Consider the following 115,343-nt stretch of genomic DNA (forward strand, 5'->3'; position numbering starts at 1 on the left):
GCCACCCGCCACCCGCCACCGCGACCACAGACCAGCGCGCGCCGGCCGACGGCGATCTCGACACGCTCGATCGGCGGCTGGGGACGTTCCCGCAAACGGGCCCGCCCCGGACGCTGCAGCCGGGCCCACCCTGTGAACGCGGGCCCCGTTTATAAACTGGGCCCACGTTCCGGTCCCGTACCCGTGCAGAAAAGGACTGCGAGACGGCGAGGGGCTAGTAGCGGTAGTGGTCTACTTTGTAGGGGCCCTCGGCGGGGACGCCGATGTAGGCGGACTGCTCGGGTGTTAGAACGGTCAGTTCTACGCCTAGGGCATCGAGGTGAAGGCGCGCTACCTTCTCGTCGAGGAGCTTAGGGAGTACGTAGACGCCGACCGGGTACTTCTCCGGCGAAACGTACAGCTCGATCTGGGCTAGCACCTGGTTGGTGAAGGAGTTGCTCATCACGAACGAGGGGTGACCGGTGGCGTTGCCGAGGTTCATCAGGCGCCCCTCCGACAAAACGAGCACACTGCGACCGCTCGGCATGCGCCATTCGTCGACCTGCGGCTTGATCTGCACCTTGACGGCGCCCGGCAGCGACTCGAGCGCGGCCATGTCGATCTCATTGTCAAAGTGCCCGACGTTGGCGACAATGGCGAGGTGCTTCATGCGCAACATGTGGTCGACGCCGATGACGTTGAAGTTGCCGGTGCCACTGACGAAGATATCGACCTGTTCGACGACGGAGTCGAGGCGGGCGACCTGGAAACCGTCCATTGCGGCCTGCATCGCATTGATCGGGTCGATCTCGCTCACGATCACCCGGGCGCCCTGGCCGCGCATCGCCTCGGCTGCGCCCTTGCCGACATCACCGTACCCGGCGACGAAGACAACCTTGCCGCCGATCAACACGTCCGTGGCCCGGTTGAGGCCGTCCGGCAGCGAATGGCGAATGCCGTACTTGTTGTCGAACTTGCTCTTGGTGACCGAGTCATTCACATTGATGGCCGGAAACAACAGTTGTTTGCCCGCGGCGAGTTCGTAGAGGCGGTGCACCCCGGTGGTGGTCTCTTCGGTGACGCCCATGAGGTCGGCGGCAACCAGGGTCCAGCGGTCGGTTGACTCCGCCAGCGACCGACGGAGGGCGGCGAGAATGACGCCGTATTCGTGACTGTCACCGGCAGCATCCGCTGGTACGGCGCCGGCCAATTCGAACTCGCGCCCCTTGTGCACGAGCATGGTGGCGTCACCGCCGTCGTCGAGGATCATGTTCGGGCCGGTCCAGGTGGCCCCGGCGGCGTCGGCCTCAGCGCTCCAGTCGAAGATCTGCGAGGTGCACCACCAGTATTCTTCGAGGGTTTCACCCTTCCAGGCGAACACGGGAACGCCGGCGGGGGCATCCGTTGTGCCGGTCGGACCGACGGCGATCGCGGCGGCCGCGTCGTCTTGGGTCGAGAAAATGTTGCAGCTAGCCCAGCGCACCTGGGCACCGAGGGCGACGAGGGTCTCGATCAGCACGGCGGTCTGCACCGTCATGTGCAGAGATCCGGCGATGCGGGCACCGGCGAGCGGCTTCGATTCGCCGAATTCGCGGCGAAGGGCCATCAGCCCCGGCATCTCATTTTCGGCCAGGCGCAGCTGGTGGCGCCCAGCCTCCGCGAGGGACAGATCGGCGATCTTGTAAGTAAAGGTGGGGGGCGCGGTGGCCGAAGCGACAGTCATGGTGCCATCTTGCCATTTCCGCCTGTATGACCGGGCATTGTTTTGCCCTGCCTCGATTTTGCGTCGCCGCCGTCCGCATTCCCGTTTGCTGCGTGGCCAGCCACCTCGCTGAGGCTTTCGTCGCTCTCGCTGTCGGCGAAACCGCCGCGGCCACCGGTAGAACGGATGCTGCCGGCCGCCTCTTGTACGGCCGTCGCAGTGGCCGTCATCCCGATTGAGAGTATGCGCGCACCGCCTGCACTAGATCCAACGCGGTCGGGCCGCTAGGCGTCAGTCGGTCGGGTCGGGGTCGTCGGCGAGGAGACGGTGCCGCATCAGCTGCCAGCCTTGGGGAGCGGTCGTTCGCTCCGCGTGCCGGGAACACAGGTCGAAGCTGTGCGGCTCCTTGCGTCCGGCCAGCGGACCAAGTACGGCCAGGGAATCCCCATAGTCAAAGGTGAGTGTGGCCACCGAGGGTTCGGGGCAGGCAACGCGAGAACACGGACGGAATGTCATTGCCTCTCAGGGTACCCGTCAGCCCGCCGTAGGATGACTGCATGCCTCGATTTCACCGTTCCGCAGCGCCCGCACCGACCGTGCGCGGCCGCGGACGGGACCGGCACGGCCGCGGCATCCGCAGTTCGGCGACCGGCCCTTTTCTGCCGCCACTCCGCACCCGGATCGACTTATTCGACATGACCGTCGAGTCGACGATCGACTATTTGCGCGGCGTCTGGCCGGAGGAACTCAGCCACGCCGTGTTCGAGGTCGCCTCCGGACCGCACTCCGTGGTGCCGGGCATCGGCGTCGAACGCTGGATGGTCACGCCGGCAACGAATCGCGTGGTGTTCTACCGGCTGCCGATTCAGCGCCTGTCGCGCCTGCATGAAAACGATGAGATGCACCAGCGCATGATGATCGAAACGTGCGTTTTTCGCGGCGTCGCCGAACTGCTCGGCAAGGATCCCTGGGATCTCGCGCCGGATCGCTTCCGGCACTAAGCGACCGGCAGCTTCGCCGACGAGCTGACGTGCGGGCGCTGCGGCACGGGACTGCCTGGTCGCCACTACCCCGTTCATCGGCGCGGGCCGCGGTCAGGAAGCGGGCGGACGGGCATCCGCTCGGCGGAGATTTGCGCTGTGACTGGGATCGCAGCGTGTCGAGCGGGTTATCTACCGTGCCCAAGAGTCTGAGTGTTTGCTGAATTGAGTAACAGAACGGTAACGGATTGGGGCAATTCCAAACCATTTTGCGGGTGGAACCGAACCCCATGCAGATCCCAACACCACCTGCTCAATCTACAGACAAGGACTTTTCTCATGCGTACATTCACCAAGGCCACCATCGGTTTCGCTTCCGCCGGAATTCTCATTGCTGGCCTCGCTGGCTGCTCAACGGGCACGACAACCCCGGCCCAGGCTCCCGCCGCGGGCTCGTCAAGTTCGGCCGACGCCACTCCGACACCGCTCGCCTCGATCCCCAGCCTCTCTGGTGTTGACACCGCGGTGCTGCTCGATGCCGACTTCGGTGCCGCACTCACGAGCCTCGGCCTGGCCGCCGGAACCGTCGGAACGGCCACCCTCGAAGAGGGCAGCCTGCACTTCCCCATCACCGGCGGAAACGTGGACTACTACGACCCGGCCGAGAGCTACCGCCCGTTCGTTCAAGGTTCCATTAAGCACGAGGGCTCCGGCTTCTCACTGACCGCCGGCGACATCGTGGTCGAGTTGACCAACTTCACCATTGACCCTGGCACCTCGGAGCTCTTCGGTGACGTTTCGGTCAACGGCGAGTCCGTTGCGCCCCAGGCCCTGCTGTTCGACCTCTACGGTGGAACCCTTGAGCCGCTCAAGATGGACGGCGACAACGCCATCCTCACCGGAACCACCGTGCACATCTCCTCCGTCGCTGCTGGCCTGTTGAACTCCACGTTCAGCACCGACGCCGTCGCTGACCAGATGCTCGTTGGTATCGCGACCATCACCGCCGCCACCAAGTAGGTAGTTTGTAGGCACGTGTAAGCACGGCGTTCGCCGGCACAGCACAAATTGGGGCTCGCCACACGGCGGGCCCCAATTGTCGTGTGCCCGGGCGGCTCGCGGCACTCGTTCGGGATGCGTGCACCCGGTGGCAGGGATGCCGCGAACACTTAGGAGTGCCACGAACGCGGAGGGTGCAGCGAGCGCCCCGAGCGCGGCACCCGGGCGGGTTAGGCGGGGCGGAGTCGCCGCAGCGGGCGCAGCATCCGTTTGACGACGCCCGGGCCGGCGCGGCGCAGCGAGACCACGGTGATTACGATCACCGCGACCGCGATCGAGGCCCTGGTGAGTTGCACGCTCGGCACCAGCAGCCGCAGGGTGAGCGCCATCGGAACGAGCAACCATTCCCAGCGGCCGGACAGCGCCACGAACGGCAGCAGGAGCAGCGCATACCAGGGGTAGCGGGGGCTCAGCACGAGCAGGGTCGCTCCGATCATGACAAGTTGGCCGAGCCACGGCTGGTTCTGATCGGTTTTGATGATCACCAGCACGGCGACGATTACCAAGATCAGACCGGCGACGATACTAGCGGAGGCCCCCGGCGCGACCAGAGACACCAGCGCGAACCGAGACCCGTCCTGATACCCCTCTTCGGAGAGGTACCCGGGCAGATATCCGAGCACCCCGATGCCGGTCGCGATCACGTAGGGCACGTAGAGCAACGCAAAGCTGAGAACGGATGCCGTCACCATACGCCACCCGCCCCGCCTGAGCAGGGCCGGCGCCGCCAGAACCGGGATGAGCTTGGTACCGATCGCGATTCCGAGCATGACACCGCCGCGCCAGACCTTCTTCGACGAGACCAGGAACACGGCCGCGACGACAAAAATGACGCCGAGCATATCCACATGCGAGTTGGTGATCGCCTCGGTCGCCACGAGCGGACACCAGGCCCACAGCGCGGCGTTTCTTTCGTCGAGGCCGCGGCGGCGCATTCCGACCAGCAACACCACCGTGGTGCCGAGGCTGAGCAGCAGGCCGGAGAGCTGCAACGGCCAGTACGCGGGGCCAGGTCCGGTGAGAAAACGCACGCTGGCGAAGAAGATTTCGCTGGCCGGCGGGTAAATCGTGGGTACCGCCGTGCGGTTCAGCGCCGAGCAGAGCACGTCACCGTCAGTCGTTCGAGCGCGATTGATGCGTTCACCGACGCAGACTTCCGTGCCGGCAGCGGTGGTCTCGGGCGCCGGGAACAGCCAGTCCGGTCTCAGGGAATCGAGGCGGGCATCCGCTGGAGTGAATGCATAGGGGCTGATTCCGGCGTTTTGAACGATGCCGTCCCAGGCGTAGCGGGCCGAATCGGTGCTCGTGTTGGGCGGGCCGGCCATGGCCGCGCCGCCGATCACGGCGGAGCCGGCCAGGATCAGTGCAACTACCGCTGTGCCCTTGACGCGGCGCAGCAGCCACCAGGCGAGTCCGAACAACAGCCAGAGCGCGCTGGTGACGAGCACGAGTTGCACCTCGTCGCGGTCAGGTTCGAACAAGTCGAGGGCGATGACGCTGAACGCGGTGAGGGCGGCGCTGAGCAGGAGAAGGGCCACGATGATCGATATGCGCACGGTTCAGTCTCTCGCATGGCGTTCCCGTGCCCGGGATCGCTTGCCGATTCACCCGCACATCGTAAGGTTTTTTTCCGGTCTGGAGCACGCTGTGGTGGTGCAATAGGAGAATGCGACGATTGATGTATGAGGCCCAGCGGGCGTTGGCGTCTCCGGTGCGCAATCCGCGCATGGCGACCGTCATCGGGCGTCTGCTCGGCGCAGCCTTTCTGGTCTGCTTCGGCACCGGGCTGTACAGCCATTTTCTGCAGGAACCGCAGGATTGGATGCGGTTCGCGACCCGACCCGAATATCTCTACCAGGTCACCCAGGGCACCCACATTATTGCCGGCATCGCCTGTTTTCCCCTGTTGCTGGCCAAGCTGTACATCGTTTTTCCCGACCTGTTCGCCTATCCCCCCCTGCAAGGCTTCGTGCACTTTCTCGAGCGCGCCTCGATTGCTCTGTTCGTCGGCGCCTCACTCGTGCAGATCACGATCGGCCTACTCAACACTTACCAGTGGTATCCGTGGCCATTTCCGTTTCGGCAGGTGCACTTTGCGCTCGGCTGGGTGCTGATCGGGCTGCTCGTCATTCACATTGGGGTGAAACTGCCGATCATTGCGCGGTATTGGAGTAAATCGTCGGGTTCAGGCGACGATTCGGGCGACGACGACCATCTCGTGGACGCGGTCTCTGCCGACCGGGCATCCCATGCGGAGGCCGTGCGGCTCTCGGGTGCGAGTCGGCCAGGCGGGGTGACCGGGCGGGTGCTCGACTACATCGACGCGACGCCACAGGTTACGTCCCGGGTGAGCCGGCGGGGCTTTCTCACCACGGTCGGCGTGGCCACGACGGCCGTCGTCGGCCTGACCGCCGGGCAGACCTTCACCCCGTTGAACGCGGTAAACCTGTTCGCACCGCGCAAGAAGGGTGTCGGCCAGCAGGGAGTGCCGGTGAACCGCACGAGCGAGCAGGCGAAAGTAGCGGATGCCGCCATGGCGTCGTCGTGGACCCTCACTCTCGCGGTCTCCGGCACCGAACGATCCTTCACCCGAGCCGAGCTGCTCGCGCTTCCGCAGACCGAGGTTCGGCTGCCGATCGCCTGCGTTGAGGGCTGGAGCCAGATGGCCAACTGGCGCGGCGTGCGACTGCGCGACCTCGCTGAAATGATGAACGCCGCCCCGGAGACCGCGTTTCGGCTGATCAGCTTGGAGCAACGTGGCAGCTTCAGCAAGACCCAAATGGGCAGCGAGTACGTGCGCGACCCGCTCACGCTCGTGGCGCTCGAGCTCAACGGCGAAACGCTCGATCTCGAGCACGGCTATCCGGCCCGCATGATCGCGCCCGGTCGGCCCGGGGTGTTGCAGACCAAATGGTTGAGCCGAATCGAGGCAATCTCATGACCCGACCGGATGCTGACGGGTCGGGTCACGAGACTTCGCGACTGGGCATGAGGGCACATAAGAACGCGGTAGGACCAAACCCGGGCGATGGATCGACCGAGCGTGTCGGGAATGGCTTGAATCCCCCGCCGGCCGGAATCACGCCGTCGAGCGGCCGACGGATGCGCAACATCCGCTTGGTGTTGGTGGGCGGCGGCGTGCTGCTGATGGCGTGGGGCGCGCTGGTCATGTTCGACTCGGTGCGACCGGCTCGCATTCCCGGGGTCGCGCTGTGGATTGCCGCAGCGATTGTGCTCCACGACGGAATTGTCGCTCCGATTGTGTTAGCCGGCGGCATTGCGCTGCGCCGGGCGGGCCGGCGGATAACCGGAACGGTCGTCGTGATCGTGCAGAGTGGAATTGTGGTCGGGTCGATCGTGTCGCTGATCGCGGTGCCGACCTTGGTGGCGAAGAACTTCGCGCCGGCCAATCCGACCGTGCTGCCGCTGAATTATGGCCTCAACCTAGGGATTTTCTGGGTCGTGCTCGCCGCAGTCACGGTAGGGCTGTCGGTGTGGGCATTTCTGCGCGGGCGACACCCGGCCGAAACGTTCCCCGACGACTCCGGACGGTGACAGGGCCGGCAGCACAGCTACGAGGGGCGGCGTTTTCGGGCCCACCTTACGGAACCGGGCCCATGATCTGACATGAGCCCGGGCCCGGTCAGTTATCGAACCGAGAGGAATAGGTGCTCCGGCGAGGCTGGGTCAAGCTCGGGCGAGACGGGCGAAGGAACGACCGCCGCGGGTCCACTCGGCGACCGGCACGAGCCCGATCTTTTCGGCCCGGCGGCGCAGGGCACTCCCGCCGATTTCGGCCCACGGGAACGCGTCGCTCGCGTGTCCGGCAGCGTCATGCAGGGTTCCTTCATACGCCAGGTCGTGCTCGGGATCGGGGTACACCTCAACGATGAGCACCCCGTCTATGGCAAGGAGCGCCGCGCAACGATCGAGCAGCGCGTCTGGATCACCGCCGATGCCGATGTTGCCGTCGACGAGCAGCAGGGTCGCCCAGGTTCCCGCCAGCGGAATATCGTCAAACACCGAACGGTGCAGCACGGCCAGCCCGGCGGCGAGCGCTATTCGCACGGCGGTCGGCGACACGTCCACGCCGAGCGCCTCGAGTCCCTGATCTATCGCGGCTCGAATCATGCGGCCCGGCCCGCAGCCGATGTCGAGCACCGGCCCGGCAACCCCGGCGAGTAGGGAGCGGTCGATCGCATCGGCACCGGCGCTCCAGACTCCGGCGTGCATGGTCGACACCCGCGCTGGCGTGCCCGGATCGGCGTCGGGCTTGCGCCCGTGCAGGTACAGCACGTTGTCGTCGCTCTGCAACGCTTGCGCGTATGGCTCGGATCCGCCGGAGCCGAACGTGGTCGGGCGACGAAAGCGGTCAGCTTCGCTCAACTGAACCCGGCCGGGTATCCACGGCCGATCCTGCGCCGTGACCTCAGGACGTTGCGATACGACGGTCATGAGCGCGCCCGGCTCAGTGTGCGCAGGGTCGCCGGTGCAGGCAGCTGAGCGGATGCCGGCAGGCCCGCGAAGGCACGCGCGAAGCGCGTGTGGGGGGCAATCGAGGCGACGGTGCGGGCATCCGTTATGGTGTCGATGTCGGTCAGCGTTGGGAGCAGGCGCACGGTGAGGCCCGCCTGGTCAAGGCGCCGCAACTGGTGGGCTCCCGTGTCGGAGCGGCTCATCGGAATGCCACGGAGCAACGCACCGGTCGGGTTTTTCAGGCCGAGCGCCCAGAAGCCGCCGTCGTCGGCGGGGCCGAACCACGCATCCGTCTCCATAGTCCAATCGTGGAATACGGGCGCGAGCAGCTCGACACTGACCTGGGGGCTGTCCATTCCAAGCAGCAGGGATGGCTCGTCGAGGTAGTCAAAGATGGCCGCAAGGCGCTCATCGAGACCGCCTGCGGTTTGCGGCAGAATCTGCCAACCGGATGCTTCCACCGGCGGCGTCACGCCGTCGAACGCGAGAATATGCCGCGTCGCCGGCAACGCCTCGGCCACGGCGAGCGTGTCGGCGAGGCTCGCAGCGGCGAGCTCGGCAGCCTGCTCGAGTGAGAGTGGCGGGTGGAGCCGGGTCTTGACCTTGCCGGGCAGGCATTCCTTGGCGATGACGACGATCGCGGTCATGAGACGGACTCGCTGGTGGCGCTCACGTGGGAAGCGGCGCGGCCAGCTCGGTCGGCGTGAAGCAACGCGGACATGTCTGCGATCGCGGTGATCGTGCCGCGTACCGTTCCCGTCACCTTGCTGCGGCCGACTCGCGGCGCGTAGCCGGTGTCGACTTCGCGGATGCGCCAGTTCGCCGCGGCCGCGCCGAGAAACATCTCGAGCGGATACCCGCTGCGACGATCGAGCAGGTCAAGGGAAAGAAGGAGGTCGCGGCGAGCTGCCCGCATGGGACCGAGGTCATGAATGTTCACACCTGTTATTCGGCGCAGTCGCCAAGAAAGATAGGTATTTGCTAAACGGGCGTGCGGCGGCCAGGCATTTCGGGTGGTGGGGCGACGGCGTCCCAGCACCAGATCGGCCGCGCCTTCACTGATCGGGTCGACAACGAGCGGGAGGTCACGCGGGTCCATCGAAGCGTCGGCGTCGCAGAAGGCGACGATCGGAGCGGTTGCGGCGATCAGTCCGGCGTGGGCTGCGGCGCCGAACCCCCGGCGGTTTTCGTGCACGACGTGTGCGCCGAGAGCCCGGGCGATATCGGCCGACCCGTCGGTGGATCCGTTGTCGACGACGATGGCCCGGTAGCCCTGGGGCAGCCGTTCGAGAATCCACGGCAGGGCCTGCGCCTCGTTCAGGCAGGGCAACACCACGTCCACCTGAATGTTCATCATGCTTTGACCGTAAACGGGGGGTCTGAGGTTTAGCGGCGAAACAGGTTACGAACCGGGGACGGAATCGGCGGGGCGGCATCCGCTTGACGCCGACCAGATCGGTGGCGAGCGCCCCGCGCGCCGCGGCGGCCGCGCGCCTAGTCTAAGGGGGTGACTCCCTCCCAATATTTTGCTCCACCCCGAGCGGATGCCCTAGCCGGGCGCCGAGTACTCGTCATCGATGATGATCCAACGGTCTCCGAAGTGGTCTGCCAGTACCTGCGCGCGGCTGGATTTGTGGTCGATGAAGCCGTCGACGGGCTCGCTGGTCTACGCCGAGCCGAGGCGGTGCTGCCAGACCTGGTCGTGCTTGACCGCATGCTTCCCCTGCTCGACGGCATCGAGGTGTGCCGTCGGATCCGGCAGAACTGGGGCACGTTGCCGGTGATCATGCTCACAGCTCTCGGCGAGGAAGAGCACCGCATCACGGGCCTCGAGGCCGGCGCCGACGACTATCTGGTGAAACCGTTCTCCCCGCGCGAGCTCGTATTGCGGGTGCAGTCGGTGCTGCGACGCACCAAATCCGAGTCGATTCCGGAGGGAATCCTTACGGCCGGGGAATTCGCGCTGAACCTGGCCGCGCACGAGATTCGGCTGCGCGGCAAGCCACTCGTGCTCACCGCGCGCGAATTCGACCTGCTCGCCTACCTCATCTGGCGCCCGTCCAAGGTGCTCACCCGCGAGGAGCTGCTGCGCTCGGTCTGGGGTTGGGAATTCGGCGACCTCTCAACGGTAACGGTGCACGTGCGCAGGCTGCGGGAGAAGATCGAAGCCGACCCGGCGCATCCGCTGCTGGTGAACACGGTATGGGGGGTCGGTTACCGGTTCGACCCGGTGCCGCTGGGTGTTGAGGCAAGTGCGACATGACGGTAGCGATGTTCCTAACGGTCGCCGGAATTGCGCTCGGTTGCGCACTCGTCGTCGGCGCGCTCGGCTTGCTCGCGCTGCGGCTGCTATCGCGCGGGTCGCTCGTGACGCAACTGATCGTCGTGGCGTTCGCGACCGTAGTGTCAGTTGTGAGCGGAACGGCCGCTGTCGCCTCACTCATGTATCTGTCGGAGCACGATTTGACGGTGTTCTATTCGGTTGCGGTGGTGGCCGGAATCGTGTCGCTCGCGATGGCATCGGTACTCGGCCGCTCATTGGCGCGCGATAACCGTTATTTGCGCGCAGCGGCCGCGAGCATCGGCCGAGGCGAATCGGTGATATCCCCCGAACGGCATACGAGTACGGAGTTCGCCGCTCTCGCCGGGGAGCTCGCTGCGACGGCCGATCGGCTGACCGAATCGCGCGAGCGGGAGGAACGCATCGAGACCTCGCGGCGTGAGATCGTCGCCTGGATCTCGCACGATCTGCGCACCCCGCTGGCCGGGATTCGGGCCATGGCAGAAGCCCTTGAGGATGGTATGGCGCCGGATCCGACGCGGTACTACGAGCAGATTCGTGGGCAGGTCGACCGGCTTAGCGGCATGGTTGATGACCTGTTTGAGCTGTCCAAGATTCACGCCGGGGCACTGAAATTGGCCTTCGATCGGGTGTCCCTGTATGACCTGATCAGCGACACGGTCGCCGATCTCGCACCGGTAGCCCTCGCGAAATCGCTCGATCTTCGCTTCGAGGGCGAACGCGGCCTCACGCTGCAAGCGGATGCCCGCGAGCTCGCCCGCGCGGTCGGTAACCTGATCATGAACGCCATCCAGCATTCCCCGGCCGGAAGCGCGATTGTGGTTTCTGCGATCCGGCACGCGGGCGGGCACGCGGGCGGGCACGCGGGCGGGCACGCGGGCGGGCACGCCATTATCTCGGTCGTCGACGCGGCCGGCGGCATACCAGAGCAGGACCTGGCACGGGTGTTCGAGGCCGGTTGGCGAGCCAGCGGTCCACGCACACCCGCTGTCGGAACCGGAGCCGGTCGCAGCGGCGGCGCTGGCTTGGGACTCGCGATAGTAGAGGGGATCGTACGCGCTCATGCCGGGCAGGTTTCGGTAACCAATGTCGGAGCCGGGTGCCGGTTTGAGGTGCTGCTGCCGCAGCATCCGTTGGTCTGACGCGCCGGCCGCCCCTTTCGCCCCATGACACGCGTTCAAGGGGGCACAAGTTGGCCGGTCACGCGCTGCGAAGCGCATACACGGGCAAAAGATCGCATCTCACGATGCGCGGGACGACGAGTCAGGGGCGCACGGCGGCACGCAGCGGTGCTGTGGCGAACTCGCGCATGCCGGCTTCGAAGGAGACCTCGGCCGACCAACCCAGCTCCTGACGGATTCGCTCCGAGGACGCCGTGATGTGCCGAACGTCGCCGAGCCGATACTGACCGGTGACGATGGGGGCTGGGCCACCGGCAGCCGCGGCAAGAGCCGCCGCCATGTCACCGATGGTGTGCACGATTCCGCTGCCGACGTTGTAAGCGCGAAATATTCCGTCATCCGAATTTGTCGAGCCGGCAGACGCGATGTCAGCGGATACAGCTGCAGACCGCGGTGTGAACTGCGTCGCCGTGAAATCGAGCGCGGCGATATTGGCCGCCGCGACGTCCCGCACGTGCACGAAGTCGCGGCGTTGCCGACCGTCTTCGTAGACTCGGGGGGCCTCATCGCGCTCAATCGCTGAACGAAATAGTGACGCGACTCCCGCATACGGCGTGTTTTGCGGCATACCCGGACCATAAACGTTGTGGTAACGCAGCGCAGCGACGCGCCCGCCGGTTGATCTGGCCCAGGCCGTGGCGAGGTATTCCTGGCCGAGCTTGCTGCTCGCGTAGACATTGCGCGGATCGAGCGGATCGGATTCTCCGACCAAGACGGGCTCGAGCGCCTGCCCAGTCACCGGGTCGAGAGGGTCGAACAGGCCAGCGTCCAGGTCGCTCGCCAAGCGCGGTCCCGGCCGGGTGAATCCATTCGCGCCGCGATAGCTGCCCTCCCCATAGACGACCATGGATGACGCTAAAACCAGGCGACGGATGCCCCGCACGGCCATCGCGGCCAACAGTACGGCGGTGCCGACTTCGTTGCTGTGCACGTAATCGGGGGCGTCAGCGAAGTCGACCCCGAGTCCAACCTTGGCGGCCTGGTGGCAGACCACGTCGATGCCGGCGAGGGCGCTGGCGATGACGGCTGGGTCGGTCACGTCGCCGTGCACGAACTCCACTCGTGGGTCGAGGCTCGCCGGCCTAGCGGCCGGGGCCCGAGCCGCGGGCCCATGTTCTATCGTGGGCCCATGGTCCGGGCCCGGCGCGGCTTCGGCCCTCGGCGCGGCCTCCGATCCCGGCACGGGACCGTGCACGTCGGCGCGCAGGGAGTCGAGCACCCGCACCTCGTAGCCGTGGGCGAGGGCGGCATCGACGATGGCGGATCCGATGAAGCCAGCTCCGCCGGTGATGAGCAGGTGTTCACCGGTCATGAGCCATCCCGGCTGGCTGCGCGAGCTGGGCTGGCCAGGAGGACTGCGCGGGTAGACAATTCCCAGCGGCCGCGGAGAATCTCCGGTTCTCCAGTCGGCGCAGACCCGATCGGGCCCCGGAGCAGAGCACCGCATTGGCCGGTCATCACACTGAACCTTCCACCGGATTGGACAACACGGCACGCGCGAGCACGGCGTCGACCTGGGCTGGGTCGATGAGTTCACGCGGGGCGAAGTCGGTCGGCACGGCACTGAGGATACCGTCGATTGCGGCGAGGATGCGAGCCTGGGCGTCGGCGAGGCGACGGAACACGACCGAGGCGGTGACGGCATCCGTTTCGCCCACATCGCCGGACGGAGCAGCTGCAATGCCGGATGCAAGCGCACCGAGCACGGGCGCCAACCCGGCGTCGGCGTCGGTGACGAACGACAGGTTGACCGTGCCCATGTTGAGTTCGCCAGCCAGCACGATCTCGGGGTAGGCGGTCATGTTGACGATGTGGGCGCCGAACGAACGGAACCACACCGACTCGGCCCTGGTCGAGAAGCGCGGTCCCTGGATGACGACGACGGTTCCGGTGGGCGCAAAATTCTCGCCGAGGGCCTCGAGCGCACGCAGAGCGTGGCCGCGCAGAATCGGGTCGAACGGGTCGGCGGCGGAGAGATGCTGCACCGACTCGTGGTCGTAGAACGTGTCGGGGCGGCCGGTCGTGCGGTCGATGAATTGGTCGGTGACCACGAGCAGCCCCGGCGGATACTCCGGTGTGACCCCGCCGACGGCAGACGAGGAGATGATCGCGCGCACGCCGATCGACGCGAGCGCCCAGATGTTGGCGCGATAGTTGATCACGTGCGGCGCCACACGGTGCCCGCTGCCGTGCCGGGCCAAAAACGCGACCCGGCGCCCCGCGCGTAGCCCGATCGTGACCGAGGCGGTGCCGTACGGCGTCTTCACCTGGTGCGTCACGGCACCTGAGGGGTCGATGAGTTCGTAGAGCCCGGATCCGCCGATCACGGCAATCTCGGCGTGAGCGGTCGGGTCGAGCGGCGGGTCGGTGGTCGGGTCAAGCGTCACAGGCTGCTCCCAGCGGTTTCAGGTACTTCAGTGTGCCATTGAAAACTGCGTTCCCGCGGAAGTCGCTCGCACGCGGTCGGCGAAACGGATGCCGCGGCCCTGCCGAACAGGAGATCAGACCGGCTCGGTGACGGGCAGAACTGCGGAGATTTCGTGAACCGGGTCACCGCCGTGAGCACGGCTCCTGACGAAAATGTGCGCAGTTGTGAACGCTGCCCCGGCGCAACTCGCCCAGCACGATCGGGGCCGCGAAACACCTCAGATCCTCGGACCATGACGTGCCCCACAATGGTAAACGCGACCGACCAAGCGGACGGGGCCCGGGCCCGAGCCGTGGGCCCAGTTTATAAGCTGGGCCCGTGGTCGGGGCCCGGGCCCCGACCGAAACAACTAGTTCGTGTAGATACGGATCGGGGCGGCGAGCGGGCCGGGCGGGTTTACCGTGAAGGATGAGAGCATTCCGTCGCCGGAATAGTCCACGAGCGCCCAAAGTTCGGTGCCACCGCTGACCAGGTAACGTGCACCACTCACGAGCGCAACCGTTGCGCTGGCCCCGGCATCGATCCGCACATCTACGGGAGTGCCCTGGTCGGGAGTGAGGGTGAGGGCGGCATCCGCTGCCCCGCCGTTGACGAGGTGCAGAGTCGGTGCCGGGCCCTCGGCCACCGCGATCGCGAACGAACCCTTCAGCAGACCCGACGCGGAGAACCAGCCAAAGTCCTTGCCGCCGGCACTGTCGGTCGCGGTGCGGGCAGCAGCGACGATCGGCTGATCGGAGTTCAGTCGCACCGAGAAACTGCCAACGGCCAACGGCGACAGCGGAACCTCGGTGGCGATTCCGGGCTCGACCTCAACCTGGGTCGACGTTCCCTCGGCACTTCCATCGGCATTCGTAACGCCGATCTGGACGATTGCGGCGACATCGCCCGGTACGAAGACCCGAATCGACGGTGTGTCGGCGGTGAAACCCTCTCCGGTCGTCACGGTCTCTTCGGTGACGGCCGCCATGATGCGTACCCCGGCGATAATCTGCTCCGTGGCCGGGGTCGCCGTCGCGCCGATGATCTCGACTCCGCCCGGCTCAATGCCGCGGATGCTGCTCTGCTCCAGTGACGCAGCCACCTGACCGCCTCGGGATTCAACGTGCAGAACCGGCGACTTCACGTTTGGGGCGAGTCCGGCCAGGGAAATAACCCGCTGTTCGCCCGGCTGCACCAAAATTCCGGATGCCCCCGGCGCGTCGATGAGTCCACTCTCGCCGTAGACGCTCACGCTGACGGTCGCGAGCACGGGGGTTGGGTTACCCAGCAACAGCAGGCTCGTGCGCCCGATGTCGGTCGAGCCGCCGACGATCCAGCTGTCGCTGAGCGCTTCGGTGCAGGCTGCGACGGCGAGCCCGCCGAGCGTGTCCGTCGCGGCGATCTGCGACTGGCTGCCGGCGACCAGCGGAGGAACCGTTGCGCCGTTCTGCACGGGAACCGTGAGCAGTAGCGGGGGCTGCCGGCTGTTCGAGTCATCAACCGCGGTGATTTCTGTGACATCGGGGCGGATCTCGCCGAAATCGGCGGCGGGGGTTGAGGATGCGTTCGCCTCACCCGAAATCGCGCCGTACACCGCCGCCGTCGAGCCGACGCTCGTCGCGGCCTGGGCCCTGGCCGAATCCTCGGCGAGGGTGAGCAGCGGCCCCGGGCAGGCGCGCTGCTGTTCGCTCGGCAACGGGGCGATCTCAATCGATTGCGGTGCGCGTTCGATGCTGGGCAGGGTAACCAGGGCGGTCGCTCCGCCGAAGGCGACCACGACGGCGATGCCGATGAGTCCGAGCACACCGCGCCCGGCACGGCCGCCAATGCGGGCCAGTTTGCTTCTATCGGGCATTGTCGTCCTCCCCGGGGGTCGATTCTGCGGTCGCTCGCGACGCGTCAGGCACCGCGGAATCAGTTCGCACGGTGTCGCCATACGGCTCGTCATACGATTCGACAGACGGCTCGGCGTCGCCCGACGGTTCCAACCCGTCGTCCGATTCCAGCCCGGTGCCCACGCCGGTTTCCCGGTCTATGGCCAGGTCGGCTTCCAGATCGGTGCCGAGCTGCGGCTCCAGGCTGGTATCCCGGTCAGAGGCAGCCCCGCCCCTCGCCCGGCGCATGCGCTTCGGCTTCTGCTTCGCATTCGCCCGCGCTGCGCGGCGAATCGCATCACGATTGGCCTGGCGCACGGCTTCGCGGCCGGCGCCGATCGGCAGCGACAACAGCACAGCGCTGCCCACGATGGCGGCGGCGATGAGCAGGGTAACCAGACCGAAGACGCCGCCGGCGTTGGCCGGAATCGGGGTCGAGCCGGCAGCATCCGCTTCACCGTACTGCCACAGACGGCCGAATTCGGTCGCACCGACGGGGGCGAGCGCGGCGTTACCGTCGAGGGCGGTTTCGGTGCGCAACGCGGTGTCGGCGGCCGCCACGTTGTCGCCGGGCGGCTGCAACACGATGAAGCGGATGCCGAACTCGGCCAGATCCGCGTTCGTGTCAAGCCCGCTGCGCGAGGCGAGGTTGCCGGCGAGTTCAGCCAGGGCCTCTTCGCGGGCGCTTCGCGATTGATCGGTACTAGCCAGGGTGGACTGCTGGTTGAGGGTGACTCCAGCCCCCCGCTCGATCGTGGCCAACAGTCCTCCATCGGCCTGCGGGGTCAACTGCAGCGTGCCGATTCGAGGATCAATTTGAGCTTCGGCCGCGACGAAGGCCGGCTGGGTTTGCCCGGTTCCTTCGCGCACCGCTGCGGTTCCGAGGTGGAGTGAGGCAAGAAGCGGCAGCACAACGACGGTGAGTGCGAGCGCGGCAATGACGCCCGGAAGCGGCGCGACTCGGCGAAGGGCACGCAGCCCGATGATGAGGGCGCCGACCAAGCCGAGCCAGTACAGGCTGAGCCCGGTACCCGACCACACGCGCACGGGTTCGGCACCGATGGCGGCGAGTATGACCTGGTTGGCGGCGAGTGCGGTGCTCAATCCAAGCAGGCCAACGAGCCAGGCGCCGGCCGCGACGCGAGCGCCGGGCAGCAGCAGCGACAGCAGGGCGAGCACGGCAATCGGAGCAAGGAGCAGCGCGATGATCAGCTGCGGGTCGACGCCGGCAAGCCCAAACCGTTCGAGCGCGCTGGCCCAGCCGGTGCTGCGGGGAAGTCCGAGCAGCACCTGCACAGTGGGCGCTTCCCCGCTTGGCAGGGGCAGGCCGGGATCGGCTACGAGGTTCAACCAGGTGCCCCGCAGACCTTGATCGGCGATGAGTGGGAGCGTGAGCGCGAGCGCGGGAAGCGGGATGCCAATGAAACGCATGACTCGCCGGCCGGCCAACACGACGGTGAGCAGCCAAACCACCAGCAAGGCGGGAGCCAGCGACGGCGCACAGGCGACGACGGCCGCGAAAAGGAGCGCTGCGGAGGCGGAGGACGACCAGGTGCGCGCGGCGGCGAACCAGGTGAAAAACAGCCAGGGTAGCAGCAGGTGCACGAGTATCGCGGCCGGCCGTCCGTCGGCCAGGGCGATCAGAAAGGTCGGGGCAAGAACCCAGAGGGTGGCGGCCACGGCACGCAAGCTGCCCCGGTCGGTCAGTCGGGTCGCCGCCAGCCAGGCGCCGAGCGCTGCGAGGGGAAAAGCGAGGGCGTAGAGCAAAATGAGGGCGAACGACGGCGACCAGAAAGCGATCGAGCCGAGCACGGCGAGCACCGCGGCGAAAGGGTCTGCGGCTCCCGCGAAGCCAAGGCCGAGGTCGCGCCAGCCGTAGCCGATGCTGGCCCAGAGATCGGGCACGGTCGGTGAGAGCGGCAGCAGACCACCGCCAATGAGGGTGTCAGCGCCGAGCAGCGGCACCATCATGATGACGCCGACAACCGTCGCTGCGAGCATGGTCCAGGCGCCGCCGCCGGAGAAGAACCGAATCTCCGGGCGGTCGCCGTGCAGGCCAAACAAACTCGCCTCGCGCTTGAGTGACTGCCGCCGACGCACTTCGGCCGAGGGCACCCGCAGCGTCGAAATGGCGTCCCAGCCGAGCGTGCGGGTCTTGGCGAAGGCGCGGCGGGCGTTACTGACGCGTCGACCGTTGAAGGCTGCGCCGAACGCTGCGGAGAATTCTCCGACGATGGCGCCGGGTTCCTTGCGCAGCAGCTGGCCGATCGAACGCATAAATGCGAGCGGCAGCAGCGAGAGCCAGTGCACCGGAAGCGCTCCGGGTGCCGAGTAGACCAGTCGTCGGTGCAACTGCGCCGAGCGCTCTGCGCGCACGCGTCGACGGCGGAGGCGCCCGCGCGAGGACTGGTTTGGTCCGGCGACGCCGTCGCCAGCCGAGGCGACGCGAGCAGCCGGAACAACGGAGACGCGATAGCCGGCCAGGCGAACGCGCACGCAAAAGTCGAGCGAGTCGTCGATGATGGGCAGGGCAGGGTCGAACCCACCCAGCTGCTCCCACACCTGGTGACGCACGAGCATCCCGCCGGCGCTGACGGCGAGCACATCGCTGAGCCCATCGTGCTGGCCCTGATCGAGTTCACTTTCAACCAGGGTCACCGTGGCGCCGAGCGGCGTGATGGATTCGCCGAAGTTGTGAATATATTGGCCGGCGACCCATTCCATGACTTTGGGTCCGGCAACGGCCACGGACGGAGCGATTTCGAGCGCGTCGACGAGCACCTCGAGGGCGGTCGAATCGGGCGCGCTGTCCTGAGCGAGCAGCCAGAGCAGTTCGCGGTCGTGGGTGGGCGGCGACGTCACGCGCACCGCAGCAGCTATGGCTTGCCCGAAGTTCAGGTCGGAACCGGCCGCAATAAACTCGGTCGGCGCAAAGTCAGCCAGGAGCTTCGCCGTCGCATCGGTCGAACCACAGTCGACGGTGATGACACGGTCCGGTTTACGGGTCTGCAGCGACAACGCCTTGAGAGTTCGCTCAAGGTGTTTCGCGCCGTTTCGGGCGACAAGGATGGCGGTGACTCTCGGTTGCATAACAGCACCAGCCTAGGACGGAACGGACCGGGCGCACTGAAGCTGGAGGGCGCGCCTCAAATATTCGCGGGCAGCACGAGGGTATTCGCGGGCAACACGAGAGAAGCGGATGCAGCAGCATCCGCTTCACGCAGGCCGCGGCGCCACAGCCGCTGAAGTGTGGTGCGAGCTACGCGCGCTTACGCAGTTTGCGGCGTTCGCGCTCGGACAGCCCGCCCCAGATGCCGAATCGCTCGTCATTGCTGAGCGCGTACTCGAGACATTCGGCGCGCACCTCACAGCCGGAGCAAATTTTCTTGGCGTCGCGGGTGGAGCCGCCCTTTTCGGGGAAGAATGCCTCGGGGTCGGTCTGCGCACAGAGCGAGTCGGCCTGCCAGGCCAGAAGATTCTCGTCTCCCTGATTGTGCCGTACTCCGGGAACACCGAGGGTGACGGGATCGACGAACCAGTCCTCTGGTACTCCGGAACGATAGTCGGGTATGGCCATATCGTCTCCCAGCGCTCGTTCTGCACCGAATAGTGCCTTGCCTAATTACACCCGTGTAATTCGGTTTGGTCAAGTCGCGAATCGTAAACCCTCAATGCGGGCTAGAGGGTTGCGACGCGCCCAAGGCAACAAAGTCGGCTCTTCGGGGGGTCTGTCAACGTTGCGAACGGAGCACGATCCGTGCCGCAGGCGGCGTGTCGAGAGCCTTAAAGTGCGGCGGCGCGTGAAGAATCCCAGGCGCTCTGCACCATTTGTTCGAGGGTATGACTCATGCTCCAGCGCAGGTCGCGGGCGGCCAGGGCGCCGGACGCGACGATGCGGTCGGGGTCGCCAGCCCGGCGCGGGCCAATCTCGGGGGTGAAGTCGATTCCCGTGACGCGGCGCACGGTCGACATGATCTCGCCGACCGAGACGCCGTCGCCGCTGCCGAGGTTGTAGACGGGCTCGATTGGTTCGCCAGCATCGAGTCGACGGGCCGCTGCGACGTGCGAGAGCGCCAGGTCGGCGACGTGAATGTAATCCCGCACGCAGGTGCCGTCTGGTGTCGCGTAGTCGTCGCCGTTGATGCGCGGGGTGCGGCCTTCCAGCAGCGCTGCGAAGACGAGCGGAAACAGGTTGTGCGGGCTGGTATCGCTCAGGGCGCGGTCTCCAGAGCCGACGACGTTAAAATAGCGCAGCGAGGTGTGGCGCAACCCGGTCGCGACGGCTTGATCGCGCAGCAACCATTCGCCGATCAGCTTGGATTCGCCGTAGGGCGATTCCGGAGTCTTCGGGGTCGTTTCGGTGACCAGATCGGTGTGCGGGGTTCCGTAGACGGCGGCGCTCGAGGAGAACACGATGCGGTCGATGTCGGCCGAATTCATGGCGGCGAGCAGCGTTGCCGTTGCCGTGACGTTCTGCTCATAGGTGTGCAGCGGGCGCTGCACCGAGACGCCGGCGTACTTGAAACCGGCCACGTGCACGACACCGTGCACTTCGTGTTCACGGAAGGTGTGTGTGAGCAGCTCGCCGTCGAGTACGGTGCCGCGCACAAAGGGAACGGTAGCCGGCACGAACTCCTCGTGGCCGCTCGAGAGGTCATCGAGCACGACCACGTCGAGGCCCTCAGTCTGAAAAGCACGAACTACATGGGAGCCGATATAGCCTGCTCCGCCGGTAACCAACCACGCCATACTGCCCCGCTCGTTCGCGCGGCACCGCCTGGTGCCCTCGGTACAGGCTAGCGCCAGCGCATCAGGGCCTTGTACTCGTGCGCTGCGCGGCAGCTACGGCGGTGCCACGCGTTACGCGGGACCTGCGCCGCTGCGCGGGAGTTCGATCTCCCGCGCAGCGGCGCAGATCCCGCGCAGCTTCAATTAGCGGAGTTGGGAAGTAGGGGCCGCAGCATTTGGCACGAAGGCGAGAGGTACCCCGCGCTACGCGGCGGGCATCGCGAGAAAAACTTCGCCGGTTCCGGCGAAGGTCAGTGTGCCCTCGTCCGGCGTGACATACATCGTCTGTCCGCGCGTGAGCGTCCGCGACGACGTCGAACCGGCCACGAGAAGGCCGCCAGCCGTGCAGATTGCGATGGCCGGGCCGGTCAGGGTGATCTGTCGCATCGGAACGGGCGTGGCCGAGGCGGGTTCAGCATCCGCTTCAATGTGTACGAGCTCAAAGTCGGGCACGCCCGGACGATACCGCGACACCCCGGGCGCCGTCACGACCGGAACCAGGTACGGCGACTGCCCTGGAGTGAAGTCGAGCACGCCGAGCAACTCCTCAATGTCAATGTGCTTGGGCGTCAGCCCGCCACGCAGCACGTTGTCGGAGGCGGCCATGAGCTCGACGCCAAGCCCAGACAGATACGCGTGGATGTTGCCGGCCGGCAGATACATCGCCTCGCCGCGTTGCAGGGAGACCCGGTTGAGCAGCAGGCCGAGCACGATTCCGGGGTCGCCAGGGTACTCAGCGGCAAGCAAACGCACCGTCGCCAGTTCGCGGGCATAGCCAATAACTGCGCCTCCTTCGGCCAAAAACTCGGCGTGCTCTGCGAGCGCGACTACCCGTTCGACCAGCCATTTAACCTCGCCGGAGTCCCCGCCACGGCCGTCGCGCAGCAGCCAATCCACCGTGTCGCGCAGGCCCTGCGCCAGGTGGTTCTCGAGCGAGTCGATGGCAGCGCCTTGCGGGTCGTCTGTCGCGAGATCGAGCAGGCGCAGCTCGGCGATGATGCCGCGCACCTCGGCGAGCGGGCGGAATCCGCAGAGCGCTTCGAACGTGTCGCTGAGCACAAAAATGAGTTCGGGCTTGTGGAACGGGTCGCGGTAATTGCGGTTGCCAGCGTCGACGGGGATTCCGGCCTCATTCTCGAGGTCGAATCCGGCGCGGGCCTGCTCGCTCGTCGGATGCGCCTGCAGCGAGAGCGGTCGCGCGGCGGCCAGAATCTTGAGGAGATAAGGCAGTCGCGGGGCCGGGGCATCAGCGGCCGCGTTTGCCGCGCTGCCCGTACTGGGAGCGCCAGCCACATTAACCGCCGCCGCGCCGGCATCCGCTTTTGGCGCGCTCCAGCCGACGCCGAGCGCGACCTCGGGCGACGCCGCGATCCACTCGGCGAGAGTAGTCGCCCCGCCCACCAGCGATGGATCCTCGATCATCGACGGCGACCCGGCGTGGGCCCCCAACCACAACTCGGCTTCCGGCGCGCCCGACGGCGCGCGACCGAGCAGCTCGGCGATGGCGCGAGTGGAACCCCAGGCGTAATCCCGCGGCGTATTGGTGATGCCCACAAACATGTTCGACTCCCTCTGACACTGTTTAGACCAAACTACCAACCGAGTTGGGGCAACCAGCCGAGAACCCTAGGCTGGCGGCAATTCATCGGTCGCCTGGCGACCGCCTTCTTGCAACGGAGCATCCATGACTTTCGAACTACTCGGCAGCGACTTCTTTGGCTACGAAAACCTCCTCAGCGCACCCGAAAGGGCGGCGATCATGAAACTGCGCTCCTACCTCGACACCGAGGTACGGCCCATCGCGAACGGATGCTGGGATCGCGCCGAATTTCCCACTCAGATTATCAAGCCGCTCGCCGAGCTCGGTGTCTACTCGTACGGCTGGGAGGCCACGAAACCATTTATGAATTCGGCCGTGTTCCGCGGTTTCGTGGCGTTGGAGCTCGCGCGAGTTGACGCATCCGTTGCTACCTTTGTCGGCGTGCAGAACGGTCTCGCCGCCGGAACCATCGAGGTGACCGGGTCTCCGGAGCAGCGGGCCGAGTGGATTCCGCGCCTGGCCTCCGGCGATATCGTCGGCGCGTGGGCGCTGACCGAGCCTTTGAGCGGCTCCGACAGCGCCAGGGGCCTGCGTACGACCGCGACCCGCAGCGGCGAGCACTGGACTCTAAACGGCGCCAAGCGCTGGATCGGAAACGCCACCTTAAGCGATATCACGATCATCTGGGCCAAGGACACCGCCGACAACCAGGTCAAGGGGTTCATCGTTCCCACCGACACCGCCGGATACGTCGCGACCAAGATCGAGGGCAAGATCAGCTTGCGCACTGTGCAGAACGCCGACATCACCCTGACCGATGTGATCGTGCCCGAGAGTCTGCGCCTCCAGAACGCCAACTCGTTTACCGACACCGCCAAGGTGCTGCGCGCGACTCGCGCCGAGGTCTCCTGGGCGGCTGTCGGCAACGCCATCGGCGCCTACGACGCCGCCGTCGCGTACGCACGCGAGCGCGAGCAGTTCGGCAAGCCGATTGGCGGGCACCAGCTGGTGCAGGACCTACTCGTGAAAAGCCTCGGCAACATCACCGCCAGCCTCGGCATGGTCGTGCGGGTGTCGCAGCTGCACGATGCGGGAATGCAGCACGACGAACACTCCGCCCTCACCAAAGCGTTTACGACGAGTCGCATGCGAGAGAGCGTGGCCTGGTGCCGTGAGCTGTTTGGCGGCAACGGCATCACCCTCGACTACAACGTGGCCCGGCATTTCGCCGACGCCGAGGCCATCTACTCCTACGAGGGCACCCAGGAGATGAACACCCTCATCGTCGGCCGCAGCATTACGGGCCAGGCCGCGTTCGTCTGAGGCGGGTTGCTGTTTCAGCCGGTTATAGGTAAAACCGGGAGAATTCGCGATACGCCGGGTGCGGCATCCGTTTCACGCGGCGTGTCGCACATTTACCGGCATTAGCTACGCAAGCGGATGCCCGCACCCTTGAATTCGCCCGCGCGGGGTGCGCTGCCGCCCCTGCCGGGGCTACGGTGTGGGAATGCGACCACTCCCAGCCGGCCAGGTCTCCGCGTGACGACCGACCAGGGGCTCGATGCGATCGTCGTCGGCTCCGGACCCAACGGTCTTGCCGCCGCCGTCACGCTTGCCCGCGCCGGGTTGAGAGTGCGCGTCTACGAGCGCAACCCGCAGATCGGCGGCGCTGCGGCAACAGCCGAACTGACCCTCCCCGGCTTTCACCACGACGTGGGAAGCGCCGTGCATCCCCTGGCGCTCGCCTCCGAATTCTTCCAACGGTTCGGTCTCCCCGAGCGCATCGAGTTGACAATTCCCGAGATCTCCTACGGGCATCCGCTGCCCGGCGGCCGCGCCGGCGTCGCTTGGCACGACATCGAACGCACGGCCGCCGGTCTCAGCCGCGACGGCCCGGCCTGGCTACGGTTGCTCGGACCGCTCGTGCGCAACGTGCAAGCCGTCGCGGATCTGACCGGGGACGCGTTGCTGCGCGTGCCGCGGCATCCGCTCACGCTGGCCCGATTTGGGCTGCGCACACTCGAGCAGGGCGGCCCGGCCTGGAACTGGCGTTTTACCGGCGAGACCGCGCCGGCGCTGCTCACCGGAACGTTCGCGCACTCGATCGGACGGCTCCCGAGCCCCGCAACCGCGGGTGCCGGGCTCGTTCTCGCCGCACACGCGCATGCCGGGGGCTGGCCGATTCCAATCGGCGGGAGCGGCGCCATCACGGCGGCCCTCGCCGACGACCTGCTCGCACACGGCGGTGAGATCGTGACGGATGCCGAGATCACCAGCCTCGCGCAGCTGCCGCCAGCACGCGTGACGTTGCTCGATGTGACGCCGCGGGCCCTCGTTGAACTGGCCGACGGAGCCCTACCCGCTCGCTACGAGGCGGCTATGAGACGGTTTCGCTACGGCAACGCGGTCGCCAAGGTGGACTTCGCGCTCTCCGAACCGGTGCCGTGGACCGCAGAAGACCTGCGGCGAGCGCCGACCCTGCACGTTGGCGGCACCCGCGCCGACCAGGCCCGCGCCGAAAACGCCGTCGCGCACGGCCGGCATTCCGCCTCCCCTTACGTGCTTGCCGCGCAGCCGAGCATTATCGACACCACGCGCGCGCCGGCCGGAAAGCATGTTCTGTGGGCATACACCCACGTGCCAGCCGGCTCTACCCGCGACCAGACCGAGCAGATCACCCGGCAGATCGAACGATTCGCCCCGGGCTTTCGTGACACCATTCTCGCCTCGGCCGGCCAGACCGCCGCGCAGATGCAGAAGCAGAATCCCAACCACATCGGCGGCGACATCGCGGCCGGAGCGATCAACCTGGCCCAGCTCGTGGGCCGCCCGGCGCTCTCCGGCGACCCGTGGCGCACCCCGCTACCTGGCGTCTACCTGTGCTCATCATCGACCTCGCCCGGTCCCGGCGTGCATGGCCTCTGCGGCTACCGTGCCGCCCTGAGCGCCCTCCGTCATGAATACAACATTCTGGTTCCCCCCAACCTCTCCCCGTCGTAACTCCTCGCGAAAGCGGGAAAAGTGCTGCTTGAGCCGCCCCGAAGCAACATATTCTCCGCTTTCGCGAAGACGGGTGGGTGATGCTTGCTCTGTGCGGGGTCGTTAATCGACCCACATGCGGGTCTGGAAGGTCGTTTGGCGCGCCTTCGCCATCGGACTCGCGCGGAGCTAGCGGGCCTGCGCGCGCGGGCTCGGTCGGCTGTACCGGTAATCTGAACGCATGTCCGCCGTGCAGAGTCGCCTCGTCATTCGGCTCTTCGCGACCTTCGTCTGGTTCACCGTTCTGGCCGGCCAGTTCTGGCGCAACCTCGGTGGGTGGTGGGGCTTTGGCGCGATCGCCGTGATCGTGGTCGTTGGCAGTGTGATCGGCCTGCGCACCCAACTCACCAACGCCCACAACCGCGCAGCCCTGACCGCCGCACACGCAGCCCCCGACGACTCCCCCACCGACCGCGACAGAGCCCGCGGCAACACCGATCAAGCTGCCCTCACCGCTCCCCTGAACTGGCGCAAGTTTCCCAAGGCCATCACCGCGTTTCTGCTGCTGGCCACGCTGTCGATCGCGTGGTCGTATTACCCGGCGGCATCCGCTCTGGGTGTTATTCTGCAGCTGATCACTACCCTGGCCGCGCTGTTCCTGGCCGTCACGCTCACCTGGCCCGAGCTGCTGCGCACTCTGGCCGGCGCCCTGCGCTGGGTGCTCGCGCTCAGCCTCGCGTTCGAGCTGTTCGTGGCCGTCGTCATCCGCCACGAAGTGCTCCCGTTCTTCGTCGATTACGCACGCGAAGACGTGCCAGACGCCTTCTACTGGAGCCAGGGCCTACTGCTAACCGGCGGCCCGATCGAGGGCATCGTCGCCAACCGCAACCTGCTCGGATTCATCGCGTTAACGGCCATCATCGTCTTCAGCGTGCAACTGAAGGCCCACACCGTCAAGCGCAACGGCGGCCTGGTCTGGCTGGCGCTGGCCGTCGGGATGCTGCTACTCACCCGATCCGCCACGGTCACCGTTTCGCTGGTCGCGGTCGTCGCCGCCCTACTGTTCGCGCTCTGGGCCAGGCGAGTACACGACCAGCACCGGCGGCCGCTGTATCTCGTGGCGGCGGCATCCGTTCTGGCGGTCGCAGCGGCGCTCGCGCTGTTCTCGTCGCAACTGTTCGGACTGCTCGGCCGCAGCAACGACCTCACCGGCCGATTCGACATTTGGGCCAGCGTCACCCAGCTCGCCCTCGAACGCCCCGTCGTCGGCTGGGGCTGGGTGAGCTACTGGGTGCCGTGGGTCGAACCGTTCAACGACCTCGCCGTGCGCAAGGGCGTCACCTACCTGCAGGCGCACAATGCCTGGCTCGATGTCTGGCTGCAACTCGGCATCGTCGGCGTGATAATCTTCGCCGCCCTGGTCGGTTCGACCCTGTGGCGGGCCTGGTTTCTCGCCGTTGACAGACCGCGTCTCGGCATCGAAGACACCGAACCGTTCGCCATGTCTGCACTGCTGCCGCTACTACTGCTCGCCGCACTGATCGCCCAGAGCGTGGCCGAGAGCCGGCTGCTGATCGAGAGCGGCTGGGTGATTCTCATCGTGCTGGCCGTCGTCACCAAGCGGCAGCAGCACGCACCCAGGCCGATGCCCTGACCTAGCGCGGTAAATTAGAGCATGACCACCCTGCCCGATGCCCTACACCGGGTGCTCGCGTCGCCGAAATTCGCGGCCTCACTCTCGCTGGTCATTCTGGCGACCGCGTTTGGCACCCACCTGCTGCGCAGCGTCATGGGCTGGCCCGGCCTCATCGGCATTCTCGGCGGCCTCGTCGCGCTCGCGGTACTCTCGCTGTTCGCCCGCCGCCCGATCGTGGAATGGCACGGCCTGCTGCCCATCTCCATCATCGTGTTTGTGGCCTGGTGCGCCATCTCCGGCGTGTGGAGCGGCTATATCTCCGAGACCATTATCGGCGTCAGCTACCAGATCACCGTCGGCTTCCTGGCGATCTACGTGGCCCTCGTGCGCGACACCTTTCAGATTGTGCGCGCCACCGGCGACGTGTTGCGAGTTCTGCTCGCACTTTCCATCGTGCTCGAGGTACTCTCCGGGCTGCTGCTCGACCTGCCGATCGCCTTTCTCGGCGTCGTCGGTGACATCGACCAGCTCGGCCCGATTCAAGGCGTGTTCGGCTCCCGCAACGTCTTTGGACTGATCGCCCTCATCGCCGTCGTCACCTTTTACGTCGAACTGCGCGCCCGATCCATTCCACGCGGCCTTGGCATCGGCTCGATGTGGCTGGCTAGCATCTCCCTGCTGCTCACCCGCTCCCCCGTTATCGTGGTCGTCGCCATCTGCGTCGCCGTCGCCGCGCTCGCTCTGTATGGCCTGCGCCGCACCCCTGTCACCAGCCGACGGATGCTGCAGCTCGGCCTCCTGGCAGCGGCTCTCGTCGCCGCCGGTGCGGCCTGGCTCGGCCGCACAACGCTGGTCGGAGCGCTCAACGCCGGCAGCGAGTTCGAGGTGCGGTACTCGCTCTGGAGCGAGATGTGGCGGCTGGTGAAGCTGCATCCGCTTCAGGGGTGGGGTTGGGCCGGATTCTGGCCGCAAGACGTCACCCCGTACGGCTGGCTCGAATTCACCACCGGACGTTTACACACCACCGGCCTCAACGCTTACGTCGACGTCTACTTTCAGGTCGGACTGATCGGCTTTCTCGCTTTTCTCGCCCTCGTGCTGCTGGCATTCGTACGGTCCTGGCTGCTCGCCTCAAACAAGCACTCGCTGGCCTACGCCTGGGCGCCGCTCATGCTCGTGACCCTGCTGGTAACGAGCGCGGCCGAGAGCACCATTCTGTTCGAGTTCGGCTGGCTGCTGCTCGTGATCTGCGCGGTCAAGGCCGCCCAGGGTCTGAGCTGGCGCAGCGCCCTGCCGCACAAGCCGCACCCCGACGCGCCGTAACCGCGACGCCGCTATTCACGACTATAGTTACACGCTTCGACCGTTAATCGGCGAAGCGTGCAACCGCCCGTTCAGCGATGCCAATCAGCAGCGCCTGCACATCATCCGCGGTCCCAATGAGGTCTTGTTCAGCACTGAACTGAACCCAATTACCGGCGATTACCGTGTCCATTGTGCAAAACCCGGAATATACTTGGCACCCGAATATGGCTCGGTCAACGCCGGCAACAGAGTCAGCCACGGTCTGGGCTGTGTTATCCACGGTCATCAAGCTGGCTGAACGATCAAAGGCCCACTCGCCACCGGGCAGTGCAGTGATATAGAGCGGCCAGGTCTGCCCTGTATTCTCTGGAACCCACGTGCATCGGTCACCGCCGGCAAGCGTGTAGGCCGCGTCGTCGATGCCCCAACCATCGCCGTCACTATCTCCGCCAATCAAGATTTCTTCGGTCGTGCTAAACGCCGTCCGAAACTCATCTGCGGTCGCATAAACTTCACAGTCAGTCGGGAGCATTCCGGTCGAAGTTGGCGCCACCCATAATGGTCCGAAAACTGGAGCGTCTGCCACTGTGTTGACAATGTCAGTGATCAGCGGCGCCGCATGCTCAGCCAGAGCTTCCTTGCTTGCGCTCGGATCCAGACTCATTCCCTGTACGGAGACTTCGATCCACGTCTCTCCAACGAGAATGTTGGCCGAGCAGGTAAAGTGTTCACCCCAATTATGGCAGTCAACAAAGGATGCCTCGCCGTAGCTGGAATCAGCTCCTGACGCGACTTCAGCGTTCTTCGCCGTGTAGGTCATCCACTGCGCAGTTGCCTCGGGCAGCACTTGCACACTCACATAACTTTGCCCGGCGACTTCGCCGCTCGCCAAGCAGGAGACCCCGCCAAGCTGACTCACGGCATAAGCCAACGGCGTTGCCGACTGCGGTCTCACCATAAGATCCGTCGTCACCGTTGTCGTGTTGAGTACAGTCCCCACCAGCCCAGATGGCAGCACGTCATCGCACGTCAAACCCGATCGGGAACTCGGCGCCGAAACCGGAGTGGCACTCACCGCCACCGACGGCTCAGCAGAGCCGGCATCCGTCACGACGGATGCCGGCCCGGAGGCACAGCCGGTCAGGATAAGGGCCACCGCGACGACGACCACAATATTTAGATTGCGCACCTAGTCCCCCCAATTCTTCTTCAGAATATACGCGCCTCCTTAGTCGCGGAGCGCACCGGCCCATTAGCCGTATTTGAGGCACCGTCACGACCACATCCGCCGAGATCGCCCGACCGCGGGATTTCACAGTCGCTACTGAAAGTAGAAGCTAGGTTGCAACCATGACCGCGTGGCGGAAAATTACTGGAACAGCTTTCACAGCGGTGTGCCTGTCGGTGATGCTTGCCGGTTGTGCTGTATCGGGGCAACCGGTGGCCGAGGCTCCGGCGCCCACCTCCACCGCCACCGCTCTGTCAACACCAACACCAACACCAACACCAACACCAACACCAACACCAGACCCCATCACCAACACCAGACCCCATCACCTGCGACACCGCTTTCACCGCCGGCCTCAACACGAAAATCGCAGAGGATGGTCTCACCTTCCGCGACGACGCAGGTATCAGCAGTCACGCGGACACGCTGGTCGGAACCGACGGTTTGCGATGCCAATGAACCAAACCTCAGACGGATATTACGGTCGAGTACGCAAACTGGTCGCGCGACACCGCTGCTTGGGACAACGTGAAGACTGAGCTCCTAGCCGATGGATACACCGAAACCGGCCCGTTCGCGGTCAGCCGACCGATATCAGAATTCGATTCTGCGTCTAGCTACCGGGACGGCGTCATCCACTACGTCAGCCCGTCTCGGTTCATCGGATGGGTAACGGCGCTGCAATAATCGGGAATGCCGCTGCCACAAGCGCAGACTGCCGGCGGTCCATTCATTCCGACTGACGTCAGACCGGCTGCACCAAATCACGCAGCACGTCTTGCAGGCCCAGCCCAAACCGGGAGTAGTCGCCGGCGCGCCAGCGGCGCACGACCGGTCTCAAACGCAGCAGATGTGCCGCCGGCAGAGCGCTGCGCCGCGTCTCATACTTAAGCTTCGCATCGATCAATGCCAACACCGCAGCGGATGCCGCCGACTCGAACCCCGACGCCCGTTGCTGCAAGGCCGTGACACGGCACGCCGGGCCTGCGCCGCTGCGACTGCCCGTGAGTTTGCTTTATTGGCTCCCCCATAGATTTTCGATAACGTTTTTGGTGTAATTCTCGGGGGCGAAGTTTACCCATTTCGTGGCCACCCAGAGACCCTGCGCAGACGGTGCGATTCTCCCGACATAGCATCTTCTGACGATTGCGACATGACGCAGCGCAATCCACGAAGTTGTTCATAACAACTGTAATTCAACGCTTGGAGGCGTGCCTCTACCGCGGTCTCGACAGCTGAGTTCACCGAGACCACGCTCGTTGTCAGGCCGACGTCCCCACCGCCGTTATCGCTGCTCCCTAGCCACACGAGGGGGCCCCACCGTCCATCAAAAGTTGCAACTCTTGATCGTTCGTGCCGCATAACGCAGCTTCTCCCGCAATCTTTGACCACTCCGGGTTCAAGACCAAGCGGCCGAACTCGTCGAGTATCGAGGGCATATAAAGTGCGCCTCAGTCAGAAGGACACTCAACTGCCGCGGCATCGCCAGTGGCGGTTGGGCTCGGTACGTTGTTTGCGCCGGATTCGGAAGTGGAACTCGAAATCGCGCTGGGTGATGCTTCGGCCCCGACAATAGTGATGCCCGCGCGCAACTTTTTGGATCGTTTCGAATTGGCTATGGCTCCTCGTGAGATGCCGAGTCCTTCTGGCGGTTCAGGTATGGAGATTCCCCCTGCGTCAACTGCAGCTCATAGACTCTCGACCTACGTCTGGGCGGCGCTCATGCTCGTGACCCTGATCGTAACGGCGGGGGCGGAAAGCAGGATTCTGTTCGAGTTCGGCTGGCTGCTCCTCGTGATCTGCGCGGTCAACGCGGCCCAGGGTTTGAGCTGGCTCAGCGCCCTCCTCCACAAACCCCATCGCAACGCCCCGTAGCGGCCTCGAGGAGAGTGCCATCAGCCCCAGCGGTTCAATTGCGTTTGCGGCAACGCAAATCCGCCGCACCGTGATTGTGCGACGACGCTCTATGCGTCTGCGAGCGCTGGTACCCACTGCGTCAAGGCCGGATAACTTACGTAGAAGAGGGTACCGTCACGATAGACGAAACCGCCATCGGCCATGAATTGGATATCCGTGCGCCAGCCTTGATAGTCCCGCAATGCCAGCCCGGAGGTTTCGAAGTCAGCGTAGGCATCCGCTGCCAGAGCTGTTGTGCAGGCCGGGATCTCGGTAACCGCCTCGGACACATCAGGAGTCGGCGTTGACGACGGGGTGGCTGAAACTTTCGGCGCATCGCTCACCACCGGATCTGCCGAGATTGCGGAACAACTGGTCAACAAGATAGCCAGCACCAGGGTCGTTCCAATTCGTGCAGGCAGACGGGGATTTCTGCGATTCCCCCGAAAGCCATGGCACCAACGCAGCTTCGTGACTCCGGCTCGCGGGCGTTCTACTGGCGCAGGGTATCCAGATTGTCGCGATACCACTCAATGGTGGAACGCAATCCAGCTTCAAGATCGATCGAAGCACTCCAGCCCGCCGCGGCTAGTTTTGACACATCCAGCAGTTTCTGTGGAGTGCCGTCTGGCTTCGTAGTGTCCCATTCGGTCACACCGACAAATCCCACCACGCGAGCGATGGTCTCGGCAATCTCACGAATCGTCACGTCACGGCCCGTCCCCACGTTGACTTGCTCGGGTCCGTCGTAGTGCTCCATGAGGTGCAGGCATGCTTCTGCCATGTCGTCCACGTGCAAGAACTCGCGACGGGGAGCTCCGGTGCCCCAATTCGTCACGCTGGTAGCGCCAGACGTCACGGCATCGTCGTATCGGCGGATCAATGCCGGGAGTACGTGAGAACCCTTTAAAGAGAAGTTATCGCCTGGCCCATAAAGGTTGGTCGGCATCGCCGAGATCCATGGCAGACCGAATTGGCGACGCACGGCTTGAATCTGCAAGATGCCAGCGATCTTGGCAATTGCATAGGCGTCGTTTGTGGGCTCGAGGTGCCCGGTAAGCAGAGATTCTTCCTTTATCGGTTGCGGTGCTAGCCGCGGGTAGATGCAGCTGGAACCGAGAAACAACAGCCTTTCCACGCCATGTTTCGCCGCGGCGTCGAGCACATTCACTTGAATCCTCAGATTGTCACTCAAGAAATCCACGGGGTACGTATTATTGGCGAGGATTCCTCCCACTTTCGCCGCCGCGAGAACCACATAGCGCGGCGTGGTCTCGGCGAAGAATGCGAAGACCGCGTCCCGGTCTTTTAGATCCAAATCTTTCGAGGATCGACCGACCAGGTCGGTGAATCCCTCCGACTGCAATCGCTGCCAAATCGCCGCGCCAACCAATCCACGATGCCCGGCCACGTAGAACGTACTCGATCGATCGAGCGCGCTCGGGGTAAAGTCGACCGAATCGCGGGCCGAGGTGTCGACGTCAATCATTTCTACTTCGTGCCCCAGCTGGCGAGCTTGACTTGGTCAATCCAGCGTCCGCCGGCATGCTCCAGCGCCGCGATATCGGCGTCGACCATGATGCGGGCCAGCTCGGCGGTGTCGACGGTGGCCTTCCACCCAAGCTGCTCGAAAGCATGGGAGGCGTCGCCGACGAGGGCGTCCACTTCGGTGGGGCGCAGGTAGCGTTCGTCGAAGCGCACGTGCTGCTCCCAGTCGAGGCCGGCGTGTTCGAACGCGGTGCGCACGAAGTCACGCACCGAGAAGTTGCCGCCGGTGGCGAGCACAAAGTCGTCGGGCTCATCCGCTTGCAGCATGCGCCACATGCCCTCCACATACTCAGCGGCATAGCCCCAGTCGCGAATGCTGTCAAGGTTACCCAGATACACGTGATCCTGCGTGCCCGCCTTGATGGCAGCGACCGCCCGGGTAATCTTGCGCGTCACGAAGGTTTCACCGCGCCGCGGCGACTCGTGGTTGAACAAAATGCCATTGACAGCGAACATGCCGTAGGCCTCACGGTAGTTCTTGGTGATCCAATAGCTGTACACCTTCGCGGCGCCATAGGGCGAGCGCGGGTAGAACGGCGTCAACTCGTTCTGCGGCGGCGGAGTAGCGCCGAACATCTCCGACGACGATGCCTGGTAGAACCGGCACTGAATGCCGGCCATGCGCACCGCCTCCAGCAGCCGAATGGTTCCCATACCGGTGGTGTCGGCCGTGTGCTCCGGCTCGTCAAACGACACCCGCACATGCGACTGCGCCGCCAAGTTGTACACCTCGTCGGGCTGAATCTCCGCGAGAAGGGTAACCAGGCGCGACCCGTCGCTCAGATCGCCGTAGTGCAAAAACAGCTTCGCGGCCTCGTCGTGCGGATCCACATACAGGTGATCGATGCGCGACGTATTAAAAGTCGACGCCCGCCGAATCAACCCGTGCACCTCATACCCCTTGCCGAGCAACAGCTCAGCCAGGTACGAGCCGTCCTGGCCCGTGATTCCGGTAATGAATGCGCGCTTGGCCATGGAGGATCCCTACTGTCTGGCTTGAAGGGCATAACTCTGCACGCGGCGATCCGCTGCCCAGCCCCTAAGTTATCGAGCTTACCGAGCAATCACGGCCTGGCTGCCCAGCTACTGGCGCAACAACTCGATATCAGCGTCGACCATGAGCTTGACGAGCTGGTCGAAGTTCACAGTCGGGGCCCAGCCGAGTGCCTTGAGGCGCCTCGGGTCACCCACGAGTTCCTTAGGATCAGCCGGGCGGTAGAAAGCCGGGTCGATAACCACGTGGCGGCTCGAGTCAGTCACACCAATGTGTGCGAATGCGGTCTCAACGAAGTTGCGCACGCTGTGCGCAACTCCTGTGGCCACGATGAAGTCATCTGCAATGTCGGCCCGAGATATACGTACGAGAGCGTCGACGTAGTCGGGTGCATAGCCCCAGTCGCGATAGACATCGATGTTGCCCAACACCACGTGGTCAGAGAGCCCGAGAGAGATGCGCGCGACCTCACGGGAAATCTTGCGGGCCACGAACGCTTCCGGCCGCGTTGGTGATTCGTGATTGTATAGAATCGCCGAACTCGCGAACATGCCGCGCTTGCGGTAAACGTTGATCATTTCGTGGGCGAAAGATTTGGCCGCCCCGTAGGGCGTGACCGGATCTCGCAGGGTCTGTTCTGTTTGCGGAACGTCCGTCGCATCACCGAAAATTTCCGCGCTCGAAGCCTGCACGAAACGTACGGTCTCCCCCGTGCGTTCGCCCAGGGCCCACGCTGCTTGAAGGAGACGCACCGGTCCCACGCCAAGCACGTCGGCCGTCTCGGCCGGATAGTCCCAGGATCGAGCAACTGACGTGTTACCGGCAAGGTTGTAGATGACGCTCGGGCGAACCTGTTCGATGAGAGCCACGATGCCCGACGGATCGCTTAAATCACAGCTGTGCGCGGTCACCTCTGGTGCCTGCGCTCTGAGGCGGTCCGCCCCGGAGGTCGAGTGGCACATACCGTGCACATCGTGGCCCTCGGCGGCTAGCCGCTGCACGAGATACATCCCGTCCTGGCCGTTTGCCCCAGTAATCAAGACTCGTTGTGTGTCATTTCCAGGCGTCATGAGTTCTTTCTCTGGTGAGCCGCTTGATAGGCCTGAACATGAACGTCGCCGCATTTCTCCCACGTGAAATTTGATACCTGTACCAAGCCCGCCGCAGTCAGGGACGTCCCCCGCTTCACGGCCTCGACGATTCCCGCGGCGATCGCCTCAGGATCGTAAGGATCGAATTGAACGGCTGCGTCCCCGACGACCTCCGGTAGCGAGCCAGCGTTCGATGCCGCTACCGGGCATCCCGAGGCCATTGCTTCCAAAGGAGGCAGTCCAAAGCCCTCATAGAGGCTCGGAAACACCAGTGCAGCAGCCGACCGATACAATCGCAAAAGTTCGTCCTGCTCGACCAATCCCCGGCGGTCAATCCAATCAGGGAGGTCGCCCAAACTGTCGAGCCCTCCTCCGGTCAATACCAGGCGTAGATCCGGCAATTGTTGTCGAGCGAGTTCCATTGCGACGATCAATCGAGCGTGGTTCTTGTGCGGCCAACCGCGTGCAGGGTAGAGGACGAAATTTTCTCGTTGGCCGAGGTTTGCGACGAACTTCTCCGTGTCCACGCCGAGGTGCGCAACGTGGATACGGTCCGGGTCGAGCCCGAGACTGTCAACCATGCGTTCCTTGGCGAAGTGGCTGATGGTGACCACTGCATCCGCTCGTGCCGCGAAGCCTTCATAGAACCAGCGCCGGTAGAGCAGTTCAGACCGGCTAAACAGGTGCGGCAATTCGAGATGCTGCACGTCGAGCAGGGTCTGAACGGATGCCTGTGTTCGGCTGGGCTTGGACACGGGCACGGTGAAAGGAAAGTGAACGACATCCGCATCGGCCATGCTGCGCCGAATCGAGCGAGTACGCGCCGTGATCTGTGCGAGGCCGACGAGTCGATCTCGGGTAGTCGGGCCTACCGTGACCGACTCGATGACGTGTTCGGCGATGCCTGCGCTAAACCCTCGAGCGGATGCTGGCAGGTACGCTTTTGCGTCCACCGAATCGTGGTGCACCAATTGTTCGGTGAGCGCGCTGGCGTAAGTCTCGCTTCCGCCCATTCCCCCGCGAACGAGGGTAAGCATGGAAAGCGCGACGTGCAAAGAGCCGTTCATGTGCTTCACTCCAAGTTTTACTGGACCTGCGGACGGCATGCTGCGCACGGGCACCGTTGAGCCTAGCGCAGCCCCAATTCTCAGGCCCGGGCACTCACCCGGCGTGCAGCGAAAGCGGATGCCCACCGGATGGGAAAGTTCCACAGCGGGCTCAGCGGGCGCAGTCCCACCGGCAGGTGGCGGCGCTTGACTGCTTCAGATTCAAGGCTCGAGTTCAAGCGATTGGCCACAGTGAGAGAGTCGGGGTGCCAGCGGAAAGCTGAGACCGGTATTCGCGTTGAGATAAATTTGCCGTAGCTGCGTAGCTTAAGGAAAGCATCAAGGTCCATGGCGTACTTCAGCGTGATATCGAATCCACCGATCGATTCAAGAGCGTCCAATCTAATCATGGTGCCCGGGTGGGGAATCAAGTCCGGACCCCAAGCGAGGAGAAAGGTCGCCAATCCCCCAGCGTTGCTGGTCGCCAGCTTCTTTCCGGTCGGGTCTATGTACTCGCATCCTCCGAAGGCAAGTACAGCGGATGAATTCTGGTCGAGCAGGCGCTGCAGCCGCAAGAGACCCCCAGCTCGAAAGAGATCATCGTCACCGATCCACGCGTAGTACTGTTCCCCGTTGCGCGCGGAGAGGCCGCAGTTGATCGCTGCTGAGATGCCAGTTTTCGGATCGTCAACGATTACGGCACCAAATGTGGCAGCCATTTCTCGTGCTTCAACGGCCCCGACCGGGGCAACAACAACGAGCGTTAGCGCTACGTCGGCGCGTTGTTGCTCTACCGCTTCCAGGGTCTCGCGAAGACTCTCAATTCGGTCACCAAGGGTGGGCAGAACAACAAGAACTTCAGAGCTGGTCATAGTGTGGCGGTGGCCGCGCACCTTTCGATGTGAATTCTGGGGATCTCCCTTATGATCCCACGGATTGGAACACGACATTCCAGCTGGACACCGACAGCGACCACGACCACGACCACGACTGGAGGAAACCCGAATCACCAGCCCCGTTTTAGTAGGATTGGCTAACATGCACCCCCGTCAGGCACAGACTCTCATCGTTCTGCCAGCTTTCAATGAAGAAGAGTCAGTCGAAGCGGTCATCGCCGAAGTTTTTGCAGCGCTCCCAGACATGCACGTACTCGTGATCGACGACGGCTCCACCGACCGAACTGCCCTCCGCGCCCGCAAGGCAGGCGCGCTGGTCGCCCGCCTTCCTTTCAATCTGGGAGTCGGCGGGGCAATGCGCCTCGGCTTCAAATATGCGCTAGAGCACGGTTATTCCAACGTCGTTCAGGTTGATGCCGACGGTCAGCATGATCCCGCCGAAGTTCGTTCTCTCGTTCACGCCCTCGACCGAGCGGATGTGGTTCTGGGCGCGCGCTTTGCCGGCGAGGGTGACTACGCGGTACGCGGCCCGCGTCGGTGGGCGATGACGGCCCTGGCCGTCATTATTAGTCGCTTGGCGAAGTCCAAACTCACCGACACGACATCCGGCTTCCGGGCGAGCGGCCCGCGAGCGGTGTGCCTCTTCGCAGAAACGTATCCAGCGGAGTATCTGGGCGACACCATAGAGTCCCTAGTCATTGCGGCTCGAGCTGGTTGTTCGATCACGCAAATCCCTGTGGCCATGCGCCCACGCGCCGGGGGCGTTCCGTCGCACCATCCGTTGAAAGCTGCGGCCTACCTCGGCCGCGCCTGCATGGCCTTACTTTTCGCACTGGCGCGTCCCCGCGAAACCCTTCGGGGACAGGAGATCACGTCATGACCGCCACCAGCTATATCCTCGGCATCGCTGCGGCGCTCCTCACTCTCGCCGTGGTCATTGAGATGCTCAGGCGTCGGCGCTTGCGCGAACGCCACGCCACGTGGTGGCTCATCGCCGGAACTCTTGCACTGATCGTGGGCGTTTTCCCAAAAACCCTTGAGTGGGCCGCCGATGTTGCCGGCGTTGCGATCCCGATCAACCTCGTCTTCTTCGTCAGCGTCGTCATTCTCTTTCTGGTGTGCATTCAGCACAGCTCGGAGTTAACGAAACTTGATGACCAGACACGAACCTTGGCCGAGCAGACCGCCTTGCTGGAACTGCGCATCCGCAAGTTGGAGCAGAACACGCAATCCTCGATCGAAGTGAACGACCGGTGAAGCGTAGTTTGGCGATCTTCGTCAGTGCGTGGTTAGTTCTTTCCGCGCTTGCCGGCGCTTGGGCGATGGCAACCCCCTTTTCCGGCGCCCCTGACGAACCAGCGCACATCATCAAGGCAGCATCAGTTGTTCGGGGTCAGTTCGTCGGAATCCCTTCCGAAAACGGCCACACGGTGACTGTGCCGCGGTATATCGCCTCAACCCATGCAGTCACCTGTTTCGCCTTCCAGCCTGAGGTTTCCGCTGACTGCGCCGACTCCGTTCCGCTCGGTGACGACACGATCATTCCGGCTGAGACGTCCGCTGGCCTGTATAACCCGCTCTACTACGAGCTCGTGGGCTGGCCAAGCCTGCTGGTGAACGACGAGAGCGGCATTTACCTCATGCGCATCGTGAGCGGCATGGTCGCCTCGGCTTTTCTCGCACTGAGTTTTGTTCTCATCGCATCGTGGTCGCGCCGAGTGATACCGATGCTCGGCCTCGTTGTCGCCTGCACGCCCATGGTATTTTTCTTGAACGGCGTCGTGAATCCGAATTCTTTGGAGACCGCCGCCACTCTGGCCGCGTTTGTCGCGCTTTTTTCCGTCGTCACACAGCCTAACGAGCGGCTACTCACTCAACGTTTAATTATTTTGGTTGTCTCATCAGCGGTTGCGGTCAACACGCGCGGTCTTTCTCCACTGTGGCTCGCCGTCGTTCTGGTCATCCCGCTGGCACTCCTGTCATGGAAATCTTTGTGGGCCCTCGTCAGCCGAAAACCGGTGGTCTGGGCGATCGGCGGCATCGTCGCATCCACTATTGTCGCTATTCTCTGGATGCGCTCGAGCAATTCCCTCGCGGCCGGCATCTCGACGGATGAGGTTGTTACCGACTATCCCGGAGTCGGATCGAGTTTCTTGGTCGGGTTCGTTAATGTCTTCGCGGAGACATTCGGCTTCGCGAACGGCCTTATTGGCCAATTTGGCTGGCTGGACACAACGGCTCCGGCAGTGACGCTCTTCGTCTGGGCGGCTCTGACCGGAGTGCTCATGATTGCCGCAGCCACTGTTTTGCGAGGTCGTCGCCTCGTGGTGTTCGTGCTTCTCGCTGCCTCGCTCGTCATCATTCCCGCGGTGATTCAAGGCGTGTACATAACAGCTGGCGGGTTCATCTGGCAAGGGCGATATGCGCTCCCTCTCTTCGTCTGCCTGGTCGTTGGCACTGCCGCACTGGTCAGCCAGAGTGTGACCGTGACGGGACAGTCTGTGCAACGCCGCCTAGCGGGCACCGTTCTAGCGACCGTCGCATTCGCGCAGATCATTACGTTCGCCGTTGTACTGCAGCGTTATGCCGTCGGCACCTCTGGCAGTCTTCGGGACTTCTATTTAAACCCAGACTGGCAGCCCCCGGGTGGGGTGCTCATGTGGCTGGCACTTTATGCGATCACGTTGCTGGCCGGATCACTACTGGCGTTTTGGTGGGCACGGCACTGGAATGGCCCGAGAGGTTCGCACCAGGTAAATAACATGAACAACCAAACCGAGCGCAGGCCCAACGGCGAGGGCGAGGATGCTGCGACTGTTCAGGTCTATCGGCAGGAAGAGGAGCGCGACCACGCTGACAGCCGCAGCCGTCCAGCCCACTGAATAGGCGGTATGACCGTTGCGGGCCAGTACCGCCGGACCGCTCGCACACAGTGCTGCTGTAAATCCGGCGGAGGCTACCAGCAGCCCCGCTGTTGAGGAATCCACGGCGTACTCGGGGCCGAACAGATCCAGCAGCGCCGGACCTAGCCACCAGGCCAAGCCCGATGCCACGGTGGTGGCGGCGGCGATGGCTCCAATAATCAGCCCGAATGCACGCCAGAAATTCGCGGTGTGGTCTCGAAAGAAGACGAGGAGATAGCTTTGGAGCGCTAGAAAGGGGATGATGAGCGGTGCACGTGTCAGGGTTACCACGGCAATCAACGTTCCGACCGCTGCGGCCGAGTCGTTGCGGGACGCGAGACTTAAGAAAAGTGGGAACCCGCTGATCAGGATTCCTGTGGCCACGGAGCCACTGACGGTTCGCGCCGAGTTCCAGGCGAGCGACTTGAGATTGACGTCGAGGATTGCGCTGCCTCGCGTGTGCTTGCGCACGGTGGCCCACACGACCAGCACTGTGAGCGGGAAGGGCAGCACGACCGCCCAGGGCAACAGCTCACTGGCACCCGTGAAAGACAGGAAAATACCAATGAAAGCCAACCGAAGGAGGGCATCACACGAGATCATGACAGCGAGGGTGCGCCATTGTTGGAGCCCGTACATTGTTCCGCAGAAGACCGCCACAACGACATACGAGGCCGAGCCAACGGCCAAGGCAATAACCAGCGACCAAGACCATGCGTCGCCGAACACGATCGGCCCCCACAACGGGCCCAAACTCACAATCGCGCCGAATAAAGCCAACGACGTCAGCGCTCCAAAATTGCGGGCCGTGTTGGATTTGTTCTCTTGCCGACGCACGCCGAATCGCGTGGCGCGCGTTACTTCCTGTTGGATGCCGGCCAGACCGCTGATAACGAGGTACAGCGCCGACCAGAACACACTGAATTCTAAGTATGCAGCAGGGTGAAGCTGCGACAACACAACGGCCTGCACCGCGTAACCAGCGAGGCCGCCCAGCACTGTGGCGAGAAGAATGAATCCGAGCCCACGTTTGGCGGTGGAATTCACCACGACCGAATCGTCTGGATGGTCGTGACTCGAAGCCACCGGGCTACCCGGGGATGAGAAATTTCCAGCAGCAGACACGAAACCAATGATACGCGGGCGGTCGCAGGACGCGCTGATGTGTGGAGACCTGCTCAGGTTGATTGAAGGACGTCCCGGACCATGTCCATCCGTCCTTGACTAGCGTAGCGTCGGTAGCTTCCCTTTAGTCCTTCCCGCGCGACAGGGAGAAACCTCAGAAGTCGGTGTGCCGGCAGCCGTGAACGAAAATCTTCGAAGTCCATCTTTCCCGTGGCCCACATCATCTTTTCAGGTGCGATCGGCGCGACAGCGTCAAGTGCTTCGAGCCGGACAACGAGTCTTCGAAACTTCAGCATCAGCATCAGGTTGCGGTCGCCGCGCGGTTCAAGTACCCGCTTGACTTTAACGGCCAAAGACGGCAGCTGCACACCAATTTGATTCTCTCCGTGTTGCCGGTAGTCGATGAGACATTCCGGAACAAAGTCCAGCTCTGCAACGGCAGAAGCCACAATGGCCAGCCATTCGTCATGCACCCATTCTTCGGGAAAGGGTAGGGCGAATTTAAGCAGATCTCGCCGAATCATACTGGTGGCACCGGTAGCCAGGTTCCTGCGGAGGAAAACCGCAAAGGCCTGCCCCGAATGAATGGCGGCTCGATCCGGCGAAGAAACTTCCAGAGCGTCCAATAAGTTTTGTCCCAGCGGCGCACCGTTCCCGTCAACGAGACGTGCATCGGAGTGAAGAAAGAGCAAATCCTGCCGGGTGTCAAATTGATCGAGCATGATACCCAGCTTGTTTTCGTGCCAAATATCGTCCTGATCAGCGAGCACAATCACGTCATTGCGGCAGGCAGATATCGACCGTTCAAAGTTTCTTGTCACCCCGAGACCACCCACGGATTCAAGGATCCGGATCTTCGTTGCGGTTTCGCCAGCACGCACCTCGGCAGCGACCCTGCGAACAATTCCCAGAGTGTCATCCGTTGATCCGTCATCCGAAACGACAATCTCTGACATGGAAACACGCTGAGCGAGAATGCTGTTCAGCTGCTCTTCGATGTAGCGGCCGCCGTTGTACGTGCACAACGCTACCGAAACGCCGGGCGCAGTCATTTTCTGCGGCGCAGCCGGCTCTGTACCTTCTTCACCACTACCCGGGGGCCGCCAGTCTTGAGGTAGTGCACCAGCAAGCCTGCGTCATGGAGCAAGCCGTGCTTGCGCTGTCGCACGAGCGGCCGGCGAACAACGCCACTTCCCGCGGTGACGACCCCACTCTCAATCAGGTCGGGAGCATGCCTCGGATCAGCGACGAAGCTAACGAGAGGCTCGAGCACGGTGTCCCACTCATAGGCCATACGCACCCGCTGGATGTTCTTACGTGCCTCGCGTATGAAAGCATCGTCAAAAAGCACCGTCTCGAGCGCATCCGCGAGAGCACCGATATCAGCAGAAGGAACGACGATACCAAGGTTCTCGGCGGCGACGAGTTCTGCGAAGTGGTCGCCCTCGGTAACGACCATGGGCAGCCCGGCCCAGAGGTAGTCCAAAATGCGAGTACGGAACGAAAAGGTTGTCTCGACGTGGGCGAAATGGGTGCTGACGCCGGCATCTGCTTCACCGAGGTAGTTGTGACGATCGGCGTAGTCGACCCACGAGCTGTTGAAGAAGACCGACGAATCGAGAACACCGAGCTCTCGAGCCAGGGACCGGGACTCGGCTACGATTCCCATTTCTGGAACGCCGGGGTGCGGGTGTTTGGTGCCCTGAAAGAATAGCCGCACATTGTCGTGGCGGGTCGACAACTCGGCCACCGCGGAGATGAGCGTCTTGGGATCAAACCAATTGTAGAGGCCGCCACTCCAGAGGAGCAGCTTGTCATCAGTCTCGATACCGGCGTGAACGCTCTTAAGAACGGGGCGTGTTGCGTCAGGAAAGACTGCATTGAGGCCAAATGGCACGACATCGATTAAACTCGTCAAATCGGGATCATCGGCATAGTTGGCCGGATTTACCCGTCCGAGTGCCGCAAGCTGACCGAGATAGAAGTGTCGTTGACGCTCGGAAGCGCAGAGAAAAAAGTCGCCGCGGGCGAGCTGCTCATTGAGCACATCCGTTGCGTCGGAAACCTGCTTCTTCCACTGCTCCGTGCCCTGTTCCCGCCCCTGCTCCAGCTGTTCCAGGTGCATCGGGTCGTAGATGTCAGCAACGATAATTTTGGAGCTCTTACGCAGGCTGTCGAACAGGGCCATGGCGAGACCCTGAAAGACGATGACGTCGCCGGCCGATTCTAGTTTGCGCATGGCTCGATCGTCACCGGGGTGAACGTGCACGATCTCGAACGGCGCCGAGATTGGTTCGATCCCCGCGAGGGTAACCAAAGTGACGGCGTTGTCTTTTGAGAGTGCCTCGGCCATATGCCAGGCCCTGATTGCTGGTCCGGCCATCTTCGCGCCAATGGGGTCGCCCGTAATGATCAGCACGCGCGTGAGAACGGGGACCTCAGTGACGCCGAAGGCGGTGACGATCTTGTCGTAGCCCTCTAGATAGTGCTCGGTATCGTACGAGGGGGCATCCGTCTCACCGAAGAGGGGCCAGATGCGATTGTCGGCCACGACTCGGCTTGACTGAATCTCATTGCGGGATTTCAGTAACGACGGCAAGTTCTCGACAAACTGATCAATCGCGTAGAGGCCAACCACAGTCTCTTTGGCCACCGTGGTGTCAGGACCGTTGTCGGCGCCCTTGCGCAGATCAAACTCGGTGGAGTCGCGGCCACCACGGGCGACTGCTCGGCGGGCGGCCAACGCGAGGGTGGCGGCGAAGGTCTTGGCCAGAGCCTCGTCGCCCAGGTTCTTGTACTGCGTATACAGGGCGTTGCGCTCAAGCAGGTAGGTTTCCTTGAACGAGCCATAGGAGCCCATTGATGCGTGGTGCTTGTGGAATGCAATGGAGGCCGGAGCGTACGCATAACGGTAGCCCTTGAGGTTAAGCCGCCAGCCGAGGTCGACGTCCTCAAAGAACATGAAGTAGCGCTCGTCGAAGCCGCCCAGGTCATCGTAGACGTCACGGCGAACGAACATGGCGGAACCCGTGCCGAACAAGACGTCATGTTCCGCATCCGGTGTCGTCGGTAACTCTTGCCCGGTCAACGGCTTGTAGCCCATACCAAACCAGGTCATGGCCGATCCGATGTAGTCAACGAGCACGCCATCCCAGTCAACTACTTTGCTGGCGACTGCCCCGATCCGGGGAGATTTTTCAAACATTGCCACGGCCGCGGCAATCCACTGCGCATCAGGCTTGGCGTCGTTGTTGAGAAAAGCAAGGTACTGCCCCGAACTCGCCTTCACCCCCAAGTTGCAGCCCCCAGCGAATCCGAGATTCTCCTTGGAGACGACCAGCTTGACGTGCGGTGCAGCGGCTCGAAGCCGTGCCTCGCTATCGTCCCCCGACGCGTTTTCGACAATGATAATTTCGAGCTTTTCCGCGGGCCAATTGATGCGCTTAATATGCTCAAGTGCCTCAATCGTGTCACTGGCCCCCCGAAAATTCACGAGGATAAGCGACACTAGACCGGGAATTACTTGGGACATTGGAGACTTTCTTGGCAGCGAATAGGGACACGGAAGCTTACCAAGGCTCGGTTGCGAGGGCCCTGCCGCGACCTATGAAACGGCGATACTCCGACAGCCGAAGGCCAGATTGCTGCCAGACTCAACATTTATTGCCCAGGTGCAGACTTCATGCCCACCGGAGGAGGCGGGTATCACGGCGCTAAACCCATGGTTCGGCCCGAAACTAGGGTAGGCAGACGCTACACCGGGGTTCACGGCATCCGCCGTGACGACGGTCCACTGCCCGTCTACGCGCACGTGCACCAATATGGGTCCGAACGTATTCGGGTCAAGTGTCCATCCCCACATTTTGATCGCGCCAGCGGTACCCCAGACATCGTTGAGCACCCCGATTGGGGAGCTCGGCGGTACGACAACCGCCCTACAGCCGAAGTTCAGATTCGCCCCGGCTCCCTGATTGATTCCCCAAATACACACCTCGTGATTTCCGGGACCAACTGGAATGACGCCGCCAAATCCATGATTCGGTCCATACGCTGGGAAGGCTGCACCGACGCTGGCATTTGGCGCATTTGCAGTGAGAACCGTCCAATTGCCGTCCACGCGAACGTGCATATCGATGGACTCCGTCGTGTCGGGGTCAAGCGCCCAGCCCCACAGGTTAATGCCATTTGGTGTTCCCCACATTTCGGCGAGGGAACCGACCGGATCGCCTGACGGCACGACCACATCACGACAACCGAGCGTTGTGTTAGCCCCGTCGCCAACATTAACTGCGTAGGCGCAGACGTTATAGGCCCCGCCACTAAGAGGGATGACACCACCGAAACCGTGGTTTGCCGAGTGCGCCGGGAATCGGACCGTACTCGAAGCGTTGGGTTGATCTGCATTTAACACTGTCCACTGGCCATTGACGTTCACGTGAATGGCGATCGGGTCTTGCACGTCCGGGTCGAGCGCCCAACCCCACAGGCTTACCTGTCCTGGCGCGGCGGAGATGTCATTGACGACACCGGATGGCGAACCATCCGCGACGGCGAGGTTGTAGCAACCAAGCTGAAGATTGACGCCCGGTCCTTGGTCGACAGCGTAGACACAAACATTGTACGTACCGGCCCGTGGCACCGAAATGGAACCGCCAAAACCGTGCTTCGTTCCGGCACCCGGATACAGTGCATTCGCCGTTGGGTTTTCGGCGTTGGCTGTCCATGCGGTCCAGATACCGTTCACAGTGATGTGGATGGCGATTGGGTCGGTGGGAACGCTGAAATCGTAGGCCCAGCCCCACATATTGATACTCTTATTCGTAGTCCAGATGGCCTTGACCTCGCCCACGGGAGTCCCAAGAGGCGAGGTCGTCGGTCCGAACCAATCGGAATATATTCGCCAAAAATTACGGTTCCCGTACGAGCTGCAAGCATCGGGGCTTGCTCCATATAGATACTCGCTCTGAAGAGCTGGCGCATTCGGAATATAGGGCGTGTAAAGGTAAAGGTTTGCGGTCGCCTGATTCTGGATGTTTATATTCGCTGCGCCACACGCGGGATTAGGGTGATACTGAATCGATCGCGTTCCGATGGTGTATTGCCGTGTTCCACCACCGGGGATAGCCACCGGGTACAGAGTGTATTGACGGAACTGCCACGCGGATTTGTAAACTTGGTTGAATAAGCCAAAGTAATTCGCGTCACAACTGGCGGAGTAGCCTGGGCCGGAGTCTGGGCAGCCCCATCCCATTGCGCGGGCATATCCGTAGGCGTTGGGCGCAGTAATCAGGGACTGCTCTTTTTGAAGAAGCACGAGCAAGACTGCGGGGCTGATTCGACAAGCTTGAGCAACTTTCCAAATTATTCTGCTCGCGGACTCGTTGGCCGCACCTGAATACTGCGCACAGTGGCCGTCACCCACTGCGGCCACGGTCGGAGTTGAGACCGAAAAATCCTCCAGACACGGAGAACTGTCTCGTGGATTGCACTTTTTCGACTCCAAGAAAGTCTGTATCTCGGCTTCGGACATCGAATCCTGATTGAAGAAGTTCTGATCACTGATGATATTTCCAGGTTGGAAATCCGAACCTGATACCGCTGACGCGCTGCTAACGTCCGAGACGACCGTCGGCACTACAACAAGCCCTGCCAAGAGGCCAAGACCACAAAATAAACCGACTATTCGCTTTCGTGCGGTCATGACTTTTAATACCTCGATCAGGTGCGGGTGGATTCAACGAAAAGCGCCCACACAAAACCGGAACGCCGCTTCACAGCCTACGCAGTCTACACTGGCGCCACGCAAACTTTTTTCTGGGCAAGTAGCGAGGAATCGCGAAGTTCAAGAATGCACGCCACACGTGCGCGAACGGATCTCTGCGGGTTGAACGTATCGAGCATCTCTTGCCGGGTACGTCGACTGCGGCCGACCGCATCACTGCACTGCCGGATGTCTAGAACTTCTTCCACCGCCTGTGGCGGTTCCAGGGCTGATTAACGTTGGTCTCTAGTCCGTTTTCAAGCCCCCACGTATCGCGCCAGAAGGCAACGGCGTAGCGCTGACTGCGTCATTTGGCGTCCTTGAGCGTGTAGGGCACCATATTCATGATTGCAACCACATCTTGCGTGCATGCCATATTCACTCCGGCCAAAGACATTCGTCGGATCAAATTCCAGTCACCCGGTTCTTCCGTCAGCCAACTTTGCTGGTCGTATTGGAAGAAATTCAGCAGACGCAGGTATATCGCTCCTTGAAAACTGAATTCGCTTATTGCAGGCGGAGAACTCCAAATCTTTTTTTCGCCACCCTCCTTGAGATTGCGCTGAATGAGCGCGCCGTAAGAGAGCTCTGCACGATTTTTGTTGCCTAAAATTACGAGTTTTTCAATATGATCGGCCGTAAATTCATCATCATCATCGAGTGGGGCGATCCATGCTCCCTCACAGAGACTTGCCGCCCTATTCATGGCCGGTGACCCCGCCACCATCCACTTGCTGTGCGGGTCGGAGGGATAGCGACCCCTTTCTGGCAACTCCGCATAACGAACACGCATGTCGTTCAAGCCTATGACGGCCCTCCGTGTTTTTTCGTTCGGCCCATCATTCACCACGACGATTTCAAAATTTTCGTAGCTTTGCGCCAAGACGGATGCTATAGCGACGTCCATCAGTTCTTCAGTCTTGTCGAAAGTTGCTATTCTGACGGACACCAGTGGGTCTTTTAGATCGTGCACTCCACGGTATTCTGCGGTTTCGCGAACGGCACTCAACCGGGTCTGCAACTCGGGAATGTGATCACGCTCGATCTTGAGGGCTTCAAGCAGAACGTGTTGCCGTCTGCTCGCGAATTCAACCTGAGCGAAGATCTCGCGCAGTTGCACGTCAGCCGCCGCCTGCCACTGATTGACACTTTCCCGGTCTGCCTGCAACGATTCGGCAAGAACCTGCCTGGCATGGGCTATTTCTTGACGCTGCGAGGCGATTTCTCGCCAAACTTGTTCCTGTGCAACAGCCTCGTTTACCGCGTTCGCTGTTGCTCTGACATCAATACCGGAAAGACGGTTTACTAGTCGATCACGGATTGGACCCAATTTCTTTTTCATTCTTAATGCATCTTCCCTGTTAGTGCAGTGATGATCGACTGGACGGCATGGGGGCGCATGGACTGATGCAAGGGAATTGAGAGTATGGTGCTGGTCACTTTGAGAGTGTGCGTCAGATCATCCATGCGCGGAGCGCTCGAAAAGTATGGTTGCACGTGCACTGCGGGCGCGTAATACGCGCGCGCTTCGATCCCGTCCCGCTCAAGGCGAGCCAAGGCAGCCTCTCGCAACTCATGGTTCGGCAGCACAGCGGATGCAAAGCACAAGGAAGATTCGGCCATTCCTGGAGGAAACCGAAACACGTCAGAGGGAAGCTCCGCTTCGAATTTTCGAAAAGTGCGCCTGCGATCTCTAAGTGCAGCATCAAATTTATCGAGCTGTCGTAGGCCGATTGACGCGCTGATCTCCTGTAACTTTCCGTTTAGTCCGAGCATAGAGGCGCCCTGTCCAGCACTAAAACCAAAGTTGGTAAATGCGCGAAGCTCCTGCGCAAATGACTCATCTCGGCAGACGACCGCACCGCCTTCGCCAATCGCGAACGGCTTTGTTGCATGGAACGAAAAGACTTCGCAGGTTCCTGCGCTGCCGACCATGCTGCCATCGGCATACGTGGATCCGAAACCCGCGGCTGAATCGATTATTAGGGGAAGATTCTCAACCTTCGCTAGCGTCTCCCATTCCCGGATCGCAGGGTTACCGATACCAAAAGTGTTGCACAGCAGAATCCCGCCGATACGCGTCCCGTATTTTGTGATCGCTCCACGCGCCGCTTCAAGAGACGGCTGCAAAGACTCTGGATCGATATCTATGAATAGTGGCTCAAGTCCTGCCCAACGGATCGCCGCGGGACCCGCCGCAAATGTGAACGACGGCACGATGACGAATCGCCGCTCGTGCGACGTGGGCCTTATGAAAACCCGCATGGCGGCCATGAGCCCGAGGGTCGCGCTCGCGAAGGTCACCGCGTGCAATCCCTGCCCAACATAGTTACCAATACCGGTCGCGAACTGCCGCTCTTTTGGACCGAAATTTGTGAACCAATTCGCGGCGATTATCTCTTTAACGTCCGAGGTAATCTCTTCCGCAGACGGGAGAACCGGACGAATGAATGGAACGTCATATTTCATGTAGCCATCCGTCTATTGTTCGAACGTATCGCGCCGGAACTCCGACATAAACTCCCCCGGGAACAGTATCTTGCATGAGCACCGCTCCTGCCCCCAGAACGGTGCCCTCAGCAACCTGCAGTCCATGAGAAACAACAGCACCAATGCCGAGAAAACTACCCGCGCCAATTCGACAGTTTCCAGCTATTCGTACACCGGGTGAGATTGTGACAAAGGATGCCACATCGCAGTCGTGGCTCACCGAAGCGGAAACGTTCACAAGCACGTGTTGATGAATGGTTGTTGCGGCGGTGACGACGCTGCCAGGAGCAATGACACTGCCCAGCCCGATGCCGGCGCTGGCAGCGACCCATGCCTCGGGAGCGATAACGGTACCGTACGTCTTACCTCCCCAAGCATCCACCACCAGGCGTCGCGCACCTGGGGCGCCAACCGCGGCGATGACCGGACGATCAAGATAGCTTCGAATAGTCGTATTAATGTCGATAATGTCACCCCTCCCTGGTATTAAATACTTCGAAGAAACAGCATAGAATTCGATTTCGCGAGGGGTGAATTCGGAGACTTCCCGAGCCTGTCCCCCATTCCCGAGTAGTCCGAACGCGCCTCCCTGCTCGCGCTGCAGCATTCCACCCACTCCTACGTGCGCCTGAGCAGTCGCCGGATTCTGCGCTTTGTATACCCCGCGACCCTCAACGCACCTCGAACCGGCCGACTGTACCGCCAAGCTCGACTTTGTAGCAGTGCCCCGAGCTGCTCATGGGCGCCGCGCAACGTCATAGCGTGCCGGATGAAGGGGGCAAATCCTCCCGGCATAATGAGAACAGAATCATTGATTCTTTGCACGACCTTCGCCTCCGACCACGCCCACGAGTCCCGTGAATGGTCGGTATACGAAGATTGCCCCCCCTTCCACTTTCGATAGATGGCGGTCAATACATCGACGTTTTCAACCCCCAACAGCAGCGAGCCCCGCAGTATCATGTCCCAGTCTTCGCAGACGGTCAGTTCTTCATCGAACTCAAATCCAAACTTCCGGAACAAGGTGCTCGGAAACGCCCACGACATAAACGGTGAGTAGTTCATCCCCAAATGGGCGATCTGGTCAAATTCGCGCGGGTAGTCAGCTTTTGGCCATGAAATCGTTCGGAAACCGATTTGATCTTGCGGCCACAATTCTGGGGTCACGGCTTGGTTGGCCGCCAGCGCTCTCAACATCCGACCGCTGCTCCTTTGAGAGGCCGTCCTAAATGCTTCCACCCAATTAGCGAATAACAAATCGTCATCATCAAAAACGGCGACGTAGCGCCCCGTCGCAGCGTGTATACCTGCATTTAATGGTTTGGCCCGATTGCCGCCACGCACCTCGAGTCGGGAGATACGGTCCGCCATCCAGATTGGCTGCTCCGCGATGGCGTTCCTGACGACTTCAGCGCCCTCCAGGTCGGCGTCATGATCGATCACAATGATTTCAAAATCCTGATCGGTTTGCGCAGCCAGACACAGGAGGGCGTCCTTGAGCGGCTCCGGCCGTTTCCCTTGGGTCCTGAGCAGAACAGTCAGAAAAGGGGCGTCCCGGTCTTCCGCAGAGATCAGGCCGCGCACGGAATCGAGGGCGTATCGCAAGTCAGGATCCAGGTGCGGGCCGCTCATCAGCTCGCCTAAGAGCGTATCTATCGTTGAAGTGTGCACGTTATGGTCCGATGAAGACGTTAAACCGTCAGCCCCGAGCTGAACCTTCAACTGTTCAGAACCGGTGGACAGCATAGTTATCTCCAATGAATTGACCTACCTTGTGTTCAGCGTCAAGAGGGGTCGGAAGCGTTCCGAGTTTTCTTTTGCGCTCAAAAGCCGCCACTGCCTTCAGCACGGAAGTGGATCCTTCAGATCGGAACTGGGCTAGAAGCCTCGTCACGATTTCAGGGCGAGAATACTTGTGTGCCATGAACAAGGCTGCCTCGGCAGAGTAATACACCTCTGCCCCACTTGCCGGCCAATCGCCCGTCTGGGTGAGGCGCTTGTCATGAAAGACGCGCGCAGCCGGCTCATAGACCACTCGATATCCGGCGAGACGCAGGCGCCAGGAATAGTCGACATCGTCGCAGTAGAGGAAGAAAGTATCTGAATCAAAGCCTCCGACGGCATCGAAGGCAGCACGCGTCGTGAGCGCGCACGCGGTTGACGCCCAACTCGTATCACCGGAATAGGCCACAAAGTCTTTTGGGTGCTCTAACGGAATCTGTCGCGCTTCAGCAATACCAACACCGTCATCTAAAGCGCAAGCGAGAACGCTGAGCGTCCCCGGCCCCGCGATGGCGTCCGGGTTCAGAATGAGGATGAGCTCAGAGAACTCTTTTGAGGCCAAAGCATTGTGCCCAGCAGCCGACCCCAGATTGGCACCGAAAGAATGTAGTTCGAATTGGCCACCCTCGGCGCCTACCGTCGACGCAATCTCGTCCATGTGCAATACATTTAGCACCGGGGTCGGACTGCAATCACCGAGAAGTAATTTCCACTCGCCGATGAGCCCCCGAGACCGCGCCCACTTCACCGAGTTTGCAACCGCCTGTGCTGCCCGAACAATTTCGTGAGCATCATTTCCGAAAAGCACTGATTGAACGACGAGCGTCTGTTCGCTACTCATTGGGAATGCCTTCCGCGGTGAGCAGCTCCTGATTAATCCAGACCTGAAGAGCTGCCAGTCCCCGCTGAACATCCCATTGTGGAGTCCATCCAAGCACTCGCCGTGAATCGTCGATGTTGCAAGCAGCGAAGCGCACATCGCCGTCTCGAAAAGCAGAGCTGACGTGGGGTTGCGGTGCCTCGTAATAATCGGCAATTGTGCGAGCAAGCTGCTCAATCGTTGTGGCTACGCCCGACCCAATGTCAAGGATCGGCAATGGGTCGATTTCAGTTCGCGTGACCACTGCTGCGAAGGCCTCGGCGACGTCTTCGATGTAGACGAGGTCTCTGGTGATCTGGCCGTCTTCGTACAACGGAATCGATTTCCCCCCGCGTGCCCACTGAGAAAACAGGGAGACTATGCCCGTGTAGGAATTAATAAGTGACTGACCCGGGCCATACACGTTCTGCAGGCGCAAAATGGAGATGCGCACATCGTGCGCAGCTCCCCAGGCCAGGAGGATATTCTCCTGCGCCAGTTTTGTGGATCCGTACACGCTCGTCGGCGCTGGAACAGTTTCGCTCGCCCGGCTTGGCAGGGCTGTCGCGCCGGGGAAGTCCCATTGGCCCGTCTCAAATTGGGAGTGTGTTCGTTGACCCGGCTGGAAAATCGTGTCATCAGCACGGATCCATCGCCCTTCGCCATACACCGCACGGCTGCTACTCAACACGATATGGGCAGGTTGGTGTCCACTTCGTCCAAACGCATCTAACATCTGCGTTGTACCGACCACGTTAACCTGCGCATGACGGCTCGCCTCATACAGGGATTGGGCCGTTCCGGTTTCAGCAGCCAGATGGATGACTACGTCTGGCTGCACCGATTCCAGGAGTTCGTCCCAGACGCGTGGATCGGTCACGTCCCCGACGTGCAATTCCGCAGACTCGTGGAGTCGTTCGGGTCTCTTGCCCTCGGCGTGTACCTGAGGATGCAGCGAGTCAAGAACGACCCAGCGATCAAACGAGCCAGCGAGCTTCTGAGAAATTTCACAACCGATGAAGCCAGCTCCTCCGGTGACCAGAATCGTTGAATTACTAGATACCGTCACTTGGTTATGTCCTTTGTGTTGAGGGAGAGCGCCTTGGAGGGCACATTCGAGTTGACCGCAAATCGAGCCAGTTTTCGCGACGCAAATCTGGTCTGGAGCAGACTCTTCCAGTAATTCCAGCCCTTGCCGGGGCCCCAGTCCTTGATGGACATCGCGCGTTTCTCGATCACGTGCCAGCTAAGCCAGGCGCAGACGAAAGTGATCACGAGCGCCGTGAGGGAATACAGAAAATAGCCCCACTTCTGCACGCCGACGTAGGCGAGCACCTGCTGGACAAGAAAACCGTAGACGTACACCCCGTAGGAATAGTCATTTTTTGCGCCAATCCAATGCAGACGCGCCGGCAGCCTTGCGGCGAGATACAAAACGAAATACGCACCCGCAATCACACCGACAGTATTGAAACCGCCATAGCGCAGCGACACGACCGTGATTAATCCGGCTAATATTCCAAGCCGATCATCAAACGGCACGACCTTCGAATACACCGCGAGTGTAGATCCGACTAGGAAAGTGAAAGTCAGAGCCACCAGCTGTGAGTCGGCCAGGAAGGGCGCGATAGCGCCCAGCATTGCGGGGTTTGAGAGACTGATGACCTGAAGCAGGAAGAACCCCAGTGTCAACATTGGAATGACGATCTTCGCGCGATTCATGATGCCGAATGCGACACAAACCCCAATGATCAGATAGCACCACCACTCATAGATCAGCGTCCATATGGAACCATTAAAAACGGATCCACCGACGCTTTCACCGTAGGGCGTCGTATCGGCAAAAATATCGTAAATGCCATAGGTACCGATGTTCAACGTCCAGTTGCGACTGAGATAGCCGAGCGGACCGTCAGGGGCACGGCTGATGTAGTCCGACAGTGTTCCCCCAGCGGTAACCCACACGATGGGCGCCACGATGAGGGCCGTGACAAGTAAAACTCCCCAATACGCGGGGAAGATCCGCAGGACCCGACGCCACATGAATTGCAGAATGTCGCTCGACACACCGCTTTTGGCAATCAGGTACCCGCTGATCGCGAAAAACCCGCCGACGGCGATCGTCCCGAGAGATGCCTGCCCCCTTGTCAGCAACCAAAATGGATCCCGACCGTCCCCGCCGAGCGGAAAAGCGTGGTCGAAAATGACAAGTGACGCCAAAATAAGCCGGAGGAGGCCGAGGGAATTACGATGTCCTCCGAGCGCTTCAGCAATTGTCACCTGGGCGTCTTCCCCTCGAGTCGGCGTGGCGCCGAGAGCGCTGGTCACAATCCCTCGCCCTGATTGAGTGAGTTCAAATACGCTTGGATTGTAGGTTCGGCCTCGCCAACGGCCACTAATTCCCCATGGCTCAGCCACGCCGCGTGATCACACATTTCCCGCACCGCTGCCATGGCGTGACTCACGAGAATTACTGTTTTGCCATCTTTCTTAAAATCAACGAATTTCTGGCTGCACTTTTCTTGGAACTCTGCATCTCCAACGGCCAGGACTTCATCGACAACGAGGATATCGGGGTTGACGTTGATTGCGATGGAAAACCCCAGACGAACATACATGCCTGAGGAGTAGTTCTTCACCGGCTGGTCGATGAATTGCTCAACACCAGAGAAATCGACGATCTCATCGAATTTTCGAGTGACTTCTTTCTTGGTCATACCAAGAATTGAACCGTTGAGGAATATGTTTTCACGACCGGATAATTCCGGGTGGAATCCGGAACCGACTTCAAGTAGAGCAGCGATCTTTCCATTGTACGAAATCGAACCTTTCTCCGGGTAATAGATCTTGGCGAGGCATTTGAGTAACGTCGATTTTCCCGACCCGTTACTACCGATAAGACCAAAAGTCGAACCGGTCGGCACCTCGAAATTCACATCCTTCAACGCCCAGAAGTCCTCATGAACGGAGCGCCGACCCCTCATGATGGCTGATTTAAGCGACTGATTGCGCTCGTGATAAAGACGAAATTTTTTGCTGACGTGGTCGACGCGGACTGCGATTTCACTCATAGCGCTTCGGCCAACTTCTTCTCGTTGCGTCTAAACACTGCTATTCCAATGACGAATGCGCCCAGAGCCCATATCGCACACAGTAATAGATCTGTCGGGTCGGGCCATCTGTTGTCATAGAGCAATTGTCGAAAAACAGCAACGAATCGCTCTAGCGGATTCAGCCGGTAGATGTCCAGAAGCGTAATGGATGTCCCGAAGAGCCCACCGTACGCAACGGATTGATCCTCAACGAGGCTGATGGGATAAATGATCGGCGTCAGATACATCCAGATCTGAAGGACGATCGACACAAAATACTGAGTGTCCCTGAAATGCACATTCGCCACAGCGAGCATCAGCGCGAGGCCACCGGCGAACAAGGCCAGGAGGAACATGGCGACAACGGTCAGCAGGAGCCACGGCCAGACAAAGGCTCCACACAACACGAGAACGACAACAAGCACGCCCATTTCAAAGAGCCAGTTGTAACCCACCGAACCGACCTTTGACAGCGGCAGGACGATTCGTGGGAAATAGACCTTTTGAACGAGACCGGCATTGGCAATGACCGACCCCATCCCCTGCGTGACGACCGTAGCAAAGAAGGTCCACGGCAGCAGACCACAAAGCAGCCAGACGGCAAAAATGTCCAGACCGCTGGGGTCACCAGCTGGTGGACTCACTCGAAGAATGAATCTAAACACGATGGTGTAAACCAGCATCGAGGCGAGCGGATTCGCCAACGACCACAGCTGTCCGAAGATGGTGCGCTTGTACTGACCTCGAATCTCACGCAGGGTGAGATTGGCCAGGAGCTCTCGGGAATCGAGAACTTCCTTTAGGTATCGCATGTAGCCTCACTGATTAGCTGGCCAGGTTGGCCGCAAGTCAATCTAGCCTAGAACTATGATGGAAAGTCGTATGGCCACCGCACCGAAGTCACGCTCAAACCACGCAAACGTCGCTGTGGTGACCGTCAGTTACGGGTCTGAAGAAGTCTTGGGCGATTTCTTGCAGTCCCTGTCACTCGCGTCGACTCGCCCCTTGCAGGTCATCGTCGCTGATAACAAGGCGGTTCCCGCATCCCCAGATGTGGCTCGAATTTCCCGTCTCGCCGGAGCCGAATATCTCCCGCTCAAGTCCAATCGCGGCTACGGGCATGCCGTTAACGCGGCGGTACAGGGTCTCGCCAACGACATCGAATGGGTACTCGTCAGTAACCCCGACATCGTTGCGTCGCCTGGGGCAATAGATATGCTCGTCGAGCACATTGCCGCCGATCCCTCAATCGGAGCGATTGGCCCGCGAATACTGACATCGAGCGGTGAGGTATACCCCTCCGCACGAGGAATACCCTCGTTGCGAACGGGCATCGGGCATGGGCTTTTTGCGAATCTGTGGCCTACGAATCCGTGGACCCGACGGTACTTGAAAGCTGACGGCAGCGACCTGAAACAGCGTGATGCAGGCTGGCTTTCCGGCGCTTTCCTGTTGGTACGACGATCAGTTCTGGATGAACTGGATGGTTTCGATGAGGGTTACTTCATGTATTTCGAAGACGTTGATCTCGGCTACCGGATGGGTAAACGAGGGCTTCGCAATGTGTACGAACCCGCAGCAGTTGTGACCCACTCGGGCGCTCACTCGACCCAGGGCGAGAGTTCCCGGATGCTTCGAGCACATCATGTCAGTGCCAAGCGATTCCTCTTCAAAAAGTACGCTGGTTGGCAGTTCTGGCCCCTCAGGGTGGTCCTGGCTCTCGGCCTGAATTTTCGTTCTTGGCGCGCAGCGCGGCACCCAATTCCCTAGGCGCAGCGTCCCAACCGGTCCAGCCAGCGTCCGCTCGCCGGGGGATTAAGTGATGTGTACCAGTGCTGCGTGCAGTGGTCATCAGGACTACCCCGTTGTAATCTCCCAGGAACCGTTCGTGGATACTTGAACGATTGCGGGTGAGCCCATAGGAACGCGACCCCAATAATCGCCGATCTCATTAACGATTGGGGCCCAATCTGACCCAAAGCCCCGGTTCTGGTCGGACGCCCAGATTATGAAATTTGCGGAACCATGGTGGGAAAGCGCGGCCACACTACCCCCTCGGTCGAAGATGACAACATCGTCACCGATTCCTGAGGCCTGGTTGGAAACATGGCGGGCTGAGGAGATGTCAAGAACGCGCATAGTCCAATTACCTCTGGCCTGAACGGCGATTTGAGTGTAAACAATCGGGTCCAAATCATAGAATCCGACGATCACCCGGCCCTTCGGGTAGGCACCGATTTCATTGATCAGTAGATCTCGATCTCCTGCATCGCTAAGGGCCCAAAGAATGACATTGTCAACACAGTCAGAACAGGAGAACTCGACAAACTGAGACATCGACGTCGCGTTGATTGCAATGACGTCGTCTGTCGTTCCTCGAACAGAAGTCGCGGCAAGCCACATGGTGATCCACACGGGCCCCGGCGCTGACACCACAGTTTCGACCGGAGCGGGATAGTCGTATCCTGCCGGAACGCTCTGGGCCGTAGAGCAGTACGTGCCGGGCTTGAGCGAAATCCCAAAGCCCCCAGACGACCATCGGCTGGTTGCCGTCGTGTTCTGCCACACACCGCCGCCCGGAGCAGCACACGGACCCTCCTGAATAAGAGCCGACAGCCCATTGACTCCGTTACCACCGGCATCCTTAGCAACGAGCGCACCAGAAACCGGCCCCGGCAGCCAGACCGTGAACCAGTTGCCCGGTCCCTCCTTCATCTCTACAAGAGAGGTGGCCGGCACAGCGTATAGCGACGGAACGGCGAGGGTTAAAATGCAGTACTGCCCTGCGGCCAGCCCGATTCCGAAGGCGCCATACGCGGCAGGTGCACTGCCCGTTATCGTACGCCACACGGCGGGCCCGGAACAGTTCCCCTGTCGAATCTCAACGGTGGTGCCTGGCACCAGTTCTGAACTCGGACCCTTCACTGACACTGCGCCCGTACCGATCTGAGCAGCGAAAGCACCCGAAGAGGCGCTCCAGCCGAGGGCCACGGACAGCAGACCAACAATCATTAGCCCAACGACAACACGCAAGCCATTGCGTTTATTGCGCGGGCAAGCGTTCAAAACAGCGCCATTCATCGGACCATGTCTCCCCAGAAATAGGCCCTATGTCACGATCAAAGGCGCTGAACCCGACCTTTGCATGAGAAAGCTTGTCTTGTCAAGGTATGGGTTGCTGAGCGCCCCTACCTGGTTGCCATCAGACAGCGAGCAGCCCGAGAAGAAAGCGTCCGTAGCCACTTTTTTGCAAGGGCTTGGCAAGACTTTCGAGTTGCGCGTCCGTGATCCAGCCGGCTCTCCAGGCGATCTCCTCAATGCATCCCACCTTGAAACCCTGACGGTCTTCGATGACGCGCACATATTCGGACGCCTGCATCATCGATTCGAACGTGCCAGTATCTAACCAGGCGGTGCCACGGTCGAGAATCTGCACGTGCAATGCGCCCTGCTCCAGGTACCGTTCATTGATCGTGCTGATTTCGAGCTCCCCACGGGCGCTCGGCTCGATGGTCTTGGCAATCTCCACGACGGAATTGTCGTAAAAGTAGAGGCCAGGCACCGCATAGTTACTTCTTGGCTTGGACGGCTTTTCTTCGATTGAGATCGCCGTCATGGTTTCGTCAAACTCCACCACGCCGTAAGACGTGGGGTTGCTCACGTGATACGCGAAAATTCGAGCTCCTTGGATGTCAGCGTTGCCTCTCAACGCCGAACCGAGGCCCGCACCGTGGAAGATATTGTCGCCGAGCACCAGGGCAACGCTGTCTTCTCCGATGAATTCTTCGCCGATAATGAATGCTTGGGCCAAGCCGTCCGGGGAAGCCTGCACCGCATACTCGATGCTGATACCCAAGTCAGAACCGTCCCCGAGAAGCGCGCGAAACTGGTCGTTGTACTCCGGCGTGGTGATGATGAGAATCTCTTTGATGTCCGCCATCATCAGCGTCGACAAGGGGTAGTAGATCATTGGCTTGTCATAAATGGGCATGAGCTGCTTCGAGATGCCCTTGGTGATTGGCCACAGGCGTGTGCCCGAGCCGCCGGCGAGAATGATTCCGCGCATGGGTGTTAGTTCCTGTCGTTCAAAGAGGCGTAGTAGGCGCGGGCGGCGTTCCACGTGGGGAGCAAACCGGCGGCAGCTGCAGCTGCCAGAGTGAGGGCATCCGTGTCTTTCGGAGATAGCAGTAGCTCGCCAGCCTCGGGCGGGAACACCAGGGCGATCTCCTCGTCGAGGGGACTAATACCGTGTTCACGGCCGGGGCTGAAGGTGCTGTTGACGAGGTAGCTCACCGTCGCGTTCTCGGTCAGCGCGACGAAGCAGTGGCCGAGTCCTTCGGCGATATAGACCGCGCGACGGTCGGTATCGTCGAGCAGCACGCTGTCCCATTGGCCGAACGTGGGCGAACCCACCCGAATGTCGATGATGTAGTCGAGGACGGCACCGTGGACGGCTGTGACGTACTTGGCCTGGCTGGGCGGGACATCCGCAAAATGGATGCCGCGCACCGAACCGCGCTTCGACACCGAAGTATTGGCCTGCGCGAGGTCAAGCTTGTGCCCCACCTTCTCTTCGAGCTTGTCGAATCGATACCACTCGAGGAACACTCCCCGGTCGTCACCAAACTGCTTCGGGGTGATTTCAAATGAATCAGGAATAGAGAGTTCTCGAATCTGCACGAGCGGCAGTCTACCAATCCGGGTCCGGTAGAATCGCGGAGGCCATTGAAGCGAACGGAACGGTTACTCCTATATGAAGATCCTCGTCACCGGCGGCGCCGGTTTTATCGGCTCCAACTTTGTTCGACGCACGATTCAAGACAAGTACCCGGGCCTGGAAGGTGCCGAGGTGGTTGTACTCGACGCGTTGACTTACTCGGGCAACCTCGAAAACCTCGCCCCGATCGCCGACTCGCCGCGATACTCCTTTGAGCATGGCGACATTCGCGACGGCAAGCTGCTCGATACGCTGTTTCCCGGCCTCGATGCCGTTGTGCATTTTGCCGCGGAATCCCACGTGGACCGCTCGGTGATGGACTCAACGATCTTCGTCGAAACCAACGTACTCGGCACCCAGCAGCTGCTCGACGCCGCGCTCCGCCACAATCTGGCCAGGTTCGTGCACGTCTCCACCGACGAGGTCTACGGTTCGATCGCTGAGGGCTCCTGGAACGAGGAGCGGGCGCTTGAGCCCAACTCCCCGTACTCTGCGTCAAAGGCTGGCAGCGACTTGCTCGCCCGAAGCTACCACCGTACCCACGGCCTCAATGTGTCCATCACGCGTTGCTCGAACAACTACGGACCGTACCACTTTCCCGAAAAGGTCATTCCGCTGTTCGTCAGCAATCTGATCGACGACCGGCACGTTCCCCTTTATGGCGAGGGCAACAACATTCGTGACTGGCTGCACGTTGACGACCACACCCGCGCCATCGCCATGGTGCTCGTCGGCGGCCGCGCTGGTGAGATCTACAACATTGGCGGCGGCACCGAGCTGACCAACAAAGAGCTCACCCAGTTACTGCTGGACTCAACCGGAAAGGACTGGTCGTATGTTGACCGCGTCGCCGACCGGCTCGGGCACGACCTTCGCTACTCGGTGGACATCTCAAAGATTCAGGCCGAACTCGGCTACGCACCCGAGGTTCCATTTGAACAGGGCCTGGCCGACGTAGTGCAGTGGTACCGTGACAACCGCCAGTGGTGGGAACCGCTCAAAGCACGAGCGGCGCTGAACTAGCATGACCCGTTATCTGATCACCGGCGCCACCGGCATGCTGGGGTTCGACCTGCAAACGGCGTTGGCCGGGCGCGAGATGACGGCTCTCAGCCGGCGCGACCTCGACGTGACCAACCTTGACGCGGTTACGGCCGCGGTCGCCGGACACGACATTATTATCAACTGTGCCGCGTACACCAAGGTCGACGACGCTGAAACGAACGAAGACGAGGCCTACGCCGTGAACGCGGTGGGGGCGCGGAATCTGGCGGTGGCGGCATCCGCTATAGGAGCGAAGCTCGTGCAGATCTCGACTGATTACGTCTTTGACGGCAGTGCGACGACACCATACGCCGAGAACACGCCGCACAGCCCGATCTCGGCCTATGGCCGCACCAAGGCGGCCGGCGAGGAGTTCGTACTCGACGAGAACGGCGCACGCAGCTTTATCGTGCGCACGGCCTGGCTCTACGGCAGGAATGGCCCGAACTTCGCCAAGACCATGCTCAAAGCCGCTGGCACGCGCGACACATTGAACGTCGTCAACGACCAGGTCGGCCAGCCCACCTGGACGGTGGACCTGGCCGCGCAGATCGTGTCACTGCTCGACTCCGACGCCGCCGCCGGCATTTACCACGGCACGAACTCGGGCGCCGCTTCGAAGTTCGACCAGGCCCGCGACGTGTTCGCCCTGGCCGGGCTCGACCCGGAACGCGTGCTACCAACCGACAGCTCGGCCTTTGTACTTCCGGCGCCGCGGCCCGCTTATTCGGTGCTCGGTCACGCCAACTGGGCTACTGCCGGGCTCGAGCCGATACGCAGCTGGCAAGACGCCCAGGCTGCCGCCTACGCCGCTGGGGTCTTCGAGACCCCATGATCACTCTGCGGGTAATCGTCGACCAGATGGTCGCCCCTGTTCCGGGCGGTGTCGGACGGTATACCGACGAGCTCACCCGAGCGTTGATCACGAGTGCTCCAGCCGACTGCGACGTTGAGGGCATTGTCTCGTCGTCGCCACCGGCACAGTACGAACTTATCGAGGCGGCACTGCCCGGGCTGGCGAACTTGCGCAAGACATCGCTGGCCCGCCGTGAACTCGCTGCGGCCTGGGCGCTCGGCGTGACCGCGTCGTCGGGGACCGGCCTGATTCACGCGCCCGGACTGCTCGCTCCGCTGCGCCGCCACGATCGGGCCGTGGACGGCACGCAAATTGCGGTGACGCTGCATGACGTGCTCGCGTGGACGCATCCGTCGTCGCTGACGCCGGCCACGGTGGCCTGGACCAAGGGCATGCTCAAGCGCGCCCGCAAGCACGCCGACGCCATTGTCGTACCGAGCCACGCCGTCGCGACTCAGCTGACTCAGATTATGGATCTGGGCGACCGGGTGCGCGTGATCGGCGGCGCCGTGGGCCGGGGGCTCGTGCTGCCCGCCATTCCTCTCGTGGAAGAGCGCATGCAGGCACTCAAGCTGCCGGCGCAATACATTCTGACCTCCGGGTCGCTCGATCCGCGCAAGGCCGTCACTGCGCTGATTACTGCGCTGGGGTTGCCGGGGGCACCAGACCTGCCACTGATCGTGCTCGGTCCGGACACCTGGGGCGAGCTCGACCTGGCTTCGGTCGCCGATGAAGCAGGGCTCGCGCCGGGGCGCGTGCGCGCGTTGTCGGGGCTGAGCGACTCGGACCTGGCCGTGGTGATTGCCCGGGCGAGCGTGTTTGTGTATCCGAGCCTGGAAGAAGGCTTTGCGCTGCCGATCATCGAGGCGTTCCACCTCGGCACGCCGGTCGTGCACTCCGACGCTCCCGCGTTGCTGGAAGCAGCCGGAGACGCCGGCGTTGTGGTCGAGCGTTCGAATGCCAAGGAATACCCGGCACGACTCGCTGACGCAGTGAACAGGGTGCTCGGCGACAGCGTGCTGCGAAACCGCATGAGCATCTTCGGCGGTGACCGGGCGCGGGCGTTCAGCTGGCGGGACTCGGCCGAGCGCGTGTGGCAGCTGCACGCGGACCTGTAACCCATGGTGAGCTTTCTGCAAGACCAGCGCGTTCGATTTCTCGCAGTCGGCGGGACGAATACGGCCGTCGGGTATCTGGTCTTTTCGGCCTTCACACTGTGGGTTTTCACGGATGTCTATCTCGGCTACCTGCTGAGCCTCGCCCTTTCGTACGTGGTTGGCATCACCCTCGCCTTCGTGCTGTACCGACGATTCGTGTTTGTGGTCCGCGGTCACGTGCGGCGGGACTTAGCCCGATTCGTGAGCGTGTATCTGGTGGCGATCGCTATCAATACTGCCGCGCTGCCGCTGCTGGTTGAGGTGGCGTTGGTGCCGCCGCTGATCGCCCAGTTGATCATCCTCGCTGTCACGACGCTGCTGAGCTTCTTCGGGCACAAGAAGTTCTCGTTTCGGCGTAGTACGACCGAGTAACTATTTCCAAGCGCGCAAGTCTGAGAAGCCCTGCACGTCGATAAGGACGTCGCGCGGCGGCGCCGACACTGCAACCATCCCGGACGGACTGCCGCCTAGTCTGATGCGGGGCCTGCTTGACTGACGGCCCCGAACTTCTCCGTCACTGCAGAGCGACCACAGACGACAGCATGCCGGAGGAGCCAACGTAGTAGGTGGCCCCATCCCTGTTCACCAAAGCCGGGTAGGCATCGCCGGCGCGCTCGCCCTGGATCGTGCCGGCGACCGGATCATCGGACTGGACATACCCGGTGGCCAGGAGCTCCGTGCGCAGCGCCGTCCAGGTCGCATCGTCCATGTCCGCAAGCCCAAGCCATGCCACAATGTCGTAGCCGTCGGCCCAGTAGCAACTCAGCCCGCCCTGTTCCACCAGGAGCGCCATGATCGGGTCCGGTCCGCTGGGAAGTTCTGTGAGGAGTGGATAGTTCGCTCTGGCGAAGGCGGCAGTGGCCTTTTCGGTGATCACGTTCACGCAGGTCGCCTGCACGGCTGCAGCTTCCGTGGCGCGCGGCGAGGGCTGCGCCGATACCGAGACGGACGGGGACGCCGACGGAGATGCCGATGTGCTTGCGGCGGAATCAACGGCGGGCGCGCAACCGGTCAGGAGTAAACCGAGTGCAAGAAATGGAACTAACCGATGGAACTCAACTGCTTTCTGAAACGCCGACATTGGCCACCCCTTGTCTAGTCGTTGACGCCTAGCCTAGTCCACCGGCAACACGATAAAGTGCTGGTCGATCGCCATTTTGTCGTATGCTCGGAGCGCCCGCCTCCAGACGCTCGATACTGTTTCACTCGCAACCGTTCTCAACATCGATGATGCTGTCGCAGCTTACTGGGCACGACTGCGGCAGAAACTTCGCGAGAAGGGACGGCGACTCAACTGCACTCGCCAATTCACTCCCCGTTCTTACTCAGGCCGCTGACTTCCTTTTACTTGTGGATCTGGGTGGACCGGAGGTCGTTGTCGTCTGAGCGCGGTTACTCGGGTCCGCGGGTCCGCGGGTCGGCGGGTGCACCATTTGACGTAGGTGCCAGCATCCGCTTCGCGATTGGCGTCTAAATTGGGCGGGTTGCTGTGCCGGAATTGCGGTCTCGACCAGCGGAGGTGAAGGCGTTTCGCAGACACCGGCGCGGTAGTACCGGGTCGGAACGCGGCGGGCTATTGGGCGGGGGTGGCGGTGGGCGCGGGGGCCAGTGCCGCGGCGACCATGGACTGGATGGCGGCGTAGTCGGGGTTTTCGGGATCGATACCGTTGTCGGGAATCATCGGCACCGAGATGACGGGGAGCTCCTTGGTCTTGGCAGCGAGGTTCACGAAGTAGCCGAGCATGCCCTGGGGCACATCGGTCTTCACCACGCGGGCACCGGCGGCGGCCACACCCTGAAACTTGGTGAGCACGTTGGCCGGGCTGGCCTGCGCGAGCAGGGCCTCCTGCAGCTGCGTCTGACGCTGCATGCGGTCGTAGTCGCTCGTGCCGTGGCGGGAGCGGGCGAACCAGAGGGCGTGGTAGCCATCCATGTGCTGCGTTCCCGGCTCGAACCAGAACAAAACATCAGTCCAGGTGTCGTCGGTGTGCACCGGGACCCGGTTCTGCACGTCAATGTCGACGCCGCCGAGGGCATCGATGAGTTCGGAGAATCCCTGCATATCGATGAGGACGAAGTACTGAATGGTGAGTCCGGTGATGCCTTGGGCCGCCTCGAGCGTTGCCTGAATACCGGGGGAACTGCCCTCTGCCACCGCGTTCGGGTAGTACTCCGGGCGTTTCAGCTCAGCCTCGGTGAAAATGGCGTTGAGCATGCAGCGACCCGACACGTCGCATCCGTTGATGGAACCGTAGCCCTCGGGGTAGAGGGCGCCGAGCGAGGACCCGGCCGAGAAGGGCACGTCCTCGAGGTTGCGAGGCAGGCTGATGGTCGTGGCCTGGCCGGTTGAGGCGTCGATGCTGACCACCGAGATGCTGTCGGGGCGGAGGCCATCGCGGTCGGCGCCGGCGTCACCGCCAAGCAGCAGAATGTTGTAACGACCGTCGACCGGCGGTTCGCTCGGGCCGGCCACAAAGACGGAGGAGAGGAATCCGCTCGCGGAGGTGGCGACGAAGGCGCCGTAGCCTGCGGTGCCACAGACCACGACCATGAGCGCTGCGGAGAACGCGGCGATGATCGGGCGGGCACCGGGCGCGGCGCGGCCCAAATTGATCAGGCCGACGGTATTGACGGTGAGCACGAGCCAGGTGAGCGCGTAGAACGCGAGCACCGCGGCGACGGCCCACAGGCCGATTGTGCTGGTGAACACGGTGAGCACGGCCTCGGGCCAGAGCAGGTAGAGGGCGCCGACGATGATTGCAGCGGTGACCAGGGTGAGCGACGCGCGAAGACCGAATCGGCCGAGGCGGCGATTGCCGGCGAGCACCTGGGCCGAACCGGGAAGCACGAAATTGAGTACGACAAGCCACCAGGCACGCGTCGTCATAATGCGCGTGGAGCCGGAATTCGGGTGCCGGATCGGGTCTGTCACACTACTCATAATCGGGTTTGGAGGTTCCTGTTCTTCTGCTCGACCAGGTCGGCGAGCGCTGTGGAATAGTCTTCGAGCTTCACACGCAACGCGTCGTCGCTCGTGGCGAGAATCTTGATCGCGATCAGCGCGGCGTTCTTCGCCCCGCCGATCGACACGGTCGCGACCGGCACGCCGGCCGGCATCTGCACGATCGACAGCAGCGAGTCGAGCCCGTCGAGCAGCCCGAGCGGAACGGGCACCCCGACAACGGGCAGCGTTGTCATGGCGGCCAGCATACCCGGCAAGTGCGCAGCTCCCCCGGCTCCGGCAATGATCACCTTGAGGCCGCGGGCCTGCGCGCTGCGACCGTAGGAAAGCATCTTCTCGGGGGTGCGGTGCGCCGAAACGACCTGCACCTCGTGGGCCACACCAAAGTCCGTGAGGGTCTGCACGGCAGCGCTCATGATGGTGAAGTCAGAGTCGCTGCCCATGACCACGCCGACGATGGGCGCGGGTTCGCTGTTCGTGGGCACAGCGGAAGGCTCGATGTTGTCTGGCACGCAGATGATCCTATTGCTCAAGACTGAAAGATTTGTGCAGTGGCGCGCGCCTGATACGCAACTTCGTCAAGATCGCTGCCGCCCGCGGTGACGTGGCCGACTTTGCGACCGGGCCGTGACGCCTTGCCATAGTTGTGCACTTTCACGAGCGGATGCTCCGCAAGCGCGCTCGCATAACGGTCACCGAGTGAGCCTGACGCCGGTCCACCAAAAATGTTCACCATGACCGTCCACGGGTCTCTGGCTCCGGTCGCGCCGAGCGGCAGATCAAGCACTGCACGCAGGTGCTGCTCGAATTGGCTCGTCGTTGACCCCTCGATCGACCAGTGGCCGCTGTTGTGCGGGCGCATCGCCAGCTCGTTAATGAGAAGTCGCTCATCCGTTGTTTGAAAGAGTTCAACGGCGAGCACCCCCGTGACACCGATGCCCTCGGCCACCGCCACGGCAATGTCGGTGGCAACGTCGGCGAGGCGCCCGGCGGACTGCGGCGCCGGAGCGATGACCTCGGCGCAGACGCCATCTTTCTGCACGGTCTCCACGACCGGCCAGACCGCGATCTCACCGCTCGGGCGACGAGCGACGACCTGGGCCAGCTCGCGGCTGAAGTGCACGAGCTCTTCGACTAGCAGGGCTCCGCCGTTGCCGTCTTCGGCGAGCGCGGCAAACCAGTCGTCAACGTCGTGCTCGTGGTTGACCACCCGCACGCCCTTGCCGTCATAGCCACCGCGAGCGGTTTTCACGACGGCGCGGCCGCCGTGAGCTTGCAGAAATTCGGCGAGACCGGCAGCATCCGTTATGCGCGCCCAGTCGGGCACCGGCAGACCCAGTTCGGCGAGTTTTTCGCGCATGAGCAGTTTGTCTTGCGCGTAGAGCAGGGCGTCGGGGCCGGGATGCACGGTGACGCCTTCGCGCACGAGCTCCCGCAGAATCTCCTGCGGCACGTGCTCATGGTCGAAGGTGATCACGTCGACGGTTTTCGCGAAGGCGAGCACGGTCGGCAAATCGCGGTAATCGCCAACGCTCACGGCCGCGAGGGCAGCGGACATACCGTCGGCTTCGGCGAGTACCCGAAGGTCGATGCCGAGGTTGACGGCCGCGGGAATCATCATGCGGGCCAGTTGGCCAGCGCCAATCACACCGACGGTCAAAGCCATCTGTTCACCATTTTCTATGCAAGCGTTCAGCTAAACGCGCGTTAATACTCAGCCCGGGAAATTCAGCAGGCCGTAGACTTCGAGACTCAATGCTTTCCTAGTGCCACTTTACCGAACGGCGGACGGACGCATGTCGATCACTGTGAAGCAGCGCCTGCGGGGCTTTCTGAGCCAGGGCCTCAAGTTCGGCGCCGTCGGCGCGCTCGGCTTCGTGGTGGACTTCACCGTCTTTAACCTGCTGCGCACCACTGTGCTCGACTCGGCCGATGTGCATGCCGGCCCGATCTACGCGAAGATCATCTCCACCGTGCTGGCGATTGTGGTGAACTGGCTCGGCAACCGGTACTGGACCTTCAGCAAGAATCGTCAAGATCACACCGTGCGCGAGGGGCTTGAATTTCTTGCCGTCAGCCTGGCGGGCATGGGTATCGGCATTGCCTGCCTGTGGTTCAGCCACTATGTTCTCGGCTACACAAGCATTCTCGCGGACAATATCTCGGGCAACGTCGTTGGACTTTTTTTGGGAGCGATCTTTCGCTTCACGCTATACCGATACTGGGTGTTCGCGCCGAGCCGGAGCGGAGCACCGGTATCCGTGGTTGACGCGGTGACCAGCGTGCAGACGGGCGCGCTAGCGGCGTCCCCAGAACGCTGACTCGTCGGACTGCGCCGACTGCTCCTGCCTTCTTGCGCCCATGACCGTGCTCGATTGTTCGATGAGGTCGTGCAGCGCGCTCTGCACCAGGTCGACGTTGGGCACGTCTTTCAAGATGAGCGGATGCTCCAGACCCGAGTTGATCAGCACCGTTCCTGAGTGGAACCCGGCCTGTAGCCAGTTCTGGCGCACGCTCACGTCGTAGCCGCGGCTGTGCAAGAGTTCTTGCCGGGTGCGCACGAAGAACCCGTGGCGAAAAATGATGCGGCGGGTAGTGATCGTGTACCGCTTGGTGAGCCAGGCGGCCAGCGGCAGCAGCCAGCCGAGCACGGCCAACACGATGGCGGCGGGCAGCACGGCTGCATTCTGCCAGGGCTCCGGCAGGTTGTCGGCGAAATAGCCGGTTGCGCCGGCCAGCGCGAAGAGCAGCAGGGTGGGCCAGAGCAGCACGCGGGCGTGCGGGCGCAAGCGGGCCACGACCTTTTCGGGCCGACTCTCGTGGGCGTAGCCGGAGGGTTCGGTCTCGTTCTTTTTCATTAGGTCCATTAATACCTCAGGTGGGTGACATCGCCGGCTGCGACAGACCGTTCTTCGCCATCGGCCTGGCTAGTGACGGTCAGTCGGCCCTGCGCGTCGATGCCCGTTGCGGTTCCGATCAGGTCGGTGCCGCCGGGGAGTTCGATCCGGACGTCGCTGCCGAGGGTGCCACAGAGTTGTGCGACTTCACCGTGCAGGCCGCTCTGCTGCGCGTCGCCGTTTGCTGTTACGAAAGCTGCATACAGCGTCGTGAGCTCGCGCAAGTAGGCGGCGAGCACGGCGTCGGGGTCTGGCGCGGTTCGGGTGACCAACAGCAACGAGGTGGAGGTGAGGGTGGGCAGATCATGCTCATCGAGGGACAGGTTGAGGCCGGCGCCAATGATGATGCCGGTCGCGTCGGGCAGGAGTTCGCACAAAATGCCGCACACCTTGTAGCCGTCGATGAGTACGTCGTTGGGCCATTTTAGGGTCGTATCGTGGCGGGGGTCTTCGGCCTCTTTCACGTCTTCGACCGGCTGCATGCTGGCCTCGACCACTTTTCGCACGGCGCGGGTCATGGCGGCGCCGGCCAGCAGGGGAAACCAGCCGAGGCTCGTCGGCGGGAGCTTCGGGCGAATCAGCACCGAGATGGCCAGGGCTTTGCCGGTCGGGGCCAACCAGACGCGGCCGAGCCGGCCACGCCCCTGAGTCTGGTTGTCGGTGACTACTACCGAGAGGTCTGGCCAGGCGGCGGCATCCGTTGTGGCGAGATCTTTGAGCACATCGTTGGTGGACGTAGCCTCGGCACGGTAGTCAAACCGGCTCACCTCGGTGCGGCTGAGCGAAAACTCCATGGTGGTGACCCTCTCGTGTGCGTAACTCCTGCAATTCTGTCGAATTTGGCCTCAAAACTCCTATTTCTGACGAATTCTGAACAAATTGCAGGAATTGTGCGCCGGTAGTTGGGGTGGCTGAGGGGCTGGGGAGGGCTGAGGAGACCAGTGTTGCGGGGCAAAGTTGTGAAACTTCGGCACGGGGAAGCGCCCGGGGCGTGCCGGTAGAGTGAAATGGTGACTGATAAGACGCCCGTTGCGGCACCCGACCTGTATACGACGGCGGGAAAACTCGCCGACCTCAAGCTGCGCTATCACGAGGCCGTGACCGCTAGCGGGGCTACCGCCACGCAAAAGCAGCACGCCAAGGGCAAGATGACCGCCCGCGAACGCGTCGATCTGCTGCTCGACCAGGGATCCTTCGTGGAGCTCGACGAGTTCGTGCGTCACCGCACCGTGGCCTTCGGCATGGAAAAGAAGCGGCCGTATGGCGACGCCGTCGTCACCGGCACCGGCACCATTCACGGTCGCCAAGTGGCGGTGTACTCGCAGGACTTCACCATCTTCGGCGGTTCGCTCGGCGAGGTGGCCGGCGAGAAGATCATCAAGGTAATGGACCTCGCCCTGAAGACCGGCGTGCCGATCATCGGCATTCTCGACTCCGGCGGAGCGCGCATTCAAGAGGGCGTTGTGGCCCTCGGTAAGTACGGCGAAATCTTTCGCCGCAACACGGCCGCTTCCGGTGTCATTCCGCAGATTTCAATTATCTGCGGCCCGGCCGCCGGTGGCGCCGTCTACTCCCCCGCGCTGACCGACTTCGTGATCATGGTCGACAAGACCAGCCAGATGTTCGTCACCGGCCCCGACGTGATCAAGACCGTCACCGGTGAAGACGTCGGCATGGAGGAGCTCGGCGGCGCCCTGACGCACAACAAGGTCTCCGGTGTGTCGCACTACCTCGCGAGTGACGAGCCGGACGCGCTCGACTTTGCCCGTGCCCTGCTGAGCTACCTGCCAGACAACAACCTGGCCGAGCTGCCCGTGTTCGACAGCGAGGTGGAGCTCGAAACAACGGATGCCGACCGCGCGCTGAACACGATCATCCCCGACTCGCCCAACCAGCCTTACGACGTGAAAACGGTCATCGAGCACATCGTTGACCACGGTGAGTTTCTCGAGACGCAGCCGCTGTACGCGCCGAACATCGTCGTCGGGTTCGCCCGGGTCGAGGGCCGTTCAATTGGGATCGTCGCCAATCAGCCCAACGCCATGGCCGGCACCCTGAACATCGAGGCCGGCGAGAAGGCGTCCCGCTTCGTGCGGTTCTGTGACGCGTTCTCGATCCCGATTCTGACGCTTGTCGACGTGCCCGGCTTTCTGCCCGGCACCGACCAGGAATGGACCGGCATCATCCGGCGCGGCGCGAAGCTGCTGTACGCCTACGCCGAAGCCACCGTGCCGCTGGTCACCGTCATTTTGCGCAAGGCCTACGGCGGCGCGTACATCGTGATGGGTTCCAAGCAGCTCGGCGCCGACACCAACCTGGCCTGGCCGACCGCCGAGATCGCCGTCATGGGCGGACAGGGCGCCGTGAACATTCTGTACCGCGCCGAGATCAAGGCGGCTGAGGAGGCCGGCGAGGACGTCGCCGCTGTTCGCACCCGCCTGGCCAACGAGTACACCTACAACGTGGCCAGCCCGTTTCTCGCCGCGGAACGTGGAGAGCTCGATGGCATCATCGAACCGGCGGCTACGCGCGTGTCGGTCATCAAAGCCCTGCGCGCCCTGCGCACCAAGCGAGCGACCCTGCCCGCCAAGAAGCACGGAAACATCCCGCTCTGATGCCATCGAAGCCCTCAGAATTTGATCCCGCGGAGCTCATCTTCGTTACCGCGCGCGTCAGCGACGTCGAGGTATCGGCGGTGACCGCCGTTATCCGTGGTCTGTTAGGGGAGGAATCCGACGAGCGTCGGGCGGCGCCTAAGCAGCACCGCAGCGCCTGGCAGCGTAACCAGCGCGCCATTCGTCAGCCGGTGTACCCCGGCGCCGGGCGCTGGCGCGGCTTCACCGGCTGACCCCGGTTTCCCCTTTCCCCCTCACGGACGGGGCCCGGGCCCCGTCCGTGTGAGGCGTGCATCCGCCGGTAGTCGTGTCCTCCTAAATGCCGACTGTGGCAATTTTGACGATGGTGCAGACTGGGGAGTGCTCGGTGGAACTCCAAAAGTTTCACTACCAATCATTCGCTGACTAGGGTAAGCGAGCGAATGTGTTGGGGGCGAGAACGGGTGGCATTCGGGTTGTCGCCCTTTCTCGAAAAAACGATAGGGGATCAGTTTCGGCTGATCCCCTTTCGTGTACCCGGGGGCACACGCGGGGAACCGAGGCACGGTCAGCCCGCGACGATGGGTGTGACGTGCCGGGGGATTTCCAACCACAGATCGACCTCGTCGTCGCCCGAGGAGTCCGGCCCGAGAGCGCACTCGGCCGGGTCGGGGCTGGACAGCCCCACCACGGTCACCGCGGTGGTCGCACTGTCGGCCGCTGTGCGCACAATGATCCTGTCGGCGCTGGTGTGCTCGAGGGCGCCGGCCAGTGCGCCAAGCACCTCGTCGAGTGCGACCCCCGCGAGATCGTCGATACCGCCCTCGTCGAGGAGCGTCACGCTGGCTCCACGACGGCGGGCCGCCATCACCTGGTCGCGCACGGCATGATTGAGCAGGCGGCGGCCGCGAATCTCATCGCGAATGGCCGCTTCGAGAAGCCGGCATTCCTGCTGCTCGTCTTCGGTGAGCTCACCGTTGCTCGCACTGATGCGCCGAAGCATCGGCATGGCGAGGCGCATGGTCTGAGTCAGACGCACCTGCCGCTCGTAGAGGTGAGCCTCCTGGGCTGCGTGCCATCCGCTGGCCTCTCGCTCGGCTCTGGCATACTGGCGGGCATCGCGGCTGGCCTTGACCAGGGCGCGGGAGAGCAACGCCGCAGCGAGCACCCAGACCACGCTACCGATCACGCCCAGATGACCAAGCTCGCCCACTCCGGCCCAGATCACGCTGTGGATCACTAGTACGCCAACGCCGAGCAGTGCAAGCTGAGGGCGTTTGCGAGTGGCTGTGATGGTCATCAGCGTGCCGATGGCGGCGACGTACCAGGTGGTGTAGCCGAGATTTGCCGAGAATCCGTCTAGCTGACTGCACACGATCAGTGGGAGCGCCGTGCAAACAGCGACATTGAACAGGGCCAACGGCAGCGACATGCGCAACGGACTACTGCGCCAGATGCTCACCACCGTCGCCACCACGAAGAGACCCATCGCTACCAAGATCGGCACCGACGACGCCGGTTCTCGGATCGAATACAGCCCGAGAATCACGTGATAGCCGGAGAAAAAAGCGGCCACGACGAGGCTAAGTGTGCGCGAGACGACCACGGCGCCGGTCACCATCGTCCCCTCGCCCGGCCGACGTTGGGCACGGCGGGCACGCGGTCGGCCGGTTCGCGCGGCGCACCCCGCAGTTCGGCTGCTGAGCTGGCATCGGTCCCTGGAAGGGCGCCGGCCCGCGGCCAGCTGATCACGACCGTCGTGCCTTGGCCGGGGCGTGACGAGACGTCGGCGACGCCGCCGACACTGATAATGCGATCGCGGATGGACACGCGCACGCCGAGGCGAGCACTGGCGACGGTGGCCGGATCAAAGCCGCGGCCGGTGTCGCTGATTTGGATGGTGCATCCGTTCTGATCGTTACCGCTGATTGTCAGGCTGCGTGATTGTGCCGGGCCGGCATGCTGCACGCTGTTGACCATCGCCTGGATGCTGGCCGAGTAGAGCGCCTCCGAGACGTACTCGGGAATGCTTAAACCGTCCACGCACTGCTGGGTGACGGTGAACTTGCCGACATCCGCTGCGGCATCACGCAGGCGCGTGGCCAGGAGTCCCACGGGCACGGTCTCGAAATCGAGGGTGCGTTCACCGCTCGCCGCCTGCAAGCGGATGATGGCGCTGCGAGCCATCGCTGCGGCCAGTTCGGCTCCCTTGGCATTTTGCACACCGGCAGCGGAGAGCAACGTCGCCAGCACGCTGTCGTGCACGATCGAGTCGACCTCGACCCGTTCGACCTCGGTCGCGTGGTGGCGCACCGCCACGGCGTACTTCGCGAGGGCAGTGAACTGGGCCGTGTCGACCTTCGCTGTCGCGTCGCGCAGCACGTAGATAATGATCAGCACGACGCCGCCAAGCAGCATGGCGTAGCAGGTGTCGAGCACCGCGAGCAGGCTCTCGGCCTCCCCACCGGAGGGGAGCATTCGCAACGCCCCGAAGGCGATCGGAGTGATGACCGTGTAGATAATGGCCCAGACCAGCGGAAAAGCGAACGCAGCACACGATGTCGCGACGGCGCACAAATACCAGAGCCACGGTCTGTCATCGAGTACAACGGATGAGTCGTGCATGACCAGCGGCCAAATAATGAGCGCCACAAGGTAGACGACCGAGACGATTCCGGCCGTGGTGCGGATGCCGCGCCGAACCAGAGTTGCGACCACGAAAGCCACAATCGTCAGGCCAAGGACGATCGCAATCGGCACGGCGGAGCCGGGTTTTCGATTTTCCAGCTGCCCCAGCATGAGTGGCAGCGCCTGGATGGCGAAGATGACCGATCCTGCGGCCACCGAACGCGACAGCACAATCTCGATCTGGGCGTGACTGATCGGATTGCGCGGATGTCTGGCGCGCCCGAACAGATTGTCTGGGGCGGGCTCTGTGCCGCGCTCTGTGCCGGCGGACGCCACGGGACCCGGATGGGCGGCCCGTTTAGACACCGCGGTCACCGACGGAAGCGTCAAGTCCCGGCAGAATTCCGTCTTCGACGGCGCGGCGCAGCAGGTCGACCTTGGTCGGTGCTGGGCGTCCGACTTCGACGTACTTCACCCGGATGCGGTCGAGGTATTCCCGCGCCGTTGAGTGTGCAATGCCTAGTTGCGAGGCGACCATCTTCAGCGGCAAACCCGAGGCGTAGAGGTGCAGCACGTCGCGTTCGCGGCGGCCGAGCTGCGCCTTGGCAAAGTCACAGTCGGCGTCGATGGCGGTGGCCCACTCGAGGTTGTTGAGCACGTCACCGCGGGCGACGGATGCCACGGCCGCCATGACGGTCGTGGTCGGCGACGACTTGGGGATGACTCCGGCGGCCCCTGCTGCGAGGGCTTCACGCACCAACGCGACTCGATCGGCGATGCTGTGTACGAGCACTGCCGAACCGGTGCCTGCTACGAGGTGCACATTGTCGGTCACGCGCGATCCGTCGCCGAGCGAGAGGTCGAGCACGATCACGTCGCACGCTCGCCCAGCGAGGCCGTCGACCAGGGCCTGCGCGGTCGCAGCGGCGACGAGCACCTCGTAGCCAGAGTTCTCACACGCGGCTTGCAATCCCAACCGCACCGATTCGTGATCGTCGACAATGCCAACCCGCACGGGGCTCTCGGCGAGGGCGGGTGACACGGGATCAGGTGTTGCGTGACTCACTGTGGGGTTGTCCTTTGATTGTCTCGTCTGAACGAGAGCTATTTGCTAAGAAGTGCGACGGCTTCAACGTGATGAGTATTGGGAAACAGGTCGAAGGCGCGCAGGGTCGTCAACTGGTAGCCCTGCTGCTGAAACAGCGCAACGTCGCGGGCCAGGGCGACTGGGTCGCAGGCCACGTAGACGATTTGGCGCGGAGCAATGGCGACGAGCTGGTCGACAACGGCTTTGCCGGCGCCGGAGCGTGGCGGGTCGAGCACGACGGTGGCGGCGGCGAGTCTGGCTCGTTCGGCGGCATTCGCTTCTTTCAGCAGACGCTGCAGAAAACGGTCGACGCGGTCGGCTTCGGCTGTGGCTCCGGCCCAGTCTTTGAGGTTGCGGGCCGCAAAGGCAACAGCCTCCGGGTCGCTTTCCACCGAAGTCATGCGGGTCGACGCGCCAAACCGGTCGCCGACGGCCGCGGCGAGCAGTCCAACGCCGCCATAGAGATCGAGGTTGGAGGCGCGCGGATCGAACTGGTCTTCATCGATGATGTTCTGCACCGCGTGATACAGGGTGTCTGCGGCCAAGGAGTGCACCTGCCAGAATCCGGAGCGGTCGAGTTCGAACTCGCGGCCGGCGACGACCTCGTGGATCAGGCCGCGCGGCACCCGCTTGGGCTTGCCGTTGGTATCTTTGGCCGAGACGAGCACCTGCACGTCGCCCTTACTCGGCGCAACCAGGTCAACCTGAGCCGCATTGTGAAAAAGTGTGTCGAGGGGGGCGCGCAGCTCCAGCTCGTGCTCGGCGAGCGGCAAGTCGTCGACGCGGATCACCCGGTGGCTGCGGGCGGCGTACGGGCCGATGGTTCCATCTGCAGCTACGTGCAGACTCACCCTGGTGCGCCATCCAGTACCATCCATCGCGTCGCCAGGGCTGGCCTTGGCGCTGACCGCCACGGGTTCGACGACCACGTCGGTGCCCTGCCCGGCCATCCGCGTGAGCGCGTCGGCGAGTACCCGACGCTTCAGCTCGCGTTGAAAGCCGAGCTCGATGTGGCCGAATTCGGCGCCGCCGGCGCGGTCTTCTGGGGCGCGATCAATGGATGCTGCGTTCCAGATGTGCGGCTGGCGTTCGGGGGCCGCGTCGATGACCGCGACCGTCTCTGCCCGCCAGAAGCTCTTGTGATTTGCCTCGGTGAGGCGGGCCCGCACGCGTTCGCCCGGGAGGGTGTCACTGACGAAGATGACGCGGCCCTCGTGGCGGGCGATGAAGATTCCGCCGTGGGCGACGTTGGTGATATCGAGCTCGAGTTCGCTGCCGACCGTCGCCGTGGGGGTATTGACGGGGGCCGGGGGCTGGTGACTCGTATTGCTCATGCCTCGATGATCCCACACCGCTTCCCCGCGCGCGCGATCGGGCCTGATTGAATGGAGTGACCGACACTCTTCTCAAAGGACACCATGCGTCTCTATTTGGCTTCGACCTCTCCGGCTCGGTTGGCCCTGCTTCGAGCTTCCGGCATCGAACCGGTGTTGATCAACCCCGATGTAGACGAAGCGGCCGTAGCACAGGCGGCCGGGGCGCCGCTCGACCCGGCAACGCTCGTGCAGTTGCTGGCGCGGGCCAAAGCCGAGGCGGCGACATCCACTCAACTGGCAGAACCGCTGGACGGATTGCTGCTCGGTGGCGACTCTGTTTTCGTGCTCGACGGTATCATTTACGGCAAACCCCATACGGCCGACGCCGCCCGGGAACGTTGGGAGCGCCAGCGCGGGCGCACCGGCACGCTGTACTCGGGACACTGGCTGATCGAGCTCCGTGACGGCGTGCCCGGCCGAGCCCTCGGGGCGGTCGCCACGGCCGAAGTGACCTTCGCCGACGACCTCGACGACGCGGAACTCGACGCCTATATCGCGACCGGGGAGCCCCTGTTTGTGGCGGGCGCATTCACCATAGACAGCCTCGGGGCACCATTTATTACGAGCATCGTCGGGGATCCGTCGACCGTGGTGGGGCTGTCGCTGCCGACGTTGCGCCGGCTGGTGAAGAGTCTTGGACACGAGTGGCCGACCCTGTGGAATCGCCCCGGAGCCCTGTAATTGTAGACATCCGCAAGAATCTGACCGGTCTTTTTGTGGGAGAGAAATAAAATGGATGCGGCGCGGCCCAATAGGCTAAGGGATTGTGTCACTCATAACGAAGGTCCTCATCGCCAACCGAGGCGAGATCGCCGTTCGGGTCATCCGTGCCGCGAAAGACAGCGGAATTCTCTCTGTCGCCGTCTACGCCGACCAGGATCGGGACTCCCTGCACGCCCGTCTCGCCGACGAGGCATACGGCCTCGACGGCACCAGCGGCGCCGAAACGTACCTGGTCATCGACAAGATACTGTCGATCGCCCGCCGGAGCGGCGCTGACGCCGTGCACCCTGGCTACGGCTTTCTGGCAGAGAACGCTGACTTTGCCCGCGCCGTGATCGACGCAGGGCTGACCTGGATCGGGCCGTCGCCCGAAGCGATTGAGCAGCTCGGCGACAAGGTCTCTGCCAGGCTCATCGCCGAGAAGGTCAACGCGCCGATGGCGCCCGGCACCCTCAACCCCTGCATTGACGCGGCCGAGGTACTCGCCTTCGTCGACGTGCACGGACTGCCGGTCGCGATCAAGGCCGCCTTCGGTGGCGGCGGACGCGGCCTCAAAGTCGCCCGCACCCGCGACGAGGTCGCCGAGATGTTCGACTCAGCTACCCGCGAGGCCATTACAGCCTTCGGTCGCGGCGAATGCTTCGTCGAGAAATATCTCGACTCCCCCCGCCACGTCGAGACACAATGCCTCGCCGACAGGTACGGCAACGTCGTCGTCGTCTCGACCCGTGACTGCTCGCTGCAGCGCCGGCACCAGAAACTCGTCGAAGAGGCACCAGCGCCGTTTCTCACCGAAGCGCAGACGACCGAAATGTATCGGGCGTCCAAGGCTATTTTGAAAGAAGTCGGCTACCTCGGCGCCGGCACCTGCGAGTTTCTCATCGGCCAGGACGGAACGGTATCGTTCCTCGAGGTCAACACCCGCCTGCAGGTCGAGCACACGGTCTCCGAAGAGGTCACCGGCATCGACTTGGTGCGTGAACAGTTCCGGCTCGCGGAGGGTGGCGAGCTGACCTATGGTGACCCCGTCGCATCCGCTCACTCCTTTGAATTTCGCATCAACGGAGAGGATGCCGGCCGCGGCTTTCTACCAGCGCCCGGCCCGGTGCACGTATTCAAGCCCGCCGGTGGCCCCGGTGTGCGCGTTGACACCGGCGTGCAGTCCGGCGATGTGATCAGTGGATCATTCGACTCGCTCATCGCCAAGCTCATCGTGACGGGGGCGACCCGTGAAGAGGCCCTCGAACGGTCGCGCCGCGCCCTCGACGAGTTCGAGGTCGCCGGCCTGCCAACCGTGCTGCCCTTTCACCGCAAGGTCGTGCGCGACCCGGCCTTTGCGCCGACCGACGGCAAGCCCTTCACGGTATTCACCCGCTGGATCGAAACCGAGTTTGAGAACGACATCGAACCCTGGACCGGCAGCATGGAAGATGCCGTCGGCCCGCAGAAACGCCACAGCATCGTCGTGGAAGTCGAGGGACGCCGCATCGAGGTGACCCTGCCAACCCGACTGCTGCCCGGCGGTGCGAGCGCCCGCTCCGTCGGCCCGGCGCCGAAGCGTCGGAGCGGCCTGCACTCGGTCGACACCGCAACCGGCGACGCCATCAGGGCGCCGATGCAGGCGACCATCGTGAAGCTGCTCGTCGCCGAGGGCGACATGGTCGTCAAGGGCGATCTGCTGCTCGTGCTGGAGGCCATGAAGATGGAACAGCCGCTGACTGCTCACCGCAACGGGACCGTCGGTAATGTCGCTGCCGTCGTCGGCAGCACGGTCTCGTCCGGCTCGGTGCTGCTGACGGTCTCCGACGCCGCATAGTTCATCTCGGCGCCCCGCCTGGTTTTCGAAATGGGCCGCGTGAGCGGGTCAGGTCACATACGCGACTCGCGTGAGATCAAGGCGAGGTATCGGTGGGACCGGACGGGGCAGGCTATTCGCGGGGCGACGAGTTATGCCGGTTTTCAGGAACGGATCCGAACGCTTTTCTCGGATTTGTTCCTGAAAACCGGCATTGTTTGAGCTGAGGAGCGGATGCACTGCCCCCAACCCCGCCGACGAAAGCATGCTGGGGTGTCGAGACCTACAGGACGACGTGCATGGCGCGGGCGGCATCCGTTATAGAACCGGTGAGCGAGGGGTAGACGGGGAAGGTGCGAGCCACCTCATCGACCGTGAGCCGGTGCTCAACCGCGAGGGCCAGCGGAAAGATGAGCTCGCTCGCCTTCGGAGCCACGATGACGCCGCCGATGACGGTTCCGCTGCCGGTGCGCGCAAACAGCTTCACGAAACCGTCCTTGATCCCCATCATTTTGGCACGCGGGTTGACGGCGAGCGGCAGCTTGTAGATTTCGCCCTGAGCCAGGCCCTCTTCGATCTGCTTCTGGGTGTAGCCGACGGTCGCGATCTCCGGCTGAGTGAAGATGTTCGCGGCGACGTTGCGAATCTCGATCGGATTGACGGTATCACCCATCGCGTGGAACACCGCGGTGCGTCCCATCATCGAGGCAACGGATGCCAGCGGGATCTCGGTCGTGCAGTCCCCCGCCGCGTAAATGTTCGGAATCGAGGTGCGTGCAACCCGGTTGACCTGGATGTGCCCAGACTCGGTGATTTGCACGCCGGCCTGTTCGAGGCCGATGTTCGCGGTGTTCGGAATCGAGCCGACGGCGATCAGACAGTGGCTGCCTTCGACGGTGCGCCCGTCGTCGAGGGTCGCGACGACACCGGTCTTGGTGCGCGTGACCGAGGCGGCACGCGACTTCGACAGCACGGTCATGCCGTTGCGCTTGAAGACATTCTCGATCACGTTGGCGGCATCGGCGTCCTCACCGGGCAACACCTGGTCACGGCTGGAGATCAGGGTGACTTTGGCGCCCAGGGCACGGTAGGCCGAAGCGAACTCTGCCCCGGTAACACCGGATCCGACCACGATGAGGTGTTCGGGGATCGCCTTGAGGTTGTACAGCTGCGTCCAGGTGAGAATGTGTTCACCGTCCGGCAGAGCGGATGACAGCACTCGCGGGCTTGCACCCACCGACACGACGATGGTGTCGGCCTCGACGCGGTCGAAGTCCGTCGCCGTCTCGTCGCCGGAGGTTGCGACGACGATGGCGTTGGTGCCGTCAAGACGCCCGTGGCCCTGCACGAAGTGCACGCCAGCGCGGATGAGCGTGGCTTTCATGTCTTCGGACTGCTGGCGAGCGAGGGCGAGCAGTCGCTTGTTCACGGCGGCCAGGTTGATGGCCACCTCCGGACGCAGCGGCTTGCCGGTTTCGCCGCGTACGAAGAACTGCACGCCCAGATCGGTGGCCTCTCCGATGGAGTTGGACGCCTCGGCGGTAGCGATGAGGGATTTGGAGGGGACAACATCCGTTATGACGGCGGAACCACCGACACCGACGCTTTCGATCAGGGTAACATCGGCACCCTGTTGTGCTCCGGCGATGGCCGCTTCGTATCCGCCGGGCCCTCCACCTAATACTGCGATGCGTTGCTTGCGTTCAAACTCATAGGCCATGTATTCCATTCTCTCAACCCTCAGACCCCGAGTACTACCGCCTGCGGGCCCACTCCGATCAGTTTGGCCCTCAAAAGGGCCCAAAACGTGCCGGAGTGCCACGACGGACCCGCTGCGGCGCGCCGATGAGCAGAATTCACGCAAAATCGCCGCCAGATTCGTGGGGGTTCTAGAGTGGTAAAATGTTTACGAACGAGATCAACCCGTTAGATCTGCCCGAAACTGACCCGTTTGAGGCAGCTCGGTCGGCGGCAGCGGAGATCGCCGGCATTACCGGAGTGCCGCGGCACGACATCGCCCTGACGCTCGGGAGCGGCTGGGCCACGGCCGCCGACCTCATCGGCGAGACCACGCACACCGTGTCCGCCGCCGACATCACCGGATTCAGCGCTCCGGCCCTGGCCGGGCACGCTGGTACCCTGCGCTCAATTTTGCTGCCGAACGGAAAGCGCGCGCTCGTGATCGGTGCCCGCACGCACTACTACGAGGGCCACGGCGTGCGCCGGGTCGTGCACAGTGTGCGCACAGCAGCGGCGACCGGGGCGAAGACGATGATCCTGACCAACGGCGCTGGCGGCATCCGTGAATCGTGGAAACCGGGAACCCCGGTGCTGATCAGCGACCACATCAACTTGACCTTTGATTCACCGCTTGAGGGCGCGACCTTCGTCGACCTGACCGATTTGTACTCGCAGCGGCTGCGCGACGTTGCGCGGGGCATCGATCCTTCACTTGACGAGGGCGTGTACTGCCAGTTTCGCGGGCCGCATTACGAGACGCCGGCCGAGGTGCAGATGGCCAAGGCCATCGGTGGCCATATCGTGGGTATGTCGACCGCGCTCGAGGCCATCGCGGCCCGCCAGGCCGGTATGGAGGTGCTGGGCCTCTCGCTCATCACCAACCTCGCCGCCGGCATCTCGCCGACGCCGCTCAGCCACGGTGAGGTCATCGAGGCCGGTACCCTGGCCGAACCGGTGATCAGCGCCCTCCTCGCCCGGATTGTGGCCGAACTGTGACCGGCGATGCCTCCTCTGCTAACGAGCGCCGCGACGCGGTGGCCGCACAGCCGGGCGACCAACCGGCCGACCAATCAGGCGCCCAGTCGGCCGCGCAGCCGGCCCCGCGCACCGGTGGCCGTCATTCCGGCCCGTCGGCAGATGCCCCGGCACCCGTCACCGAATCCGCGAATGTTCCGGCCCGCGTCACCGAATCCGCAGACGCGGACACAGCGACTCGAGCCTTGCCGATCGTGCAGGATAGCGACGATACCGGCTCTGAACCGACCGTCGCCATTGCGATCATCACGCCTGAACCCGCGGGTGACAATGCCGACTTGCCCACTGCCCCGGTCGTGCAGGACAGCCTCGACACGCCAGCCGACCGCACCGCAGCTCTGCTGCAGGCGGCGCAGGCCTGGCTGAACCAGGATCCAGACCCCGAGACGCAGGCGCAACTGCGCGCGTTGATCAAGGCCGTCGACGACGGCGACAAGATTGCCCTCTCCGACCTGCACTCGCGCTTCGACACGCGGCTCGCCTTCGGTACGGCCGGGCTGCGCGGGGAGATCTCTGCCGGCCCGAACCGGATGAATCGAGTGCTCGTCTCGCAGGCCGCCGCCGGTCTGGCCACCTTCCTGCTGCGGCACGCCGCGACGGGCACGACCCCCTCGGTCGTCATCGGCTACGACGGACGCAAGAACTCGCATGTTTTTGCGACCGACACGGCGGCGCTGATGGCGGGCGCCGGGGTGCGCGCCATCCTCTTGCCGCGTCTGCTGCCCACGCCCGTGCTGGCTTTTGCGGTGCGGCACCTCGATGCGAGCTGCGGCGTGATGGTGACCGCCTCGCACAATCCGCCCAACGACAACGGCTACAAGGTCTATTTAGGCGGCGCGAATAACGGCGCCCAGATCGTCTCCCCCGATGACAAGGGCATCTCCGACGAGATTCTGCGCGTTGCGGCCGACGAGCACGTGCCACACCTGCCGCGCGGCAGCTACGAGACCGCTGACGAGGCCGTCGTGCAGGCCTACATCGTCGAAACGGCCAGCATCGCCCATACGCCGCGTGCGCAGGTGAACGCCGTGTACACCGCCATGCACGGCGTTGGCTGGGACACCACCCGGCGCGTACTGGTACAGGCCGGATTCGACCTGCCCACTCTCGTTGACGCCCAGATCGCGCCGGACGCGGCCTTTCCCACCGTCGCCTTTCCCAACCCGGAAGAGCCCGGCGCGATGGATCTCTCCTACGAGACCGCCCGTGAGGTGGGCGCCGAGCTCATTATCGCCAACGACCCAGATGCCGACCGCCTCGCCGTGGCCATCCCCGACCTGTCGAGCACGAGCGGATACCGCCGCCTGAGCGGCAACGAGGTCGGCGCGATTCTCGGCTGGCGGGCAGCGGCTCTGGCCCCGTCGTCGGACGGCGGCGCGAGCGCTGGAGTACTGGCCTGCTCGATCGTGTCATCGCCGGCATTGCATGCGGTAGCGGATGCCTACGGCCTGCGCTTCGTCGAGACCCTCACCGGGTTCAAATGGGTGTCGCGGGTTCCCGGCCTCGTTTACGGCTTCGAGGAGGCGCTCGGCTACCTGGTCAATCCCGACAGTGTGCGCGACAAGGACGGCATCTCGGCAGCGGTCGCGCTGCTGTCCCTCGTGAGCGACCTCAAGTCCGAGGGCACGACCCTGGCCAGTTATCTCGATCGCTTCAGCGAGAAGTTCGGCCACTTCGCCTCCGGGCAGATCTCCGTGCGGGTCTCCGAGGTGTCAACGATCGCGCTCGTCATGACGCGCCTCCGCGAGTCCCCACCAACACACGTCGGACGTATTCGGGTCGACGAGATCGATGACTTTCGTTGGGGACTGGGTGATTTGCCGCCGAGCGACGTGCTGCGCATCCGTTTAACCGACGGATCCCGCGTCATGGTGCGCCCGAGCGGTACCGAACCCAAGCTCAAGGTCTACCTGGACACGCGGAGCACGGTCGGCACGCTGGTCGAGCGGCGCGCTGCGGCGCAGGCCGCCCTCGACGAGCTCGACCGCGGCATGCGTGCGCTGATCGCCTAGGTCGCGGCATCCGCTCACCGGGCCCAGTGGGCCCATGATTTATCAGGGGCCTCGTGTCCGGGCCCGTGCCTGGTCTGTGTTGCGGGGCTAGCCGAACAGGGCGACCGCGTGGGCGATGACCAGCGCTAGCAGCACAAACGCTCCGAAGGATTCGAGCCCCATTAGTACTTTGGCCCGCACCGACAGCGGCATCGCGTCGGTCGGGCTGAAGGCCATGGAATTCGACAGCGAGAAGTAGACATAGTCGACGTACGAGGCCACCCAGCCGGTGCGGTGCGACGATCTCGCGGCGACCTCTTCGATCGCGTCGTGGTCTTCGTCCTGGGGAAAGCGAAAATCGGCCGGGGGAAGGTCAACCCGGTCGGCATGGCGCCGTGAGACCGGGCCACCGCGGTCGAGTTCCCAGTAGACCAGCGCGAAGGCGATGACGTTGGTGACCCAGACTTGCAGGGCGGCCAGCAGCAGGGTTGGCCCGTCGCCCGTGCCGCCGGAGGTGAGCTGAATCACGAGCTGCACGAGCGCGACCTCGTTCGCCACTACTAGCAAGACGGCTTGGCCAGTGGCCAGGTTTTTCGACCAGCGGGTTTCGCGGTGCAGGCGGTGCGGGTTCAAGGCGATGAGCGGAATGAGCAGGGCCAGCCCGATCGCCACGACCGTGTAACGCAGCCCAGGCAAAAATGTGCTCGGCAGCGTGGCGTAGAGCGCGAGCGCGATCAAAAGCCCAAGCACGGCTGGCCAGCGGTACTCGGCCCGTGCGCCCCGTTTGACACTGTCGCTCATGCCGCTGAGCATAGGCCCGTCCGGCGGCTGGCCGGGCGGCCATTTACTCCGCGCGGGGCGGCTTCATCTGGGTGACCGTGTGCGGTTTGCTGCTGCGGTTATCCGTGGTCCACTGGCCGACCTGCACGCTGTGGGCGAAGTGGCCGGAGCGCATCTTCGAGCCGTCCTTGCGAAACCACTCCCAGTACCCCTCGAGTTCACCAGTGAACCGGTGCCCGATGGCCTTGATCCCGCCGTCGGCGTAGCGCTCGGTGTGTTCGCCGTCGGGCATGGTGTCCTCGCTCAGTTCTGGCGTTCCCTCGCCGGGCCCACCCTACGTCCCCGGGCCCATGATCTATCGTGGGCCCACCGGCCGGGACCGGGCCCGGACAGTGTGTCGGAGGCTAGGAACCGAGGGCTATGTCGAGCTTGACTACGAGCTCGTCGACGTCGAAGTAGTTGTTGATGACGATCACGTCGGCGTTGGTCTTGCCGATCGCGTCCACGAGCTCCGACGACGTGAGAATGACCTGGGCGTCGGCCGCCGCTGACCGTACGCCGGCGACATCCGTTGCCAGAACACTCGCCTCTATCTCGAGCCGCTCCAGCGCGCGCTCGGCATTCACCTTGAGAATGGCCGAGGTACCCAGGCCGACGCCGCACATCACGACAATCTTCACGAGAAAATGCTCTGCACGAATTCTGCGGTGGTCGCGCCGGCCAGTGCCGGTATCACCGCGGGATCGTTGAACACGTTGGCGAGTTCGGCGACGAACTGCAGGTGGTCGTCGGCGCCGGCCACGGCCAGCCCGACAATGACGCTGACCGGGTCATTGTGCGGATGCCCGAAAACGACCGGTTCGGCCAGGGTCACCACGCAGAGCCCGTCGGACAGCACGTCATCACCGGGCCTGGCATGCGCCAGCGCCAGTCCGGGTGCGATCACGATATACGCCCCGAACTCCTGAATGACCGCGATCATGCGGTCGGTGTAATCGGATGTCGTGGCGCCGGAACGCACCAGGGCGTCGCCAGCGGCCATGATGGCGGCCGGCCAGTCGTCAACGTGCGCGCCGATGGTGATGGCGTCAAGCGGGAGGTGTGGGAGTGGCATATTCACTTTCAAAGCTGCTCGGTACTGCTACACGGCTAGGCGTCGCCGAAGCCCGTTTCGATGGCTTCGACGAGCTCTTCGCGGTCTTCCAGGGGCAGGAAAGCAGCACGGGCCGCGTTCAGCTGGAACGTCTCGAGGTCGCCCAGGTCGTAGCCGAAGGCATCGGAGAGCAGGGCGAGCTCCTGAGTCAGGGTGGTGTCGCTCATCAGCCGATTGTCGGTGTTGACGGTGACCTTGAAGCCGAGCTGGTAGAGCAGGTCGAACGGGTGGTCGAAGAGCGCCTCGCCCCACGCGGCGACCGCCCCGGTCTGCAGGTTGGACGATGGGCTCAGCTCGAGGGTGATCTCACGATCGCGCACCCACTGGGCCACCGGGCCGAGGGTGACGAAGGTGTTGTCGTCGTCCTGGCGTTCAATGGTGACATCTTCGGCGAGGCGCACACCGTGACCGAGGCGCAGCGCCCGGCCGTCGAACAGGGCACCGCGAATGCTGCCCAGCCCGTCGGCCTCGCCGGCGTGCACGGTGACCGGCATGAATTCACGGGCCAACAGGTCGAAGGCGCCGCGGTGATTGCCGGCCGGGAAGCCGGCTTCTGCGCCGGCGATGTCGAATCCGACGACACCGTCGAAGCGGTAGCGCACGGCGAGTTCGGCGATCTCGAGGCTGCGGTTGGCGTGGCGCATCGCGGTAATCAGCTGGCCGATGCGGATGCTGCGGCCCGACTGCTCGACGTTCTCGATGCCGGCTTCAATGCCATCCTGCACGGCCTCAACGACCTCGTTCAGGGTGAGGCCGCGGGCGAGGTGCTGCTCGGGCGCCCAGCGAATCTCGCCGTAGATAACGCCGTCATCGGCGAGATCTTCCACGAATTCGCGGGCGACCCTGGCCAGGCCCTCGCGGGTCTGCATCACGGCGGTAGTGACGTCAAACGTCTTAAGGTATTCCACCAACGAGCCGGCATTGGACTGATCGGCGAACCACTCGCCGAGCGCGTCGGCATCTGTTGTGGGAAGTACGAAGCCGATGGAATCGGCCAGTTCGATGATCGACTGCGGGCGTAAGCCGCCGTCGAGGTGGTCGTGCAGGGAGATCTTGGGCAGGGTATTGATGCTCGCGCCGCCGCCAGGCATCAGGAATTCCTCGATCACAGTCATACGAACAAACTCCTCGGTACCGGTAGCGGCTGTTAACTACAACCGCCCGGCAAGCTTATCGGAGCGGCTCTGCACGGAGTATGCGAGAAATCTCTGTTACGGACGCCACCCGCGCGACCGCAACGCCACATTGACGGCATCGCGTACCCATTCTTTTGACGACCCCTTCCGCACGGTAATCACCAGCCATCCGGCCTCGCGCACATCGTGCAAGCGCTCAGCGTCGCGGTTGTACTGTGCGTCGTCGATGCGGTGCTGCTCACCGTCATATTCCACAAGTACCTTGTAGCGAAGATAGACAAGGTCACCGCGAGCCCGCCGTTTGCCCGCCGGCAGTGGAATATACACATTTGTTTCGGGCTTGGGAAACCCGCAGACCAACAGAAACAGACGCAGGAACGTTTCCCGCCTCGACTCGACACGAGGCCGAATCAATGCTGCGGCCGCGCGCAGCCGCAGGGAACCACGATGCCCCGCATACTGCACAACCTGCGCGGCAATTTCGGAAGCCGTCGCGACCCCGAGCTCCGCTCGCAACAGGTGGTCTCCCGCCGCCACCAGATCATTTAATTCCAGAACGGATGCCAGCTGGCACCATGCCACAATGGGCTCCAACACCGACAGCCCCGCCACACTACGCACGCCAGGTCGATCCGCGACCCGGTGACCGACAACGCCCACTGCTCGCAGCGAGCGGTCCGGATCGAGCACCGTGACGTGAATCAGCGGATCCACCTCGAGATCTGCCGGCAGGGGCATGCCGTGAAGCCGGGCAGCCGTGGCGTGGCTGAAGAAGGCGCCAGCGGGCATCCGTTGTTGAATGGCTCGGCAGCGATCATTCAGATCGACAACGCTGCCCGCCGCAACGCAGACACCCCAAAACGGATGCTCGACGTCGCGCGACCGCAGGCGCTTGGCCGAGACGCCAGCTGCCAGGGCCTGTGCGAAAGTGAATGCCCCGTGCTCGAAGCCGGGAGGGAGAGGAGTTTGGATATGCATGGCCTGAGGGTGCCACGATCGGGCGCCGCGCGTAAAAGTTATCCACAGGGCAGGAGCGATGAGGGGCGACCTGGCGCCCAGCGGGAGCGCCCGAGTACACGAGGTGCCATCTTTAGCCCATGAACCCTCCCGACACGACGCGAAGTGCCACTTTTGGCCCCTATGAGCATCGTCGCCCGAGGCGAGGTGCCATTTTTGGCCCCATGAGCATCATCACCCAACGCGAGGTGCCACTTTTAGCCCCATGGCCACTGGCCTATACACGCGAGGTGCCATCTTTAGCCCCATGAGCGGTCAACAAGGGGCTAAAGATGGCACCTCGCGAAAACCATGGGGCCAAAGATGGCACCTCGCGCCGACACAGGCAGTGAGGGGGCGAGGAACGCACGGGGCCCGGCGAATTCCGCGCCCAACACGACGGGCGCAGCTGCTAGCGGCTCCCGATGCGCTCGGCGATCAGCGGCCCGCCATCCTGCACGGGCTCCCCCGGGTCCCCGATGCGCCAGGCACCCTCCACGGCCTCCAGCGCCCGCGCGAACCGCTCGGGCTCGTCGGCGCTGAGCGTGAACAGTGGCTGCCCCGTCAGCACGGTGTCGCCGGGCTTGGCGTGCAGGTCGATTCCCGCAGCGTGCTGCACCGGATCCTGCTTGCGGGCCCGGCCAGCGCCTAGGCGCCAGGCTCCAATTCCGAACGGGAGTGCCTGCTGTTCGACGAGCACACCGGAACGTTCGGCGAGCACGACGTGAGTCTCCCGCGCGACCGGCAGTGCAGCATCCGGGTCGCCGCCCTGCGCGCGAATCACGGCACGCCACTTGTCCATGGCTCGGCCGTCGGTGAGAGCCGCCGCAACGTCGACGCCGGTGATTCCGGCGAGCGAGAGCATCTCCTCGGCCAGGGCAACGGTCAGTGCGACCACGTCGGCCGGGCCGCCGCCGGCGAGCACCTCGACCGATTCACGCACCTCGTTGGCGTTGCCGATCGCGAAGCCCAGCGGCACGTTCATATTGGTAAGCAGTGCGGATGTCGCCACCCCGGCATCCTCGCCCAGCTCGACCATGGTGCGGGCCAGCTCTCGTGAGCGTTCGATGTCTTTCAAAAAGGCGCCGGAACCGAACTTCACATCGAGCACGAGCGCACTCGTACCCTCGGCAATCTTCTTCGACATGATCGACGATGCGATCAGCGGAATCGACTCGACCGTTCCGGTGATGTCGCGCAGGGCGTAAAGCTTTCCATCGGCCGGAGCCAGGCCGCTGCCGGCCGCGCAGACCACGCCGCCAATCTCCTGCAGCTGTTTGAGCATCTCGGCGTTGCTCAGATTTGCCCGCCAGCCCGGAATTGACTCGAGCTTGTCGAGTGTGCCGCCGGTGTGCCCGAGGCCACGGCCCGAAAGCTGCGGCACGGCCGCGCCGAACACCGCAACGAGCGGCATCAGCGGCAGGGTGATCTTGTCGCCGACGCCACCGGTGGAGTGCTTGTCGGTGGTCGGTTTGCCGAGGCCGGCAAAGCTCATCCGCTCGCCGCTGGCCAGCATCGCCATGGTCAGGGCGCGGATTTCGCCGCGGGTCATGCCATTGAGAAAGATGGCCATGGCCATGGCGGCCATCTGCTCGTCGCCGAGGTAACCACGGGTGTAGGCGTCGATCAGCCAGTTGATCTGCGGTTCGCTGAGTTCGCCGCGATCGCGCTTGGTGTGAATGAGATCGACGGCGTCAAATGCTTCGATGGTGGTCATGCTGTCTTCCTTACGGGTGGCTGCCGTGATTATGGGGTTGGCCGGTCCAGGGCGAGTGGCCGGGTTCGGATGTTGGCCGAGTCGATTCCTGGGGCGAAAGGTGGCATCTCGAGTGGGGCGGGTGGGGTTGCGAGGGTGGGGCGGGGAGCCATGCGCCGCGAGATGCCACCTTTAGCCCCTTCGCAGTTTCGAAATGCCACCTTTAGCCCCTTCGCAGTTTCGAGATGCCAGTTTCGGCCCCTTGGCGGGGGCTCATGGGGCCACAACTGGCATCTCGCAGACGACGGCGGCGAACGTGGCGGCAGAGACATGGTCGGCCGCCTCATTAGCGAGCGGTGCTGGCCCGGTACTCGGTGAGTTGGCGCGGCCCAAACGCATCCGGAAGCACCTCGTCAATGGTTTTGACGCCCGACACCGTTTCGAGCAGCATGCCCGGCGCGGAGTGTTCGTAGAGCAGCTGCCGGCAGCGACCGCACGGCATGAGAATATTGCCGGCGCCGTCCACACAGGTGAACGCCACGAGCTGGCCGCCGCCGCCACGGTGCAGCGCAGAGACCAGGCCGCACTCGGCGCACAGCGTGAGGCCGTAGGAGGCATTCTCCACGTTGCATCCGCTGATCACTCGCCCGTCATCGACGAGGGCTGCGACGCCGACCGGAAATTTCGAATACGGCACGTAGGCGGTCGCCATCGCGTCGAGGGCCACCGCGCGCAGCGCAGCCCAGTTCACCGAGTCAGCCCGGATCATGATTTTATGTACGGCTTGCCCGACGCTGCCGGCCCGCGTGAGCGGCCGACCAGTCCGGCGACGGCGAAGATGGTCACGAGGTAGGGCAGCATGAGCATAAATTCGCTCGGCACCGGCGAGCCGATGATGCTCAACACGCTCTGCAGGTTGCTCGCGAAGCCGAACAGCAGCGCCGCGAGGGTCGCCCGAATCGGATCCCAGCGCCCGAAGATCACCGCAGCGAGAGCAATGAAGCCCGCGCCCGCGGTCATCTCCTTGCCGAAGGCTCCAACCGACCCGAGCGTGAAGTACGCCCCGCCGGCCCCGGCGATCGCGCCGGCGAGCGATACGTTCCAGAACCGAGTGGCGGCCACCTTGATACCGACGGTGTCGGCGGCTTGCGGATGCTCCCCCACGGCTCGCAAACGCAGGCCCCACTTGGTATGGAAAATTCCGAAGTACACCGCGATGACGGCGAAGTACATGATGTACACGATCAGTGTCTGGCGGAACAGCACCGGGCCGAGGATCGGGATCTCGCTGAGGAAGGGGATATTGATGCGGTCAAACTTGGGCGGCTGGTTGAGGGTTGCCGCGTTCGGGGCCAGCAGCTGCGTGAACAGGAAGCCGGTAACACCGGAGACCAGCACGTTGAGCACCACACCGACGATGACCTGGTCGACGAAGTATTTGATCGAGAACGCCGCGAGCACAAAGGCCACGAGCATTCCGGCCAACATAGCGGCGAGCAGCCCGAGCAGCGGCTGCCCGGTGATGCTCGCGACGAGCGCCGAAGTGAACGCGCCGGCCAGCAGCTGACCCTCGATGGCCACGTTGACGACGCCGACCCGCTCCGAGATCACACCGCCGAGGGCGCCGAAGATGAGCGGCACGGCGAGACTGAGCGACCCGAACAGCAGGCCGGGAATCGGGATCGACGCGCCGGCTGACGCCCAGGCCAGGAAGCCGAGCAGCAGTAGAAAGGCGAACACGCCGCTAAGCCAGATTGGTGTCTTGCGCGAGTTGCGCACGCGCCAGGCGCTGCCGGCCGCGATGGCGAGCAGCAGCAGCGATACCACGATGCCGGTCGCCCGGGTGGGCAGATCAACGGTCGGCAGCTGGATCAGGTCGGAGGTCGTGGACAGCACCATGGTGCTGATGCCGTCTCTCCCGAAGCCGACGAGCATGATCGCGCCGAGCACAGTGAATACGCCGAGCGCGATCGGGGTTTTCCAGCTGCGGATGACCGCGGCCTTCGGGCCGTCGTCGGGCGGGGTCGGCTGGGTGGGCACACTGACGGGGGCGATGGTGCTCATTTCGCCGCCACCTCCTTGACGACGATCGGGCGCGCCCGAAGCGGGGTATCGCCCGGCGTCGGCAGACGGAAGATAGCTCGCACCAGCGGCGGGGCCGCGATAAACAACACGATGAGGGACTGTACAACGAGCACGATGTCAATGGGCACGCCCTCGGCGGCCTGCATCGAAAAGCTGCCGGCCTTGAACGCTCCGAAGAGGATGCCCGCGGCGAAGACTCCCCAGGGCTTGGACCGCCCGAGCAGCGCGACGGTAATCGCGTCGAAGCCGATGCCGGAGTCGACCGTGGCGCCGAACCCGCTCGTCGTGGTGCCGAGCACCTGGTTAATGCCGGCCAGGCCGACGAGGCCGCCGGAGAGCAGCATGGCATAGACGTACATGCGCTGCACGCTGATGCCGGCGACGCGGGCGGCGTTCGGGTTCTCGCCGACAGCGCGAAATTGAAAACCGAGGTTGGAGCGAGACAGCAGCCACCAGGTAAAGATGGTGGCGGCAATCACCAGGATGAAACCGAGGTGCAGGTTGTAGTCCGGGCCGAGCAGGTCGGGGAAGACCGCGGTTTCCTTGCTGGCCGGGCTCTTGGGATTGTTCGATCCGGGAGTGCGCAAAAAGCCCTCGCGCAACAGGTAGCTCACGAGGTAGAAGGCGACGTAGTTGAGCATGATCGTCGTGATCACTTCGTGCGCGCCGGTGCGGGCCTTCAGCAGACCAACAATGCCACCCCACAGGGCACCGCCGAGGATGCCGGCGACGAGCGCCGCTACCAAATGGATGCCGTAGGGCAGGGCGACCGCGAAGGCCACCCAGCCGCCGATCGCGGCAGCGATGAGCATCTGACCGCGGCCGCCGATGTTAAACAGGCCGACGCGGAAGCCGAGGGCCACACCGAGACCCGCCGCGATCAGCGGGGTGGCAAAGACCAGCGTCTCGGTAAACGGAGTGATCCCCTCCGCGAAACTGCCCCGACCGAAGTTATAGATCGACCCCTGGAACAGTGCCGAGTATGCCCCGGAGACGGCGCCCCAGACGTCGCCGAGCAGGTCGCTCGGTCGGGAGAAGAAGTAGCCGGCTGATTCCTGCACGTCGTCATTGGTGACGGCGATCATGACGGCGCCCACGAGCAGGGCGAGCACGACGGCAAGCACCGAAATGATGGCGCTGCCGCTCGTGATCTCGCGGAACACGCCGTGCCAGCGGGACTCCTCATCGGTCTGCGGCCGGTCGCGCCGCGACGCGGGCTTGCCAGGAGAACCTGCGGGTGGAGTAGCCGACCCCGGCGGAGTCTGCGGCGGGGTGTCGCTCATGCGGCGGCTCCTTCGGTTGGTGCGGGGGTCGTTGGTTCGGGCGTAATCGGTGCCGGCTCGCCGGCCATCATCAGGCCGAGCACGGCGCGGGGCGTGTCACCGGGCACGATACCGACGATGCGGCCGCGATACATGACCATGATGCGGTCGGCGAGGGCTGCGACCTCGTCGAGTTCGGTCGAGATCACGATGACCGCTGTGCCGGCATCGCGAGTCGCGACGATGCGCTCGTGCACGAACTCAATCGAGCCCACGTCGAGCCCACGGGTCGGTTGTGCAGCGATGAACAGCCGAAGCTCGCGGCTGAGTTCCCGCGCCAGCACGACTTTCTGCTGGTTACCGCCAGACAGACGTCCAACAGGCGTGTCAATGCCCTGCGAGCGCACGTCAAACTCCTTGACCTTGGCCGTGGCGAATTCGGCGAGCAGCGCGAGTTGCAGGTTGAAGCGTTTAACGAAGGGCAGCCTGTGGGAGCGGTCGAGCATGAGGTTCTCGGCGATCGTGAACCCGCCGACGAGACCGTCTTCGGTGCGGTCTTCTGGCACGAAGCCGACGGCGGCGTCGAGCACCTGGCGCACCGAGTGGCCGCGCAGGGATTTTCCGTCGAGGGTAATCTCACCGACCACGCGCGGTTGCAGGCCCATCAGAGCTTCGGTCAGTTCGGTTTGCCCGTTGCCCTGCACGCCCGCGATAGCGAGGATTTCGCCGGTTGCCACTGTAAAGCTCACGTTGTTCACGAGCGCCTGGCCGCGCGGGTCGATCACGGTCAGGCCCGACACGACCAGGGCGGGCGCCCCCGGCGTTGCGGGTGCTTTGTCGACGGTGAGGTCGACGGCACGGCCAACCATGAGCGAGGCGAGTTCTTCATTGGTGGCAGTCGGGCTGGCTTCACCGACTACCTTTCCCAGACGGATGACCGTGATCCGGTCCGCAACTTCGCGCACCTCGCGCAGTTTGTGCGTGATGAAGACGATGGAGGTGCCAGCATCTTTGAGCTGGCGCATGATGACCATGAGCTCGTCGGTCTCCTGCGGCGTGAGCACGGCGGTCGGCTCATCGAAGACCAGCACCTTCGCGTCTTGGGAGAGCGCCTTGATGATCTCGACCCGCTGCTGCACACCAACGGGGAGGTCTTCGACGAGCGCATCCGGATCGACGGCGAAGCCGAACCGGTCGGAGATGTGCTTGACCCGCAAGCGCGCGGCGGCGAGATCGAGCCGGCCCCCGATACGGGTCTCTTCGTGCCCCAGCATCACGTTTTCGGCGACCGTGAACACGGGAATCAGCATGAAATGCTGATGTACCATACCGATTCCGGCCTTCATGGCATCGCCGGGCCCGGCGAAGTGCGCGGGCTTATCGTCGAGAAGAATCTCGCCCTCCTCGGCCCGGTAGAGGCCGTAGAGCACGTTCATCAGGGTGGACTTGCCAGCGCCGTTCTCACCGAGCAGAGCGTGGATCTCTCCAGCTTCGACGGTGAGGTTGATGTTGTCGTTGGCAACGAGGGCGCCGAACCGTTTGGTGATGCCGCGTAGTTCAAGCTTCATAGTCTTCGATTCTATGCGTGCGATTGCGGCCTACAAACAGCGGGCTACGGTGAACAAAATCGGGGAGGTCAGCCGGCGCTGACCTCCCCGATTTCACTGCGAGAAGCGAATGCTGCCCCGAGTTAGGACTGCGGGGTGGCTTCCGACTCGATGACGAGTGAGCCGTCGACGATCTGCGCCGCCAGGTCCTCGATCTCGGTCATGATCGCCGGGTCAACCTTGGACTCCCACTCGTGCAGTGGAGCGAGGAGCACGCCCTCGTTCTCGAGGGTGCCGACGTAGGGCGTCGCGTCGAAGTTGCCGGCGGCAGCATCGGTGATGATGAGCTTCGTGGCATCCGTCATCTGCTTCATCACCGAGGTGAGGTACAGCGCGGCGAATTCAGGCGTGGTCTCGAACAAATCGCTGTCGACGCCGATGATAGCGACGTCCTTGCCGGAGTCGGTGATGGCCTGCGCGGTGCCCTGGAAGAGCGGTCCCGCGACGGGAAGGATGATGTCAGCGCCCGCATCGATGAAGTTCTGACTCGTGGTCTTGCCAGCGGCGATGTCGTCGAAGCTGCCGGCGAAGGAGCCGGTCTGAGCGGCCTTGTCCCAGCCGAGAAGCGTGACGTCGGTGCCCTTGGCTTCGTTGTAGTAGGCGATGCCGTCCGCGAAGCCATCCATGAAGATGGTGACCGAGGGGAACTGGAGCCCGCCGTAGGTGGCGACGATGCCGGTCTTGGTGGTTCCCGCGGCGAGGTAGCCGGCGAGGAACGCTGCCTGAGCGGTGTCGTAGAGCACGGGCTTCACGTTCTCCAGCTCGAGCGGCGTGAAGTCATCATTACTGAGGGCCGTGTCGATGATGGCGAAGTCAACGTCGGGGTTGGCGATCGCGGCGTCGCGGGTGGCGGTGCCGAGGTTGAAGCCGACGGTCAGGATGAAGTTGCAGCTCGCGTCAACCATGCTGTTGACGTTGCTCGCGTACTGGTCTTCCGCAGTGGACTCGGCCTGGTTGAAGTCGACACCAAGCTCGTCGGCCGCGGCCTCGATGCCGGCGAAACTCGACTGGTTGAAGGACTTGTCGTTGAACCCGCCAAAGTCGGAGACGATGCAGGGAACGAAGTCGCGGGCGGCGGCGGAGTTGGTGTCGTCGGTTGTGGCGGGCGCCTGAGCACACGCGGCAAGCATGGCCACGGTGCCGAACATGGCAAGACCGCCAAGGACGGTCTTACGGATCGAAATTGTCAAGATGACCTCCTGGGTGCTGCCCAGCGAGATCGCTCGGGCGTAGTGCGCTCCACGTTACCGAATGTGACGCTGCGCAGATGAGCATTGTGGATGCGCGACCGAGTCGTTACCAACCCGCGACCTTGTGGAAACAAATCACCCCTATTGGGGCGTACTCGGACCCGTCACGATAAGAGTTCCCGCTATAATAGCGGCCCGAATCTGCTCCAGTTCGTCAGCCAGGTCAGCCGAGACCCGAGCGGACTGATCGTGGAAATCAGCGATTTCAACGCCACCGTTGGCGAGGGTGCCCACGTACGGTGTGTTCTCAAACGTGCCATTCAGATCGTCGGCGATAATTTCAACGACCGCGTCCTGGGTGTTCTTCAACACGCTCGTCAGCAAAACCGCACGATATTCGGCGGGAAGGGTGTCGTAACCGTCGCTGTCGACCCAAATGATGGCGACGCCATCATTTTCGACAGCGGCCGCCGCAGCTCCCTCGCCGACCTGCCCGGCGACGGGCATAATGACGTCGGCGCCCTGGTCGATGAGGCCCTGGGCGTACGACTTTCCCTTGTTAATGTCGTCGAAGTCGCCGGTGAAAAACCCATCCTGTGCGGTTTTGTTCCAGCCGAGCACCGTGACGGCCGTACCGTGAGTGGTGTTGTAGGCGGCGATGCCGTCGACGTAGCCGTCCATGAACAGCGTCACGGGCGGCTGGTTGCCGCCGCCGAAGGTGCCGACAATGCCCGTTTGGCTCACGCCGGCCGCGAGGTATCCGGCGAGGTATGCGGCCTGGGCCGTGTCGAACACGATCGGCTTCACGTTGTCGGCGTCGACCTGCTCGTCGACGATCGCGAAGTGCACGTTGGGGTTGCCCCCGGCCTGTTCGAGTGTGGCGTCGGCAAGCTCGAACCCCACCGTGAGAATAAACTCACACCCGGTCGCGACCGCCTGCGTCAGGTTGGGGGCCAGGTCTGCCTCGGCGGTCGAGACGATCGCATCCACGTCTATGCCGAACTCGACCGCTGCGCTTTGCAGGCCTTCCCAGCTGGACTGGTTGAAGGAGCGGTCTTCAAGGCCGCCGGAGTTGGTGACCATGCGGGCGCAGTAATCCGATTCCGGGCTCTGCGCGGTCTGCTCCGGAGCTGGCGCGCAGCCGACGAGCAGGGCGACGGATGCCGCAACCACAGTCAGCAGGGCAGCGGTGCGTGTGCGAGTGGTGCGGCGGGTCATAGCGCTCCTTTACGGCAGTGCTTACGATACCGGACCGGCTACAGCACGTCGGTCGAACCGGACAGCTTGAGCGCGTCAACGACCGCCTTAACCTTTTGGGCGTTCGCACTCGTGGTGACCAGCAGTGCATCCGGGGTGTCGATCACGACGATGTCTTCGACGCCGATGAGCGCGATCATGCGGCCGGTGTGGCTGACCACGATGCCGCTCGCGGAATCGGCGAGCACCCGGGCGCCCTCACCGAGGATGGCGAGGTTGGCCTTGCGGCCGCCGGAGTGCAGCTTGGCGATCGAGGCGAAGTCGCCAACGTCGTCCCAGTCGAACTGGCCGGGAATGACCACGAGCTTGCCAGCCGCTGCGGCCGGTTCGGCGACTGAATAGTCGATGGCGATCTTCTTTAGGCGCGGCCAGACCTGGTCAACGACCGCACCGCGGGCCGGGGTATCCCAAGCCGCGGCCAGTTCCATCAGCCCGGCGTGCAGTTCCGGTTCGGTCGCCTTGATCTCGGCCAGCAGCCGGTCAGCGCGGGCGATGAAGATGCCGGCATTCCACAGGTAATTCCCGTCGGCGAGGTATCGCTCAGCCACGTCGGGATCGGGTTTTTCCACGAACGAGTCGACCGCGAGAGCGGATGGAGCGCCGTCGATCGGTAGCGACGCCGCGCTCTTGATGTAGCCGAAGCCGATCGCGGCCTCGGTGGGTTGAATGCCGATCGTGACGATATAGCCGGCATCGGCTGCGGCGACCGCCTCGGTCACCGCCGAACGAAACAGTACGTCGCCCTTGATGACGTGGTCGGCCGGGAACGAGCCAATGATGACGCCCGGCTCGCGCAGCTGCAAAATGGCGGCGGCGAGGCCGATCGCGGCGGTCGAGTCGCGCGGTTCGCTCTCGAGCACGACGTTCGGATCGATCAATTCGGGCAGCTGCACTTCGACGGCGGCCCGGTGGGCGCGCCCGGTGACGACCATGATGCGCTGCTCGGTCGAGAGCGGAACGAGGCGATCCCAAGTATCGCGCAGCAGTGTGTGGCCAGACCCGGTGAGGTCATGCAGAAACTTGGGGGCATCCGCTCGCGACAACGGCCACAGCCGGGAACCAATGCCACCGGCGGGAATCACACTATACAAGCGGTCGAGCGGCTCACTGGACATAATCATTGGTTCAGACTATCGGGCAGTCCCGACACGACTGTTCACTCGCCGGTCACCGCGCGGCAACGCCAGCTACCTAGCCTGGAGCCATGCGGATCGCAGTCATCAGCGAAAGTTTCCTCCCCACCGTCAGCGGTGTCACGACGAGTGTCTGCCGGGTGCTGGATCACCTCGCGGCCACCGGACACGAGGCCATGGTGATCGCTCCCCACGGCGCCCCAGCCGAATACGCCGGCTTTCCCGTGCACACCGTTTCGGCGGTTAACTACCGCCAGTTTCCGGTCGGAGTGCCCAGTCCGCAGGTGCAGAGGCTTCTCGCGTCCTGGCGGCCCGACGTGTTGCACGCTGCGTCGCCGTTTCTGCTGGGCGCGCAGGGAATCAGCGCCGCCAACAGACTCGACATCCCCTCCGTCGCGATTTTTCAAACAGATGTTGCCGGTTACGCCCACAGAAACCACCTCGGACCGGCGCAGACGCTGGCTTGGCGCTTCGTGAAATGGGTGCACGAGGGTGCCACGCGCACCCTTGTACCGTCATCGGCTTCGATGGCAGCGCTGCTGCGCCTCGGTGTGCCACGTCTGGCGATGTGGGCCAGGGGCGTGGATCTCGGCAGTTTTCACCCGAACCTGAAGCACGATCCGGCCGTCACGGCGCTGCGCGAGCGGATTGCTCCGGAGTACCCTGTGCCAACGCTCGACGGTGCCGTGCGCGACGTGATCGTCGGCTACGTCGGTCGGATGGCTCCGGAGAAGCAGGTCGAGCGGTTGCGCGCCCTGCGCGGGCTGACTGGCATCCGTCTGGCGCTGGTCGGAGATGGACCGAGCGCACCTTCCATCCGGCGCGCACTGGCCGGACTTCCGGTGACCTGGCTGGGACGATTGGATGGCCGCGAGCTCGCCGTGGCCTACGCCAGTTTCGATCTTTTCGTACACGCCGGCACCGAGGAGACCTTCGGACAGACCATTCAAGAGGCGCACGCCGCCGGTCTGCCCGTCGTCGCACCATACGCCGGCGGACCGATCGACCTCGTCACCCACGGTGAGGACGGCTACCTGTTTCGCCCCGATAACGATACGGACCTGCGGCACTGGGTGCGGCAACTCGTTCGTGACCCGGCGTTGCGGGCCAGAATGGGTGAGGCTGGGCGCCGCACCGTGCTTGGGCGCTCCTGGCCGACCCTGTGCGCGGAACTGCTCGATTATTACCAGGAGGCCATCGACGAGCGTTGCGCGGTGCGGGCAGACACGCATGTTCCACCGTCAATGCAACGTTAGGTCACCCTAACCGGCACGATGAGGCGGCGCGCTTGTACACTTAGGAAATGTGCTCACAGCACATTCTCGGTCTCATTCAAGAGCCACAATTCAGCCAGGGAGGGTTGTTCATGCCACAGAAGGCAGGAACCCTAGATTCTCAGCAGAAGACGACATCACGTCGCCCCGCCGGCACCCTGTATCGGGGTAACACGGGCATGTGGTCGTGGGTCCTGCACCGCATCACCGGTGTCGCGATCTTCTTCTTTCTGCTCGTTCATATTCTCGACACGGCACTCGTGCGGGTCAGCCCCGAAGCGTATAACGCGGTGATTGGGCAGTACCAGACGCCGATCATGGGCCTCGGTGAGGTTGCACTCGTCGGGGCCATCGTGTTTCACGCCTTCAACGGACTGCGTATCATTCTGATCGACTTCTGGAACGCCAAGTACCAGCGCGTACTGTTCTACGTCGTGATCGGCCTGTGGGTCGTTACCATGCTGGGCTTCGTGCCGCGCCACCTCATCAACGTGTTCAGCCACTAGGGGGCGACAGACATGACTTCAACAATCGAAGCTCCCCGCAGCCCGTACACCCGCTCCGCCAAAAAAAGCGGTGTCAACTGGGAAAAATGGGGCTGGATCTACATGCGCGTCTCCGGCGTCGTGCTGGTCGTGCTCATCTTCGGCCACCTGTTCGTCAACCTCATGATCGGCGAGGGCGTCAGCGCCCTGAACTTCGCGTTCGTCGCCGGCAAGCTGACCAACCCGTTCTGGATGACCTGGGACATCATCATGCTCTGGCTCGCCCTGATTCACGGCGGCAACGGCATGCGCACCCTGGTCAATGACTACGCGACCTCGCGGATGAGCCGCGGCATCCTGAAAATCGCGATCCTGGTCAGTGTTGTCGCGCTGATCGTGCTGGGCACCCTCGTGGTGTTCACCTTCGATCCCTGCCCCGCCGGTGCGCCCGCCGACCTCGTGGCCTCGTTCTGTAAGTCCCTATAGGAGCTGCACACAAAAAAATGACATCCTCCACAGCACCTACCGGCGCAAACCCGGAGTCCACCGTCGTAGACGGTGTGCACTACCACCAGCACGACATCGTCATTGTGGGAGCCGGTGGAGCTGGCATGCGTGCCGCCATCGAAGCCGGCCCCCACGCCAGCACGGCGGTCATTTCCAAGCTCTACCCCACGCGTTCGCACACCGGTGCTGCGCAAGGCGGGATGGCTGCGGCCCTCGCCAACGTCGAGGAAGACAACTGGGAATGGCACACCTTCGACACGATCAAGGGTGGCGACTACCTGGTTGACCAGGACGCCGCCGAGATTCTGGCCAAGGAGGCCATCGACGCGGTCATCGACCTCGAAAACATGGGCCTGCCGTTCAACCGCACGCCAGAGGGCAAGATCGACCAGCGACGGTTCGGTGGTCACACCCGCGACCACGGCAAGGCGCCGGTTCGTCGCTCATGCTACGCCGCCGACCGCACCGGCCATATGATTCTGCAGACGCTGTATCAGAACTGCGTCAAGCGCGGCATCAACTTCTTCAACGAGTACTACGTGCTCGACCTCGTCATGACCAACGTCGACGGCGTCGACCAGCCGTCGGCCGTGGTCGCCCTCGACCTGTCGAGCGGCGAGCTGCACGTGTTCCAGGGCAAGGCGTTCATCTTCGCCACCGGCGGTTTCGGCAAGATCTACAAGACCACCTCGAACGCTCACACCCTCACCGGCGACGGCGTCGGAATCGTCTGGCGTAAAGGACTGCCGCTCGAGGATATGGAATTCTTCCAGTTCCACCCGACCGGCTTGGCGGGCCTGGGCATCCTCTTGACCGAAGGAGCACGCGGAGAGGGCGCCATTTTGCGCAACTCCTCGGGTGAACGCTTCATGGAACGCTACGCGCCAACCATCAAGGACCTCGCCCCGCGTGACATCGTTTCACGCTGCATGCTCAAGGAGGTCGCTGAGGGTCGCGGCGCAGGCCCAGACAAGGACTACCTGTACCTGGACTGCACCCACCTCGGCAAGGAACTGCTCGAGACCAAGCTGCCTGACATCACCGAGTTCGCCCGCACCTACCTCGGCGTCGACCCGGTCACCGAACCGGTGCCGGTCATGCCGACAGCGCACTACGCGATGGGCGGAATTCCGACCAACGTGAACGCCGAAGTCTGGCGCAACAACGAACAGGTCGTTCCCGGCCTGTATGCCGCCGGCGAGTGTGCCTGCGTGTCCGTGCACGGCTCCAACCGCCTCGGCACCAACTCGCTGCTCGACATCAACGTGTTCGGCAAGCGTGCCGGCAACAACGCGGTCGAATACGTCAAGACGGCGTCGTTCACTCCCCTGCCGGAAGACCCGGCCAAGGAGGTACGCGAGCTGTTGGAAGGCATCCGCTCGTCGAGCGGAACCGAACGCATCGCCGTGCTGCGCAAGATTCTGCAGGAAGAAATGGACAAGAAGGCTCAGGTGTTCCGCACCGACGAGTCCCTCGCCGAGGTTACCGAGACCATCCACCTGCTGCGTCAGCGTTACAAGAATATTGGCGTGCAAGACAAGGGTCGCCGGTTCAACACCGACCTGCTCGAAGCCGTCGAGCTGGGCTTCCTGCTTGACCTCGCCGAGGTCGTCGTTTACTCCGCTCGCAACCGCAAGGAAAGCCGCGGCGGACACCAGCGCGAGGATTACCTCGTGCGCGATGACGAGAACTACCTCAAGCACACGATGGCGTACCTTCAGGGTGACGCGATGAGCGCCGACGCTGCCGACCACATCAAACTCGACTGGAAACCGGTTGTCATCACCCGTTACCAGCCGATGGAGAGGAAGTACTAGTGAGCACTGCCACGATTGATAACAAGCCGGCCATTCCCGAAGAAATCAAGTCGTTTACGGCCACGATCATTGTGCGTCGGTTCAACCCGGAGGTTGATGACGAGCCGCACTGGCAGGACTTCGACGTGCAGCTTTACCCCACCGACCGGGTGCTCGACGCGCTGCACAAGATCAAGTGGGAGCAGGACGGTTCCTTGACCTTCCGCCGCTCCTGTGCGCACGGCATTTGCGGTTCGGATGCCATGCGCATCAACGGCCGCAATCGTCTGGCCTGCAAGACGCTCATGAAAGACCTCGACGTCACCAAGCCCATCTACGTGGAGGCCATCAAGGGCCTGCCACTAGAGAAGGACCTCATCGTCGACATGGAGCCGTTCTTCGATTCCTTCAAGGCGGTGCAGCCGTTCCTCATGAACAGCGTCACCCCGGTCAAGGGCAAGGAACGCATCCAGACGGTCGCCCAGCGCGCCCGCTTCGACGACACCACCAAATGCATCCTCTGTGCAGCATGCACGTCGAGCTGCCCGGTTTTCTGGACCGACGGTCAGTACTTCGGCCCGGCCGCCATCGTCAACGCGCACCGCTTCATCTTCGACTCCCGCGACGAGAATGCGGCAGTACGCCTCGACATTCTCAACGACAAAGAGGGCGTGTGGCGTTGCCGCACGACCTTCAACTGCACAGAAGCCTGCCCCCGCGGGATCCAGGTGACCCAGGCCATCGCCGAGGTCAAGCAGGCCATTATGCGCGGCAAGGCGTAACTGCTTGTTTTTATCTGAGAAACACCCCCGTCGATTCGACGGGGGTGTTTCTCGTTATCCCGTTATGCTGACACCGTGAAAGAGCTTCTGGCGCGCATCCAGACCTGGCGACCGGTCCGGGTCGTCGTGCACTTCGGCCTGGTCGGCGGGGGGATTCTCGCGGCCGGTATGAGCTTTCAGGCGATCTTCGCCGTCTTCGCGGCAATCTGGGTCGGCTTCTCTATTGCCGGGCTCGTGCTGAGCACAAACCAGGACTTGCTCAACGCGGTCTACGCGCTCATCAACCAGTCGGTCCCGGGCCTCATCGGCAGCGAAGGCGCCATCGATCCGGCGCTACTGGCCACCGGCACCATGTTCACCTGGATCGGTGCGATCGCCCTCGTCGGCCTGTTGGTGACCGCACTCAGCTGGCTTTCCACGACGGCACTGGCCGTGCGCACCGTGTTCGGGATGCCGCCGCAGACCACGTTCTTTCTCCTGGTCAAACTGCGCGAGCTTGGCCTCGGCCTGCTCTTCGGGCTCGCCCTAGTGGTCTCTGCGGTCGTGTCACTCGCCAGCACAGCCCTGCTCGGCGGCCTGTTCAGCCTGTTTCAACTGCCGCAGGATTCGTTCTACTACGAGGCGTCGGCCCGGGTGATCGGCCTGGTCGTGGTACTGGTGATTGACACGATTACCCTAGCCGGGCTGTTTCGTGTGCTGTCTCGGGTGCGCATTCCGCTGCGGCGGCTGTTGGCCGGAGCGCTGCTCGGCGGCGGCGGCCTGGGCTTACTAAAAATTCTCGGCGGAACCCTGCTCGGCGGGGCCAGCAACAACCCCCTGCTCGCGACCTTTTCGGTGATCATCGGGCTGCTGATCTGGTTCAACCTGATGAGCACCGTCACCCTCATCGCGGCATCCTGGATCGCCGTCGGCATGGACGACGCCGGCATTGCGCCACACACCCTCAGCGCCGACGAGGCTGCCGCCGAAGCTACCAAAAGCGAACAGCGGCAACGACAGCGGATGCACGACGCCCTGCGATTGACCGCGCAGGCGTCGCTCGAGGCGGCCAGAGCGAACCTCGACTCGTCACCCTGGTACGCCAGGTGGAGCGCCCGCCGCGAGCTCCGCGCGGCGGAAGCGCGCGTCGCCCAGTACAACCAGGCGGATGCTGCTAACTAGACTTGATCCATGTCTGCAGCCAAACCCCTTCGCATCGCCAGTATCAACACGAACGGGGTACGAGCCGCGTACCGCAAGGGAATGGGCGACTGGCTCACGGCCCGTGACGTTGATATTCTGGCAATTCAAGAGGTGCGCGCCTCCACCGAAGACCTCGAAGGGCTGCTCGGTCCGGACTGGAATATTCTGCACGATGCTGCCACTGCCAAGGGCCGTGCCGGAGTTGCTCTCGCGAGCCGAGCGGGAGCATCCATTCATCGCGTTGCCCTGGGGCCTGAGGAATTCGACAGCGCCGGTCGCTGGCTGGAGGCCGACTATGAGGTCAACGGCAGGGTCATCACCGTGGTGAGTACCTATGTACACTCCGGCGAAACCGATACTCCCAAACAGGTCGAGAAGTACAAGTTTCTGGACGCCATGATCGCCCGGCTGCCCGAGCTGACGACGCACAGCCCGCTGGCGCTCGTGCTGGGCGATTTGAATGTTGGCCATCGCACACTCGACATTAAGAATTGGCGCGGCAACAAGAAGCACGCCGGTTTTTTGCCGGAGGAGCGCGCGTACTTCGACCTGATTCTCGGAAGCGAAGGTGACCCGAACTATAACGCGGGCGCGGGACTGGGCTGGATCGACGTTGGCCGTAAGTGGGCCGGTGAGGTTGACGGGCCGTACACCTGGTGGTCGCAGCGCGGCCAGGCGTTTGACACCGACACCGGGTGGCGGCTGGATTACCATCTGGCCAGCCCGATGCTGGCGGCATCCGTTGTCAATTATGTGGTTGACCGGGCCGCAGCGTATGACCAGCGCTGGAGCGACCACTCCGCCGTCGTTGTTGACTATGACCTTTCTGGAGCAACATTATGACCAAACCCCGCCTGTATTCGGGCATGCAGCCCTCGGCCGAGTCCCTGCAGATCGGCAACTACATTGGCGCGCTGCTGAATTGGAAGTCGCTGCAGCAGACGCACGACGCGTTTTTCTCCATCGTCGACCTACACGCGATCACCGTCGCGCAGGAGCCTTTAAAGTTGCGGGAGAACACCCGCGGAACGGCGGCCCAGTACATTGCGGCTGGGATCGATCCCTCGGCGTCGACGTTGTACGTGCAGTCGCACGTTGCGGCGCACGCGCAGCTGGCCTGGGTGCTCAACACCATCACCGGGTTCGGTGAGGCCAGTCGCATGACCCAGTTCAAGGACAAGTCTTCACGGCACGGCGCCGACGCCACGAGCGTGGGACTGTTTGCCTACCCGACGCTGATGGCCGCCGACATTCTGCTCTACCAGACCTCTGTCGTGCCGGTTGGGGAAGATCAGCGTCAGCACGTTGAACTCACCCGCGATCTCGCGCTGCGCTTCAACTCGCGATTCGGCGACACGTTTACGATTCCCGAGGTGGCAATCGTGAAGGACACCGCGAAGATCTACGACCTGCAAAATCCCACGTCGAAAATGTCGAAGTCGGCCGAGTCGCATGCCGGGGTCATCTGGCTGCTCGATGAGCCGGGGGTCACCAAGAAGAAGATCATGCGGGCGGTGACGGATGCCGATGGCGGCGTGGTCTTCGACCGCGAGAACAAGCCGGGCGTGGCGAACCTGCTCACGATCTACTCCGTGCTGGCTTCGCGCACGATCGAGTCCCTCGAGAATGAGTACGCCGGGCGCGGCTACGGTGACCTGAAGAAGGGGCTGGTCGAGGTGGTTCTTGGCACCTTCGACCCGATTCGTGAGCGCGTCACCGAGCTGCTTGGCGACCCGGCCGAGCTCGACCGGGTGCTCGCCTCCAACGCCGCTCGGGCTGCTGACGTCGCGGATGAGACCCTGGCCACCGTCTACGACCGCGTCGGCTTCCTGCCGCGTCGCTGATCGCTGCCCGGGTATTCGTCTGCATCCCACCCGCCGATCCGCCCCTGCGCATAACTCCTGCAATTTCTCGCGCCGCCGGTTCAGAGCCGCGCGATCACGGGCATCCGCTGCCGATGACTCAGAAATTGCAGGAGTTGTGCACACCCGGGTGGACACAAGAGTTGTGCCGCCGGTCGATGTCGTCAGGCGAAGGAAGACGCGCGATCGCTGCCGTTACGGCAGATGTCGACGAGCTCGCGAACGGCCTGAATCACGCCCTCCGGGTCGAACATGATGTCCTGGTACAGAACACGGAGCGTCAGGTACCGGCGAGCGGCCAACAGACGATCCCTGGTGCGGTCACGAACGTGTTCTGACCATTCCTTGTGATGCAGCCGGTTGTCGGCTTCCAACACGACACAACCCTCGACCAGCACATCGACCCGGCCAACGCCAGGAATGGCGACCTGGATCTCGCAGCGGAAGCCGGCTTGTCGCAACAGGTCGCGCAAGACGGTCTCCTGCCCCGCATCAACCCGAGCATCGATTCGCGTGCGCAGGTCCCGATATTTCGCGGGAACCTGCGCGAAAATCGTGGCGAGGTCGGTCGGGAAGATCTTGCGCTCGTGCAGGGCGGTATCAAGCGCTGCGAGGGCGAAACGCGGTTCCTGACACTGGATGATCTGGGAGAGGGCATCCCGCGCGCCGACACAATATCTGGTGCCGTCCTCGGCGTCAATGAGGGGCCACCAGTGCAACTCGACGCCATCTCGGTGGGCCAGCGCGAGCGGAACGCGCCGGTCCTTCGGGCTGCGCAACCGCGACGCTTCTCGCGACAGGTGGAGGTGCGTGAACTGCGCGTCGAAGGCGAAGAAGCCAATCTCTGCGGCGGCAGAGACGCAGGCCAGTCGACCACCGATGCGCACCGCCTCAAGGGTATGACGGTCAGTAGCCGGCGCCGCGTAGTGGTCGCGGCGTACCCGCACGAGGACGTTGTCCCGCACGGCGTTGGTGATATCCCGCCCGGTCATGCCGCTGGCAAGAAGCTCAGCGCGACTGAGGATGCGGCGCGGGCCGTCGACTGCGTTCAGGGTGGGGGAGGAAGCCATGACCTGATGTTGGCTACTGCCGGGCCGCGACCGAGAGTCGAAGTTCCAATCTGTGGACAATCGGCGCGACGACCACCTTGTGGAGGAGCAGCTGAGCCCGCTCCGGCACCGCTACACAGTCGCCGAGGCGACGCCACCCCGCGCATAACTCCTGCAAACCGTGGGTGGCTCGGTATAGCGGCCCGGAATCATGGGAATCCGTCGCCTCGGCCACAGAAATTGCAGGAGTTATGCGCTGTGGGGTACCCGCGGCAGGAATTCTGCGCCGTGGGCATCCGGATTCGGGTCGACCGCGGTGCAGTAGCCGAAGTCGGGCCGCCATGCGCATAACTCCTGCACATCGTAGCCAACGACAAGGAGCGGCCCGGAACTACGGGCATCCGGCGCCGCAACCACAGAAATTGCAGGAGTTATGCGCAGTGGCGCATGCTGGAGAGGAGCCAGCTGGTGGTGGGGGAAGGGGCTAGCGCACGTCGTCGTCTACCCAGTCGAGGGTCTTCGTGACAGCCTTCTTCCAGTTGCGCAGGAGACGAGCAGCTTCCTTTGGGTCCATGGCTGGCTCCCAGCGGGCGTCTTCCTGCCAGTTGGAGCGCAGGTCGTCCAGGTCGCTCCAGAAGCCCACAGCAAGGCCGGCCGCGTAGGCGGCGCCGAGCGCGGTGGTCTCGGCGACGACCGGGCGCACGACGGGCACGCCAATGATGTCGGCCTGGAACTGCATGAGCAGGTCGTTGACCGTGGCACCACCGTCGACCTTGAGCTCGGTCAGCGGCACCCCGGAGTCCGCGTTGACCGCGTCGAGTACCTCCCGGGTCTGATAGGCGATGGCCTCGAGCGCCGCCCGCGCGATGTGGCCCTTGTTCACGTAGCGGGTCAGTCCCACGAGCGCTCCGCGCGCGTCCGAGCGCCAGTACGGCGCGAACAGGCCCGAGAACGCCGGCACGAAGTAGGCCCCACCATTGTCGGTAACCGTCTTGGCGAGGTCTTCAATCTCGGAGGCGTTCTTGATGATGCCGAGCTGGTCCCGCATCCACTGCACGAGCGAGCCGGTGACCGCAATCGATCCCTCAAGCGCGTAGTGCACCGGGGCATCGCCGAGCTTGTAGCCCACGGTGGTGAGCAGGCCGTTCTTTGAGTGGACGATCTCGGTGCCGGTATTGAAAATCAAAAAGTTACCGGTGCCGTAGGTGTTCTTCGCCTCGCCCTGGCCAAAGGCGGCCTGGCCGAAGGTCGCGGCCTGCTGGTCGCCGAGAATGCCGGATATCGGTACCTCGCGCAGCAGGCTGTGCCCGCTCGCGACACCATAGACCTCGGACGACGACTTGATCTCGGGCAACATCGACTTGGGCACGTCGAAGATGCGCAGGATCTCGTCGTCCCACTGCAGGGTTTCGAGGTCCATGAACATGGTGCGGCTCGCGTTAGTGACGTCGGTAGCGTGCACGCCGCCCTCGATGCCGCCAGTCAGGTTCCACAGTACCCAGGAGTCGGTGGTGCCGAACAGGAGATCGCCGGCATCCGCTTTCTCGCGTGCTCCCTCGACGTTTTCGAGGATCCAGACGATCTTGGTGCCCGAGAAGTAGGTGGCCAGTGGCAGTCCGACCTTCGACTTGAATCGTTCGACACCGCCGTCCGCGGCGAGGCGGTCGACGATGGGCTGAGTGCGGGTGTCCTGCCAGACGATGGCGTTGTAGACGGGCACGCCGGTGTTCTTATCCCAGACCACAGCGGTTTCTCGCTGGTTGGTGATGCCGACGGCTTCAATGTCGTGGCGGGTGATGTTGGCCTTGGACAGCGCCTGGCCGATGGCCTCACGGGTGTTATCCCAGATTTCTTTCGGGTCATGCTCGACCCAGCCGGCCTGCGGCAGAATCTGTTCGTGCTCCAGCTGACCAGTCGAAATGATCGACCCGGTCTTGTCAAAGATGATCGCTCGGGAGCTCGTGGTTCCCTGGTCGATGGCGAGAACGTATTTGGCCATGTGTAACTCCTTTGTTGGTCCAGGTGGTGAAAAACAAATAATGAAAGCGGATGCCTGACTTAGCCCAAAATGGGCAAGAGCACCCCCGACGAGGCACCGGCGACGACACCGCCGATGATCGGGCCAAGGACCGGCACCCAGGAATAGGACCAGTCGCTCGATCCCTTGCCCTTGATCGGCAGGATGAAGTGCGCGATGCGCGGGCCGAGGTCACGTGCCGGGTTGATGGCGTAGCCCGTTGGCCCACCGAGCGAGGCGCCAATCGCGATAACGAGCAAGGCCACCGGCAGGGCGCCGAGGGCCGCGAGGCCGCCGGCCTCGCCGTTTCGACCAAAACCGATGACGACGAAGACCAGCACGAAGGTGCCGATGATCTCGGTGACGAGGTTCCACCCGTAGGAGCGGATGGCCGGCCCGGTCGAGAACACGCCGAGTTTGTTCGCGGCGTCTGGTTCCAGATCAAAATGCGGCTTGTAGGCGAGCCAGACCACAACGGCACCCAGAATGGCACCGATCATCTGCGCCCCGATATACGTCAGGATCGACACGAGATTGACCGGTACGCCGGAGCCGAACTCCTCCGCGCCGCTCGCGACGAGCCCGAGGGTGACGGCCGGGTTCAGGTGGGCACCCGAGTTGTACGCTGCGATCACACCGGCGTAGACCGCGAGGCCCCAGCCAATGGTGACCATGAGAAAGCCGCCGCCAAAGCCCTTGTTCTTGGCAAGAGCGACGTTGGCGACCACGCCACAGCCGAGAAGTACGAGAATGGCCGTTCCCACGACCTCTGACATAAAGACGACACCGAGATTGTCCACATTGACCTTTCAGATGGGGTGCTGCCGACTGACAAAGTTGTCGAGTGCGACGGTCGTGCTGGTGTTACCTACATAGAAACGTATCGGCGCCCCACCTGGCAATGGTCGCTTTCTGCTGCACGTTCGTGCAGATTGTCGGCAATCATCGCCACGGCCGGTTAAACGGCGAAAAAGGGAGCCTGGCTGACCGGGGCCAGCGCGACCCCGTGCACGTCGCTCAGGATGCCGTGGGCCAGCTCAATCTCCTCGGCCAGACGCCCAGCATCCCACCCCAAAACCGGGGCGACGACGCGCGCGACCTCCTCGATCAGGGGCGTGGTGACCGATCCGACGAAGGCCATGCTGGTGCGCCGCAGGAGCACGTCGATCAGGCGCACGACGCTCTCGGTGGAGGCCAGAAATTCGATCTCACGCCGGGTGTATGCCGGGTCGTGCTGGAGCGGGGCATCCGTTTGCGCGGTCGGGTCGGTCATGAAGTCGATGACCTCGCTCGCGCGGGTGCCGTACCGGGCGAGCAGCGCTTCGGCACGATCGGCGCCCACCTCGTCGCCGTGAGCGGTGACCCACACCTGATGGGCAGCATCCGTTACCGGAAAATTGCGGCCGCCGCCGATGGCCAAGCCCTCGGTGGAGACGGTGCGCGGCAGGCCGAGCAGCTTCAGGATGTCAGTGCTCAGGTTTTCGGCGAGGGCGCGGAAGGTGGTCCATTTGCCGCCGACCAGGCTGAGCAGGGTGCCGTCCGCGACGCCTGCTCGGGGCAGCGGACGCGACTCGATGCGGTAGTCGCGGGAGACGAAACCCGGGGCTTCATCGTCGTGACGCGGCAGCGGGCGCACGCCAGCAAAACGGAACACGATGTGCGAACGATCGACCTTCACCGTTGGGAAAACGTGCGCGACCAGGTCGAAGAAATAGTCGATCTCGTCTTCGGTGCAGCGCACCGGCTTCGACATGTCATGTTCGAGGTCGGTCGTACCGACTAAAACTCGGCCCTTGAGCGGGTAGATCAGCACAATGCGTCCGTCTTCGTGCTCGAAAAAGATCTCTCGGCCTCCGGTCGCCGCGAGCAGCTCCGGATTGTCGAGCACGATGTGGGAGCCCTTGGTACCGCCCATGAACGTGCTCGGCTGGCCCAAAGCCGTGTTAGTCAGGTCGGTCCACGGCCCGCTCGTGTTGACGACGACATCCGCGTGAAAGGTGAATTCTTCGCCGGTGACGCTATTGCGCAGGTGCACGCCGTCGTTATCCATGCCGACGGCCTCAACATAGTTGGCCGCGCGGGCGTGTGGGCCGGCATCGAGGCCGTCGTGCAGCACATCGAGGGCTAGCCGTTCCGGGTCGTGCATGGCGGCATCGTAATAGGTGGCCGTGTACTTGAGGCCGGGGTTGAGTTTCGGCAAGGCGGCGAGCGCCTTGCTTCGGCCAACGAACTCATGGCGCGGCACCGTTCCGCCATCGCGGGAGAATGCGTCGTAGATCATCATGCCGACCTTGATGAGCATGGCGCCGCGCTCCACGTGCGTGGCCCCCTGCCTGTGGGTGATAAACCGCAGCGGCGCGGCCATCACCCCGGAGAAGGTGGAGAAGATGGGGATGGTTGTCTGCAGCGGTTTGACATAGTGCGGTGCAATCTTGAGGAGGCTGTTGCGCTCCGTCACCGACTCCTTGACCAGGCGAAACTCGCCGTTTTCAAGGTAGCGCACCCCACCGTGAATCATGTGCGAGCTCGCCGACGACGCGCCGGAGACGAAGTCGTTCTTCTCGACGATGACCACGTCGACGCCCTGCAGGGCCAGATCGCGGAAGGTCGCGATGCCATTGATACCGGCGCCGATAATGAGCACCTGGGCCGTCGCACGATCGGAGATCGCGGTACCGGTCTGTGAATTTGCGAACGACATTGTTGTCACCTCTGCCTCGGGCTTACCCAGGCTTAATTTGCGCGGGTCAAGCCATGTGAATAGATTCAGTCTGACAGTCCGACACAATTTCTCAACAGGATTGAACATACGTGCAAGGAGTAAGTGTGACGTTCGATATTGATCCGGTGCAGTCCGATCGCAGCCGCGACGCCCTTACAGCGGCACACCTTTACTACATGCAGGACCTCACTATGGACGCGATCGCCCAGGAGTTGCATACCTCCCGATCCTCCGTCTCTCGCCTGCTGAGCCATGCCAGGGAGACGGGTTTGGTCGATATTCAGATCAAGTCCCCGTTGGATGCTCCCAGTCACCTCGAGCAGCAGCTCGAGGCTCGGTTTCGGATCGAAGCGCACGTCGTCCCGGTTCCCGACAGCGCGAGCGACGTCGATCGCCTGGAGCGCGTAGCCCTCTCTGTTGCACGAATTCTCGGCCAATACTTCGATTCCAACATGACCATGGGCATCGCCTGGGGCTCCACCATGAACGCAATCAGCCGACACCTGACGCCCAAGCAGACGCACAACTCGCAAATCGTGCAGCTCAATGGCGCGGGAAATATGCGCACAACCGGCCTCGGCTATGCGAGCGAAATTCTCGGACGCTTCGGCACGGCCTTCGGCGCGCACATTCAGCAGTTTCCGGTGCCGGCGTTCTTCGACGACCCGGCGACCAAGCAGGCGCTCTGGCGGGAGCGCAGCATCAGCCGTCTGATCGACATGCAATCCACCCTAGACATCGCCCTGTTCGGCCTGGGATCACCGTTTTCCGGTGTGACCAGCCGCGTCTATGCCGGGGGCTACCTCGAGAAGGCGGACTTCGACGCTCTCAGCACGGCGGGCATTGTCGGCGACGTAGCGACCGTGTTCTATCGCGCTGACGGTTCGGCCGACGGTATCGCCCTGAACGAGCGGTCGACCGGCCCTGACTTCACGGTACTGCGCCGGACCCCGCGGCGCATCTGCGTCGTTGCCGGCCGCTCCAAAATCGCCAGCCTGCGCGGTGCGCTCGCCGCCCGGCTGATCACCGACCTCTTCGTCGACGAGAGCACCGCCAGGGCTCTGGTCGAGGCTTCCTGAGTCGGATTGTGGCGGGAATACCACGGTACACGGGCTGTTGCACTATAACTAGAAGTAGTACACGTGCTCCGGGGTCGGCGTAATTCCGAACCGGCGGTTAAAGTCCGCGACCCGTTAGCCCCTTGAAAAAGGGACCAAGCGGTTGAGTTGGCGAAATTCCAGCACCGACGGTTAAAGTCCGGACGGGAGGCGCACGAGTCGGTTGGCCCCTACGGTCGACCGACGGGTTTTGTGCATGTCGGCAGACCCACACCCCCGGAGCTCGTCCAATCTGGATGAGGGCGGGATGACCAACAACGCGGCGGCTGACACAATGGTGCACAGCGCAATGCGCCGCGCACTCGAACTCGCCGCCCGGGGGCCAGCCACCGGCGTGAACCCACGAGTCGGCTGCGTCATTCTGAACGCACAGGGCGACACCGTCGCGGAGGGCTGGCACCGCGGCGCTGGCAGCACACACGCAGAGGTCGACGCGTTGTCCTACCTCGCCCCTGGCGTCGCACACGGCAGTACCGTCGTGGTCACCCTCGAACCCTGCAACCATGTCGGCCGCACCGGCCCCTGCACCCAAGCCCTGATCGAGGCCGGCGTCGCCCGCGTTATCTACTCGGTGACCGACCCCGGCGAGCGTTCCCGCGGCGGAGCAGACCGGCTGCGGGCCGCCGGCATCGACGTTCAGGGCGGTCTATGGAGCATCGATGGTGAGGCGTTTCTCGGTGACTGGCTCGTCGCCGCACGCCTTCGACGCCCCTTCGTCACGCTCAAGTGGGCGTCGAGCCTCGACGGGCGCGCGGCCGCCGCCGACGGTTCCAGCCGCTGGATCACCGGGCCAGAGTCCCGACACGACGTGCACCGGCGCCGCGCCGCCGCGGACGCGATTCTGGTCGGCACCGGAACAGTGCTCGCCGACGACCCGGCGCTGACCGCGCGCGGACTCAAGGGTGAGCAGCTCGAGCGGCAGCCGGTGCCCGTTGTGCTGGGCCGACGCGAGCTGCCGGCATCCGCTGCCCTGCGCAGCCACCCGCAGCAACCGCTGTTGTTCGACGGCCGCGATCTGCCTGGCCTACTCGCCGACCTGCACGAACGCGGCCTCCGCAGCGTGTTCATCGAGGGCGGACCCACCGTGGCGAGCGCCTTCGTGGCCGCCGGGCTGGTCGACGAATACCTCGTCTACCTGGCACCGACGCTCATCGGCGGGCCCCGACTAGCCATCACAGACATCGGCGTGACCGGCATTGACGAGCAGCGTCGTCTCTCTGTTCACTCCCTCGACCGGCTCGGCGACGATGTTCTCATCGTTGCCCGGCCGCACACCACCTAAGGAACCCCATGTTCACCGGAATCATCGAGGAGCTCGGCCAGATCGAGCACATCTCGCACACAGCGGATGCCGCCCGCCTCACCATTCGCGGCCCGCTCGTCGTCGACGGTGCTGGTCACGGCGACTCCATCGCGGTGCAGGGCGTCTGCCTCACCGTGGTTGCCCGCACCGCCGAAACGTTCACCGCCGACGTGATGGCGCAGACCCTGTCGATGTCAACGCTGTCGGAGGCCCGCGCCGGCTCCCCGGTCAATCTCGAACGCGCCGCCCTGGTCGGCGGGCGCCTCGGCGGCCACATCGTGCAGGGCCACATCGACGGAACCAGCACCGTGCTCGCGGTCACCCCCGGCGAGGCCTGGCGGGTGCTGCGATTCAGCCTCAGCACCGAACTTGCTCCCCTGGTGGTCGGTAAGGGCTCGATCGCCATCGACGGAGTCTCCCTCACCGTGAGCAACATCAGCCCCACCACCGAGACGAATCAGTGGTTTGAGGTGTCGCTCATTCCCGAGACCCTTACGGCGACCACCCTCGGCGAGCGTGCCGCCGGCGACCGGGTCAACATTGAGACCGACATTGTGGCCCGCCACGTCGAACGGATGCTCGACCTCACCGCAGCCCGAACCCCGCAAAACCAGTCCGAAACCAGGAGCGCATCATGAACCTCGCCGATATTCCCGCCGCACTCGCGGAACTGCGCCTCGGCCGACCGGTCATCGTCGCCGACGACGAGGGCCGCGAAAACGAGGGTGACGTCATCATTTCAGCCCAGCTCGCTACCCAGGAATGGATCGCCTGGACCGTGCGCTACTCGTCAGGGTTCATCTGTGCCCCGATGACCAACGAGATCGCCGATCGGCTTGACCTGCCGGTCATGGTCATGAACAACGAAGATCCTCTCGGCACGAACTACACGGTGAGCGTCGACGCTGCCGACCGGCTGTCGACCGGCATCAGCGCCGCTGACCGCGCCCACACCCTGCGGGTGCTGGCCGACCCTGCTTCGGCAGCGATAAGCCTGCACCGGCCGGGTCACATTCTGCCGCTGCGCGCCAGGGACGGCGGTGTTCGCGAGCGCGGCGGCCACACTGAGGCCGGCGTTGACCTGATGAAGCTGGCCGGCTTAGTTCCGGTCGCCGCGATAGCTGAGATCGTCGCCGACGACGGAGAGATGATGCGCCTACCGGGGCTGCTTGAACTCGGCGAACGCGAGGGCCTACTCGTTATCACCATTAAAGACCTGATCAGTTTCCTGAACGAGTTTCATCCCGACGAGGAGCTCGCCCCCGTTGTGAAAGCACCACGGGTCGACTTCGAGGTAGAAACCATGGTTCCCACCAGCCATGGTCTCTTTCGGGTGCGTGCCTACCGTGACGTCTCGACCGGCGCAGACCATGTCGCTTTCGTGGCGGGCACCCCGGTCGACGGCGCCATCGTGCGCGTGCACTCCGAGT

Annotated in this window: 105 protein-coding genes and 1 riboswitch (1 of these 106 running past the window's edge); of the genes, 40 read left to right on the top strand and 65 right to left on the bottom strand. The window is 63.3% G+C overall.

Annotated elements, in window-relative coordinates:
- Positions 1–214: 214 nt before the first annotated feature.
- Positions 215–1,702: an adenosylhomocysteinase gene (gene ahcY, locus CXY75_RS08280; protein ID WP_104082361.1), complete on the bottom strand. Its 1,488-nt coding sequence runs from the start codon at positions 1,700–1,702 to the stop codon at positions 215–217.
- 92 nt (positions 1,703–1,794) lie between these two features.
- On the opposite strand from ahcY, the gene CXY75_RS20730 reads away from it, so the two are divergent.
- Positions 1,795–1,920, top strand: coding sequence for a hypothetical protein (locus tag CXY75_RS20730; RefSeq protein ID WP_255411774.1), 126 nt, complete (start codon positions 1,795–1,797; stop codon positions 1,918–1,920).
- Between the two features lie 52 nt (positions 1,921–1,972).
- Here the strand turns inward: CXY75_RS20730 and CXY75_RS08290 are convergent, their stop codons facing one another.
- A complete protein-coding gene (locus tag CXY75_RS08290) occupies positions 1,973–2,197 on the bottom strand; it encodes a DUF3499 family protein (RefSeq protein ID WP_104082363.1) in 225 nt (74 codons plus the stop codon).
- Between the two features lie 179 nt (positions 2,198–2,376).
- On the opposite strand from CXY75_RS08290, the gene CXY75_RS08295 reads away from it, so the two are divergent.
- Together CXY75_RS08295 and CXY75_RS08300 are read left to right on the top strand one after the other, a co-directional pair.
- On the top strand, positions 2,377–2,682 hold the full coding sequence (locus tag CXY75_RS08295) for a hypothetical protein (protein WP_369826703.1): 306 nt from the start codon (positions 2,377–2,379) through the stop codon (positions 2,680–2,682).
- 318 nt (positions 2,683–3,000) lie between these two features.
- Entirely contained in the window at positions 3,001–3,681 is a 681-nt protein-coding gene (locus CXY75_RS08300) for a hypothetical protein (protein WP_104082365.1), read from the top strand.
- 209 nt (positions 3,682–3,890) lie between these two features.
- Here CXY75_RS08300 and CXY75_RS08305 read toward each other — a convergent pair whose 3' ends face one another.
- Complete coding sequence (locus CXY75_RS08305; protein WP_104082366.1) at positions 3,891–5,276, bottom strand: glycosyltransferase family 87 protein; 1,386 nt, start codon at positions 5,274–5,276, stop codon at positions 3,891–3,893.
- A gap of 110 nt (positions 5,277–5,386) precedes the next feature.
- On the opposite strand from CXY75_RS08305, the gene CXY75_RS08310 reads away from it, so the two are divergent.
- Together CXY75_RS08310 and CXY75_RS08315 are read left to right on the top strand one after the other, a co-directional pair.
- Positions 5,387–6,661: a molybdopterin-dependent oxidoreductase gene (locus CXY75_RS08310; RefSeq protein ID WP_104082367.1), complete on the top strand. Its 1,275-nt coding sequence runs from the start codon at positions 5,387–5,389 to the stop codon at positions 6,659–6,661.
- 116 nt (positions 6,662–6,777) lie between these two features.
- Complete coding sequence (locus CXY75_RS08315; RefSeq protein WP_146069414.1) at positions 6,778–7,275, top strand: hypothetical protein; 498 nt, start codon at positions 6,778–6,780, stop codon at positions 7,273–7,275.
- Positions 7,276–7,407: 132 nt separating this feature from the next.
- Here the strand turns inward: CXY75_RS08315 and CXY75_RS08320 are convergent, their stop codons facing one another.
- The 3 genes from CXY75_RS08320 to CXY75_RS08330 are packed head-to-tail and all read right to left on the bottom strand — an operon-like array spanning position 7,408 to position 9,553.
- Positions 7,408–8,175 carry a bifunctional 2-polyprenyl-6-hydroxyphenol methylase/3-demethylubiquinol 3-O-methyltransferase UbiG gene (locus CXY75_RS08320; protein ID WP_146069415.1) on the bottom strand — a complete coding sequence of 256 codons (768 nt, stop codon included), beginning with the start codon at positions 8,173–8,175 and terminating at the stop codon, positions 7,408–7,410.
- Positions 8,172–8,843, bottom strand: a complete 672-nt coding sequence (locus CXY75_RS08325; RefSeq protein ID WP_104082369.1) for a DUF2064 domain-containing protein — start codon at positions 8,841–8,843, stop codon at positions 8,172–8,174. Before CXY75_RS08325 ends, CXY75_RS08320 begins: the two co-directional genes overlap by 4 nt.
- The gene (locus CXY75_RS08330) at positions 8,840–9,553 is read right to left on the bottom strand and encodes a glycosyltransferase family 2 protein (protein WP_104082370.1); all 714 of its coding nucleotides are present in this window, start codon (positions 9,551–9,553) and stop codon (positions 8,840–8,842) included. The genes CXY75_RS08325 and CXY75_RS08330 overlap by 4 nt, the downstream gene beginning before the upstream one ends.
- Positions 9,554–9,703: 150 nt before the next feature.
- Between CXY75_RS08330 and CXY75_RS08335 the strand changes: the two genes are divergently transcribed.
- Positions 9,704–10,459 carry a response regulator transcription factor gene (locus CXY75_RS08335; protein ID WP_104082371.1) on the top strand — a complete coding sequence of 252 codons (756 nt, stop codon included), beginning with the start codon at positions 9,704–9,706 and terminating at the stop codon, positions 10,457–10,459.
- Positions 10,456–11,640 carry a sensor histidine kinase KdpD gene (locus CXY75_RS08340; RefSeq protein WP_104082372.1) on the top strand — a complete coding sequence of 395 codons (1,185 nt, stop codon included), beginning with the start codon at positions 10,456–10,458 and terminating at the stop codon, positions 11,638–11,640. Before CXY75_RS08335 ends, CXY75_RS08340 begins: the two co-directional genes overlap by 4 nt.
- A 121-nt stretch (positions 11,641–11,761) precedes the next feature.
- Here CXY75_RS08340 and CXY75_RS08345 read toward each other — a convergent pair whose 3' ends face one another.
- The 7 genes from CXY75_RS08345 to manA all read right to left on the bottom strand — a co-directional run bounded on the left by CXY75_RS08345 (position 11,762) and on the right by manA (position 22,308).
- On the bottom strand, positions 11,762–12,991 hold the full coding sequence (locus tag CXY75_RS08345) for an NAD(P)-dependent oxidoreductase (RefSeq protein WP_104082373.1): 1,230 nt from the start codon (positions 12,989–12,991) through the stop codon (positions 11,762–11,764).
- A gap of 145 nt (positions 12,992–13,136) precedes the next feature.
- Entirely contained in the window at positions 13,137–14,066 is a 930-nt protein-coding gene (locus tag CXY75_RS08350; RefSeq protein WP_104082374.1) for an MTAP family purine nucleoside phosphorylase, read from the bottom strand.
- A 390-nt stretch (positions 14,067–14,456) separates the two neighbouring features.
- Positions 14,457–15,941, bottom strand: coding sequence for a DUF5719 family protein (locus CXY75_RS08355; RefSeq protein ID WP_104082375.1), 1,485 nt, complete (start codon positions 15,939–15,941; stop codon positions 14,457–14,459).
- On the bottom strand, positions 15,931–19,050 hold the full coding sequence (locus CXY75_RS08360) for a glycosyltransferase family 2 protein (RefSeq protein WP_104082376.1): 3,120 nt from the start codon (positions 19,048–19,050) through the stop codon (positions 15,931–15,933). Before CXY75_RS08360 ends, CXY75_RS08355 begins: the two co-directional genes overlap by 11 nt.
- 169 nt (positions 19,051–19,219) lie before the next feature.
- The gene (locus tag CXY75_RS08365; protein ID WP_104082377.1) at positions 19,220–19,537 is read right to left on the bottom strand and encodes a WhiB family transcriptional regulator; all 318 of its coding nucleotides are present in this window, start codon (positions 19,535–19,537) and stop codon (positions 19,220–19,222) included.
- Positions 19,538–19,743: 206 nt separating this feature from the next.
- On the bottom strand, positions 19,744–20,709 hold the full coding sequence (gene galE, locus CXY75_RS08370) for a UDP-glucose 4-epimerase GalE (RefSeq protein WP_104082378.1): 966 nt from the start codon (positions 20,707–20,709) through the stop codon (positions 19,744–19,746).
- A 243-nt stretch (positions 20,710–20,952) separates the two neighbouring features.
- Positions 20,953–22,308, bottom strand: coding sequence for a mannose-6-phosphate isomerase, class I (gene manA, locus CXY75_RS08375; RefSeq protein WP_104082379.1), 1,356 nt, complete (start codon positions 22,306–22,308; stop codon positions 20,953–20,955).
- A gap of 124 nt (positions 22,309–22,432) precedes the next feature.
- Here manA and CXY75_RS08380 point away from each other — a divergent pair, with 124 nt between their 5' ends.
- The 4 genes from CXY75_RS08380 to CXY75_RS08395 all read left to right on the top strand — a co-directional run bounded on the left by CXY75_RS08380 (position 22,433) and on the right by CXY75_RS08395 (position 28,226).
- Positions 22,433–23,611 (top strand): acyl-CoA dehydrogenase family protein, encoded by a 1,179-nt coding sequence (locus tag CXY75_RS08380; RefSeq protein WP_104082380.1) that lies wholly within the window; start codon positions 22,433–22,435, stop codon positions 23,609–23,611.
- A 216-nt stretch (positions 23,612–23,827) separates the two neighbouring features.
- On the top strand, positions 23,828–25,288 hold the full coding sequence (locus CXY75_RS08385) for an NAD(P)/FAD-dependent oxidoreductase (RefSeq protein ID WP_233201811.1): 1,461 nt from the start codon (positions 23,828–23,830) through the stop codon (positions 25,286–25,288).
- Positions 25,289–25,508: 220 nt separating this feature from the next.
- On the top strand, positions 25,509–26,921 hold the full coding sequence (locus tag CXY75_RS08390) for an O-antigen ligase (RefSeq protein ID WP_104082382.1): 1,413 nt from the start codon (positions 25,509–25,511) through the stop codon (positions 26,919–26,921).
- 21 nt (positions 26,922–26,942) lie between these two features.
- Positions 26,943–28,226 carry an O-antigen ligase family protein gene (locus CXY75_RS08395; RefSeq protein WP_104082383.1) on the top strand — a complete coding sequence of 428 codons (1,284 nt, stop codon included), beginning with the start codon at positions 26,943–26,945 and terminating at the stop codon, positions 28,224–28,226.
- Positions 28,227–28,269: 43 nt separating this feature from the next.
- Here the strand turns inward: CXY75_RS08395 and CXY75_RS08400 are convergent, their stop codons facing one another.
- Positions 28,270–29,127 (bottom strand): hypothetical protein, encoded by an 858-nt coding sequence (locus tag CXY75_RS08400; RefSeq protein ID WP_146069416.1) that lies wholly within the window; start codon positions 29,125–29,127, stop codon positions 28,270–28,272.
- A gap of 64 nt (positions 29,128–29,191) precedes the next feature.
- Here CXY75_RS08400 and CXY75_RS19455 point away from each other — a divergent pair, with 64 nt between their 5' ends.
- Positions 29,192–29,401: a hypothetical protein gene (locus CXY75_RS19455; RefSeq protein ID WP_146069417.1), complete on the top strand. Its 210-nt coding sequence runs from the start codon at positions 29,192–29,194 to the stop codon at positions 29,399–29,401.
- Between the two features lie 780 nt (positions 29,402–30,181).
- Here the strand turns inward: CXY75_RS19455 and CXY75_RS08405 are convergent.
- A complete protein-coding gene (locus CXY75_RS08405; RefSeq protein ID WP_104082385.1) occupies positions 30,182–30,397 on the bottom strand; it encodes a hypothetical protein in 216 nt (71 codons plus the stop codon).
- Between the two features lie 569 nt (positions 30,398–30,966).
- Between CXY75_RS08405 and CXY75_RS08410 the strand changes: the two genes are divergently transcribed.
- Entirely contained in the window at positions 30,967–31,311 is a 345-nt protein-coding gene (locus tag CXY75_RS08410; RefSeq protein ID WP_146069418.1) for a hypothetical protein, read from the top strand.
- A gap of 89 nt (positions 31,312–31,400) precedes the next feature.
- Here CXY75_RS08410 and CXY75_RS08415 read toward each other — a convergent pair whose 3' ends face one another.
- The 6 genes from CXY75_RS08415 to CXY75_RS08440 form a co-directional block, all read right to left on the bottom strand.
- Positions 31,401–31,622: a hypothetical protein gene (locus CXY75_RS08415; RefSeq protein WP_146069419.1), complete on the bottom strand. Its 222-nt coding sequence runs from the start codon at positions 31,620–31,622 to the stop codon at positions 31,401–31,403.
- Between the two features lie 203 nt (positions 31,623–31,825).
- Positions 31,826–32,821 (bottom strand): GDP-L-fucose synthase, encoded by a 996-nt coding sequence (locus tag CXY75_RS08420; RefSeq protein WP_104082388.1) that lies wholly within the window; start codon positions 32,819–32,821, stop codon positions 31,826–31,828.
- A 2-nt stretch (positions 32,822–32,823) separates the two neighbouring features.
- On the bottom strand, positions 32,824–33,855 hold the full coding sequence (gene gmd / locus CXY75_RS08425; RefSeq protein WP_104082389.1) for a GDP-mannose 4,6-dehydratase: 1,032 nt from the start codon (positions 33,853–33,855) through the stop codon (positions 32,824–32,826).
- A 108-nt stretch (positions 33,856–33,963) separates the two neighbouring features.
- Complete coding sequence (locus CXY75_RS08430) at positions 33,964–34,944, bottom strand: GDP-mannose 4,6-dehydratase (protein WP_104082390.1); 981 nt, start codon at positions 34,942–34,944, stop codon at positions 33,964–33,966.
- On the bottom strand, positions 34,941–36,032 hold the full coding sequence (locus CXY75_RS08435) for a glycosyltransferase family 1 protein (protein WP_158251161.1): 1,092 nt from the start codon (positions 36,030–36,032) through the stop codon (positions 34,941–34,943). Before CXY75_RS08435 ends, CXY75_RS08430 begins: the two co-directional genes overlap by 4 nt.
- 80 nt (positions 36,033–36,112) lie before the next feature.
- Positions 36,113–36,883, bottom strand: coding sequence for a glycosyltransferase (locus CXY75_RS08440; protein ID WP_104082392.1), 771 nt, complete (start codon positions 36,881–36,883; stop codon positions 36,113–36,115).
- A 166-nt stretch (positions 36,884–37,049) separates the two neighbouring features.
- Here CXY75_RS08440 and CXY75_RS08445 point away from each other — a divergent pair, with 166 nt between their 5' ends.
- The 3 genes from CXY75_RS08445 to CXY75_RS08455 all read left to right on the top strand — a co-directional run bounded on the left by CXY75_RS08445 (position 37,050) and on the right by CXY75_RS08455 (position 39,789).
- Entirely contained in the window at positions 37,050–37,787 is a 738-nt protein-coding gene (locus CXY75_RS08445; RefSeq protein ID WP_104082393.1) for a glycosyltransferase family 2 protein, read from the top strand.
- Complete coding sequence (locus CXY75_RS08450) at positions 37,784–38,164, top strand: DUF2304 domain-containing protein (RefSeq protein ID WP_104082394.1); 381 nt, start codon at positions 37,784–37,786, stop codon at positions 38,162–38,164. The genes CXY75_RS08445 and CXY75_RS08450 overlap by 4 nt, the downstream gene beginning before the upstream one ends.
- A gap of 65 nt (positions 38,165–38,229) precedes the next feature.
- Positions 38,230–39,789, top strand: coding sequence for a DUF2142 domain-containing protein (locus CXY75_RS08455; RefSeq protein WP_146069420.1), 1,560 nt, complete (start codon positions 38,230–38,232; stop codon positions 39,787–39,789).
- Between the two features lie 1,199 nt (positions 39,790–40,988).
- Here the strand turns inward: CXY75_RS08455 and CXY75_RS08465 are convergent.
- From CXY75_RS08465 to CXY75_RS08520, 12 genes are all read right to left on the bottom strand, one after another.
- Positions 40,989–41,987, bottom strand: a complete 999-nt coding sequence (locus tag CXY75_RS08465) for a glycosyltransferase family 2 protein (RefSeq protein ID WP_104082397.1) — start codon at positions 41,985–41,987, stop codon at positions 40,989–40,991.
- Positions 41,984–44,467, bottom strand: coding sequence for a glycosyltransferase (locus CXY75_RS08470; protein WP_104082398.1), 2,484 nt, complete (start codon positions 44,465–44,467; stop codon positions 41,984–41,986). The genes CXY75_RS08465 and CXY75_RS08470 overlap by 4 nt, the downstream gene beginning before the upstream one ends.
- Before the next feature lie 72 nt (positions 44,468–44,539).
- On the bottom strand, positions 44,540–46,636 hold the full coding sequence (locus CXY75_RS19460) for a hypothetical protein (protein ID WP_146069421.1): 2,097 nt from the start codon (positions 46,634–46,636) through the stop codon (positions 44,540–44,542).
- A 367-nt stretch (positions 46,637–47,003) separates the two neighbouring features.
- Positions 47,004–48,038 carry a glycosyltransferase family 2 protein gene (locus CXY75_RS08480; RefSeq protein ID WP_104082400.1) on the bottom strand — a complete coding sequence of 345 codons (1,035 nt, stop codon included), beginning with the start codon at positions 48,036–48,038 and terminating at the stop codon, positions 47,004–47,006.
- Positions 48,039–48,040: 2 nt separating this feature from the next.
- Positions 48,041–49,165, bottom strand: a complete 1,125-nt coding sequence (locus CXY75_RS08485; RefSeq protein WP_104082401.1) for a DegT/DnrJ/EryC1/StrS aminotransferase family protein — start codon at positions 49,163–49,165, stop codon at positions 48,041–48,043.
- Positions 49,155–49,793, bottom strand: coding sequence for an acetyltransferase (locus tag CXY75_RS08490; RefSeq protein WP_104082402.1), 639 nt, complete (start codon positions 49,791–49,793; stop codon positions 49,155–49,157). Before CXY75_RS08490 ends, CXY75_RS08485 begins: the two co-directional genes overlap by 11 nt.
- An 11-nt stretch (positions 49,794–49,804) precedes the next feature.
- Positions 49,805–50,932 carry a glycosyltransferase family A protein gene (locus CXY75_RS08495; protein ID WP_104082403.1) on the bottom strand — a complete coding sequence of 376 codons (1,128 nt, stop codon included), beginning with the start codon at positions 50,930–50,932 and terminating at the stop codon, positions 49,805–49,807.
- Positions 50,913–51,809, bottom strand: coding sequence for a glycosyltransferase family 2 protein (locus CXY75_RS08500; RefSeq protein ID WP_104082404.1), 897 nt, complete (start codon positions 51,807–51,809; stop codon positions 50,913–50,915). The genes CXY75_RS08495 and CXY75_RS08500 overlap by 20 nt, the downstream gene beginning before the upstream one ends.
- The gene (locus CXY75_RS08505) at positions 51,802–52,896 is read right to left on the bottom strand and encodes an NAD(P)-dependent oxidoreductase (RefSeq protein ID WP_104082405.1); all 1,095 of its coding nucleotides are present in this window, start codon (positions 52,894–52,896) and stop codon (positions 51,802–51,804) included. Before CXY75_RS08505 ends, CXY75_RS08500 begins: the two co-directional genes overlap by 8 nt.
- Positions 52,893–54,245, bottom strand: a complete 1,353-nt coding sequence (locus tag CXY75_RS08510) for an acyltransferase (protein ID WP_104082406.1) — start codon at positions 54,243–54,245, stop codon at positions 52,893–52,895. The genes CXY75_RS08505 and CXY75_RS08510 overlap by 4 nt, the downstream gene beginning before the upstream one ends.
- Positions 54,152–54,898, bottom strand: coding sequence for an ABC transporter ATP-binding protein (locus CXY75_RS08515; protein ID WP_104082407.1), 747 nt, complete (start codon positions 54,896–54,898; stop codon positions 54,152–54,154). The genes CXY75_RS08510 and CXY75_RS08515 overlap by 94 nt, the downstream gene beginning before the upstream one ends.
- A complete protein-coding gene (locus tag CXY75_RS08520) occupies positions 54,895–55,731 on the bottom strand; it encodes an ABC transporter permease (RefSeq protein WP_104082408.1) in 837 nt (278 codons plus the stop codon). The genes CXY75_RS08515 and CXY75_RS08520 overlap by 4 nt, the downstream gene beginning before the upstream one ends.
- A gap of 70 nt (positions 55,732–55,801) precedes the next feature.
- Between CXY75_RS08520 and CXY75_RS08525 the strand changes: the two genes are divergently transcribed.
- Entirely contained in the window at positions 55,802–56,689 is an 888-nt protein-coding gene (locus tag CXY75_RS08525) for a glycosyltransferase family 2 protein (RefSeq protein ID WP_104082409.1), read from the top strand.
- A gap of 87 nt (positions 56,690–56,776) precedes the next feature.
- Here CXY75_RS08525 and CXY75_RS08530 read toward each other — a convergent pair whose 3' ends face one another.
- The 3 genes from CXY75_RS08530 to CXY75_RS08540 form a co-directional block, all read right to left on the bottom strand.
- The gene (locus tag CXY75_RS08530; RefSeq protein WP_146069422.1) at positions 56,777–58,000 is read right to left on the bottom strand and encodes a hypothetical protein; all 1,224 of its coding nucleotides are present in this window, start codon (positions 57,998–58,000) and stop codon (positions 56,777–56,779) included.
- Between the two features lie 121 nt (positions 58,001–58,121).
- Positions 58,122–58,985 (bottom strand): glucose-1-phosphate thymidylyltransferase RfbA, encoded by an 864-nt coding sequence (rfbA, locus tag CXY75_RS08535; protein ID WP_104082411.1) that lies wholly within the window; start codon positions 58,983–58,985, stop codon positions 58,122–58,124.
- 5 nt (positions 58,986–58,990) lie between these two features.
- Positions 58,991–59,599, bottom strand: a complete 609-nt coding sequence (locus CXY75_RS08540) for a dTDP-4-dehydrorhamnose 3,5-epimerase family protein (RefSeq protein ID WP_104082412.1) — start codon at positions 59,597–59,599, stop codon at positions 58,991–58,993.
- A gap of 73 nt (positions 59,600–59,672) precedes the next feature.
- Between CXY75_RS08540 and rfbB the strand changes: the two genes are divergently transcribed.
- From rfbB to CXY75_RS08560, 4 genes are read left to right on the top strand one after another with little or no spacing between them, the layout of a single operon-like run.
- Positions 59,673–60,659, top strand: coding sequence for a dTDP-glucose 4,6-dehydratase (gene rfbB / locus CXY75_RS08545; protein WP_104082413.1), 987 nt, complete (start codon positions 59,673–59,675; stop codon positions 60,657–60,659).
- Between the two features lies 1 nt (position 60,660).
- Positions 60,661–61,515 (top strand): dTDP-4-dehydrorhamnose reductase, encoded by an 855-nt coding sequence (gene rfbD, locus CXY75_RS08550; RefSeq protein WP_104082414.1) that lies wholly within the window; start codon positions 60,661–60,663, stop codon positions 61,513–61,515.
- On the top strand, positions 61,512–62,654 hold the full coding sequence (locus tag CXY75_RS08555) for a glycosyltransferase family 1 protein (RefSeq protein ID WP_104082415.1): 1,143 nt from the start codon (positions 61,512–61,514) through the stop codon (positions 62,652–62,654). The genes rfbD and CXY75_RS08555 overlap by 4 nt, the downstream gene beginning before the upstream one ends.
- Before the next feature lie 3 nt (positions 62,655–62,657).
- Positions 62,658–63,065 (top strand): GtrA family protein, encoded by a 408-nt coding sequence (locus CXY75_RS08560; RefSeq protein ID WP_104082416.1) that lies wholly within the window; start codon positions 62,658–62,660, stop codon positions 63,063–63,065.
- Between the two features lie 142 nt (positions 63,066–63,207).
- Here CXY75_RS08560 and CXY75_RS08565 read toward each other — a convergent pair whose 3' ends face one another.
- The 4 genes from CXY75_RS08565 to CXY75_RS08580 form a co-directional block, all read right to left on the bottom strand.
- Positions 63,208–63,591, bottom strand: coding sequence for a hypothetical protein (locus CXY75_RS08565; RefSeq protein WP_146069423.1), 384 nt, complete (start codon positions 63,589–63,591; stop codon positions 63,208–63,210).
- A gap of 675 nt (positions 63,592–64,266) precedes the next feature.
- On the bottom strand, positions 64,267–65,634 hold the full coding sequence (locus CXY75_RS08570; protein WP_233201812.1) for an LCP family protein: 1,368 nt from the start codon (positions 65,632–65,634) through the stop codon (positions 64,267–64,269).
- A complete protein-coding gene (purE, locus tag CXY75_RS08575) occupies positions 65,631–66,098 on the bottom strand; it encodes a 5-(carboxyamino)imidazole ribonucleotide mutase (protein WP_104082547.1) in 468 nt (155 codons plus the stop codon). The genes CXY75_RS08570 and purE overlap by 4 nt, the downstream gene beginning before the upstream one ends.
- An 86-nt stretch (positions 66,099–66,184) precedes the next feature.
- Entirely contained in the window at positions 66,185–67,321 is a 1,137-nt protein-coding gene (locus CXY75_RS08580) for a 5-(carboxyamino)imidazole ribonucleotide synthase (RefSeq protein WP_104082418.1), read from the bottom strand.
- A 130-nt stretch (positions 67,322–67,451) separates the two neighbouring features.
- Here CXY75_RS08580 and CXY75_RS08585 point away from each other — a divergent pair, with 130 nt between their 5' ends.
- Positions 67,452–67,976, top strand: coding sequence for a GtrA family protein (locus CXY75_RS08585; protein ID WP_104082419.1), 525 nt, complete (start codon positions 67,452–67,454; stop codon positions 67,974–67,976).
- Here CXY75_RS08585 and CXY75_RS08590 read toward each other — a convergent pair.
- Positions 67,953–68,513, bottom strand: coding sequence for a PH domain-containing protein (locus CXY75_RS08590; protein ID WP_233201813.1), 561 nt, complete (start codon positions 68,511–68,513; stop codon positions 67,953–67,955). The genes CXY75_RS08585 and CXY75_RS08590 overlap by 24 nt on opposite strands.
- Positions 68,514–68,521: 8 nt before the next feature.
- A complete protein-coding gene (locus CXY75_RS08595) occupies positions 68,522–69,346 on the bottom strand; it encodes a biotin--[acetyl-CoA-carboxylase] ligase (protein WP_104082420.1) in 825 nt (274 codons plus the stop codon).
- Positions 69,347–69,559: 213 nt separating this feature from the next.
- Between CXY75_RS08595 and CXY75_RS08600 the strand changes: the two genes are divergently transcribed.
- Together CXY75_RS08600 and CXY75_RS08605 are read left to right on the top strand one after the other, a co-directional pair.
- Complete coding sequence (locus tag CXY75_RS08600; RefSeq protein ID WP_104082421.1) at positions 69,560–71,167, top strand: acyl-CoA carboxylase subunit beta; 1,608 nt, start codon at positions 69,560–69,562, stop codon at positions 71,165–71,167.
- Positions 71,167–71,400 carry an acyl-CoA carboxylase epsilon subunit gene (locus CXY75_RS08605; protein ID WP_104082422.1) on the top strand — a complete coding sequence of 78 codons (234 nt, stop codon included), beginning with the start codon at positions 71,167–71,169 and terminating at the stop codon, positions 71,398–71,400. Before CXY75_RS08600 ends, CXY75_RS08605 begins: the two co-directional genes overlap by 1 nt.
- Before the next feature lie 314 nt (positions 71,401–71,714).
- Here CXY75_RS08605 and CXY75_RS08610 read toward each other — a convergent pair whose 3' ends face one another.
- From CXY75_RS08610 to CXY75_RS08625, 4 genes are read right to left on the bottom strand one after another with little or no spacing between them, the layout of a single operon-like run.
- Positions 71,715–72,767 carry a hypothetical protein gene (locus tag CXY75_RS08610; protein ID WP_104082423.1) on the bottom strand — a complete coding sequence of 351 codons (1,053 nt, stop codon included), beginning with the start codon at positions 72,765–72,767 and terminating at the stop codon, positions 71,715–71,717.
- Positions 72,761–74,149, bottom strand: coding sequence for a sensor histidine kinase (locus tag CXY75_RS08615; protein WP_233201815.1), 1,389 nt, complete (start codon positions 74,147–74,149; stop codon positions 72,761–72,763). Before CXY75_RS08615 ends, CXY75_RS08610 begins: the two co-directional genes overlap by 7 nt.
- Positions 74,133–74,840, bottom strand: coding sequence for a response regulator transcription factor (locus tag CXY75_RS08620; RefSeq protein WP_104082424.1), 708 nt, complete (start codon positions 74,838–74,840; stop codon positions 74,133–74,135). The genes CXY75_RS08615 and CXY75_RS08620 overlap by 17 nt, the downstream gene beginning before the upstream one ends.
- 38 nt (positions 74,841–74,878) lie before the next feature.
- Complete coding sequence (locus CXY75_RS08625) at positions 74,879–76,195, bottom strand: class I SAM-dependent RNA methyltransferase (protein ID WP_104082425.1); 1,317 nt, start codon at positions 76,193–76,195, stop codon at positions 74,879–74,881.
- A gap of 84 nt (positions 76,196–76,279) precedes the next feature.
- On the opposite strand from CXY75_RS08625, the gene CXY75_RS08630 reads away from it, so the two are divergent.
- Positions 76,280–76,918 (top strand): nucleoside triphosphate pyrophosphatase, encoded by a 639-nt coding sequence (locus CXY75_RS08630; RefSeq protein WP_104082426.1) that lies wholly within the window; start codon positions 76,280–76,282, stop codon positions 76,916–76,918.
- Positions 76,919–77,003: 85 nt separating this feature from the next.
- On the top strand, positions 77,004–78,776 hold the full coding sequence (locus tag CXY75_RS08635; protein WP_104082427.1) for a biotin carboxylase N-terminal domain-containing protein: 1,773 nt from the start codon (positions 77,004–77,006) through the stop codon (positions 78,774–78,776).
- 262 nt (positions 78,777–79,038) lie between these two features.
- Here CXY75_RS08635 and CXY75_RS08640 read toward each other — a convergent pair whose 3' ends face one another.
- Positions 79,039–80,475, bottom strand: a complete 1,437-nt coding sequence (locus tag CXY75_RS08640) for an NAD(P)H-quinone dehydrogenase (protein ID WP_104082428.1) — start codon at positions 80,473–80,475, stop codon at positions 79,039–79,041.
- A 182-nt stretch (positions 80,476–80,657) separates the two neighbouring features.
- Here CXY75_RS08640 and CXY75_RS08645 point away from each other — a divergent pair, with 182 nt between their 5' ends.
- Complete coding sequence (locus CXY75_RS08645) at positions 80,658–81,491, top strand: purine-nucleoside phosphorylase (protein ID WP_104082429.1); 834 nt, start codon at positions 80,658–80,660, stop codon at positions 81,489–81,491.
- Positions 81,492–81,826: 335 nt separating this feature from the next.
- Entirely contained in the window at positions 81,827–83,542 is a 1,716-nt protein-coding gene (locus CXY75_RS08650) for a phospho-sugar mutase (RefSeq protein WP_104082550.1), read from the top strand.
- Between the two features lie 87 nt (positions 83,543–83,629).
- On the opposite strand, the gene CXY75_RS08655 is transcribed toward CXY75_RS08650, so the two are convergent.
- The 14 genes from CXY75_RS08655 to CXY75_RS08720 form a co-directional block, all read right to left on the bottom strand.
- Complete coding sequence (locus CXY75_RS08655; RefSeq protein ID WP_104082551.1) at positions 83,630–84,322, bottom strand: DUF1345 domain-containing protein; 693 nt, start codon at positions 84,320–84,322, stop codon at positions 83,630–83,632.
- Between the two features lie 43 nt (positions 84,323–84,365).
- The gene (locus CXY75_RS08660) at positions 84,366–84,593 is read right to left on the bottom strand and encodes a hypothetical protein (RefSeq protein WP_104082430.1); all 228 of its coding nucleotides are present in this window, start codon (positions 84,591–84,593) and stop codon (positions 84,366–84,368) included.
- 112 nt (positions 84,594–84,705) lie between these two features.
- The gene (locus CXY75_RS08665) at positions 84,706–84,981 is read right to left on the bottom strand and encodes a PTS sugar transporter subunit IIB (protein ID WP_104082431.1); all 276 of its coding nucleotides are present in this window, start codon (positions 84,979–84,981) and stop codon (positions 84,706–84,708) included.
- Complete coding sequence (locus CXY75_RS08670; RefSeq protein ID WP_104082432.1) at positions 84,978–85,415, bottom strand: PTS sugar transporter subunit IIA; 438 nt, start codon at positions 85,413–85,415, stop codon at positions 84,978–84,980. The genes CXY75_RS08665 and CXY75_RS08670 overlap by 4 nt, the downstream gene beginning before the upstream one ends.
- A gap of 35 nt (positions 85,416–85,450) precedes the next feature.
- A complete protein-coding gene (locus CXY75_RS08675; RefSeq protein ID WP_104082433.1) occupies positions 85,451–86,569 on the bottom strand; it encodes an adenosine deaminase in 1,119 nt (372 codons plus the stop codon).
- Positions 86,570–86,665: 96 nt separating this feature from the next.
- Positions 86,666–87,568 (bottom strand): hypothetical protein, encoded by a 903-nt coding sequence (locus CXY75_RS08680; protein ID WP_104082434.1) that lies wholly within the window; start codon positions 87,566–87,568, stop codon positions 86,666–86,668.
- Positions 87,569–87,998: 430 nt separating this feature from the next.
- Positions 87,999–89,303: a thymidine phosphorylase gene (locus CXY75_RS08685; protein WP_104082435.1), complete on the bottom strand. Its 1,305-nt coding sequence runs from the start codon at positions 89,301–89,303 to the stop codon at positions 87,999–88,001.
- A gap of 325 nt (positions 89,304–89,628) precedes the next feature.
- Entirely contained in the window at positions 89,629–90,051 is a 423-nt protein-coding gene (locus tag CXY75_RS08690) for a cytidine deaminase (RefSeq protein ID WP_104082436.1), read from the bottom strand.
- Positions 90,048–91,346: an ABC transporter permease gene (locus tag CXY75_RS08695; RefSeq protein ID WP_104082437.1), complete on the bottom strand. Its 1,299-nt coding sequence runs from the start codon at positions 91,344–91,346 to the stop codon at positions 90,048–90,050. Before CXY75_RS08695 ends, CXY75_RS08690 begins: the two co-directional genes overlap by 4 nt.
- Entirely contained in the window at positions 91,343–92,650 is a 1,308-nt protein-coding gene (locus tag CXY75_RS08700) for an ABC transporter permease (protein WP_104082438.1), read from the bottom strand. Before CXY75_RS08700 ends, CXY75_RS08695 begins: the two co-directional genes overlap by 4 nt.
- On the bottom strand, positions 92,647–94,197 hold the full coding sequence (locus CXY75_RS08705; RefSeq protein WP_104082439.1) for an ABC transporter ATP-binding protein: 1,551 nt from the start codon (positions 94,195–94,197) through the stop codon (positions 92,647–92,649). Before CXY75_RS08705 ends, CXY75_RS08700 begins: the two co-directional genes overlap by 4 nt.
- Positions 94,198–94,319: 122 nt before the next feature.
- Positions 94,320–95,426 (bottom strand): BMP family protein, encoded by a 1,107-nt coding sequence (locus tag CXY75_RS08710; RefSeq protein ID WP_158251162.1) that lies wholly within the window; start codon positions 95,424–95,426, stop codon positions 94,320–94,322.
- A gap of 141 nt (positions 95,427–95,567) precedes the next feature.
- Positions 95,568–96,644 carry a BMP family protein gene (locus CXY75_RS08715; protein ID WP_104082441.1) on the bottom strand — a complete coding sequence of 359 codons (1,077 nt, stop codon included), beginning with the start codon at positions 96,642–96,644 and terminating at the stop codon, positions 95,568–95,570.
- A 38-nt stretch (positions 96,645–96,682) separates the two neighbouring features.
- On the bottom strand, positions 96,683–97,804 hold the full coding sequence (locus tag CXY75_RS08720) for a mannose-1-phosphate guanylyltransferase (protein WP_104082442.1): 1,122 nt from the start codon (positions 97,802–97,804) through the stop codon (positions 96,683–96,685).
- Between the two features lie 83 nt (positions 97,805–97,887).
- Here CXY75_RS08720 and CXY75_RS08725 point away from each other — a divergent pair, with 83 nt between their 5' ends.
- From CXY75_RS08725 to trpS, 8 genes are all read left to right on the top strand, one after another.
- Positions 97,888–99,072, top strand: coding sequence for a glycosyltransferase family 1 protein (locus CXY75_RS08725; RefSeq protein WP_104082443.1), 1,185 nt, complete (start codon positions 97,888–97,890; stop codon positions 99,070–99,072).
- 110 nt (positions 99,073–99,182) lie between these two features.
- Positions 99,183–99,596, top strand: a complete 414-nt coding sequence (gene sdhC, locus CXY75_RS08730; RefSeq protein ID WP_104082552.1) for a succinate dehydrogenase, cytochrome b556 subunit — start codon at positions 99,183–99,185, stop codon at positions 99,594–99,596.
- Positions 99,597–99,608: 12 nt separating this feature from the next.
- On the top strand, positions 99,609–100,061 hold the full coding sequence (locus CXY75_RS08735; protein ID WP_104082444.1) for a succinate dehydrogenase hydrophobic membrane anchor subunit: 453 nt from the start codon (positions 99,609–99,611) through the stop codon (positions 100,059–100,061).
- A 17-nt stretch (positions 100,062–100,078) separates the two neighbouring features.
- Entirely contained in the window at positions 100,079–101,899 is a 1,821-nt protein-coding gene (sdhA, locus tag CXY75_RS08740) for a succinate dehydrogenase flavoprotein subunit (RefSeq protein ID WP_104082445.1), read from the top strand.
- Positions 101,899–102,660 (top strand): succinate dehydrogenase iron-sulfur subunit, encoded by a 762-nt coding sequence (locus CXY75_RS08745; protein ID WP_104082446.1) that lies wholly within the window; start codon positions 101,899–101,901, stop codon positions 102,658–102,660. The genes sdhA and CXY75_RS08745 overlap by 1 nt, the downstream gene beginning before the upstream one ends.
- A gap of 75 nt (positions 102,661–102,735) precedes the next feature.
- Positions 102,736–103,821, top strand: a complete 1,086-nt coding sequence (locus CXY75_RS08750; protein WP_104082447.1) for a YhjD/YihY/BrkB family envelope integrity protein — start codon at positions 102,736–102,738, stop codon at positions 103,819–103,821.
- Between the two features lie 9 nt (positions 103,822–103,830).
- Positions 103,831–104,685, top strand: coding sequence for an exodeoxyribonuclease III (locus CXY75_RS08755; RefSeq protein WP_104082448.1), 855 nt, complete (start codon positions 103,831–103,833; stop codon positions 104,683–104,685).
- The gene (trpS, locus tag CXY75_RS08760; protein ID WP_104082449.1) at positions 104,682–105,686 is read left to right on the top strand and encodes a tryptophan--tRNA ligase; all 1,005 of its coding nucleotides are present in this window, start codon (positions 104,682–104,684) and stop codon (positions 105,684–105,686) included. Before CXY75_RS08755 ends, trpS begins: the two co-directional genes overlap by 4 nt.
- A gap of 182 nt (positions 105,687–105,868) precedes the next feature.
- Here the strand turns inward: trpS and CXY75_RS08765 are convergent, their stop codons facing one another.
- The 4 genes from CXY75_RS08765 to CXY75_RS08780 all read right to left on the bottom strand — a co-directional run bounded on the left by CXY75_RS08765 (position 105,869) and on the right by CXY75_RS08780 (position 111,471).
- The gene (locus CXY75_RS08765; RefSeq protein WP_104082450.1) at positions 105,869–106,774 is read right to left on the bottom strand and encodes an endonuclease domain-containing protein; all 906 of its coding nucleotides are present in this window, start codon (positions 106,772–106,774) and stop codon (positions 105,869–105,871) included.
- A 463-nt stretch (positions 106,775–107,237) separates the two neighbouring features.
- Positions 107,238–108,752: a glycerol kinase GlpK gene (glpK, locus tag CXY75_RS08770; protein ID WP_104082451.1), complete on the bottom strand. Its 1,515-nt coding sequence runs from the start codon at positions 108,750–108,752 to the stop codon at positions 107,238–107,240.
- Between the two features lie 59 nt (positions 108,753–108,811).
- Positions 108,812–109,546: an MIP/aquaporin family protein gene (locus CXY75_RS08775; protein WP_104082553.1), complete on the bottom strand. Its 735-nt coding sequence runs from the start codon at positions 109,544–109,546 to the stop codon at positions 108,812–108,814.
- A 182-nt stretch (positions 109,547–109,728) separates the two neighbouring features.
- Positions 109,729–111,471 carry a glycerol-3-phosphate dehydrogenase/oxidase gene (locus CXY75_RS08780; RefSeq protein ID WP_104082452.1) on the bottom strand — a complete coding sequence of 581 codons (1,743 nt, stop codon included), beginning with the start codon at positions 111,469–111,471 and terminating at the stop codon, positions 109,729–109,731.
- Between the two features lie 125 nt (positions 111,472–111,596).
- Here CXY75_RS08780 and CXY75_RS08785 point away from each other — a divergent pair, with 125 nt between their 5' ends.
- The 4 genes from CXY75_RS08785 to ribA all read left to right on the top strand — a co-directional run.
- Complete coding sequence (locus CXY75_RS08785) at positions 111,597–112,571, top strand: sugar-binding transcriptional regulator (protein WP_369826704.1); 975 nt, start codon at positions 111,597–111,599, stop codon at positions 112,569–112,571.
- Positions 112,572–112,631: 60 nt separating this feature from the next.
- A riboswitch (FMN riboswitch) is annotated at positions 112,632–112,769 on the top strand.
- An 88-nt stretch (positions 112,770–112,857) separates the two neighbouring features.
- On the top strand, positions 112,858–113,892 hold the full coding sequence (gene ribD, locus CXY75_RS08790) for a bifunctional diaminohydroxyphosphoribosylaminopyrimidine deaminase/5-amino-6-(5-phosphoribosylamino)uracil reductase RibD (protein ID WP_233201816.1): 1,035 nt from the start codon (positions 112,858–112,860) through the stop codon (positions 113,890–113,892).
- 8 nt (positions 113,893–113,900) lie between these two features.
- Positions 113,901–114,551 (top strand): riboflavin synthase, encoded by a 651-nt coding sequence (locus tag CXY75_RS08795; protein ID WP_104082453.1) that lies wholly within the window; start codon positions 113,901–113,903, stop codon positions 114,549–114,551.
- Positions 114,548–115,343, top strand: the 5' portion of a protein-coding gene (gene ribA / locus CXY75_RS08800) for a GTP cyclohydrolase II (protein WP_104082454.1). Its footprint extends 455 nt past the window's final position; 796 of the gene's 1,251 nt are visible here — the first part of the coding sequence; the start codon lies at positions 114,548–114,550; its stop codon lies beyond the right edge, outside the window. Before CXY75_RS08795 ends, ribA begins: the two co-directional genes overlap by 4 nt.

The organism is Cryobacterium sp. Y11 (assembly GCF_002929535.1).
Lineage (GTDB): Bacteria > Actinomycetota > Actinomycetes > Actinomycetales > Microbacteriaceae > Cryobacterium.

What these genes read in the sequence shown, in the direction of transcription:
- ahcY (WP_104082361.1), bottom strand. Translation starts at nt 1,702, where the DNA reads ATGACTGTCGCTTCGGCCACCGCGCCCCCCACCTTTACTTACAAGATC.
- CXY75_RS08290 (WP_104082363.1), bottom strand. Translation starts at nt 2,197, where the DNA reads ATGACATTCCGTCCGTGTTCTCGCGTTGCCTGCCCCGAACCCTCGGTG.
- CXY75_RS08295 (WP_369826703.1), top strand. Translation starts at nt 2,377, where the DNA reads ATGACCGTCGAGTCGACGATCGACTATTTGCGCGGCGTCTGGCCGGAG.
- CXY75_RS08300 (WP_104082365.1), top strand. Translation starts at nt 3,001, where the DNA reads ATGCGTACATTCACCAAGGCCACCATCGGTTTCGCTTCCGCCGGAATT.
- CXY75_RS08310 (WP_104082367.1), top strand. Translation starts at nt 5,387, where the DNA reads ATGCGACGATTGATGTATGAGGCCCAGCGGGCGTTGGCGTCTCCGGTG.
- CXY75_RS08320 (WP_146069415.1), bottom strand. Translation starts at nt 8,175, where the DNA reads ATGACCGTCGTATCGCAACGTCCTGAGGTCACGGCGCAGGATCGGCCG.
- CXY75_RS08325 (WP_104082369.1), bottom strand. Translation starts at nt 8,843, where the DNA reads ATGACCGCGATCGTCGTCATCGCCAAGGAATGCCTGCCCGGCAAGGTC.
- CXY75_RS08330 (WP_104082370.1), bottom strand. Translation starts at nt 9,553, where the DNA reads ATGATGAACATTCAGGTGGACGTGGTGTTGCCCTGCCTGAACGAGGCG.
- CXY75_RS08340 (WP_104082372.1), top strand. Translation starts at nt 10,456, where the DNA reads ATGACGGTAGCGATGTTCCTAACGGTCGCCGGAATTGCGCTCGGTTGC.
- CXY75_RS08345 (WP_104082373.1), bottom strand. Translation starts at nt 12,991, where the DNA reads ATGACCGGTGAACACCTGCTCATCACCGGCGGAGCTGGCTTCATCGGA.
- CXY75_RS08355 (WP_104082375.1), bottom strand. Translation starts at nt 15,941, where the DNA reads ATGCCCGATAGAAGCAAACTGGCCCGCATTGGCGGCCGTGCCGGGCGC.
- CXY75_RS08360 (WP_104082376.1), bottom strand. Translation starts at nt 19,050, where the DNA reads ATGCAACCGAGAGTCACCGCCATCCTTGTCGCCCGAAACGGCGCGAAA.
- CXY75_RS08365 (WP_104082377.1), bottom strand. Translation starts at nt 19,537, where the DNA reads ATGGCCATACCCGACTATCGTTCCGGAGTACCAGAGGACTGGTTCGTC.
- galE (WP_104082378.1), bottom strand. Translation starts at nt 20,709, where the DNA reads ATGGCGTGGTTGGTTACCGGCGGAGCAGGCTATATCGGCTCCCATGTA.
- manA (WP_104082379.1), bottom strand. Translation starts at nt 22,308, where the DNA reads ATGTTTGTGGGCATCACCAATACGCCGCGGGATTACGCCTGGGGTTCC.
- CXY75_RS08380 (WP_104082380.1), top strand. Translation starts at nt 22,433, where the DNA reads ATGACTTTCGAACTACTCGGCAGCGACTTCTTTGGCTACGAAAACCTC.
- CXY75_RS08390 (WP_104082382.1), top strand. Translation starts at nt 25,509, where the DNA reads ATGTCCGCCGTGCAGAGTCGCCTCGTCATTCGGCTCTTCGCGACCTTC.
- CXY75_RS08395 (WP_104082383.1), top strand. Translation starts at nt 26,943, where the DNA reads ATGACCACCCTGCCCGATGCCCTACACCGGGTGCTCGCGTCGCCGAAA.
- CXY75_RS08420 (WP_104082388.1), bottom strand. Translation starts at nt 32,821, where the DNA reads ATGATTGACGTCGACACCTCGGCCCGCGATTCGGTCGACTTTACCCCG.
- gmd (WP_104082389.1), bottom strand. Translation starts at nt 33,855, where the DNA reads ATGGCCAAGCGCGCATTCATTACCGGAATCACGGGCCAGGACGGCTCG.
- CXY75_RS08430 (WP_104082390.1), bottom strand. Translation starts at nt 34,944, where the DNA reads ATGACGCCTGGAAATGACACACAACGAGTCTTGATTACTGGGGCAAAC.
- CXY75_RS08435 (WP_158251161.1), bottom strand. Translation starts at nt 36,032, where the DNA reads ATGAACGGCTCTTTGCACGTCGCGCTTTCCATGCTTACCCTCGTTCGC.
- CXY75_RS08440 (WP_104082392.1), bottom strand. Translation starts at nt 36,883, where the DNA reads ATGACCAGCTCTGAAGTTCTTGTTGTTCTGCCCACCCTTGGTGACCGA.
- CXY75_RS08445 (WP_104082393.1), top strand. Translation starts at nt 37,050, where the DNA reads ATGCACCCCCGTCAGGCACAGACTCTCATCGTTCTGCCAGCTTTCAAT.
- CXY75_RS08450 (WP_104082394.1), top strand. Translation starts at nt 37,784, where the DNA reads ATGACCGCCACCAGCTATATCCTCGGCATCGCTGCGGCGCTCCTCACT.
- CXY75_RS08455 (WP_146069420.1), top strand. Translation starts at nt 38,230, where the DNA reads ATGGCAACCCCCTTTTCCGGCGCCCCTGACGAACCAGCGCACATCATC.
- CXY75_RS08465 (WP_104082397.1), bottom strand. Translation starts at nt 41,987, where the DNA reads ATGACTGCGCCCGGCGTTTCGGTAGCGTTGTGCACGTACAACGGCGGC.
- CXY75_RS08470 (WP_104082398.1), bottom strand. Translation starts at nt 44,467, where the DNA reads ATGTCCCAAGTAATTCCCGGTCTAGTGTCGCTTATCCTCGTGAATTTT.
- CXY75_RS19460 (WP_146069421.1), bottom strand. Translation starts at nt 46,636, where the DNA reads ATGACCGCACGAAAGCGAATAGTCGGTTTATTTTGTGGTCTTGGCCTC.
- CXY75_RS08480 (WP_104082400.1), bottom strand. Translation starts at nt 48,038, where the DNA reads ATGAAAAAGAAATTGGGTCCAATCCGTGATCGACTAGTAAACCGTCTT.
- CXY75_RS08485 (WP_104082401.1), bottom strand. Translation starts at nt 49,165, where the DNA reads ATGAAATATGACGTTCCATTCATTCGTCCGGTTCTCCCGTCTGCGGAA.
- CXY75_RS08490 (WP_104082402.1), bottom strand. Translation starts at nt 49,793, where the DNA reads ATGCTGCAGCGCGAGCAGGGAGGCGCGTTCGGACTACTCGGGAATGGG.
- CXY75_RS08495 (WP_104082403.1), bottom strand. Translation starts at nt 50,932, where the DNA reads ATGCTGTCCACCGGTTCTGAACAGTTGAAGGTTCAGCTCGGGGCTGAC.
- CXY75_RS08500 (WP_104082404.1), bottom strand. Translation starts at nt 51,809, where the DNA reads ATGAGTAGCGAACAGACGCTCGTCGTTCAATCAGTGCTTTTCGGAAAT.
- CXY75_RS08515 (WP_104082407.1), bottom strand. Translation starts at nt 54,898, where the DNA reads ATGAGTGAAATCGCAGTCCGCGTCGACCACGTCAGCAAAAAATTTCGT.
- CXY75_RS08520 (WP_104082408.1), bottom strand. Translation starts at nt 55,731, where the DNA reads ATGCGATACCTAAAGGAAGTTCTCGATTCCCGAGAGCTCCTGGCCAAT.
- CXY75_RS08525 (WP_104082409.1), top strand. Translation starts at nt 55,802, where the DNA reads ATGGCCACCGCACCGAAGTCACGCTCAAACCACGCAAACGTCGCTGTG.
- CXY75_RS08530 (WP_146069422.1), bottom strand. Translation starts at nt 58,000, where the DNA reads ATGAATGGCGCTGTTTTGAACGCTTGCCCGCGCAATAAACGCAATGGC.
- rfbA (WP_104082411.1), bottom strand. Translation starts at nt 58,985, where the DNA reads ATGCGCGGAATCATTCTCGCCGGCGGCTCGGGCACACGCCTGTGGCCA.
- rfbB (WP_104082413.1), top strand. Translation starts at nt 59,673, where the DNA reads ATGAAGATCCTCGTCACCGGCGGCGCCGGTTTTATCGGCTCCAACTTT.
- rfbD (WP_104082414.1), top strand. Translation starts at nt 60,661, where the DNA reads ATGACCCGTTATCTGATCACCGGCGCCACCGGCATGCTGGGGTTCGAC.
- CXY75_RS08555 (WP_104082415.1), top strand. Translation starts at nt 61,512, where the DNA reads ATGATCACTCTGCGGGTAATCGTCGACCAGATGGTCGCCCCTGTTCCG.
- CXY75_RS08560 (WP_104082416.1), top strand. Translation starts at nt 62,658, where the DNA reads ATGGTGAGCTTTCTGCAAGACCAGCGCGTTCGATTTCTCGCAGTCGGC.
- CXY75_RS08570 (WP_233201812.1), bottom strand. Translation starts at nt 65,634, where the DNA reads ATGAGTAGTGTGACAGACCCGATCCGGCACCCGAATTCCGGCTCCACG.
- purE (WP_104082547.1), bottom strand. Translation starts at nt 66,098, where the DNA reads ATGGGCAGCGACTCTGACTTCACCATCATGAGCGCTGCCGTGCAGACC.
- CXY75_RS08580 (WP_104082418.1), bottom strand. Translation starts at nt 67,321, where the DNA reads ATGGCTTTGACCGTCGGTGTGATTGGCGCTGGCCAACTGGCCCGCATG.
- CXY75_RS08585 (WP_104082419.1), top strand. Translation starts at nt 67,452, where the DNA reads ATGTCGATCACTGTGAAGCAGCGCCTGCGGGGCTTTCTGAGCCAGGGC.
- CXY75_RS08590 (WP_233201813.1), bottom strand. Translation starts at nt 68,513, where the DNA reads ATGAAAAAGAACGAGACCGAACCCTCCGGCTACGCCCACGAGAGTCGG.
- CXY75_RS08595 (WP_104082420.1), bottom strand. Translation starts at nt 69,346, where the DNA reads ATGGAGTTTTCGCTCAGCCGCACCGAGGTGAGCCGGTTTGACTACCGT.
- CXY75_RS08600 (WP_104082421.1), top strand. Translation starts at nt 69,560, where the DNA reads ATGGTGACTGATAAGACGCCCGTTGCGGCACCCGACCTGTATACGACG.
- CXY75_RS08605 (WP_104082422.1), top strand. Translation starts at nt 71,167, where the DNA reads ATGCCATCGAAGCCCTCAGAATTTGATCCCGCGGAGCTCATCTTCGTT.
- CXY75_RS08610 (WP_104082423.1), bottom strand. Translation starts at nt 72,767, where the DNA reads ATGGTGACCGGCGCCGTGGTCGTCTCGCGCACACTTAGCCTCGTCGTG.
- CXY75_RS08625 (WP_104082425.1), bottom strand. Translation starts at nt 76,195, where the DNA reads ATGAGCAATACGAGTCACCAGCCCCCGGCCCCCGTCAATACCCCCACG.
- CXY75_RS08630 (WP_104082426.1), top strand. Translation starts at nt 76,280, where the DNA reads ATGCGTCTCTATTTGGCTTCGACCTCTCCGGCTCGGTTGGCCCTGCTT.
- CXY75_RS08640 (WP_104082428.1), bottom strand. Translation starts at nt 80,475, where the DNA reads ATGGCCTATGAGTTTGAACGCAAGCAACGCATCGCAGTATTAGGTGGA.
- CXY75_RS08645 (WP_104082429.1), top strand. Translation starts at nt 80,658, where the DNA reads ATGTTTACGAACGAGATCAACCCGTTAGATCTGCCCGAAACTGACCCG.
- CXY75_RS08655 (WP_104082551.1), bottom strand. Translation starts at nt 84,322, where the DNA reads ATGAGCGACAGTGTCAAACGGGGCGCACGGGCCGAGTACCGCTGGCCA.
- CXY75_RS08660 (WP_104082430.1), bottom strand. Translation starts at nt 84,593, where the DNA reads ATGCCCGACGGCGAACACACCGAGCGCTACGCCGACGGCGGGATCAAG.
- CXY75_RS08670 (WP_104082432.1), bottom strand. Translation starts at nt 85,415, where the DNA reads ATGCCACTCCCACACCTCCCGCTTGACGCCATCACCATCGGCGCGCAC.
- CXY75_RS08675 (WP_104082433.1), bottom strand. Translation starts at nt 86,569, where the DNA reads ATGACTGTGATCGAGGAATTCCTGATGCCTGGCGGCGGCGCGAGCATC.
- CXY75_RS08680 (WP_104082434.1), bottom strand. Translation starts at nt 87,568, where the DNA reads ATGCATATCCAAACTCCTCTCCCTCCCGGCTTCGAGCACGGGGCATTC.
- CXY75_RS08685 (WP_104082435.1), bottom strand. Translation starts at nt 89,303, where the DNA reads ATGACCACCATCGAAGCATTTGACGCCGTCGATCTCATTCACACCAAG.
- CXY75_RS08690 (WP_104082436.1), bottom strand. Translation starts at nt 90,051, where the DNA reads ATGATCCGGGCTGACTCGGTGAACTGGGCTGCGCTGCGCGCGGTGGCC.
- CXY75_RS08695 (WP_104082437.1), bottom strand. Translation starts at nt 91,346, where the DNA reads ATGAGCACCATCGCCCCCGTCAGTGTGCCCACCCAGCCGACCCCGCCC.
- CXY75_RS08700 (WP_104082438.1), bottom strand. Translation starts at nt 92,650, where the DNA reads ATGAGCGACACCCCGCCGCAGACTCCGCCGGGGTCGGCTACTCCACCC.
- CXY75_RS08705 (WP_104082439.1), bottom strand. Translation starts at nt 94,197, where the DNA reads ATGAAGCTTGAACTACGCGGCATCACCAAACGGTTCGGCGCCCTCGTT.
- CXY75_RS08715 (WP_104082441.1), bottom strand. Translation starts at nt 96,644, where the DNA reads ATGACCCGCCGCACCACTCGCACACGCACCGCTGCCCTGCTGACTGTG.
- CXY75_RS08720 (WP_104082442.1), bottom strand. Translation starts at nt 97,804, where the DNA reads ATGATTATGTCCAGTGAGCCGCTCGACCGCTTGTATAGTGTGATTCCC.
- CXY75_RS08725 (WP_104082443.1), top strand. Translation starts at nt 97,888, where the DNA reads ATGCGGATCGCAGTCATCAGCGAAAGTTTCCTCCCCACCGTCAGCGGT.
- sdhC (WP_104082552.1), top strand. Translation starts at nt 99,183, where the DNA reads ATGCCACAGAAGGCAGGAACCCTAGATTCTCAGCAGAAGACGACATCA.
- CXY75_RS08735 (WP_104082444.1), top strand. Translation starts at nt 99,609, where the DNA reads ATGACTTCAACAATCGAAGCTCCCCGCAGCCCGTACACCCGCTCCGCC.
- sdhA (WP_104082445.1), top strand. Translation starts at nt 100,079, where the DNA reads ATGACATCCTCCACAGCACCTACCGGCGCAAACCCGGAGTCCACCGTC.
- CXY75_RS08755 (WP_104082448.1), top strand. Translation starts at nt 103,831, where the DNA reads ATGTCTGCAGCCAAACCCCTTCGCATCGCCAGTATCAACACGAACGGG.
- trpS (WP_104082449.1), top strand. Translation starts at nt 104,682, where the DNA reads ATGACCAAACCCCGCCTGTATTCGGGCATGCAGCCCTCGGCCGAGTCC.
- CXY75_RS08765 (WP_104082450.1), bottom strand. Translation starts at nt 106,774, where the DNA reads ATGGCTTCCTCCCCCACCCTGAACGCAGTCGACGGCCCGCGCCGCATC.
- glpK (WP_104082451.1), bottom strand. Translation starts at nt 108,752, where the DNA reads ATGGCCAAATACGTTCTCGCCATCGACCAGGGAACCACGAGCTCCCGA.
- CXY75_RS08775 (WP_104082553.1), bottom strand. Translation starts at nt 109,546, where the DNA reads ATGTCAGAGGTCGTGGGAACGGCCATTCTCGTACTTCTCGGCTGTGGC.
- CXY75_RS08780 (WP_104082452.1), bottom strand. Translation starts at nt 111,471, where the DNA reads ATGTCGTTCGCAAATTCACAGACCGGTACCGCGATCTCCGATCGTGCG.
- ribD (WP_233201816.1), top strand. Translation starts at nt 112,858, where the DNA reads ATGACCAACAACGCGGCGGCTGACACAATGGTGCACAGCGCAATGCGC.
- CXY75_RS08795 (WP_104082453.1), top strand. Translation starts at nt 113,901, where the DNA reads ATGTTCACCGGAATCATCGAGGAGCTCGGCCAGATCGAGCACATCTCG.